Source organism: Schinkia azotoformans, from assembly GCF_035811335.1.
Classification (GTDB): Bacteria; Bacillota; Bacilli; order Bacillales; family Bacillaceae_J; genus Schinkia; species Schinkia azotoformans.
Genome location: NZ_JARSMD010000025.1, coordinates 1 through 115,343, shown reverse-complemented (window position 1 = coordinate 115,343; position 115,343 = coordinate 1). Strand labels below are relative to the sequence as shown.

106 protein-coding genes, 2 other RNA genes, 4 pseudogenes and 1 riboswitch are annotated in these 115,343 nt (G+C 37.1%); of the genes and pseudogenes, 29 read left to right on the top strand and 83 right to left on the bottom strand.

Going from position 1 to position 115,343, the window contains the following annotated elements; all coding sequences use genetic code 11:
* Positions 1 to 155: 155 nt before the first annotated feature.
* On the bottom strand, positions 156 to 1,070 hold the full coding sequence (locus tag P9E47_RS15635) for a RelA/SpoT domain-containing protein (protein WP_003332009.1): 915 nt from the start codon (positions 1,068 to 1,070) through the stop codon (positions 156 to 158).
* Positions 1,071 to 1,283: 213 nt separating this feature from the next.
* On the opposite strand from P9E47_RS15635, the gene P9E47_RS15630 reads away from it, so the two are divergent.
* Positions 1,284 to 2,351 (top strand): NAD(P)/FAD-dependent oxidoreductase, encoded by a 1,068-nt coding sequence (locus P9E47_RS15630; protein WP_326163946.1) that lies wholly within the window; start codon positions 1,284 to 1,286, stop codon positions 2,349 to 2,351.
* Positions 2,352 to 2,474: 123 nt separating this feature from the next.
* Complete coding sequence (locus P9E47_RS15625; RefSeq protein WP_039957531.1) at positions 2,475 to 2,924, top strand: CBS domain-containing protein; 450 nt, start codon at positions 2,475 to 2,477, stop codon at positions 2,922 to 2,924.
* Between the two features lie 71 nt (positions 2,925 to 2,995).
* On the opposite strand, the gene thrC is transcribed toward P9E47_RS15625, so the two are convergent.
* On the bottom strand, positions 2,996 to 4,396 hold the full coding sequence (gene thrC, locus P9E47_RS15620) for a threonine synthase (protein WP_326163945.1): 1,401 nt from the start codon (positions 4,394 to 4,396) through the stop codon (positions 2,996 to 2,998).
* A 104-nt stretch (positions 4,397 to 4,500) separates the two neighbouring features.
* A complete protein-coding gene (locus tag P9E47_RS15615; protein WP_326163944.1) occupies positions 4,501 to 4,698 on the bottom strand; it encodes a gamma-type small acid-soluble spore protein in 198 nt (65 codons plus the stop codon).
* Between the two features lie 387 nt (positions 4,699 to 5,085).
* Between P9E47_RS15615 and ahpC the strand changes: the two genes are divergently transcribed.
* Both ahpC and ahpF (P9E47_RS15605) read left to right on the top strand, forming a co-directional pair.
* Entirely contained in the window at positions 5,086 to 5,649 is a 564-nt protein-coding gene (ahpC, locus tag P9E47_RS15610; protein ID WP_003332014.1) for an alkyl hydroperoxide reductase subunit C, read from the top strand.
* A 232-nt stretch (positions 5,650 to 5,881) separates the two neighbouring features.
* Positions 5,882 to 7,411, top strand: a complete 1,530-nt coding sequence (gene ahpF / locus P9E47_RS15605) for an alkyl hydroperoxide reductase subunit F (RefSeq protein ID WP_003332015.1) — start codon at positions 5,882 to 5,884, stop codon at positions 7,409 to 7,411.
* Between the two features lie 99 nt (positions 7,412 to 7,510).
* On the opposite strand, the gene P9E47_RS15600 is transcribed toward ahpF (P9E47_RS15605), so the two are convergent.
* The 5 genes from P9E47_RS15600 to P9E47_RS15580 are packed head-to-tail and all read right to left on the bottom strand — an operon-like array spanning position 7,511 to position 12,720.
* Positions 7,511 to 7,984, bottom strand: coding sequence for a (2Fe-2S)-binding protein (locus P9E47_RS15600; protein ID WP_003332016.1), 474 nt, complete (start codon positions 7,982 to 7,984; stop codon positions 7,511 to 7,513).
* Positions 7,984 to 8,817 (bottom strand): FAD binding domain-containing protein, encoded by an 834-nt coding sequence (locus tag P9E47_RS15595; protein WP_326163942.1) that lies wholly within the window; start codon positions 8,815 to 8,817, stop codon positions 7,984 to 7,986. Before P9E47_RS15595 ends, P9E47_RS15600 begins: the two co-directional genes overlap by 1 nt.
* A complete protein-coding gene (locus P9E47_RS15590; protein WP_326163941.1) occupies positions 8,811 to 11,138 on the bottom strand; it encodes a xanthine dehydrogenase family protein molybdopterin-binding subunit in 2,328 nt (775 codons plus the stop codon). The genes P9E47_RS15595 and P9E47_RS15590 overlap by 7 nt, the downstream gene beginning before the upstream one ends.
* Entirely contained in the window at positions 11,114 to 11,758 is a 645-nt protein-coding gene (locus tag P9E47_RS15585) for an NTP transferase domain-containing protein (RefSeq protein ID WP_326163938.1), read from the bottom strand. Before P9E47_RS15585 ends, P9E47_RS15590 begins: the two co-directional genes overlap by 25 nt.
* On the bottom strand, positions 11,755 to 12,720 hold the full coding sequence (locus P9E47_RS15580) for an XdhC family protein (protein ID WP_326163937.1): 966 nt from the start codon (positions 12,718 to 12,720) through the stop codon (positions 11,755 to 11,757). The genes P9E47_RS15585 and P9E47_RS15580 overlap by 4 nt, the downstream gene beginning before the upstream one ends.
* Before the next feature lie 228 nt (positions 12,721 to 12,948).
* Between P9E47_RS15580 and P9E47_RS15575 the strand changes: the two genes are divergently transcribed.
* The gene (locus tag P9E47_RS15575; RefSeq protein ID WP_003332021.1) at positions 12,949 to 13,398 is read left to right on the top strand and encodes a hypothetical protein; all 450 of its coding nucleotides are present in this window, start codon (positions 12,949 to 12,951) and stop codon (positions 13,396 to 13,398) included.
* Between the two features lie 265 nt (positions 13,399 to 13,663).
* Here the strand turns inward: P9E47_RS15575 and P9E47_RS15570 are convergent, their stop codons facing one another.
* From P9E47_RS15570 to P9E47_RS15560, 3 genes are all read right to left on the bottom strand, one after another.
* Positions 13,664 to 14,290 (bottom strand): spore coat protein, encoded by a 627-nt coding sequence (locus tag P9E47_RS15570; RefSeq protein ID WP_003332023.1) that lies wholly within the window; start codon positions 14,288 to 14,290, stop codon positions 13,664 to 13,666.
* An 85-nt stretch (positions 14,291 to 14,375) separates the two neighbouring features.
* Positions 14,376 to 14,684: an AzlD domain-containing protein gene (locus P9E47_RS15565; protein ID WP_035194705.1), complete on the bottom strand. Its 309-nt coding sequence runs from the start codon at positions 14,682 to 14,684 to the stop codon at positions 14,376 to 14,378.
* Positions 14,674 to 15,393: an AzlC family ABC transporter permease gene (locus P9E47_RS15560; RefSeq protein WP_326163935.1), complete on the bottom strand. Its 720-nt coding sequence runs from the start codon at positions 15,391 to 15,393 to the stop codon at positions 14,674 to 14,676. Before P9E47_RS15560 ends, P9E47_RS15565 begins: the two co-directional genes overlap by 11 nt.
* Positions 15,394 to 15,524: 131 nt before the next feature.
* Here P9E47_RS15560 and P9E47_RS15555 point away from each other — a divergent pair, with 131 nt between their 5' ends.
* Complete coding sequence (locus P9E47_RS15555) at positions 15,525 to 16,385, top strand: LysR family transcriptional regulator (protein ID WP_003332026.1); 861 nt, start codon at positions 15,525 to 15,527, stop codon at positions 16,383 to 16,385.
* A 51-nt stretch (positions 16,386 to 16,436) separates the two neighbouring features.
* Here the strand turns inward: P9E47_RS15555 and yiaA are convergent, their stop codons facing one another.
* From yiaA to P9E47_RS15510, 9 genes and pseudogenes are all read right to left on the bottom strand, one after another.
* A complete protein-coding gene (gene yiaA, locus P9E47_RS15550; protein ID WP_003332028.1) occupies positions 16,437 to 16,910 on the bottom strand; it encodes an inner membrane protein YiaA in 474 nt (157 codons plus the stop codon).
* A gap of 172 nt (positions 16,911 to 17,082) precedes the next feature.
* Positions 17,083 to 17,532 (bottom strand): flavodoxin, encoded by a 450-nt coding sequence (locus P9E47_RS15545; RefSeq protein WP_326163934.1) that lies wholly within the window; start codon positions 17,530 to 17,532, stop codon positions 17,083 to 17,085.
* A gap of 505 nt (positions 17,533 to 18,037) precedes the next feature.
* Positions 18,038 to 18,343, bottom strand: coding sequence for a monooxygenase (locus P9E47_RS15540; RefSeq protein ID WP_003332030.1), 306 nt, complete (start codon positions 18,341 to 18,343; stop codon positions 18,038 to 18,040).
* Positions 18,344 to 18,386: 43 nt separating this feature from the next.
* Complete coding sequence (locus P9E47_RS15535) at positions 18,387 to 18,704, bottom strand: hypothetical protein (RefSeq protein ID WP_003332031.1); 318 nt, start codon at positions 18,702 to 18,704, stop codon at positions 18,387 to 18,389.
* 328 nt (positions 18,705 to 19,032) lie between these two features.
* Positions 19,033 to 19,298: signal recognition particle sRNA large type (gene ffs, locus P9E47_RS15530), an RNA gene on the bottom strand.
* A 41-nt stretch (positions 19,299 to 19,339) separates the two neighbouring features.
* Positions 19,340 to 19,520, bottom strand: a non-coding RNA gene (gene ssrS / locus P9E47_RS15525) — 6S RNA.
* A 100-nt stretch (positions 19,521 to 19,620) separates the two neighbouring features.
* Positions 19,621 to 20,382, bottom strand: coding sequence for an SDR family NAD(P)-dependent oxidoreductase (locus P9E47_RS15520; protein ID WP_003332032.1), 762 nt, complete (start codon positions 20,380 to 20,382; stop codon positions 19,621 to 19,623).
* Positions 20,383 to 20,395: 13 nt separating this feature from the next.
* Positions 20,396 to 21,121: pseudogene (locus P9E47_RS15515) on the bottom strand (restriction endonuclease PLD domain-containing protein); the annotation flags it as partial.
* Positions 21,122 to 21,169: 48 nt separating this feature from the next.
* On the bottom strand, positions 21,170 to 21,673 hold the full coding sequence (locus tag P9E47_RS15510; protein ID WP_326163933.1) for a hypothetical protein: 504 nt from the start codon (positions 21,671 to 21,673) through the stop codon (positions 21,170 to 21,172).
* Between the two features lie 120 nt (positions 21,674 to 21,793).
* Here P9E47_RS15510 and P9E47_RS15505 point away from each other — a divergent pair, with 120 nt between their 5' ends.
* Positions 21,794 to 22,927 carry an SLC13 family permease gene (locus tag P9E47_RS15505; protein WP_326163932.1) on the top strand — a complete coding sequence of 378 codons (1,134 nt, stop codon included), beginning with the start codon at positions 21,794 to 21,796 and terminating at the stop codon, positions 22,925 to 22,927.
* Between the two features lie 53 nt (positions 22,928 to 22,980).
* On the opposite strand, the gene P9E47_RS15500 is transcribed toward P9E47_RS15505, so the two are convergent.
* The gene (locus P9E47_RS15500; RefSeq protein ID WP_326163931.1) at positions 22,981 to 26,178 is read right to left on the bottom strand and encodes a DEAD/DEAH box helicase; all 3,198 of its coding nucleotides are present in this window, start codon (positions 26,176 to 26,178) and stop codon (positions 22,981 to 22,983) included.
* A gap of 426 nt (positions 26,179 to 26,604) precedes the next feature.
* On the opposite strand from P9E47_RS15500, the gene brnQ reads away from it, so the two are divergent.
* From brnQ to P9E47_RS15475, 5 genes are all read left to right on the top strand, one after another.
* Positions 26,605 to 27,951: a branched-chain amino acid transport system II carrier protein gene (brnQ, locus tag P9E47_RS15495; protein WP_035194718.1), complete on the top strand. Its 1,347-nt coding sequence runs from the start codon at positions 26,605 to 26,607 to the stop codon at positions 27,949 to 27,951.
* A gap of 223 nt (positions 27,952 to 28,174) precedes the next feature.
* Positions 28,175 to 29,716, top strand: a complete 1,542-nt coding sequence (locus P9E47_RS15490; protein ID WP_035194720.1) for a spore germination protein — start codon at positions 28,175 to 28,177, stop codon at positions 29,714 to 29,716.
* Between the two features lie 7 nt (positions 29,717 to 29,723).
* Complete coding sequence (locus P9E47_RS15485) at positions 29,724 to 30,830, top strand: GerAB/ArcD/ProY family transporter (RefSeq protein WP_003332041.1); 1,107 nt, start codon at positions 29,724 to 29,726, stop codon at positions 30,828 to 30,830.
* Complete coding sequence (locus P9E47_RS15480) at positions 30,808 to 32,061, top strand: Ger(x)C family spore germination protein (protein WP_003332042.1); 1,254 nt, start codon at positions 30,808 to 30,810, stop codon at positions 32,059 to 32,061. The genes P9E47_RS15485 and P9E47_RS15480 overlap by 23 nt, the downstream gene beginning before the upstream one ends.
* A gap of 2 nt (positions 32,062 to 32,063) precedes the next feature.
* Positions 32,064 to 32,222 (top strand): hypothetical protein, encoded by a 159-nt coding sequence (locus P9E47_RS15475; RefSeq protein ID WP_326163930.1) that lies wholly within the window; start codon positions 32,064 to 32,066, stop codon positions 32,220 to 32,222.
* Positions 32,223 to 32,395: 173 nt separating this feature from the next.
* Here P9E47_RS15475 and P9E47_RS22970 read toward each other — a convergent pair whose 3' ends face one another.
* The 3 genes from P9E47_RS22970 to P9E47_RS15465 are packed head-to-tail and all read right to left on the bottom strand — an operon-like array spanning position 32,396 to position 34,086.
* Positions 32,396 to 32,503: a 2Fe-2S iron-sulfur cluster-binding protein gene (locus P9E47_RS22970; protein WP_161773177.1), complete on the bottom strand. Its 108-nt coding sequence runs from the start codon at positions 32,501 to 32,503 to the stop codon at positions 32,396 to 32,398.
* Positions 32,470 to 32,631: a hypothetical protein gene (locus P9E47_RS15470; protein ID WP_326163928.1), complete on the bottom strand. Its 162-nt coding sequence runs from the start codon at positions 32,629 to 32,631 to the stop codon at positions 32,470 to 32,472. Before P9E47_RS15470 ends, P9E47_RS22970 begins: the two co-directional genes overlap by 34 nt.
* A gap of 24 nt (positions 32,632 to 32,655) precedes the next feature.
* Positions 32,656 to 34,086: a PQQ-dependent sugar dehydrogenase gene (locus P9E47_RS15465; protein WP_326163927.1), complete on the bottom strand. Its 1,431-nt coding sequence runs from the start codon at positions 34,084 to 34,086 to the stop codon at positions 32,656 to 32,658.
* A 207-nt stretch (positions 34,087 to 34,293) separates the two neighbouring features.
* Here P9E47_RS15465 and P9E47_RS15460 point away from each other — a divergent pair, with 207 nt between their 5' ends.
* Positions 34,294 to 34,545 carry a hypothetical protein gene (locus tag P9E47_RS15460; RefSeq protein ID WP_035194727.1) on the top strand — a complete coding sequence of 84 codons (252 nt, stop codon included), beginning with the start codon at positions 34,294 to 34,296 and terminating at the stop codon, positions 34,543 to 34,545.
* Between the two features lie 136 nt (positions 34,546 to 34,681).
* Here the strand turns inward: P9E47_RS15460 and P9E47_RS15455 are convergent, their stop codons facing one another.
* The 3 genes from P9E47_RS15455 to P9E47_RS15445 form a co-directional block, all read right to left on the bottom strand.
* On the bottom strand, positions 34,682 to 35,275 hold the full coding sequence (locus P9E47_RS15455) for a peroxiredoxin (protein WP_081585713.1): 594 nt from the start codon (positions 35,273 to 35,275) through the stop codon (positions 34,682 to 34,684).
* 110 nt (positions 35,276 to 35,385) lie between these two features.
* The gene (locus tag P9E47_RS15450; RefSeq protein WP_003332047.1) at positions 35,386 to 35,946 is read right to left on the bottom strand and encodes a YybS family protein; all 561 of its coding nucleotides are present in this window, start codon (positions 35,944 to 35,946) and stop codon (positions 35,386 to 35,388) included.
* A gap of 120 nt (positions 35,947 to 36,066) precedes the next feature.
* Positions 36,067 to 38,259, bottom strand: coding sequence for an AAA domain-containing protein (locus tag P9E47_RS15445; protein ID WP_326163926.1), 2,193 nt, complete (start codon positions 38,257 to 38,259; stop codon positions 36,067 to 36,069).
* Positions 38,260 to 38,335: 76 nt separating this feature from the next.
* On the opposite strand from P9E47_RS15445, the pseudogene P9E47_RS15440 reads away from it, so the two are divergent.
* A pseudogene (locus tag P9E47_RS15440) lies at positions 38,336 to 38,671 on the top strand (class I SAM-dependent methyltransferase); the annotation flags it as partial.
* On the opposite strand, the gene P9E47_RS15435 reads toward P9E47_RS15440, so the two are convergent.
* The 3 genes from P9E47_RS15435 to P9E47_RS15425 all read right to left on the bottom strand — a co-directional run bounded on the left by P9E47_RS15435 (position 38,629) and on the right by P9E47_RS15425 (position 41,995).
* The gene (locus P9E47_RS15435) at positions 38,629 to 39,297 is read right to left on the bottom strand and encodes an NAD(P)-binding domain-containing protein (protein ID WP_039957552.1); all 669 of its coding nucleotides are present in this window, start codon (positions 39,295 to 39,297) and stop codon (positions 38,629 to 38,631) included. The pseudogene P9E47_RS15440 and the gene P9E47_RS15435 overlap by 43 nt on opposite strands.
* Positions 39,298 to 39,301: 4 nt before the next feature.
* Positions 39,302 to 41,572 carry an ATP-dependent DNA helicase gene (locus tag P9E47_RS15430; RefSeq protein WP_326164004.1) on the bottom strand — a complete coding sequence of 757 codons (2,271 nt, stop codon included), beginning with the start codon at positions 41,570 to 41,572 and terminating at the stop codon, positions 39,302 to 39,304.
* A gap of 138 nt (positions 41,573 to 41,710) precedes the next feature.
* Complete coding sequence (locus P9E47_RS15425) at positions 41,711 to 41,995, bottom strand: hypothetical protein (protein ID WP_003332053.1); 285 nt, start codon at positions 41,993 to 41,995, stop codon at positions 41,711 to 41,713.
* Positions 41,996 to 42,328: 333 nt separating this feature from the next.
* Between P9E47_RS15425 and P9E47_RS15420 the strand changes: the two genes are divergently transcribed.
* A complete protein-coding gene (locus P9E47_RS15420) occupies positions 42,329 to 42,703 on the top strand; it encodes a YkvA family protein (protein ID WP_003332054.1) in 375 nt (124 codons plus the stop codon).
* Between the two features lie 87 nt (positions 42,704 to 42,790).
* On the opposite strand, the gene P9E47_RS15415 is transcribed toward P9E47_RS15420, so the two are convergent.
* The 11 genes from P9E47_RS15415 to P9E47_RS15365 all read right to left on the bottom strand — a co-directional run bounded on the left by P9E47_RS15415 (position 42,791) and on the right by P9E47_RS15365 (position 55,860).
* Positions 42,791 to 43,078, bottom strand: coding sequence for a hypothetical protein (locus P9E47_RS15415; protein ID WP_003332055.1), 288 nt, complete (start codon positions 43,076 to 43,078; stop codon positions 42,791 to 42,793).
* 221 nt (positions 43,079 to 43,299) lie between these two features.
* Positions 43,300 to 44,010 (bottom strand): thiaminase II, encoded by a 711-nt coding sequence (tenA, locus tag P9E47_RS15410; RefSeq protein WP_326163925.1) that lies wholly within the window; start codon positions 44,008 to 44,010, stop codon positions 43,300 to 43,302.
* A 165-nt stretch (positions 44,011 to 44,175) separates the two neighbouring features.
* Positions 44,176 to 44,275, bottom strand: a riboswitch (TPP riboswitch).
* Positions 44,276 to 44,548: 273 nt separating this feature from the next.
* Positions 44,549 to 45,388 carry a TPM domain-containing protein gene (locus tag P9E47_RS15405; RefSeq protein WP_326163923.1) on the bottom strand — a complete coding sequence of 280 codons (840 nt, stop codon included), beginning with the start codon at positions 45,386 to 45,388 and terminating at the stop codon, positions 44,549 to 44,551.
* Complete coding sequence (locus tag P9E47_RS15400) at positions 45,382 to 46,470, bottom strand: hypothetical protein (protein ID WP_326164003.1); 1,089 nt, start codon at positions 46,468 to 46,470, stop codon at positions 45,382 to 45,384. Before P9E47_RS15400 ends, P9E47_RS15405 begins: the two co-directional genes overlap by 7 nt.
* A gap of 39 nt (positions 46,471 to 46,509) precedes the next feature.
* Complete coding sequence (locus P9E47_RS15395) at positions 46,510 to 47,811, bottom strand: SPFH domain-containing protein (protein ID WP_003332059.1); 1,302 nt, start codon at positions 47,809 to 47,811, stop codon at positions 46,510 to 46,512.
* An 85-nt stretch (positions 47,812 to 47,896) separates the two neighbouring features.
* Positions 47,897 to 49,042, bottom strand: coding sequence for a conserved virulence factor C family protein (locus tag P9E47_RS15390; protein WP_326163921.1), 1,146 nt, complete (start codon positions 49,040 to 49,042; stop codon positions 47,897 to 47,899).
* A 144-nt stretch (positions 49,043 to 49,186) separates the two neighbouring features.
* Entirely contained in the window at positions 49,187 to 50,647 is a 1,461-nt protein-coding gene (dacB, locus tag P9E47_RS15385; protein ID WP_326163919.1) for a D-alanyl-D-alanine carboxypeptidase/D-alanyl-D-alanine endopeptidase, read from the bottom strand.
* Positions 50,648 to 50,774: 127 nt separating this feature from the next.
* Positions 50,775 to 51,644 carry a dimethyl sulfoxide reductase anchor subunit family protein gene (locus tag P9E47_RS15380; protein WP_003332063.1) on the bottom strand — a complete coding sequence of 290 codons (870 nt, stop codon included), beginning with the start codon at positions 51,642 to 51,644 and terminating at the stop codon, positions 50,775 to 50,777.
* Positions 51,645 to 51,664: 20 nt separating this feature from the next.
* Positions 51,665 to 52,207 (bottom strand): 4Fe-4S dicluster domain-containing protein, encoded by a 543-nt coding sequence (locus tag P9E47_RS15375; protein WP_326163917.1) that lies wholly within the window; start codon positions 52,205 to 52,207, stop codon positions 51,665 to 51,667.
* 2 nt (positions 52,208 to 52,209) lie between these two features.
* Complete coding sequence (locus P9E47_RS15370; RefSeq protein ID WP_003332065.1) at positions 52,210 to 54,570, bottom strand: molybdopterin-containing oxidoreductase family protein; 2,361 nt, start codon at positions 54,568 to 54,570, stop codon at positions 52,210 to 52,212.
* 36 nt (positions 54,571 to 54,606) lie between these two features.
* Positions 54,607 to 55,860, bottom strand: coding sequence for a sigma-70 family RNA polymerase sigma factor (locus P9E47_RS15365; protein ID WP_003332066.1), 1,254 nt, complete (start codon positions 55,858 to 55,860; stop codon positions 54,607 to 54,609).
* A gap of 340 nt (positions 55,861 to 56,200) precedes the next feature.
* On the opposite strand from P9E47_RS15365, the gene P9E47_RS15360 reads away from it, so the two are divergent.
* Positions 56,201 to 58,351 (top strand): EAL domain-containing protein, encoded by a 2,151-nt coding sequence (locus P9E47_RS15360; RefSeq protein WP_003332067.1) that lies wholly within the window; start codon positions 56,201 to 56,203, stop codon positions 58,349 to 58,351.
* 60 nt (positions 58,352 to 58,411) lie between these two features.
* Here P9E47_RS15360 and P9E47_RS15355 read toward each other — a convergent pair whose 3' ends face one another.
* The 4 genes from P9E47_RS15355 to P9E47_RS15340 all read right to left on the bottom strand — a co-directional run bounded on the left by P9E47_RS15355 (position 58,412) and on the right by P9E47_RS15340 (position 62,322).
* Positions 58,412 to 60,613 carry a transglycosylase domain-containing protein gene (locus P9E47_RS15355; protein WP_326163916.1) on the bottom strand — a complete coding sequence of 734 codons (2,202 nt, stop codon included), beginning with the start codon at positions 60,611 to 60,613 and terminating at the stop codon, positions 58,412 to 58,414.
* Between the two features lie 269 nt (positions 60,614 to 60,882).
* Positions 60,883 to 61,248 carry a hypothetical protein gene (locus P9E47_RS15350; protein ID WP_003332069.1) on the bottom strand — a complete coding sequence of 122 codons (366 nt, stop codon included), beginning with the start codon at positions 61,246 to 61,248 and terminating at the stop codon, positions 60,883 to 60,885.
* 77 nt (positions 61,249 to 61,325) lie between these two features.
* A complete protein-coding gene (locus tag P9E47_RS15345; protein WP_003332070.1) occupies positions 61,326 to 61,451 on the bottom strand; it encodes a hypothetical protein in 126 nt (41 codons plus the stop codon).
* A 1-nt stretch (position 61,452) separates the two neighbouring features.
* On the bottom strand, positions 61,453 to 62,322 hold the full coding sequence (locus tag P9E47_RS15340; protein ID WP_003332071.1) for a DNA-3-methyladenine glycosylase family protein: 870 nt from the start codon (positions 62,320 to 62,322) through the stop codon (positions 61,453 to 61,455).
* Between the two features lie 437 nt (positions 62,323 to 62,759).
* On the opposite strand from P9E47_RS15340, the gene ahpF (P9E47_RS15335) reads away from it, so the two are divergent.
* Complete coding sequence (gene ahpF / locus P9E47_RS15335) at positions 62,760 to 64,286, top strand: alkyl hydroperoxide reductase subunit F (RefSeq protein WP_003332072.1); 1,527 nt, start codon at positions 62,760 to 62,762, stop codon at positions 64,284 to 64,286.
* 106 nt (positions 64,287 to 64,392) lie between these two features.
* Here ahpF (P9E47_RS15335) and P9E47_RS15330 read toward each other — a convergent pair whose 3' ends face one another.
* From P9E47_RS15330 to P9E47_RS15315, 4 genes are all read right to left on the bottom strand, one after another.
* Positions 64,393 to 65,325, bottom strand: coding sequence for a D-2-hydroxyacid dehydrogenase (locus P9E47_RS15330; RefSeq protein WP_003332073.1), 933 nt, complete (start codon positions 65,323 to 65,325; stop codon positions 64,393 to 64,395).
* A gap of 87 nt (positions 65,326 to 65,412) precedes the next feature.
* A complete protein-coding gene (locus tag P9E47_RS15325; protein WP_326163915.1) occupies positions 65,413 to 65,724 on the bottom strand; it encodes a hypothetical protein in 312 nt (103 codons plus the stop codon).
* A gap of 343 nt (positions 65,725 to 66,067) precedes the next feature.
* Positions 66,068 to 67,597, bottom strand: coding sequence for a malate:quinone oxidoreductase (locus P9E47_RS15320; RefSeq protein WP_039957601.1), 1,530 nt, complete (start codon positions 67,595 to 67,597; stop codon positions 66,068 to 66,070).
* Positions 67,598 to 67,996: 399 nt separating this feature from the next.
* Positions 67,997 to 68,632 carry a bifunctional 4-hydroxy-2-oxoglutarate aldolase/2-dehydro-3-deoxy-phosphogluconate aldolase gene (locus tag P9E47_RS15315; protein WP_003332259.1) on the bottom strand — a complete coding sequence of 212 codons (636 nt, stop codon included), beginning with the start codon at positions 68,630 to 68,632 and terminating at the stop codon, positions 67,997 to 67,999.
* A 168-nt stretch (positions 68,633 to 68,800) separates the two neighbouring features.
* On the opposite strand from P9E47_RS15315, the gene P9E47_RS15310 reads away from it, so the two are divergent.
* The 3 genes from P9E47_RS15310 to P9E47_RS15300 all read left to right on the top strand — a co-directional run bounded on the left by P9E47_RS15310 (position 68,801) and on the right by P9E47_RS15300 (position 71,294).
* Positions 68,801 to 69,148, top strand: a complete 348-nt coding sequence (locus tag P9E47_RS15310) for a PadR family transcriptional regulator (RefSeq protein WP_003332258.1) — start codon at positions 68,801 to 68,803, stop codon at positions 69,146 to 69,148.
* Positions 69,129 to 69,767 carry an HAAS signaling domain-containing protein gene (locus P9E47_RS15305; RefSeq protein WP_003332256.1) on the top strand — a complete coding sequence of 213 codons (639 nt, stop codon included), beginning with the start codon at positions 69,129 to 69,131 and terminating at the stop codon, positions 69,765 to 69,767. The genes P9E47_RS15310 and P9E47_RS15305 overlap by 20 nt, the downstream gene beginning before the upstream one ends.
* A 69-nt stretch (positions 69,768 to 69,836) precedes the next feature.
* Entirely contained in the window at positions 69,837 to 71,294 is a 1,458-nt protein-coding gene (locus P9E47_RS15300; protein ID WP_003332255.1) for a DUF4153 domain-containing protein, read from the top strand.
* Between the two features lie 80 nt (positions 71,295 to 71,374).
* On the opposite strand, the gene P9E47_RS15295 is transcribed toward P9E47_RS15300, so the two are convergent.
* From P9E47_RS15295 to P9E47_RS15215, 17 genes and pseudogenes are all read right to left on the bottom strand, one after another.
* Positions 71,375 to 71,578, bottom strand: a complete 204-nt coding sequence (locus P9E47_RS15295; protein WP_035197381.1) for a hypothetical protein — start codon at positions 71,576 to 71,578, stop codon at positions 71,375 to 71,377.
* Between the two features lie 78 nt (positions 71,579 to 71,656).
* Positions 71,657 to 72,370: an ABC transporter ATP-binding protein gene (locus tag P9E47_RS15290; protein ID WP_326163914.1), complete on the bottom strand. Its 714-nt coding sequence runs from the start codon at positions 72,368 to 72,370 to the stop codon at positions 71,657 to 71,659.
* Positions 72,363 to 73,328, bottom strand: a complete 966-nt coding sequence (locus P9E47_RS15285) for an ABC transporter permease subunit (RefSeq protein WP_003332252.1) — start codon at positions 73,326 to 73,328, stop codon at positions 72,363 to 72,365. The genes P9E47_RS15290 and P9E47_RS15285 overlap by 8 nt, the downstream gene beginning before the upstream one ends.
* Positions 73,329 to 73,365: 37 nt before the next feature.
* Positions 73,366 to 73,872, bottom strand: a complete 507-nt coding sequence (locus P9E47_RS15280; protein WP_003332251.1) for a nitrous oxide reductase accessory protein NosL — start codon at positions 73,870 to 73,872, stop codon at positions 73,366 to 73,368.
* Entirely contained in the window at positions 73,862 to 75,295 is a 1,434-nt protein-coding gene (locus tag P9E47_RS15275; protein ID WP_326163912.1) for a NosD domain-containing protein, read from the bottom strand. The genes P9E47_RS15280 and P9E47_RS15275 overlap by 11 nt, the downstream gene beginning before the upstream one ends.
* Before the next feature lie 193 nt (positions 75,296 to 75,488).
* Positions 75,489 to 75,966: pseudogene (locus P9E47_RS15270) on the bottom strand (aromatic amino acid lyase); the annotation flags it as partial.
* A 9-nt stretch (positions 75,967 to 75,975) separates the two neighbouring features.
* Positions 75,976 to 76,470: a RidA family protein gene (locus P9E47_RS15265; protein WP_326163911.1), complete on the bottom strand. Its 495-nt coding sequence runs from the start codon at positions 76,468 to 76,470 to the stop codon at positions 75,976 to 75,978.
* 30 nt (positions 76,471 to 76,500) lie between these two features.
* Entirely contained in the window at positions 76,501 to 76,851 is a 351-nt protein-coding gene (locus P9E47_RS15260) for a 2Fe-2S iron-sulfur cluster-binding protein (protein WP_326163909.1), read from the bottom strand.
* Positions 76,852 to 76,997: 146 nt separating this feature from the next.
* On the bottom strand, positions 76,998 to 77,678 hold the full coding sequence (locus P9E47_RS15255) for a GntR family transcriptional regulator (protein WP_003332245.1): 681 nt from the start codon (positions 77,676 to 77,678) through the stop codon (positions 76,998 to 77,000).
* 137 nt (positions 77,679 to 77,815) lie between these two features.
* On the bottom strand, positions 77,816 to 78,346 hold the full coding sequence (locus P9E47_RS15250; protein ID WP_326163908.1) for a chromate transporter: 531 nt from the start codon (positions 78,344 to 78,346) through the stop codon (positions 77,816 to 77,818).
* Positions 78,343 to 78,939: a chromate transporter gene (locus tag P9E47_RS15245; RefSeq protein ID WP_003332242.1), complete on the bottom strand. Its 597-nt coding sequence runs from the start codon at positions 78,937 to 78,939 to the stop codon at positions 78,343 to 78,345. Before P9E47_RS15245 ends, P9E47_RS15250 begins: the two co-directional genes overlap by 4 nt.
* 26 nt (positions 78,940 to 78,965) lie before the next feature.
* Positions 78,966 to 79,445 (bottom strand): GlcG/HbpS family heme-binding protein, encoded by a 480-nt coding sequence (locus P9E47_RS15240; protein ID WP_003332240.1) that lies wholly within the window; start codon positions 79,443 to 79,445, stop codon positions 78,966 to 78,968.
* 16 nt (positions 79,446 to 79,461) lie between these two features.
* Positions 79,462 to 80,934, bottom strand: a complete 1,473-nt coding sequence (locus tag P9E47_RS15235; protein ID WP_039957598.1) for an aldehyde dehydrogenase family protein — start codon at positions 80,932 to 80,934, stop codon at positions 79,462 to 79,464.
* Between the two features lie 105 nt (positions 80,935 to 81,039).
* Positions 81,040 to 81,762 carry a TenA family transcriptional regulator gene (locus P9E47_RS15230; protein ID WP_003332236.1) on the bottom strand — a complete coding sequence of 241 codons (723 nt, stop codon included), beginning with the start codon at positions 81,760 to 81,762 and terminating at the stop codon, positions 81,040 to 81,042.
* Between the two features lie 263 nt (positions 81,763 to 82,025).
* A complete protein-coding gene (locus tag P9E47_RS15225; RefSeq protein WP_003332235.1) occupies positions 82,026 to 83,483 on the bottom strand; it encodes a hypothetical protein in 1,458 nt (485 codons plus the stop codon).
* 17 nt (positions 83,484 to 83,500) lie between these two features.
* Positions 83,501 to 84,268 carry a creatininase family protein gene (locus P9E47_RS15220; RefSeq protein ID WP_003332234.1) on the bottom strand — a complete coding sequence of 256 codons (768 nt, stop codon included), beginning with the start codon at positions 84,266 to 84,268 and terminating at the stop codon, positions 83,501 to 83,503.
* Between the two features lie 54 nt (positions 84,269 to 84,322).
* Entirely contained in the window at positions 84,323 to 84,658 is a 336-nt protein-coding gene (locus tag P9E47_RS15215) for a 2Fe-2S iron-sulfur cluster-binding protein (RefSeq protein ID WP_003332233.1), read from the bottom strand.
* A 342-nt stretch (positions 84,659 to 85,000) separates the two neighbouring features.
* Between P9E47_RS15215 and P9E47_RS15210 the strand changes: the two genes are divergently transcribed.
* Positions 85,001 to 85,321, top strand: coding sequence for a hypothetical protein (locus tag P9E47_RS15210; RefSeq protein ID WP_003332232.1), 321 nt, complete (start codon positions 85,001 to 85,003; stop codon positions 85,319 to 85,321).
* 49 nt (positions 85,322 to 85,370) lie between these two features.
* On the opposite strand, the gene P9E47_RS15205 is transcribed toward P9E47_RS15210, so the two are convergent.
* From P9E47_RS15205 to P9E47_RS22960, 3 genes and pseudogenes are all read right to left on the bottom strand, one after another.
* Positions 85,371 to 86,762: a hypothetical protein gene (locus P9E47_RS15205; protein WP_003332231.1), complete on the bottom strand. Its 1,392-nt coding sequence runs from the start codon at positions 86,760 to 86,762 to the stop codon at positions 85,371 to 85,373.
* A 484-nt stretch (positions 86,763 to 87,246) separates the two neighbouring features.
* Entirely contained in the window at positions 87,247 to 88,170 is a 924-nt protein-coding gene (locus tag P9E47_RS22965) for a DHHA1 domain-containing protein (RefSeq protein WP_326153846.1), read from the bottom strand.
* Positions 88,171 to 88,242: 72 nt separating this feature from the next.
* Positions 88,243 to 88,461: pseudogene (locus P9E47_RS22960) on the bottom strand (alanine--tRNA ligase-related protein); the annotation flags it as partial.
* A 207-nt stretch (positions 88,462 to 88,668) separates the two neighbouring features.
* Here P9E47_RS22960 and P9E47_RS15190 point away from each other — a divergent pair.
* The 3 genes from P9E47_RS15190 (at position 88,669) to cstA (ending at position 93,060) form a co-directional block, all read left to right on the top strand.
* Entirely contained in the window at positions 88,669 to 90,405 is a 1,737-nt protein-coding gene (locus P9E47_RS15190; protein ID WP_003332228.1) for a sensor histidine kinase, read from the top strand.
* On the top strand, positions 90,406 to 91,125 hold the full coding sequence (locus tag P9E47_RS15185; RefSeq protein ID WP_326163907.1) for a LytR/AlgR family response regulator transcription factor: 720 nt from the start codon (positions 90,406 to 90,408) through the stop codon (positions 91,123 to 91,125).
* Between the two features lie 129 nt (positions 91,126 to 91,254).
* Entirely contained in the window at positions 91,255 to 93,060 is a 1,806-nt protein-coding gene (gene cstA / locus P9E47_RS15180) for a carbon starvation protein CstA (RefSeq protein ID WP_003332226.1), read from the top strand.
* A 56-nt stretch (positions 93,061 to 93,116) separates the two neighbouring features.
* Here cstA and P9E47_RS15175 read toward each other — a convergent pair whose 3' ends face one another.
* The 3 genes from P9E47_RS15175 to P9E47_RS15165 all read right to left on the bottom strand — a co-directional run bounded on the left by P9E47_RS15175 (position 93,117) and on the right by P9E47_RS15165 (position 96,476).
* Positions 93,117 to 94,070: an aldolase catalytic domain-containing protein gene (locus tag P9E47_RS15175; protein ID WP_003332225.1), complete on the bottom strand. Its 954-nt coding sequence runs from the start codon at positions 94,068 to 94,070 to the stop codon at positions 93,117 to 93,119.
* Between the two features lie 279 nt (positions 94,071 to 94,349).
* On the bottom strand, positions 94,350 to 94,928 hold the full coding sequence (locus P9E47_RS15170) for a DUF502 domain-containing protein (protein WP_003332223.1): 579 nt from the start codon (positions 94,926 to 94,928) through the stop codon (positions 94,350 to 94,352).
* Positions 94,929 to 94,985: 57 nt separating this feature from the next.
* The gene (locus P9E47_RS15165; RefSeq protein WP_003332222.1) at positions 94,986 to 96,476 is read right to left on the bottom strand and encodes a nicotinate phosphoribosyltransferase; all 1,491 of its coding nucleotides are present in this window, start codon (positions 96,474 to 96,476) and stop codon (positions 94,986 to 94,988) included.
* Between the two features lie 241 nt (positions 96,477 to 96,717).
* Here P9E47_RS15165 and P9E47_RS15160 point away from each other — a divergent pair, with 241 nt between their 5' ends.
* On the top strand, positions 96,718 to 97,311 hold the full coding sequence (locus P9E47_RS15160) for a Uma2 family endonuclease (RefSeq protein WP_003332221.1): 594 nt from the start codon (positions 96,718 to 96,720) through the stop codon (positions 97,309 to 97,311).
* 49 nt (positions 97,312 to 97,360) lie between these two features.
* Here the strand turns inward: P9E47_RS15160 and P9E47_RS15155 are convergent, their stop codons facing one another.
* Genes P9E47_RS15155 through P9E47_RS15140 form a run of 4 tightly spaced genes read right to left on the bottom strand, consistent with a single transcriptional unit; the run spans position 97,361 to position 105,431 of the window.
* Positions 97,361 to 98,650 (bottom strand): TIGR02679 family protein, encoded by a 1,290-nt coding sequence (locus P9E47_RS15155; RefSeq protein ID WP_326163906.1) that lies wholly within the window; start codon positions 98,648 to 98,650, stop codon positions 97,361 to 97,363.
* Positions 98,643 to 102,785: a TIGR02680 family protein gene (locus tag P9E47_RS15150; protein WP_003332219.1), complete on the bottom strand. Its 4,143-nt coding sequence runs from the start codon at positions 102,783 to 102,785 to the stop codon at positions 98,643 to 98,645. Before P9E47_RS15150 ends, P9E47_RS15155 begins: the two co-directional genes overlap by 8 nt.
* Positions 102,778 to 103,938, bottom strand: a complete 1,161-nt coding sequence (locus P9E47_RS15145) for a TIGR02678 family protein (RefSeq protein ID WP_003332218.1) — start codon at positions 103,936 to 103,938, stop codon at positions 102,778 to 102,780. The genes P9E47_RS15150 and P9E47_RS15145 overlap by 8 nt, the downstream gene beginning before the upstream one ends.
* Positions 103,939 to 103,943: 5 nt before the next feature.
* Positions 103,944 to 105,431 (bottom strand): TIGR02677 family protein, encoded by a 1,488-nt coding sequence (locus tag P9E47_RS15140; RefSeq protein WP_003332217.1) that lies wholly within the window; start codon positions 105,429 to 105,431, stop codon positions 103,944 to 103,946.
* A 203-nt stretch (positions 105,432 to 105,634) separates the two neighbouring features.
* Between P9E47_RS15140 and P9E47_RS15135 the strand changes: the two genes are divergently transcribed.
* From P9E47_RS15135 to P9E47_RS15125, 3 genes are all read left to right on the top strand, one after another.
* A complete protein-coding gene (locus P9E47_RS15135) occupies positions 105,635 to 106,156 on the top strand; it encodes a DIP1984 family protein (protein ID WP_003332215.1) in 522 nt (173 codons plus the stop codon).
* 263 nt (positions 106,157 to 106,419) lie between these two features.
* Positions 106,420 to 106,857, top strand: coding sequence for a GNAT family N-acetyltransferase (locus P9E47_RS15130; protein ID WP_003332214.1), 438 nt, complete (start codon positions 106,420 to 106,422; stop codon positions 106,855 to 106,857).
* A 35-nt stretch (positions 106,858 to 106,892) separates the two neighbouring features.
* Positions 106,893 to 107,093 carry a cysteine-rich CWC family protein gene (locus tag P9E47_RS15125; protein WP_003332212.1) on the top strand — a complete coding sequence of 67 codons (201 nt, stop codon included), beginning with the start codon at positions 106,893 to 106,895 and terminating at the stop codon, positions 107,091 to 107,093.
* A gap of 373 nt (positions 107,094 to 107,466) precedes the next feature.
* On the opposite strand, the gene P9E47_RS15120 is transcribed toward P9E47_RS15125, so the two are convergent.
* The 4 genes from P9E47_RS15120 to P9E47_RS15105 all read right to left on the bottom strand — a co-directional run bounded on the left by P9E47_RS15120 (position 107,467) and on the right by P9E47_RS15105 (position 111,405).
* A complete protein-coding gene (locus P9E47_RS15120) occupies positions 107,467 to 108,642 on the bottom strand; it encodes an acetyl-CoA C-acetyltransferase (RefSeq protein ID WP_326163904.1) in 1,176 nt (391 codons plus the stop codon).
* Positions 108,643 to 108,744: 102 nt separating this feature from the next.
* A complete protein-coding gene (gene bioA, locus P9E47_RS15115) occupies positions 108,745 to 110,106 on the bottom strand; it encodes an adenosylmethionine--8-amino-7-oxononanoate transaminase (RefSeq protein WP_326163903.1) in 1,362 nt (453 codons plus the stop codon).
* Positions 110,103 to 110,795, bottom strand: a complete 693-nt coding sequence (gene bioD / locus P9E47_RS15110; protein ID WP_003332208.1) for a dethiobiotin synthase — start codon at positions 110,793 to 110,795, stop codon at positions 110,103 to 110,105. The genes bioA and bioD overlap by 4 nt, the downstream gene beginning before the upstream one ends.
* Before the next feature lie 28 nt (positions 110,796 to 110,823).
* Positions 110,824 to 111,405: a biotin transporter BioY gene (locus P9E47_RS15105; RefSeq protein ID WP_003332207.1), complete on the bottom strand. Its 582-nt coding sequence runs from the start codon at positions 111,403 to 111,405 to the stop codon at positions 110,824 to 110,826.
* A 203-nt stretch (positions 111,406 to 111,608) separates the two neighbouring features.
* Between P9E47_RS15105 and bioB the strand changes: the two genes are divergently transcribed.
* Positions 111,609 to 112,607, top strand: coding sequence for a biotin synthase BioB (gene bioB, locus P9E47_RS15100; protein WP_326163902.1), 999 nt, complete (start codon positions 111,609 to 111,611; stop codon positions 112,605 to 112,607).
* Positions 112,608 to 112,675: 68 nt separating this feature from the next.
* On the opposite strand, the gene P9E47_RS15095 is transcribed toward bioB, so the two are convergent.
* Genes P9E47_RS15095 through P9E47_RS15085 form a run of 3 tightly spaced genes read right to left on the bottom strand, consistent with a single transcriptional unit; the run spans position 112,676 to position 115,244 of the window.
* Positions 112,676 to 113,440: an ABC transporter permease gene (locus P9E47_RS15095; protein ID WP_326163901.1), complete on the bottom strand. Its 765-nt coding sequence runs from the start codon at positions 113,438 to 113,440 to the stop codon at positions 112,676 to 112,678.
* A gap of 4 nt (positions 113,441 to 113,444) precedes the next feature.
* Positions 113,445 to 114,419: an ABC transporter substrate-binding protein gene (locus P9E47_RS15090; protein ID WP_326163900.1), complete on the bottom strand. Its 975-nt coding sequence runs from the start codon at positions 114,417 to 114,419 to the stop codon at positions 113,445 to 113,447.
* A gap of 54 nt (positions 114,420 to 114,473) precedes the next feature.
* Entirely contained in the window at positions 114,474 to 115,244 is a 771-nt protein-coding gene (locus tag P9E47_RS15085) for an ABC transporter ATP-binding protein (RefSeq protein WP_326163899.1), read from the bottom strand.
* Between the last annotated feature and the right edge of the window lie 99 nt (positions 115,245 to 115,343).

Sequence of the window (115,343 nt, the reverse complement as noted above, 5' to 3'; positions counted from 1 at the left end):
TTTAATATCCAAATAAAACAACATGATTTTGTCTATTTGTTTTGAATTTTAGTTGTTTTGTTTTGATTTTATGTCCAAAACCAATGAATATTCCAAAACTATTAATCTAGTTTTGGTTTTTTTAGAAAAACAAAAAACATCCCCATTGGAGATGTTCATCCAGTAAAATCTTTAAGTTTGTCTGAAAAACTTAAGATATCATCAGATAGTTCTTGAACAAGAATATTACTTATATCCGAAACAAGTGATGCTTTTTCTGATTCATCGATTTCAAGTTTTTCTATTCTTGATTTTAATTTTTTTAATTCCATATCTTTTTTTTCAATAATCGCTTTATATTCATGCCCCATTTCATTCCAACTATCGTTAAGTAATTTAACTACAGATGATAGTTCATCTGCACTTCCAGCCAGACGGTTAAGCACTAAGAGATTTAATGCTAACACGTTCGGTATATTATTACTTGGGTATCTTAGTTGATGATCAATTTCACCATACCCTTCCTCGAAAATAGTCCTAACTTGTATTTCCGCAATTACATTTTGACGTGTTGGGGTAAAATTAACTAAATAATGAACGGAACGATAGCCTGACTCTCTTGATTTTATGGATAATCCCAAATTTTCATAGGGTTCTTTATTATCACCATCTCTTATATTGGCAACTATTTCGATCGTTTCCCAAGTTTCTTTAATAAAATTATGTATACTCTCCCAGTCCTCTTTAAATATATGGATAACACGTACACCAATCAAATCTGTTATTTCTCTTCTGTAATTGTCTACCGAAAATTGAAATTCTTTACCGTAGGTCCCCTGTCTATCAGAGGTTTTCCTAATAAGTTTAGCTACCAAGTGTTTTGGTTCTTTTACCCTTGATTTAACCGTATGAACATTTTTATGTTTTCGGAACACATCCGCAATATAGTTAGCTTGTGTTTCTAATTGGGGTTTCAGATTAAGATAGTCATTGTAAATAAGCATTAGGTTTTCCCAATCAATATTATTTTGATTTAAATAATCTTCTGTAAAATGATACTCATTTAAGAAAGTGCTTTTATCTAAATTCAATAAGGGTGCCTCCTTTATCCATTTGCATTCATTTTAACAATTATTTCAGTATCTGGAAATGAAATCTCTTTTTAAGTTTCGTCACAGAATTGTTGTTATTTTGACATAATTTCGTTATACTTTCTTTGATATTAAATAACTTTTAAATATAAAAAATATCTATGAAGAGCTTTTGTTATAGTATAAAAGAGACACGAAAAGGGGGACTTAAAAATGAAAAATCTCGTGGTTGTAGGTGGCGGTTACGGTGGTATGAGAATACTTGCCCGTTTTTTGCCTAATCAACTTCCTGATGACGTAAAAATTACACTAATTGATCGGAATCCTTATCATTGCTTGAAAACGGAATATTATGCTTTAGCTGCGGGGACTATTTCAGACCAAGATGTACGTGTGGCTTTTCCTGAACACCTAGGGCTGGACATTGCATATGGTGAAGTAAGAGGATTTGATTTAGAAGAAAAAAAGGTGCTTTTGAAAGACATGAAGCCGGTTCCTTATGATGATTTAATTATTGGATTGGGTTGTGAAGACAACTATCATAATGTACCTGGTGCAGCGGAGAACACCTACAGTATCCAATCCATCGAAAAATCACGTGAAACCTACAAGGTTCTGAATGATCTACCTCCCGGGTCGACCGTTAGCATTGTTGGTGCTGGATTAAGCGGTGTTGAGTTGGCTAGTGAACTTCGCGAAAGCCGTCTAGATTTGGACATTAAATTATTTGATCGTGGTAAACATATTTTATCTTCATATCCTGTTCGTTTAAGTAAGTATGTAGAAGAGTGGTTCAATACAAATGGCGTTGAAATTGTAAGTGAATCCAATATTACAAAAATTGAACCAAATTTACTGTACAATCATGATGAAGCTATTAACAGTGATGCTGTTGTCTGGACTGCAGGTGTTCAACCGAATATTATTGTTAGGGAAATGCCTGTAGAGAAGGACGGTCATGGTCGGATAGTAATTACACCACACCACAATATTCCAAATAATGAACATGTGTATGTAGTTGGTGACTGTGCAAGTCTACCCCATGCACCAAGTGCGCAATTGGCAGAAGGTCAGGCAGAACAAATCGTTGAGATCTTATTAAAGCGCTGGAATAACGAGGAATTACCGGAATCAATGCCAACAATCAAACTAAAAGGAATTCTTGGATCTCTAGGAAAAAAACATGGTTTTGGATTAGTAGCAGAACGCCCTGTTACAGGAAGATTTGCGCGCTTTATTAAATCTGGTATTCTTTGGTTGTATAAATATCATAATGCTTAAAGAGAAGAACATACAAGCTCCCTTTGTATGTTTTTTTTTCAAATTACTAGTAAAGCAATGTTTATGTTAAGATATGGGTACATAAAAATGTTTGCTATTCCAGCATCAAAAGAGGGAATTATAATGAAAGTAAGAGACTTCATGATTACGAAAGTTTTTACGGTAAAACCTTCGAGTACGATCAAGGAACTGTTAGATATACTCAATTCCAATCGAATTGGAGGTGTACCTGTTGTTGATGATAAGGGGCATCTAGTAGGAATGGTATCAGATGGAGATGTATTGCGCTACCTATCTCCAAAGCGTCTTGGATTTGCTGGACTTATTTACATAATTGAGGATGGGGAATTAGAAAACGTATTACATGAAAAGTTGGATACATCTGTCAAAGAAATCATGACAAAAAGAAATATCCTCTCCGTATCACCTGAAGATGAGTTTGAAATGACAATGCGCTTATTATCTATACATAATTATAAAAAACTTCCGGTAGTTAATAGAGCTGGACGAGTCATTGGTGTTCTAAGCAGGGGTGACATTATTAATAATATATGGAAAAAAATTATTACATAAAATTAATAAGGAAGAAAGTGCCCCAAATATAACTTAGAGGGGCACCCTGTTGTCAATAATCTTATAGATTTTTATTGTGCAGAACTGAAAAGTTTCTTTAATCTACGAGCGATTTCCTCATTGTCTGCCCTAACAACTTCTAGGAATTGTGGTTTATCAAACAATTGCTGAATTTGCTCTGGATATGTCTGCTCTATATTACATAATTCTATTGCTTCATTAAATTTAGCTGGATGTGCTGTAGATAATGTAACGCATACTTCATTAGGTATACTTGATTTTTCATAAGCAGCAACTCCACAAGATGTATGAGGATCAAGCAAATAATTTGTGTCTGCATAGTACGTCTTAATCGTTTGCAGACATTCTTCATTTCTCACGCCATGGGCTGCAAAATCCACTTGTACTTGACGAAGAAGCTCTTCACCCACAACAATTTTTCCTTCTGACTTGAATTGATCCATTAATTCACGTACAGCGCTTGGGTTTTCATCTAGCAAGTAGTATAGGTAACGCTCGAAGTTGCTCGCCACTTGTATATCCATTGACGGGCTATAAGTACCACGGAATTCACCTGGCTGATACACTCCATCCTTGATAAAACGTTCTAATATATTGTTCTCATTTGTAGCAACGATAAGCTTACCTACTGGTAAACCCATTCTCTTCGCTAAATAACCGGCAAAAATATCACCGAAGTTTCCAGTTGGCACACTGAAGTTTAAATTCTTAATATCCTGCTCTTTTGCCACTTGGAAATACGCATAAAAATAATAAACTGTTTGTGCTAAAATACGAGCAAAGTTAATAGAATTAATAGCACGTAAATGATATTTTTCTTTGAACTCTAAATCCGCGAAAATTTCCTTGATAATTCTTTGACCATCATCAAACGTTCCTTCTATTGCTAAATTTAAAACCGTTGGATCATTGACAGTTGTCATTTGCAGTTCTTGAACCCTACTTACCTTTCCATGGGGATGCAAAATACAAATGCGAATTCCTTCTTTTCCTCTTACCCCTTCAATCGCAGATGCACCTGTATCGCCAGAAGTAGCACCAAGAATATTGATCGTTACTCCAGTTTTCTTAGCAATATAGGAATACAAATTCCCTAAAAATTGCAGCGCCACATCCTTAAATGCAAAGGTTGGACCATGGAATAATTCAAGCACATACATATTATCCTTAATCTTTTGAACAGGTGTCACCTCTGGATGACGGAACGTTCCATAGCTTTTATTAATTAATTCTTTAAGTTCATTTTCTGGAATTTCTCCATCAACATAATAGGAAATAATTTCGTATGCTAATTCCTGATAAGACAGCTTGGACATAGACTGCAGCTTTTCTACAGGAATGTGCGGGATTTGTTCCGGAACTAGAAGCCCGCCGTCGGTTGCAAGTCCCATTAAAACTGTATCAATAAAACCAATTTCATTTACATTGCCACGTGTACTAATGTATTTCATAATATCCTCCAACAAAAAAATAAAATATACTACTATCCTTACCTAGAATTAGCTTGGAGTCAATAAGGAATTCGAAAAAATTAGACAACTTTTTTATTTAAATGTTATCCTTTGGGATTTTGAATAGAATTTTTCACTTCTTGAATATCGGTATCACTATAATTTCCGGTGCCACGTCCGCTCGATGTTTTGACCAGCCATTCTTTTACTTCATTATAGGACAAGCCTGAGTTCTCATTTTGACTTTTTACTTCATTAATATTGGTCCCCACAATTGTAAAGGCATCCTGACTATTTTTCACAATAATATACCTCCCATTCTGTTTTTCTTTATTTTCTATCAAAAAAAGATATTTATTAGGTTTTAATATAGAAAGTAATGGGAATTGTATATTTGAATCTAGTCCTAATTGTTCGTTACATACAGTAATGAGAAATGTTATGAATAAATGATAATTAACCATTAGGATCAATTTTAATTCATTTAATGTAATAATCCATTTTTTTAAAATTATTATAAATTTTAGGATGAAATTAAGTATTATTGTTGACAAGGAATTAAAAATATATAATAATAAATACTGTATTATAATTATTATAAATAACTAATTATTGGTTATTTAATAAGTTTTGGACATTTGTCTAAAACAACATATTGTTTACAAAAAAATATTAGGAGGAATTTTATTATGTCTTTAATTGGAAAAGAAGTACAACCATTCAAAGCTCAAGCATTTCATAACGGAGAGTTCATCGAAGTAACTGAACAAAATTTCAAAGGAAAATGGAGTGTAGTTTGTTTCTACCCTGCTGACTTTACTTTTGTATGTCCTACTGAACTTGAAGATCTTCAAAATAACTATGCAACTTTAAAGGAACTTGGTGTTGAAGTATATTCTGTATCAACAGATACACATTTCACTCATAAAGCTTGGCATGATACTTCAGATACTATTAAGAAAATCGAGTATATTATGATTGGTGACCCTTCACACCAAATTAGCCGCAACTTTGATGTATTAATTGAAGAAGATGGTCTTGCTGACCGTGGTACTTTCATTATCGATCCAGACGGTGTTGTTCAAGCACTTGAAATTAATGCTGGTGGCATTGGTCGTGATGCTAATACGATTGTTAGCAAAATTAAAGCTGCTCAATATGTTCGTAATAATCCAGGCGAGGTTTGCCCTGCAAAATGGCAAGAAGGCTCTCAAACACTTAAGCCAAGCCTTGATCTTGTAGGTAAAATCTAATTCAATGCATAATTCCGAAAGTCACTCTACTAATTTTACATAATGTAGAGTGACTTTTTTATGATTTTACATATTATTAATTATTAGGGCCCTTTCTCAATCATATTTATTGACAATAGTTTAGAAATATATAATAATAAATTTATAATTATAATTATTATAAATAACTAATAATTATTGTTACTAACTTCTGAGGAGTTTCTTGAATATATTATGGGAGGAGTGCATTTAAATGATTTTAGATGCCGATATAAAAGCGCAATTAGAACAATATCTTCAATTAATGGAGGGAGAAATTCTACTTAAAGTTAGCGTAGGTTCTGACGACGTATCGAAAGATATGTTAGCTTTAATGGAAGAACTATCCTCTATGTCATCTAGAATTAAAATCGAACACACTCAATTAGAAAGAACACCGAGCTTTAGTGTTAATAGAATTGGTGAAGATACGGGTATTACTTTTGCCGGGATCCCTCTTGGTCACGAATTCACTTCCTTAGTGTTGGCTCTATTACAGGTCAGCGGCCGAGCTCCAAAAGTTGATCAAAAAGTCATTGAGCAAATTAAAAATATTAAAGGCGAATATCGCTTCGAAACATTTGTTAGCCTAAGCTGCCACAATTGTCCCGACGTTGTCCAAGCATTGAATATCATGAGTGTACTAAACCCGAATATTTCACATACAATGATCGATGGTGCGGCCTATAAAGAAGAGGCTGAAAGCAGAAACATCCTGGCCGTACCAACGGTGTTCCTAAATGGGGAAAACTTCGGAGGCGGACGTATGTCTCTTGAAGAAATTCTAGCTAAGCTTGGCTCTGCACCCGATGCATCTGAATTTGCTGACAAAGAGCCATTTGATGTTCTTGTTGTCGGTGGCGGTCCTGCAGGAGCAAGTGCAGCCATCTATGCAGCACGTAAAGGTATTCGTACAGGCATTGTTGCAGAGCGTTTTGGCGGTCAAATTATGGATACATTAGGAATTGAAAACTTTATAAGTGTTAAGCACACAGAAGGCCCTAAGCTTGCAGCAAGTCTTGAGGAGCACGTAAAAGAATATAATGTTGATATCATGAATTTACAGCGTGCGAAGCGTTTAGAAAAGAAAGACCTTATTGAGGTTGAACTGGAGAACGGTGCTGTTCTAAAGAGCAAAACGGTCATCCTTTCAACTGGGGCCCGTTGGCGTAATGTCGGCGTACCGGGCGAAACGGAATATAAGAACAAAGGCGTAGCTTACTGCCCTCACTGTGACGGTCCATTGTTCGAAGGTAAAGATGTGGCTGTTATTGGTGGAGGTAATTCTGGTATTGAAGCAGCCATTGACCTTGCAGGTATTGTTAAGCATGTAACAGTTCTAGAGTTTATGCCAGAGCTAAAAGCTGATTCCGTTTTACAAGAACGATTAACTAGCCTTCCGAACGTAACTGTTCTTAAGAATGTCCAAACAAAGGAAATTACAGGAACAGATAAAGTCAATGGGATCACCTATATTGAACGTGACACAGGGGTTGAAAAGCATATTGAATTAGCTGGAGTATTCGTACAGATTGGTCTTGTACCAAATACAGATTGGCTAGAAGGAACTGTTGAACGTAATCGTATGGGTGAAATCATCGTTGATAATCGTGGTGCAACAAACATCCCTGGTGTTTTTGCTGCTGGTGACTGCACAACAAATCCATATAAGCAGATTGTTATTTCAATGGGATCAGGTGCTACAGCGGCTTTAGGGGCATTTGATTATTTAATTCGAAATTAATTAAATTAATTGGAACTTTGCGAAAGTCACTTTGGGACACAGGGTCGGGTAGAGTACCCAATGGGGACGGAGAACCCGACCCGTGGCTCACCCCACCCACTACTCTCTGTTTTCTATAACATCTAACACCGCTTCTTCGATTTCCTGGTAGCACGTGCACCGACATATATTGGAAGAGAGCCATTCTTTGATCACATCATAAGTTGGTTGAGGATGCTTTTGCAGTAATGCATGGCAATTCATAATAAACCCGGGCGTGCAATAACCACATTGGAAAGCAAAGTGTTTAACAAATGCTTTTTGAATGGGTGTATCATGTAAACCCTCTATTGTCGTGATTTTTGCGTCAATGGCCTCAATTGCCAGCATAATACAGGATTTATATACCGTATCATTGACAATAACGGAGCAAGCACCACAGTCACCATTAAGACAGCCTGGTTTAGATCCAGTTAATGAAAGCTGATTTCGAAGTACACTAAGAAGCGTATCTGCCGGACGGAAATCGACTTGGCGGACTTCTCCGTTGATTTCTATGGGAACACTTATTTTTGTGTACGGCTTTTGAATCACTACTTCCCCTCCATTTCCACAATGATTTTTCTTAAAGTATTTTTTAAGACAAATAGTCGGTACTCCTTCGAACCTTCGATATCATCAAGAACTGGTGCTGGCAAATACTCCAGCCCCTTAGCAATTCTTTCCTCAAGCTGCAAGCCTGATTGATTTATCGCTTCCTCCATTTCCTTTGAACGAAAAGGAAACCGGCATAACCCGCTATAAGCAAAGCGTAACTCATTTTCAACTTTAATAGCGGCAATTGTTATTAAAGGATAGCCAGTCTCCCATTGTTGCCGTATCTTAATACTTTTAAATGGCAGATTGATATATTTCTTTTCCGTGTGAAGCTGGATGAGAAACTGCCCTTCTTGAAGCTGAAAGGAGCGATGAAAAATTTCCCCTATCGGAATTGCCTTTACCCCGTCGTTACCGAGAACGATAACCTTACTTTCACAAAGTAGAAATGGGAGTACAGCTTCACGGTAATAAATTTTTCCGCATAAATTTCCACCAAGTGTAATTTTATTTCTTGCTGTATGGTCAGCTATACCCATTGAAGTTTGGCTTAGCAATGGAAATAAATTTTTTTCTTCAATAAAGGTTAGCGGAAGGGCCACGCCAGTAATTAATGAATCATTCTTGAACTCAAATATATGACATTCTACAATACCTTTGATATCAATAAAGGATTTTGCTTCAATCCTATTTAGGCGCCCAAGAGTCAATATTTCTGTACCCCCTGAGTAATAAAGAGGCTGTTTATTTTTTTCCTTTAAAGCAAAAAAGAGCTCCACAGCTTCCTTCATAGTTGCGGGCTTGTAGTACTCAATATTACCCGTCAGCATTTGTCTTCACCACCTTCCTTAATCTTCCAAAGCAACTCTGGAATGATTGGGAGAAAATTAATGTGGGCTGATAATGCCGTAGATAAAGAGTTTCCAAGAGCAGCCGGCATTCCGATGAGCCCGTGCTCGCCGATCCCTCTGGCCCCGTAAGGAGCATCGACGTGTGGGGTCTTAATAAATGCAACCTCATAGTTTGGGTGCTCTCCAAACCTGATCGGACGATATGTTCGTAATTGTGGATTAAGAACCCGACCATGTGGATCAAAATGAAAGGTTTCTCGCCCCGCGAATGACAACCCCATGCTCATTGCGCCTTTGACCTGGCCGGTTGCCCCTTTTATATTGAGTACCTGCCCGATATCAAAAACAGAGACAGCCTTAATTATTTTATACGTATAGTCTTTCGTATCCAGTTCAATTTCCACGCCTTGGGCACCAACCGTCCACTCAGGTCCTGGTTTCCCGGCTCCCGTTTCCTTGTCCAGGTAGGTGATCCCCCTTGTCATATAATTGCCCCTACCGAGAATCTGTCCGCCTATGGAATTTCCATTTGGATAAGTATAGCCATAGGCAATATCTTTAATGGGAATAAAGGTACTCGAATCAGCCTTTAAAAAAACCTTTCCATAACCTACCTCTAATTCCTCTTCTGATGCACGTAGAATTATCGCGGCAATCGTTTTTAACTGTCTAATTACATCGTTTGCTGCTTCCAGTACCGCTCTTCCCGCCATAAACGTTCCTCTACTTGCGACTGTTTTCCAATGTTCCGGCGTATTTAATGTATCGACAGTAAATTGAACATGGATATCATTGATGTCCATTTTTAGTTTTTCAGCCAATATTTGTGCAAGGACCGTTTTTGTTCCTGTTCCAATTTCAACAACACCAGAAATCAAATTGATACTACCGTCATAATTAAAAAGCAAAATGACGCCGGAGCTGGCGTTGGGGTCAATGGTTGAATTTTTCCAGACGCAGGAAATTCCTTTCGCTCGAACTCTGTAATCATCAAGTGTAATGACCTGGCCCTCCTCCCAATTGATCAACTCTTTTAATTTACTTATGCATTTCGGTAAATTACCAACTGTACTGGAATCCAAGACAACCTGAGTAGGAGTCTGATTCCCCGGCAAAATCGCATTTTTACTCCTAAGCTCTAAGGGATCGATATTTATTTTTTTCGCAAGGACATCCATTGTTCTTTCAAAGACAAAATGAACCTCGGAATGGCTGAATCCTCTAAAGGGAGCCGCATATGGATGATTTGTATACATACAATAGGAATTACACCAAATATGCTCAATATTGTAAGGACCTGTACAATCAACTGCTCCAGCCCGGCTTAAATCAATCGATTTATCTGAATATGCACCACCATCCCAAAGGTAATGCAGTTCAGCAACCTTTAGAATTCCATCCTTTGTCGAGCCAAGCCTTACCGTTGCTTCCAGTCCAATGTGACCTGGTGAAGTAAGCATATCCTCTTCGCGCCTGTTCAAAATTTTTACCATTCTACCATTAACCGCTTTGCTAGCCAAATAGGCTAATATTTCGAGTTGCACAGATGCTTTCCCACCATAGGCTCCACCAACAAGCGGCGTATTCACAGTAATATTTCCTATAGGTATATTAAAATATTGACCAATTAATCGCTTAATCATAAATGGAGCTTGTGAGGAGGATATGATTTCAACAGTTCCATCTTTGTGTATTTGCGCAATTGAACATCTCGTTTCCATTGCCGCATGATCGGAAGGTCTGAAGGCGAATTTCTCCTCTACAATCACTTCACTTTCTTCCCAGCCCTTTTCGCGGTCCCCTTTTCGAATCTTCGTCAAAGTCGCAATATTTGTGCCCGGTACAGGGTAAACTCCTTGGATTTTTTCATATTCCTCTATTCGCGGATGAAGGAGCGGTGCATCGGACTTCAATGCTTCGGAAGGGGAATTAACTACAGGAAGCGGTTCATATTGAACCTGAATAGCATGGACCCCTTGCTCTGCTTGATACGGTGTATCCGCTACAACAATAGCCACTACCTCACCATGGAAACGAACCCGCTCTGTCGCAATTGGTGGCCGGTCCCGCATTTCCTCCCCTGTAAGTGGCAAATTTCCTCCCGTGACAATGGCCCTGACACCGGGGAGTTTTTCAGCCTTCGTTACATCTAAGCCCTTAATAAGGGCATGAGCATAAGGACTAATTAAAAGATGTCCGTGAAGCGATTCTTTTATAAAATAATCACCAGTATACTTTGCATTTCCGGTCACTTTTTCAAAAGATTCTTTACGAATTACTCCCTTTCCAAGGATATGCAATTTGCTTCACCCCTTTTCAAAGCCTCTTCATACTCTTCCATCGTATCAATATCAAAAAACAGCCTTTGATTTTCGTAGGGTAGGACTCTTCCATTAAGAACTGAATTACCTGTTAGCAATTTCTTAGCGCCATTATCTCCCTTTAATTGTTGTAAAAGCGGGAATAACTGTTTCCCAATAAGAAATGGTGGTCTAATAATATTGTTAAAGCTTGACGCGACATAGTCTACTTTTTCCTGTTGGAATATGTTTATTAGACTATTAATCATTTCGAAATGAATAAAGGGCTGATCAGCTAATAAAATGACCACTCCAGCGACGTCAGTGGTATGGGAAGATTGTATTCCAAAATTAAGTGAATAAGAGAGCCCTAGATGGGAATTGGGACATTGGATCGCGGTGATTTTTTCAGTGAAATAAGGTTTTAATGCTTTAAGCGTCCATTCTTCATCAGGGAAAACCACGATAATATGGTCAAGCTCGGAATGCAACGCAGTTCGAAGGGCGTAGCTCCCTAAGGGGTGGTTTCCTAATGGAAGGACAAGTTTATTTTGACCCATCCTTGAACCCCGACCTGCCGCCAAATAGATACCTACAATAGAGCGATGATTTGCTGTCATTTCAAATGGCTCCGCCGAAATATTTGAATGATTTCCGCCATAATCGAAACAGCAATTTCCTCACTGCCTTTTGCCCCAATAGACAGACCAATTGGATAATAAAGATTGTTTTTATACTCTTTTCCTTTTAATAACCGCTTTGTTCTTGTCTCAGAACCTAATATTCCAATATAACGAACATCATAGTTTATTATGTTTTTCAGAAACTCTTCATCTTTTGAAAAATTATGACTCATAATAACAACGAAATCATTTTTTGAAAGAGTGATTTGATCCATAATTTTTTGTGGGTATCCCCCAATATAGTATTGGTTGGCAGAAGGGAAATGATATTCATTGCAAAGGCCGGGTCTCCAATCACAAAGCTTTAGAAAGAAACCGATTTTGGCAGCTAATGTAACAAGCGGCTTTGCATCTTCCCCTGCGCCGAATATGAGAAGAACTGGAGGTGGTGTAAATAAGTTAGTATATTTGAAGCCTTCCTGGATGCGGGTAATATTAGTTTTTTCAATAATTTCTTGTCCGTGATCAATCTCAAATGAATAGGATTTTAAAGTGGAATCGTTCGAAAATTCCTTTTCATGCAGTACAGTTTTCCCGTTTTCTAATGAATTTTTTAAAAATAAAAGCTCCTTTCTTAGCTTTTCATCGATTGGTTCCAAAAGAATGGTGAGGACCCCATTGCAGCCTATACCCTGCCCCCATCCAATGTCATCAATACTTCTTAAATCATACGTGACTGTTTGTGGACGTTTTGACAAGAATAACTCTTTGCACCTTATAACGAGGTCTTCCTCTAAGCATCCCGGTGAAATCATCCCTACCGTTTGACCACTTTCCGATATCAGCATCAATGTACCTTCCTTTAGGTACGCTGATCCATCAACATTAATAATCGTTGCAATGATCCACTTTTCTGTTGAATTTTGAACGACTTCCAAAATCCTCAAAAGGTTTTGCATATTTTTCAACTCCACAGGGAAACTTGGTCCTGTTTCCAAAATAATTTACCTCTCCGGTTAAGATTTATGAAGCTATTATGGAAAAAATGCCCTTATTTAATAAGAAGGACAGGTTTATACATCAAAAAACTCGTTAGAAAACAAGCCCCATATATATTTTTTTAAAAAAATATGGTCGCAACATCCGACTAAACGACGAATAACATAGATTGGGAGGGTGTAACGATTATGAAAATAAACGATGAATTAGAAAAGGATCAACAAATCATTTTAACAATTCAGCGTGAAATTGCGATCGTTACAGCCGTGTTATTATTAACTGGGCAAATAACCATTATTGGAGTTTTTGTTACGCCGGGAGGATTTCGGGCTTCCTTAGGGGGACCCCTAACAGGGGCGAGTAGAATAGAAAGTAAAACGGGCAGTCAAACTGTGAATTTAATTATCGATATCATTGATATCGTTCTCGCGCTTTTATTAATAGGCGATGAACTCCGTGTAACAGGTAGCTTTATTGCACCGGGATCATTTACTATTAATGTAGGAGGTCCAATATTTGGTGTTCCTATGCCTGAGCCAAACCTTCCTACAATGAAAAATGAATATCGTTTTTTTCAAAGAATCGTCGATCGACACTTTCATGTGGACCCTAATTTAGTTGAAAAATTGACAAAGTGAGTGATATATAATGGCGTTAACGGATATTCCAACTCTACAACCATCAAAGGGAAGCATTTTTCTAATTGCACTTCCGTTGGTAATCTTTATATTTTTCTTCGTAAAATCGAAAAAAGAGGATGCAATATGACTACAATCTAAAAAGTCATGGGACGAAGCACCTTAGATTTTGTGATAAATATTTCACTTCGGACTGAAGACGCACTCAATACCTAAATTCAGTCCGAAGACAGATCAACAACTTGGAAATAAGGCTTTAGCCCACTTATTGATATAGTTGATCACTATTTCCTGCAATCGGATTTTGATAATTCACCATATATTGCTGGATTTGCGATTGATTTTCCGGGATAACCTGATACATAGATCCAATTTTAGCGATGTCAGTAGGGTTTGCATTTTCAACCGGATAATAGCCTTTTGATGCCATATACTGCCACATGTCATAGGCATGAGCGCAACTCATCATAAATGCTGTTTGACAGAATGAACGAACTTCTGGATTAACCATCTCCATTGCTGCCCAAGCATATTCACGCCCTGCTCTTTTTAACGTTAAAAGGTAGGCCGTAGCCATTTCGCGGTCATTCATATTCTCGATCATCGTTCTTGGCTGAACGGCTGGAGCCGGTGCCACGATTTGCATGTAGGAATCAGGGACTTGTCTATCTTCTTTTAACAAGGGGAGTTCCCGCTTCGCACCCTCTGTCTTATTTAAAAATTCAACCTTCATGTTATAGTCCCGTACATGGAATGGAAAATGTCTTTCAAGAATTTGCTTAAATTCAGGGCACTGTACATGATGCAGCATATATCCCATATTCGTGATGGAGTTAACACAACTCATTGTTAATTCATTTAAATCATGCAATTCGTGTGCAGCTAATTTCATTTTTAATCCTCCAGTAGGTAATTTAAGATACCCCCTTATATTGTTTAAAATTGGAACAAATTATACTATGAATAAGCTTGTCCACTTAATATATAAACAGCTCAACAACAAACACAGCTAGACACGAAAGAATAGAAACCTTAATCAAACTACCGCCCAAATAGGCTAATATAATAGCAACAACAAATCCAATTAAGGCTGACCACTGGGATGCAGTTGCATTCAATATAGCTGGAAAAATCATGACCGCCAGTGTTACATAGGGTACATAATACAAAAATGATTTAATAAACGTATTTTTGATTTCTTTCCTAATCAGTGTTAACGGCAGTACCCTGATGATATAGGTCACCGTGGCCATCATTAAAATGTATAATACAACGCTAGCCTTCATGTATAGCCTCCTCTTTTACAGGAAACAATGCTGCCGCAATCCCTGCTATTACTATAGTTAACACAATAATTTTCACTCCAGAAGATATGGTGTGAAATACTGGAAGTTTTGCAAACAGTAGACTTGCCACCATCGACACCAAGATAACTCCGGATAGCAATTTGTTCCCTTTTGACGGTGGAATGATAACCGCGATCAACATCCCATAGAGTGCAATGCTTAATGCACTGGTTGCTCTTGAAGGTAAAATATTCCCTGAAACTACGCCCAGAAATGTACCCAAAACCCATCCTGGCATCGCTACACTAACTAAGCCGTATACATAATAAGGACTTAGCTTCCCTCTAACGGCCATTGACGCACCAAATACTTCATCTGTTATTCCGTATGCCATTAGCAATCTATGGAACAACGACGTATTCGAATCAATTTTTTGCGACAAGGCGAAAGACATGAGAATATATCTCGAATTTATGATGAGCTGTGTGACAGCAATTTCCACCATCGTTGCCATTGCAGCAATCAAGGTAAGACCAGCAAATTGGCCAGCAGAAGTTAAATTGGTTGCCGACATGAAAATAGCTTCATACGGATTTAACCCTGCTTGTTTAGCAATAATTCCAAACGTAAAAGAAACTGCCAAATAGCCTAGCGCAATTGGAATGCCGTCCTTAACACCCCTTTTCCATTCTTTAATATTCGAATTCATCAAAATATCCTCCAAATCATCAAATCTACCAAATTGTTCTGATTTTATCACATAGTTTGACAATAAGTAAAATTAATATATATGATTAATGCATTAGAGTTACTTATGTAAATAACGGAGGTTTAGTTCGGATGAAACACTATGAAGCTTTTATGAAGGTAATTGAAAAAGGAAGCTTTACAAAAGCAGCTGAAGAATTAGGATATACACAATCAGCAGTTAGCCAATTGATCCAAACCCTAGAGGATGAGCTTTCGACAACACTATTATTCCGTTCCAGAAAAGGGGTCAGCCTAACACCTGATGGCGAACAGTTTCTACCATATATTACGAACGTAAGTAATGCCTATTGGGAGCTTTTGGAGAAGAAAAAAGAAATGCAAGGGCTTGAAGGCGGGCTCATTCGCATTGGAACTTTCTCAAGTGTTTCCTGTAATTGGCTGCCTCGGTTAATCAAAGACTTTAAAGTGATCTATCCATCTGTTCACTTTCAACTGCAGCAAGGGGAATACACAAGTATTGTTAAAAGTATCAAGGATGGCAGTGTCGATTTTGGATTCGTCAATCCTGATGCTGTTACGGACCTACCAACAGTTCCTTTAAAAGATGACGAAATGCTGGCTGTGCTACCATGCAATCATCCACTGGCGTCCCGAGAAAATGTCACTTTAGAAGAATTATCACACGAGCCATTTATCCTTTTGGACGAAGGCGAATTAAGCGAGCCCCTCGAAATCTTTAAACAAAACGAATTGCAGCCGAATACCCAATACCGGGTCCACGACGACTATACAATTATGTCTATGGTCGAAAACGGTCTTGGCATTTCCATCTTGCCCGAATTGGTCCTTAATCGAGTCAGTTACGAATTAGTGAAGAAGAAAATCTCTCCGCCAATCATCCGAACGATTGGAATTGCGTATAAAAATAAAAAAATCCTGCCACTTTCCAGCAGGTATTTTATTGATTTTATGATTGAGAGGTTTGCTTAAATCGAAAAAGCGTTGTTAATTACCCTGCGATTAGCGACGCTTTTTTATCACTCAATCCCTTTCTCTTGCCCTCTGTGAATCTCGAATATTCTTTTGGACCGTAATCGCAGCAAATAAACTAAGGACGAACGCCATCCCATAAAATCCCTTTTCGCTTAAAACCAAACTTCCTGCATTGTATAAACCGATGGCCATCAATGATATTGATACAATAAGTGCAACCCAACTGATTCCATAATAAATACCCGTAACTGGGATCCCCTCGTCTTTATCTCTTACAGCTTTTTGTAAAGATACCGCTGAATAAAGTCCAAATATTAAAATTGCAAAGTAATAACCTTTCTCGTTCAGTTGCATCGTCGAGTTAAATAAACCGATGAGATAGGCCGAAACACCTACTAACAGTGCTCCCCAAGAAGCGCCTTTAAAGGCTGAAGTGGGTTCTCCTTCTTTCCTTTCAAGCTTCATCTTTTTTAATTCATTTTGTTTTTCTTTATCTAATACAACCTCATTATCATTAGACATCGATGATTTCTCCTCCTTTATTTACATATTAAAAATGGAGCACTGCAGATATCTGTAGTACTCCTACTTAAATTTATTATACGGGAAACTTTTACAAAAAATAGATAAATTTTTTCCGAATTTTAAATTAAGGGTTCTAAATCACATGGCGGCACAGGGGCCGAGCCATGATTTAAATACTGTTTACCGATTCAGCAAATCTTTTTCCAAATTCCTTGCACCGTTCTTCATCGTTTTCATCCGGATACTGTTCCACCTTCAAGCTTTCCAATACTATTATTCCGCCATTTTCTTCAATCATTTTTTCTATGATGTCAACCGCCCCACAAAAGTCATCATAAGATGTATCACCCGAACCGAATACAGCAAATTTTTTGCCTGTGAAATCTAATCCACGTATTCCGTCACAAAAATCAAGGAATTCGTCTGGGATTTCTCCATCCCCCCATGTGTAGGAACCCAGTATAACTGTTTCGTAGTCGTTGATCTCATGTGCATCAACCTCAAGCGCATCCTTTCGTATTACATCAAAACCACTCTCCGTAATACCTTCCTCCACCAATCCAGCAATTGTCTCAGTATTTCCAGTCATACTACAATAAACCATCAGGATCTTTTCCATTCTAACCACCCCTAGTATAGATAGTAGAAATGTTATTTTCTAAATTAATTATATGATAACGATTATCATTATCGATTTGATAGAAATCAATTTTTAAATATATTTCATTACTGATTTAAAAACAAGGCTCTTATCTAAGATATTTTGCCTTTTGCTACCTTTTTTAAGGTTCGTTCTAATAAATAGACGGAAACATTCCGCCAATTTGATTTTAAACCGCAAAATTGGGCGACTTTTCTTTGAATAACAGGAAAACCTCCGCTTATTTAATCCGAAATGAGCTCCATTTTGCAAATAACCGGAAAACTATTTGTTACCCTTCCAAGGGGGTGCCAGCTTTTTCGTAGTGTAGCTCTAATTCTAAATGAATAAACCTCTGCTTTTCTTCCATAAAGAACAAAGTTTACGAAAACAGCCAAAAACAAAAAACAATACCTCCGAATACAGAATAGTCCTTTGTATTCGGAGGTATTGCTTCATTATTGTCGCTTTTCAACCACTACGTCTACTTGAGTGGCCCATGATTAATCTTTGTTAACTCCTCATTCACTTCAAAAATTTTAGCGTTAACAGGATCAATGCCAAAGCCTTTTAACCTTTCCGTATGCATGTTCAAATATTTTTGGGCTGCTTCCTTTGTCTCAAACAAATAAATGCCGCCGGCTTCTTTAGCATCACTGTTCTCAGTCCAAATTTTCCACAAAAAGCCTTCTTCTTCATTAATGCTCTTCGCTAGACCAGCAAAACCTTCAGCCATCTCTTGACCAAATGGTCCCTCCATTTTAAAATCAACCTGCAAAATAACTGCCATTTCTAACACTCCTTATTTTTGTTTAAAGTATTGTAGGAAAATCTTATTTAATTCTTTTCAATTCCCGTAGCTCTGTTTCTTGTTCAAGGGAGCGCAGAGCTAAGGATTCAAGAATTTTATCCTGCCGTTCTTGTCCTTCTTTAAGAGATGAAAGTTCGCCACGCATAAGATGCATGTCCATTGAAAGATTTTCCAATTTGGCGTCAGATTCTTCTTGGCGATGGTGAATAGCTTTGGTTAATTGTGTATTCTCTTCTAATTGAGATTTGATACTTTGATTATCTTCTTTAAGACCTTTTATATCCTCTTTCATGCCTTTAATTTCATTCATTAATTCCTTAAACATTTGTTCCGTATTCATCTTTTTTCTCCCTTCAAAAATATTTTTGTCTAATCCGTTCGAATTCCGTCAATATTTACTTCATTGTAACACGAAAAAACTTTAAACAAATACATGGGATTTTAGAACATTGTTCATATGAAATTGTTTCGTAACTTCTTTATTTTGAAAATGGTTTGGAATAAGGTCTGTTTCGGATGGTATTAGTGGAATTTAGAGTGGAGATCGTGTTTGTTATTTAAATTTCGACAAATATCTAATAAATCCTGCTTTTAATTCATTAAATAAAATAATAAACGCTAATTCCTAAATAGAACTAGCGTTTAAGTCTTAAGTAAAGTTAAACAAACCGTGAACCTATCATTGATATCGAAATATAAGTGTTACTCATGCAGCAAGCTCATTCAGAGCAATCCTTCGACACACAGAAATGACCACTTATGGCTGCTTCGTTCCCGACCTGACCAATCTGATGGGTATCTGTTGCGAGGACTCCGAAGGTCAACACCGCTTACATAAGGCAAACCTTACACTGTCATACAGCAGAAAAGGAATTCAGCCTCGCTAAAGCGGATTGCGAATTACAGGGCACCGCTAGCTCCCCGCCTACCACGGTATGGAATTATTATCTAAATATAATTATGTCGTTAGAAAAGTTGAGTCCCACCTATGCCTTATCCCAAATTGTTTTATAAACCCGCTCTCGCAGGTGGGTTTCCGCAGTTTGACCTGTCTGCGATCCTGAAATACAGGCATGGCATCAGTCAATTCATATTGGAATCCCGAAAAAATAGTACGGTTTTAAACAAGAATGAGTCACGTACAATGCAGGATAATTTTTGCGATATTGTGTATCTTTCGTACCGCGTAAATACAATATAACATGTATATAAAGACATTTTCACCTGTAAATACTTGTGAATATGGTACTTTAGACCTAGAAATTCATCCTTGATTGTCCACCATCCACATTGAGGCTTGCTCCAACAATCCAAGAGGCCTTCTCAGAAGCAAGAAAAGCCACAACATTAGCAACTTCTTCAACTGCGCCAAAACGTCCTGCAGGAATTTCATTTTCCACAAATGCCTTAATTTTTTCCGGACTTTCTTCCATTCGCTTTTTCCAATTTCCCGTATCATGAAGAATACTTCCTGGCGCAACACTGTTTACGCGAATACCGTAACGGATCACTTCATCAGCGAGCGACTTGGTAAAGCTAATAAGAGCGGCTTTTGCATTATTATACGTAACCTTCCCACCACTTTCTCTTCCGAAAATCGAAGTAATATTAATGATAGCCCCGCTGCCATTTTTCTTCATCTGCTCAACAGCTAATTTACTTAAATGAACAGCTGAAAAATAATTCAGCTCCATCGCTACATGAAATAAATCCAGGTCTGTTTCTATTACTGTTCCACCGTTACTACCACCAGCATTATTAACAAGAATATCAATGGAGCCCTTCTTTTCGACAAAAGATCGAATTAGCTTTTCGCGTTCTTCAGTTTTTGTAATATCTGACTGAAAAATAGTAACCCCATCACCCAATTCTTCTTTTGCCTTTTTTAAAAAATCAACACTGCGCGCAGCAATCGCCACATTAGCACCTTCTGTAAGAAAAACCTTTGCAATCGCCTTTCCAATTCCTTTCGATCCGCCAGTAATAAGTACATTTTTTCCTTGTAATTGTAAATCCACCTTATACACCTCAATTATATGAATCTTTTTCAGTTACTTTAATATTCCATTCAAGCCCTGACGTTAAAGCTGGATTTGAAAGATTGGATGAGCCGATATAGGCAGTGCTGAAGCCTGTTTCTCTTTTGAACATATAAGCTTTGGCATGGAGCCTTGTGCGATCAACATCATAAGAAATTTTGATTTCAGTATTTGGCAGCTTGCTCAGTTCGATGATCGCCTTATAATCCGTGGCTTCCATGTACGATGTAGTTATGACCCTTAGTTCTTTGCCTGGCTAATTAGTAAAAGTTTGGAGTTCTTCTATAATACAACGTAAGCCGCTCCATTTGATAAATGAAACGAGCAGATCGATAGAATCAGCAGTTAGAATTTCCTTTTTCAATTCTCCCAGCATGTTCAGCTCATAATTAGAGCCGGTAAATAACGAACTTTGCGAAATCGGCGTAACGAGACGAATCACTTCACCTTTCTTTGATGCTTCTAATCGAATTCAGTTTTGAATAGACAGAGGTAAGCACTTCGCCTTCCTCTTCTATTTTTAATTCTTTAATTTAAGAGCACGCCTAGTTACGGCCGATATATACGATGATAGTAGTTTTCTGGCTTCTTCAGGATCAAGTGACTCCTTCCCTACTTCGTAATTATCTATATCTAATGTAGCTAGTTCGCTTTTAAGTTTTGTATTGATAATTTCTTCGTAAATTCCTTGTTTGACAATTTTCTGTCCATTCGCCATTTGTATATCAGCCTCATTTAACCGGCAACGTTGCTTTCTAATTCGATCTTATACGACTTCAATTATCCATATGATACTGCTAGACTGTAGCTCACGTAATTGTTCCTTAAGTGTTTTCTGTGAAGATTCAGTTATGTTGTTGTCATCTGAGTTTCCCCCGTGTAAAACTTTCTTTCCCGCTTCCTTCATTTCTAGATAAAGCTTCTTATAAAACTCTATTGTTTCGTTATTATTTTTCATGGAATTCTTAATAAGATCTTCTACTTCTTTCTTAGTAACCCCATTCGTATCAAGAATCTCGAAATTTTTCTTTTTTAATGATAGTCTAACTGCATAATGAGCTCCTTTTTCACTTTCAATTTCCTTATTTTCTGTATATATAAGAACAACATCATTACATTTACAGCTAGGATTCATGCAATAAAGATCTTCAATATAATATAGTACACCGTTTTCTTTAGTGCCAAGCGCCAACCCATCTGTCACATTGAAAACTTCTAAATAACTAAACGTATTTCCACTTAAAATATCAGATGGTTTTAAAAATTTCACAATTCATCAGTTCTTTTTTTCAAAATAAATCACTTGCATTTAACTTATTCCCAACCTGAAAAGTACATGGTAGAATCATATCATTGTTTTCGTACTATATAAAGTTGCTGGTGGTGGGCTGTGAAAGAATCTGTACTCATTCAAAATAAAAAAAAAATCAATATAAATTTTAGCTTTTTCATAAAAGACAAGGTGTTTACGATTTCGCTTTTATTAGCAATTGCAAGCTGTTTCATTCATCCTCCAAAATTGGAGTATGTTAATATTCATGTTTTGGTCAGTTTATTTAGTCTTATGATTGCGATTAAAGCACTGGATGAACATAGAGTACTAGACAAAATTGCGATCAGCATCGTAAGTAGATGTAATAGTAGTAAATCTGTTTCAGCTATACTCATTTTCTTATGTTTTTTCAGTTCAATGTTTGTCACAAACGATGTGGCGTTACTGACTTTTGTACCATTGACCCTTGTTATCAGCAAACGGACAAGTACGCCCATGATGGAGACGATTATTCTGCTAACCATTGCTGCCAATATTGGGAGCAGCTTGACACCCATGGGAAATCCACAGAATTTATTTATCTATGCTCATTATGGGCTAAACCCGACGACTTTTTTTAACACCGCCTTCTCCATCGCAGTTCTTGGAATTGTAGCTCTTTATTTTTTGATTGATAGACTTCATGGGAAGCAATTGAAAGTGAATCTGGCTCCAATACGGGTCAAGAATCGAAAAACAGCAATGATTTGGGGACTAGTCTTAGCTGTCATCATTATGTCTATTTTCGGGGTCATAAGTGATCAAATTGCGTTCGTCGTCACTTTGGTAACCGTCTTTCTTTTTAATAAAAAATTATTGATGAAGATCGATTATTCTTTGCTTTTAACTTTTATTTGTCTTTTTATTTTTGTTGGAAACATCTCGCATACAAATGCTGTACAGGCGGTTGCTAGTGCAAGTCTAAAAGACTCAAGTTCAGTCTATTTCAGCTCTATTTTGTTAAGCCAATTGATCAGTAATGTCCCTGCCTCAATCCTTCTTGCAGAATTCACGATCGATTGGAAACCATTATTATTGGGAGTGAATATCGGGGGATTAGGAACGATCATCGCTTCGATGGCCAGCGTCATCTCTTACAAACTATATATTCAGGTAAACCCTAAAGAGACAAAAAAGTATTTACTAACATTTAGTTTCTATAACTTTTCTTTTTTAGCATTTTTTACTTTTGTTCAGTATTTTATTTTATAGGAACACGGTGACAGTTCGGTTCCCGTGTTCCATTTCGGTTGATGACTAACAAGCTAACTCAACAAATCCCGAATATCTTCTTCTGTAAGTGTCACCAAATGTCCATTTTTCGGATTAATGACTTCCTCTATCAGATGCCGCTTCCTATCTTGCAATTCATTCATCTTTTCCTCAATTGTCCCTTTGGCTACAAGCTTGATTACCTGAACTGTTTGTTTTTGGCCTATGCGATGTGCGCGGTCTGCCGCTTGTTCTTCGACGGCAGGATTCCACCAGCTATCATAAAAGATAACGGTGTCTGCACCGGTTAAATTAAGTCCTGTCCCACCTGCCTTTAAGGAAATCAGAAATATGTCACGTTCACCAGCATTATACCTATTACATAACTCAAGCCTCTCCTCTGATGGAGTCTGCCCATCTAAATAGAAATGAGAGATTTCTTGAATAGCTAGTTCTTGCCCTATCATTTGTAGCATCTTCGTAAATTGAGAGAAAATCAACAGACGACGTCCGGAACGTCTTGCATCTTCAACAATCTGCAGTAGCTGTTCAAATTTTGCCGAAGTTCCTGTATAACCATCTACAAAAAGTCGAGGATGACAGCAAATTTGACGCAGTCTCGTTAAACCAGCTAGGACTTTAATACGATTCTTCCTTATCGTTTCCTTATCCAAATGTTTTAGAGTTTTATGACGTAGTTTTGCCAGATAAGCAGCATAAAGTTTCTTCTGTTCTGGTAGTAATTCGCTCATTTCCAATACTTCCTTTTTCCGAGGTAATTCATCAAGAACATCCTCTTTGACCCTACGCAGCATAAAGGGGCGAATCCTCCGCGCAATCTGTTTATTCGTTAATTCACTATACTCTCTTAATCCTAGAAATAATTCGGGAAAAACGACATGAAAGATAGACCATAGTTCCTCCAACGCGTTTTCCATCGGTGTGCCCGTTAAAGCAAAACGATGATTTGCCTGTAGTTTTTTCACAGCACGAGCGGTTTGGGTAAGGGGATTTTTAAACACTTGTGCTTCATCAAAAAATACAACATGAAATTCCTGCTTCACGTACCAACTCAGATCACTTCGTAATAAAGGATAACTTGTGATAAGCACGTCTATACCGTCAAGTTCGGTTTGCAGTTTTACTCGTTCAGACTTGGTCCCATCCATAATTACCGTCCCAATATCGGGTGCAAATTTCATAATTTCGCTTTGCCAATTGTACGTAACAGACGAAGGACACACAATCAAGGCCGGTTGTCCTTTTTCACTAATAATCGAAAGTTCAGATAAAATAAAGGCGATGCTTTGAACCGTCTTCCCAAGTCCCATTGAGTCTGCCAGAATTCCTCCAAATCCATAACTAGCAAGAGTTTTCATCCAATTAAACCCGTGCTTTTGATAGTTTCGCAAAATTCCCTCTAGCTGCGCTGGAACGTTAAACTGCAATCGTTCTGGATGTTGAAGTTTCTCTATAAACTCCCGAAATGATGCTTCGTGTGATACAACATCATTATCCTCAAAATAATTAAGTAGCCTAAGTCCTTCGACAACAGGTACTTCGAAGCGCTCTTCCCATTCATCGTCTTGAACAGGGACAGCATGCAAGAAACGTTTGATTTCTTCCATCTCTTTCGTCTCTAAAGATAGCAACGCACCATCACGCAGGCGGTAGTACTTCCGTTTTTCTTCCAGTGCTGCTAAGACTTCTTTGATCTCCGTCTCGGGAATACCGTCAATCTTAAACGAAAACTCAAGCAAGTGGTTCCGTTCCTTATAATGCCTCACCTTGATTTTCGGTATCGTAGTTTTTGGTACAATCCGTATCCGTACGGCAGTTGTCGCATACACCTGTACGACTTTCTGCAATTTCGGTAATACATGGTACAAAAAGTTATATTCTAATTCTTCATTTTGTAAATAGTAGCCACTTTCCGTTTGGCTATACTGGCTCTCCTCCATCAGTTTAAGAATGACTTCTTCCTTCTCCATATCTCGAATAACCATCGATCCTACTTTTGGTTGCCGATAATCTAGTGGATTGATGACAACATTTTTATAATGAAACTCTAGTCCTGCTAGCAGGCGATTTTTCACACGATCTAAATAGAGCTTTGCCTGTAACGGAGTTTTATGAAGCTGTGCGGTAATATCCCCGGATAAATGAACCTCCCCTATATTTCTTAAGATTGGCAATAGTTTTTCCAAATAATATTTCAATTGATGACTGGGTATTAGAATTTCATTCGTTCTGGAATTCTCCAGTATTCGCTTTAATTCATGGAGCCGTTCCACTTCTCCTCTTTTTATAACAACGGCTTTTCCAGCAAAAAGGACGGTGTCATATTCTTTTAAAATCATCATCTGGCTCAGACCGTGAATAATGAGTTGGTACCCGTTTTCTTCTGTACCCGTAAATTCAAATGTTAACGGCAACGGTTCATCGGTAACACGGAATTGTTGATAGCTTTTTCCACTATATTGTAAGTTTACTTGTGGGGCACGTACTAATAGCGGTTCGACATTTTTCCAGAATGATGCCGGAACAAGTAACATCCTTTTGTCCTGATGAACCGCCGTAGTTGGTAATGCCTGATGATACATTTTTTCGTCATCCATAACAAGAATGAGCTGATCAATAATAGCGTTGGTTACACTATCAAAACAATGTTTATTTGGGTCGTATTGGAATTCGTTTGAGAGGGTGTGACATCTTCCTTCCTTAACACTTTCTAGAAAATCACGAATATCGGCTACTCTCTGTGCTGCAATGGAAATTTCGATACCAAATCGGGTATTTCCCCGAGCGGCAATGCCTTTACAGAAAATAATTGTTTCCAGTACTTGTCTATTTTCAAAATGGAGTTGTTGTCCACTTTTTAATGGTTGTTTCGACTCAAATAATTGTAGCAACCCTTCCGATAGCTCTCCCTCTGTTTGGTTAGCGGCAGTATGCTCTCCTTGTTTCATATCTTGCTGATGATGCTGCCAAGCAAGTAATACCGCAGCAACATGTTGGCAATCTTTATCTATAGAAGAAAGTGAAGGGCAGCTACAGGTTGCTTGAAATCCTTCTGAATCTTTCTCAAGGTGAACTTGGAAATACTCGACTCCATGGACTATAGCTTGTAATGAAGTAGGAGTTACTTCTTCTATCACTACTTTTCCGTTACGATAAAAGGCCTCTCCTCTTTTAAAGGAGACAGCCCCACAACGCTCTTTGATGATTTTTTGATTGAGTTTAATTTTCACTAGGTTGCCTCCTTTCATTTAAAACGGACTTTAAATTTACTTCTATAAATTTATCATGAAGAATAATTTCTCGCTAGATTAACATCAATGATTGGTTTATGGTTATTAAGTGTTTCAAATTACCTTTAATCACTTTAATAATATAGTAATACTATTATATTTAAACATCTATAAAAGAATAACATTAAGCGAAAATCCAAGATTACTTGTCAGAAAATTGTCACTTTTGGTATTTTTATATAATTCGATTTTTCAGAAATCTATTGCATAACCTTTATATTAGTGATATATTCTAATCACATGAAAAATTAAAAAATATTCTAACAAAATAATATCGATTCAGTTATCAGAAAAATAAAATAATTATATTGTTATTTCAATATTAAAATAGTTGAATATTTTTTATTATTAATGGAGGTCTTATTTATGGCATCAAGAAATTCATTCTCATTTGTCGTTTCAGTAGGTTTTATGTTATTTGCGCTATTCTTTGGAGCTGGAAACTTAATATTCCCTGTTATGCTTGGGCAAATGGCAGGAGAAAATGTTTGGGCTGCAAATGCTGGCTTTATCGTAACCGGAGTTGGATTACCAGTTCTAGGCGTTCTTGCATTGGGATTCTCTGGGAAAAACGACTTGCAATCTCTAGCAAGTAGAGTTCATCCTATATATGGAATTTTATTTACATGTGCGCTTTATCTTTCAATCGGCCCACTTTTTGCAATACCTAGAACGGCAACAGTATCTTATGAAATCGGAATTAAACCTTTCTTTGGAGACAATGCAGGGTCCTTACCTTTACTGATTTTTTCAATTGTCTTTTTTGCGATTACTTTATTCTTTTCACTAAAATCTTCTAAATTAGTTGATATTGTCGGAAAAGTGTTAACACCTATATTACTACTATCAATTGCTGTTCTTATTGTTGCTGTTTTCCTTAATCCAATTGGGGAAATTCAAGCACCAACTGAAAATTATTTAAATAATGCCTTTTTCAAAGGATTTCAAGAAGGGTATTTAACAATGGATGCACTTGCTGCTTTTGTATTTGGGATCATTATCATCAATACAATGAAGAATAGTGGTGCAGTTACGAAGAAGGAAATTATGACTTCCAGTTTGAAGGTTGCGCTTATTGCTGGCGGATTACTCGCGGCAATCTATTCTTCCCTTGCCTTTATGGGGGCAACAAGTGCTTCAGAACTAGGCATGTTAGATAATGGCGGTGCCATTCTTGCGGCAGTTTCCGCTCATTACTTTGGTTCATACGGAAATGCGTTACTTTCTATTATTGTAATTGCTGCTTGTTTAACAACTAGTATCGGCTTGATCACATCATGTGCAGCATATTTCAACAAATTAGTACCAAGTATTTCATATACAAGATGGGCAATCATTTTCACATTGTTTAGTACAGTCATTGCAAACTTTGGTTTATCAACATTAATTTCTATCTCAGTACCGGTTTTAGTCGCTCTTTATCCGTTAGCTATTTGCCTACTAGTGTTAACATTCCTTCACCCTCTATTTAAAGGCAAAAAAGCGGTCTATCAAGTTAGCATGTTATTAACTGGTATTGTAAGTGTATTTGATGGATTAAATGCGGCTGGCATTAAGGTACAGGTCATCAATGATCTATTTACTACTATTCTTCCACTGTATTCGGTAGGATTAGGTTGGATTTTGCCAGCGATTATTGGAGGACTCGTTGGGCTTGTCATCAATGCAGTCAAAAAAGCGGATTATCAAGTGTCACCAGTTGAAAATAATTAAAAGAAAAAATTTCAGGTTATCCATGGTGGAAAAGTGAATCAAGCCAGTTGAACAATCGACGCCTAAAATATGAAAGCATTTTGAACTGCTTGCGTATTTTAGGCTTTTTATATTATTGGGGTTTATTGAATGGTGCAATCAATACTGTCTGATCATTACCAAGACATAGTATGAATTATGAAACAATAGGAAAACTATGTAAAAAGGGGTCTGGAGTGCCGATATGCTAAATCATTTATATAAAAAATACAAGGATAAGTTTCAAGACCAAAAGGATTATCCCGAACAATCATCACTTGATGATATTCAAAGAAAGAATCAGAATATTGATTCTGTACTTGAAAATAATATCTCAATAATTAAAAAGATGTATTCAATACCAGAAAATAGTGATGTTAAAATCCATAATTTCACTATTAATGGTTTAAATAAAAAGGCTGCACTCTTATTTATTTCAACTATTTCTGACGTAAGGGTGATCAGTGAACATATTATAGAGCCTCTTTTACGCAATGAAAATTCTATAAAATCAATCAAAGATATTATACAGGTCCAATCAATTTCTGAGATAAAAAAAATAAAGGATGTAACGGATGGTGCAAATCAAGGAAATACAGTCCTTTTTGTTGATAGTGATCATCAAGCATATGTAATAGGGACTTCCAATTTTCAAAGTAGATCTGTTGAAAAAGCTGAAAATGAAAATGTTGTAAAAGGACCAAAGGAAGCATTTAATGAAAAAGTAACGACAAATATTTCATTGATTCGTAAGAAAATTAAAAATGAAAATCTTATAGTAGAAACAACGCAAGTCTCAGTACGCTCAAAAAATGAGTTATATATTTTATACATAAAGGATCTTGCAAATGATAAGCTGGTTAAAAATATTAAAGAGAGGGTCAGTGCATTAGAGGTTGATGCAATCCAAAATCTTAGCTTGTTAGAACAGTATATAGAGGAAAGACCAGCCTCTATTTTTCCAAGTATTCTATACACGGAGAGACCTGACCGTGCTGCTTCATTCTTGGAAGATGGGTATATCGTTCTACTCATGAATAATTCACCGGCATCTTTAATTCTACCAGCGACCTTTTGGGCCTTTATTCATAATCCCGAAGATCACTATTTACGTTTTATCTATGGTAATTTTATTAGAATTCTTCGTGTATCAGCATTATTTATTACACTTTTTGCTTCAGCAATTTACGTTTCTATCACAAATTATCATTCTGAAATGGTGCCAACTGACCTCCTATTAGCGATATCAGCAACGCGTGAAAAGGTCCCCTTTCCATCCTTTTTCGAAATTTTAATGATGGAAATAGCATTTGAGCTTATTAGAGAAGCTGGGTTACGAGTACCTAGCCCAATTGGACCGACAATCGGAATCGTCGGGGCGCTCATTCTAGGTCAGGCAGCCGTTCAAGCCAATATCGTGAGTCCAATTATCGTCATTGTTGTTGCATTAAGTGGGCTATGCTCATTCACCATTAGTGATATCAGTATGAATTTCGCCATTCGAATTATTCGGTTTGCCTTTATCCTCTCATCAGGATTATTTGGTATATATGGTATGGCATCTTTATTTACAATGGGCCTTGCTTATATGGTATCAATCAAATCATTCGGTGTTCCTTATTTGGCTCCAATGTCACCGAAATATCCATCATCAAAAGACACCATTATTAGACAATTATTAAAGAATGAAAAGATTCGTCCGGGTTATGTGAAACCGAAGGATCATATCAAAAAGCAGAGGAATTAGATACTCTATGGAGAAAACAGTTGGGAAAATTGGGATAAGAGAATATGTCGCAATCATTCTGCTTGTAGTTGGTGTGAAGCTCGCAGATGATACACCTGCCATTTTAGTTGAACCATTAGGTAGTGCGTACTGGATGGTACCACTGATAAATGGAATCTTATCTTTTATCCCAATTTATCTAATGATTAAGGTTATTACATTATATAAAAATAAAAATTTGCATGATTGTATCATTCATTTATTTGGAAAATATATTGGCAACAGCTTATCTACGATTTTGTTACTTCTCGGTATTTGTGCTCTAATCGTCGATTCTGCGGTTTATGTTGATATTATTAGTACAATGTACTTTACCAATTCACCACCATTAATAATTTTTGCTGTCTTAATGACTACTAGTGCTTATATTGCAAAAAAAGGGTTAGAGCATCTGGGTACTATTTCATGGTTAGTTCTTTTCTACCTTTTGATTTCCATTTTTATGGCTCTATTGTTTTCACTACAAGATGGCAATGGACACTTGATATTTCCTATTTTCGGTCCTGGTGCATGGGAGGTCATCAAAGAAAGTACGTCCCATGTGTCAATTTATGCTGATTTTTTCTTTTTGGGACTTATCGCGCCTTATCTTGTATCAGCTAAAGCTTTTAAAAAAGGGACGATTACCGGATTATGTATCGTATCGATTTTAATCTGTTTTTCCTTTCTTATTTATTTATTTGTATTTGATTATGAAGGTTTAAATATGGTGAATTACCCTTTTCATGAATTAATACGCTTAATTCGCCTTGGATTTTTAACCAACGTTGAAACCTTTTTCTTTCCATTTTGGGTAGTTGCCACATTTATTCGATTTTCTTTTTATTTGTATTTAATTGCACTTTTTTTGGGTAGGATTTGTAATATCAAAAACTTTGAATATCTAATCCCGACAATCGCAACAATTACCGTTATTATCGGTATGGCACCTGACGCCCCTACCTTTACTATTTTTACTTTAAGGGAAATGCTATTGGAAGTTACTAGCCCTGTGTTTCTGTTATTTCCTTGCTTCATGTGGTTAATTGCCAAATTAAAAGGGGAGTTTAAACATGATAAAGCAAATCACCATTAAGCCAATCCTAATATTTACAACTCTTTTAATTTTAACAGGTTGTTGGGATCAAGAGGAAATTGATCAAAGGGCCTATGTTCTAGGAATTGGATTAGATAAAACAAGTTATAAAGGCATTATTAAGGTCACCTATTTAATCTCTAATCCCGAGGCTGGATCGACCCAGGTAGGCGGAGGTTCACAGGAACCAACACATGAAACTATAACATTTAATGCACCGGATTTTATACGATCTCAAAATATTGCTAATGCTGTGATTGCAAAGACTATTACATATGATATATTAGATTTCTTTGTTGTTTCTGAGGATTTTGCAAAAGACAAAGATTTTATTCGTTGGATTTATGATGCTACAAAAGACCGTGACATTAGGAGGGATACAAGACTTATTATTACAAAAGAAATGGCAAATAAATTTATCGAAAATAATAAACCAAAACTTGAAACGAGAAGACATGAATATTTTGAAATAATGTTTAAGGATTCAATTAAAATAGGTTTAATACCTGATTCAACCATCCACAATTTCTTTCGAATAACAGAGGCAGATGCAGATCTTTTTATAACTGCCTATGCAACGACTGAGCAAGACGAAGATACTGCAGAACTAAATTCTGACCCGGAGTTAATAGCGGGAAAATTAAAGGTAACCGGAAATACTAATCCAGCACAATTTTTAGGCTCTGCAATTTTTAAGGAAGGAAGAATGATTGGAACATTGTCCGTGGAGGAAACTCGCATTGCTGAATTAATGAATACAGCCATGGAAATGCCTAGTTTTTTAGAGTCTTTTCCTGATCCTTTTATGGAGGGCTATTGGATTACTGCCCGGTATACACAAATAAATGACCCTGAAATAAAAGTTGACGTAACACAAAAAACTCCCAAAATACGTGTAAATCTTCCCTTATTGGTTGAAGTTTTAACAGACCATAGCATGGTTAATTATGCCAATAATAAAGATAAAAGAGATGAATTAAAGGAGCATATGAAAAAAAGGATTCAAGAACGTATTGCTGCACTTGTTAAAAGGACACAAGAAGAATTTCTAGGGCAACCATTCGGCTTTTCATTAGCTGCACGAAAGCATTTTTTAACCATTCCGCAATGGGAAAAATATGATTGGATGAAATCATATCCGGATGCAGTAATAGAAATTAGTGTAGATATTACATATGGTGAATTTGGACGACAAAGTGAATTACCTAGTTATCAAAGGGTTCGTGATTAAAAATGAAAATCTTTGTTTATGTGATGATGATTATCATATTCCTTTATACTGCTGGATTCTCAATTACATTATGGAAGGAAAAAAGTAAAGTAGGGTCAATCGTTGTATTTACACTTGCATTAGTGGTGGTCATTGCTCCTTTTTTTACAATTATTAAATAGTACGATCAAAAGTAACTAAAAAACACTCACAAACATTGATATTTCAACATTTGTGAGTGTGTCGATGTTCCAAAAATATTACAATTGTACCATTACTTAATCTTTGCTTGGCAACCAAGACGAAATCCGCTTTCAATTAAGTTGTCTAATTTCTTTATCTCAAGGCTATTTGTCTATTGAAGATCATTACGACCATTCACTGCCATTACTTTACATTTTCCACAAGTACCCTTTTTACACTTATAATTTAGAGATAATTTTTGTTCAAGAGCAGCCTCCAAGATAGATTGGCCTTTTTTATTTCTATTTGAAAATAACGACGGTTTTGTTTTATATCTATTCTTCCACTTGTTTCGCTGATAGTTAGAGTTTCCTCGATCGTTGTTTTATAAATCGTATGTGTGTTCATAGTATCAAACTTCAAGGCTATGAATTATGGAATAATTTCAAAAACGGTACCTTTGTTAAAATCTGTTACATTTCTAGAACCATGAACCCCTAAAAAAAGTCTGGTTTGATTCTGATTTGTTCCCAAACTAACATAATAGGCTGATTGAGTTCCATAATTATAATCGGTTTCAATAACATGAAAATCATTTAGTTTACAATCTGTTCTTATCCTTGTGTAAGCTAAAACCCCTCTAGCTGGTGTTTGAGTTTTTTGACTACGGACAAAATCAGTAAACACAACGTTTCCCGATAAAGTGGAGATACTATTCCCCATGTAAACTTGCACCCCTGTTAGTGAAATTCCTTCAAATTTATCAGGGCGGGGGTCTTTATGAAAATAACTTATTAGAGGCGGAATACGCTGAATGGAAGTGACCAATGTCTCATTGTAATAGGCAATTGTTTTCTCATCCATAGTCGAGTCTTCAGAGCAACCCCTTATAATTGAAGTGGGGAAAGCACCTTCCCATCCCCGCCAACCTAAGTTAATAAATCCGTTTTGGTCAGGTACAGAATTCGTTAAGGAAGCTTGAACAAGATGAGTAACCGGTATTGGTTTATAAGATGCGAATGAGAAAATCGACTCGACCAAATCCTGTCCGACATTTCCCACATATTTGATGTACCCATTTTGAAACCTTTGAAATGATATACCAGGTATGTTACGAACCCCTTTGGCAATTACCGTAAGCGTTTCTTGAATAGGTACAGGGAGTTCTTCAAAACGTGTGACAACAGGTGGATTTTGAATATATGGCATCTTATCTACATCAATTTCAATTATTTTACCGGCTATTTCCATATCATCCTGGCTTAAATTAAATGGATCATAGCCCGATCCACCATCTCCTGTTGTTAAAACCATTTTTCCTGTTTCAGGTGAAAAATTCAAGCTATTAACGCCGTTATGATTAAAAAATGGCCTTCTTAAGTTAAGTAATGTTCGTCGTTTTTGAGGTTGACCATTCGATTGTAAAATCCATTCTTCAACTGTATCAATATGATCATATTGAGTTTCTCTATTTATCCACCTCAGATTTAACGTTTTGGGATCACACGGATTAGGGGTAAAGCGTTCGGTAAGGGCACCTGGACCTTGTGTTCCAGCTACTGAATAATGAAGATAAAACAGACCGTTATAATAAAACTGGGGATGGAACGCTAGTCCAATCAATCCCCGTTCATCATATCCACCACGAGAAACACCTGGTTCAGATGTACCTAGTTTTATAATTCGCGAGCGAATATCTAAAAAAGTTTTTATCATCCCATTTCCTACATAAAAGATCTCCCCTACCTGAGTTGCAATAAATAATCTTTCAAATGAGTCACCTGGAAGTATAGTTGTTTTCAAAACAGTTGGTAAATTGATATGACTAACAATGGGCTGTAAACGAACTTTAACTTTCACCAATTAACTTCACACCCCTTTATGCTGTTCCTCGTATAAGAATATGATTTGAAATTTTCTATTAGTACGGTGACTCATTAATGGAGATTCAGCATTCCACATGTTTTAGTTATCACATAAAATTTTGTATTTTCAAAAAATAAAACTGGTATTAAAAGAATAAACACAGTATATTATAAATATAGTTTAAAAAACGAGGTGATTATCGTAATGGTTAGGAAAATTTGGAATTCATTTTGGTATCATAATGGAAAAGTAAGGCACCGAATTTGGCTTGACGATGACAGGTACATTGTTTCTTCTACGATCAAAAGTGTAACCGCTTACAATTATGGTAGTACCCCAGAAAACGCAAAAGAAGCTTCTCTTTTTAAACTTCAGAAAGTGCTGAATAAAAAAGAAAAGGACCGCAAATTTATTGCTAGAGAGAACGGCTATGTTGTACTATATCGAGTTAAATGAGAATTACGGTGACGGTTCTAGACACTGAAATAGTCCCGATTTTTTCCGGTACCATTCAAGAACCGTCCCTATGTTGATCCTCCTATTAAAACAAACCCAACTGTTTTGGTGAAAGCCCATCATATTCAATTAAACTTTAAATTCTACCAATGTACTTTGTATCTCTTGTAATTCCCGATTGACCCGGTACCCAATTTGCCGGAACAACCTCCCCAGTCTTTCTATTATATTGCAGACCTTGAATGATCCTTACTATTTCGAAAATATTTCTCCCGACATCCGGAGGATTAACAAATTCGGCAATCATCATTCCTTCTGGATCTATAATGATTGTTGCTCTGAATGCTGCACCAGTTTTCTCATCTAACACTCGATATGCTCTACTTATTTCTTGTGTTCTGTCACTTAGCAGCGGAAACTTTATCTTAGAAACAGTTGGAGAAACCTCGGTAAAAATTTTATGAGAAAATACACTATCCGTACTTATGGCCAGCACTTCAGTATTTAAGACTTTCAGTTGATCATAAATAGCAGCGACCGCTGCCAACTCCGTCGGTCAAACTAATGTAAAATCACTCGGATAAAAAAATAAGATCACCCATTTCCCACGAAAACTTTCTAGATGAATATCTTTCATTTTCTTTTCGATATTGTCGTAAGCTTCTGCTACAAACAGAGGTGCTTTATCCATTATTTGTGCGCAAAATGGTTGTACATCGTTCTTAGCCATAAAACACCCCCCTTTTAGATAGTTCAACACATTTATCCATATGCCCTGGACAAATTGTCGGTGTCTTCAATGATTAATTCAAGTACTCGACAATCCTATTCAGATGGTCACTAAATTATAAAGCCCCTTAATCTTTTGAAAAAGAATAGAGCAATCTCAACCCAGAGCCAGTTGTAAAATAGGGCAAATAAGAAGATACCACCTGTAGTAAGGTATGAAAAGGAATAGGATACAGCTGGACCAAGAACAGGGAAGCGGAAAATATAGAGTAAACTAATAATACCTGTCGTTAAGAGAATGGCACCAACAAAAATAATACTTACTCGTTTCTTGAAAAAGGAAAAAGCTGCTCCTATTCCTATTCCTAACAACCCAGTTGTAAAAGGAAACACGTTTAGTTCACTAGGTACCAAAATAAATAACAACAGAATAGTAAGAAAATAGGACATCACACCAACCGGAAGCGAAAACATAGCGCAGATCAGAATCGGTAAAGTGGCAAATGGGCTGATAAAGTATCCAATCCCTGGCAGAAAACCACCCGCTGCCTGAAGTACAGCAGCAAGACAAGCGAGAAAAGCTCCTAAAACAAGCATCCTTGTTTTTGTAAGATTACGAAACTGTAATTGGGCAACCTGAATATCATCTGAAATTGATCTTAAAAAATACATTTATCCACCCCGTTCAAAATATTTGTTAAATACAATATATTTAACATTTATTAGGAGTGGACCTATAATTATGTATTCTCTGTCACAAAACGGGACACAGTTCCCGACCCCGTGACCCATCTAAATCTGTTTTAACAAGTATTCACAAACTTGGCTTGAACTTAGTCTTGCTGCTACATAAGGGGACTGAACCCCTCTGGCTCCTTCAAGTGGAAGTCCCAGCCACAAAACCTTCTCATCAATCATTACAAACGGAAACGGAAAGCGATCGGAAATAATAGTTAATTTTACTCGTTTTTCTTTATTTAGTAACTGCTTTTTCCATTCTTCCTGTAAGTTGGTTCCCATCGGCAAGGAGATAGTAATCGATGACTTTGCCGATTGCAGGTCCTGAAAAACCCCCTCCAATTTTCGTGCATGAATCCACCTTAACTTAGAGTGTTGGTTTCGAATCCATGAACCAATATCTTTTGTTGTAACCCCTTGTTTGTTCCGGACCTGATGGTCAACGAGTTGTCGTAGCGTTTTTCCTTGGTAAATGTGCTTTTCGATAAAATTTCTGTTACTGACGTGAATAAATTTCCCCTTCGTTCTAGTAATCGCTACATTAATCAGACGTTCACTGTCCTTGCCGATTAACAGCATACCTACCCGGTCTTGCGGGTCACAGTCTACTGTATCAAATATCATCACATCCCGTTCACTTCCCTGGAATCGGTGGACAGTGGCCGCAATAATATCCGCGTGGCTGCGCTCTTTCTCATAAATTTCTTCAAGAAGCAGTTCCATAAGATTCGCTTGGGCTCGGTATGGTGTCACATATCCAATCGATTTAGCTCCACTTGCGTATGCTTCATTCATTAATTGAAAAGACAGCAACAATTGCCAGAGGTTGAATCTGGAATTGGTGCTTTTATCATTCATACAATGCAAGCCTGTGAAACTGGTATCCAGCAGGACAGCAGCATGGTCTTTAAAAGGAGTTTGACTTACGATCTTATTTCTGCTTTTATTGACACTTTCGTGATCTCCAACCAGTGATTGGTAAATGTACCGATTTGTAAATTCAGAAATATCAGGGTGCATCCTCCTCTGTTCTTTTAGTAAAAAAAGCTGCGGGTGAAGCTTCCCTTCATGCAACCAATCCACCATCCCAGCATGATGGAATACATCCTCTTTTAGCCATTTGGCCACAAATATGTCCCTGCTCGAAGCAATCGGAGGCAATTGCTTGAAGTCCCCGCAAATAATAACTCGCTTTCCCAAAGCTCCTGCAAAAGCTACCTGTGGTACATAGGCCATACTTGCTTCATCAATGATGACGACGTCATATTCTCGTTCATAAACAGCACTGTCACTAGCCGCTTTTGCCAGTGTCGTTCCAATAATTAACGCATCTTTCACTAATTCAACTTCTTTTTCCCTTACTTTTTCCAGAACCCTTGCAATCTTTATCTCTAGTTCTAGCAAGTGATCCGAATCTCGTTTACTGAAGGAATAGGCTAAATCCTGCTTTAAGTGGCGCCTATCTTCCATTAGTCTATCTCTATCCTTGGCAAGGAGCGGGTCCTGCTTTTCAATAAGCAGATTTGTGGTAATCTCCTGATGGGTAGATAGAGTATCCCCGATGTTTCCACCATAGCGGAGCACATCCCCTTCTTGAAATCTTTTTTTCTTTTTAATAAAATCAGTAAGTTCACCCATCAATACATCGACAGCTTGATTGCTATGTGACAATATCAACACCTTTTTGTTCTGAATATATTTGTTAGCAGCTGTTCTAGCCAAGGTGTAGGTTTTCCCGGTACCCGGCGGTCCCCAGACAAATGTGACCGGATTATATTTGGACCGCAAAACTAGTTCATGGACATTACTTTTAATTTTTGCTACAGGATGCTTAGTTTCCATGGAAGGATTCATCAATCTTTTCACTCTAAGCCGCTTTTGTTTGCTTTTTTTGATTTCATCCAAGCGCTCTATTAATTGCTCCAACAGTTCCCAAGGGTCATGCAGAAGAAACGCATCCTGAATAAGATCGCCAAAGTTCTGTTCTATTGCCAGAATGACTCCCCTTCCCTCGGAGGAAAGCATTCTGCCAGTACTTTTCATCGTTCCCCACTCCAATTTTATAGAGGAACCAACTGGTATCTTTAATAAGAAAGCTGTATCAAAATAATAGCTATAAGTGCCGTCATTTGATAACAGCCTGCCATTTGTCACTGAATATCGGCTTCCGCCAAACTTTTTTAAGTAATTTATCTCTTGATGCAGTGCTTGCTGCCATTCTTTTATATAAGTTTTGGTTGTTGTCATTTGCTCCCTCTTATCTTTACTGCTTTCTATATTATTTAAATGTTCTCTCCTATTATAGTATAATAAAGCTGAGCACTTACCCTTTCCCAATAACCATTTTGATACAATTGTGATAACACTCGTTCTCTGCTCGGTTGATAATATGGAGCGAGTATTACAAGAATGCAAAAGAGTTCTTAAACCAAACGGAAAATTACTAGTTTTAGAGCATATAAAAATGGAACAGCCATTTTGTGCAGGATTACAGCATCTTTTAACACCAGCTTGGAAACATATTGCTAATGACTGCCATCTTAACAGGAATCCAGAGGTTTTAATAGAAGAATGTGGATTTAATATTATCTCAAGTAAAAAATACCTTAAAAATAGTCATCTTTTAAATGATTCCTTAACCTCATCAGCAACACTTTGAGCAAAATGACCGAGATCCTTCCTTTGGTAAGACTTAATTACTTCTGGTGTAATCGCTGAAAGAGCACGATTAATTAAAGATTGGTCATAATTTTTTAGTTTGAGCTCGTTCTCTAATTCTACTGCCGCTTTTATACCATAATAAGTAGCCAACTTGTTGATTTCATTGACAATTTCAGGGTCGCCCTTCCTAACCTCTCCGATTCTGGTAAATAGATCTACGATATCATCAGGAGATTGTTGTTCCGTAATGAAATAACCTTCTCCATTTTTGAAAAGGTCCACGGAATGCCCTACAAACTTCATACTAACAATTTGTAATTCAGGGAATTCTTTTTGGAGATCTGACGTTTTCAAGGCAGTTGCCATGTTTACGAAGGTAACTTGGGAATGATGATTTTGCTTAAGAAAGTCGGCTATCCTAGTTGCAGGCAAAGCCATAATAATCGTATTCGTATTGGGTAACCCTTTTATTGATACAGGGGTACCGTTCTTATAATTGGAAATAAAACCTTTTACCTTTTCCTCAGACGGATGAAAAACACCTATTTCTTCATTGGTCTGATCCCACTGTTTCATTAGGGAGCTACCTAGTCTTCCAATGCCAACCAACGTTATTCTTGTCATAATCTCATACACGCTCCTTCCATTCCTCCGGCAATAATTGCTGATATTGTTTTTGTAAAAAGCGGTCATCAATAAGGGCGATCGTTCCTCGGTCATTTTCTGAACGGATCAGTCTACCTCCTGCTTGCAGCACCTTATTTATACCGGGATAGACATATGCATAGTTGTAGCCATTTTTTCCCTGTTTGTCAAAATAATCCTTTATCAAGTTCACTTCAAAACAAAGCTGCGGCAATCCAACTCCCAAAACCACTACTCCGTTCAAACGGTTGCCTATTAAATCGATCCCCTCGGAAAAGATACCACCAAGGACCGCAAAACCCAACAATGTTTCCCCTTGATTAGGCTTAAAAGCTTCCAGAAACGCTTCTCTTTCCTCTTCGATCATCCCTGTACTTTGAAGAAGTGTATTGGTTTCCGGGTCCAATTCTTTAAACAGGTCATAGACTGTCATCATATACTGATAGGAAGGAAAAAAGATTAAATAATTACCCGGACGTTTTTCAAGCAGTGATTGGACAAACGATACAATGGCAGCCTTTGTGCGATCACGGTCCCGATAACGGGTTGACAATGGTTTGATGATGACCTCCGTTTGTTCCCTTGAAAATAGTGACGGTAGTGACTGTACATAATCCTCTTTTTGACCGCCAAGTATATCCCGATAATACGGCAGTGGAGAAAGTGTCGCTGAGAATAAGATTTTAGCACGATACCCCTTCCCCATCTGCTGAAGAAGCTTAGCTGGATTGATGCAAAACAATTTGATATATAGATCATTTTTTCCCTGCTCGCCGTAAATGATATAGGAATCATCAAGAAGTTCCGCAATTTTTAAAAAGTTTTTCACATTGAAATACGCATCCAAAAGGTCTTCAGAGAATTCTGTTTGTAGTCCCCCTTCACATGCTTTTACAAAAGAATAAAGCAGAGTCTTTAAATCAGAATCCAATGCATCCAGGACAAATTCACACATTCCTTCTTTCGACTTTTTCAAAGCAATGAACCAGGCATTGATTTGCTTAGCAAACTCAGAAACTAGGCTCCCTTTTTCCTTATAATCCTTTTTTAATTGAAGAAAAGTCCTTTTATTTAAAGAGGCGGAAAACATGTCCCGACCACGGTCAACCAAATTATGTGCCTCATCAATTAATAAAGCTGTATTCTTCTTTTGCTCTCCGAGTAAGCGTTTTAATGATACCCTTGGGTCAAAAATATAATTGTAGTCACAAATGACAGCATCCACTTCATAGGCAAGGTCAATCGAGAATTCAAATGGACAAACCCTATGCTTATGCGAATATTTCTCCAACACTTCACGGGTAATCGCTTTTTCATGGCTTAGAATATCTAGAATGGATTGATTAATCCTGTCGTAATACCCATTGGCGTACTCACAATAATCCTTTTGGCAAATCGTTTTATCCTTAAAGCAAACCTTATCTTTGGCCGTGATTGTAATACTTTTAAGATCTAATCCGCTGGATTGCATCCGGTTAACCGCATCCTCTGCCGCTGTCCGGGTAATCGTTTTTGCGGTAAGGTAAAAAATACGATTGAGGTGGCCCTCTCCGATTGCCTTAACGGCTGGAAACAGAGTAGATATTGTTTTACCGATACCAGTTGGAGCTTTTGTAAACAGGCTTTTTTCATCCAGGATCGTCTTATAGACCGCTCCCGCTAATTTCCGCTGACCCGGTCGGTAGCTATCAAACGGGAAATCTAAGGCTTTAATACTTTCATTCCTGCTGGTGCGATGCTTTTGCTGAAGACCAGCATATGGTGTGAAGCCTTCCACCATTTGATGAGCAAAATGCTCTAATTCGGAAAAAGTGAAGTTCTTTTTATAGATTATGCATTCTTCCGATTCAACATGGACATAGGTAAGTTGAGCAGCAATCTCCGTTAACCTCTGGTCCTTCGAATATATATACGCATACATTTTCGCTTGTGCCCAGTGAACTGGGTACCCTTCCTCAGGTAGTTGGCTGGGCGGGAGAGAATAAGACTTAATTTCGTCCACAATTACTTCATCATCATGAAACAAAAGCCCATCACATCGACCATCAATGATAAAGGTAAGACCGTTATAAGGTATTTCCGTATGCAAATAAACTTCGGCCCGATCCGTTTCTCGATAGGTTTTTTGGATTTTTTGGTGAATCCTTGTCCCTTCTAGTAAAGTAGGCTGGGAGAGAAAACGCGAATCGATACTACCGCCCCGGTATACATATTCAACAAGACCACGCACAGATATATGAACATCATTTAACATTAAATCACCAACTAGTTTGAAAATAAGAATATATGTTTCATCATATAAAAATAGTATACCAGAAATGGCATTAGGACAGAGCATAATATCTATTCATAAAAAATAAGCCAAAGATACCCTTGGCTTATTTTTTCTAGATTATTTGAAAATCTCTTTATGTTCTTGCTTTATAGTCTGAAGTGTATCCTCAATCGACATCTTCTCTTGATTAAGTTTGAAACTTCGAAGACTTCGTACGGAATCAGATTTACTATTAGCATAAAAAATATGTATAAGTTCCTCTGTTCCAGCATTCCATTCTTCTATATATTTATCCTTAATAAAGGCCTTAACTTTTTCGAATTTTTCATAAACCACAAAATAGTTCATTTTTGTTTCATTTACAAAATATTGTTTCGTATTAACTAAATTTTGAATAACCATTTTAATAACTCCTCATTATGAATTATTTTAGATAATAAATTAAAATGCCAAAGTGATTACGTATGATTTCTACAGATATGTATTTTCCGTCGACCTCTATATCAACCTCCTATTCATATATTCTAGTAAAGTTTATTTTTTGTAGAATTCTTATAAAATATCAATATGGTTAATTAAACCATAGGGCAATAGGAAATACAATAAAATACGTGCGTCAATAACAGACAAAACCTGTCGGGATTTTTCGACGTGTAATAACTTTTACCTTTTTGTTACCTTTATTTATTAAGATATATTATGATGTGAGTACTAGAAACTATTGGAGGAAACAACATGAAATTATTTGCATCCGAACATTTCTCTGATAAAAAATTTTGGCAAAAGTTAAAGGTTTTTGCTAAAAAAGCTGGTTCATCTGTTGTGTATATTGTATTGCTACTATACTTCACACTTCAAAAACCAGAGGTTCCAGTAAAGGCAAAGGCAACGATTATTGGAGCATTAGGGTATTTCATTCTTCCAATCGACTTAATTCCAGATGCTCTGATAGGAGTAGGGTATACCGATGATTTGAGTGCAGTTGGATTGGCATTAGTGCAAGTGGCAATATATATTGATGAGGATATTAAAAATAAAGCAAAAGCAAAATTACAAGAATGGTTTGGAGAAAGTGCAGATACATCCAAAATTGACTCAAAAATTGATTGATGGGGTTTTCCCCTGACAAAATAATGTCGAAGTGCCAGGCACTTCGACATTTAAGCTTCAATTTTAACCATAAAAATTTTATGTAAACTAGTTTTTACTTTCTAATACATAACCATATTTTTTATTGATCTTTTGGCTTACTTTATCTAAGAATTTATCAACGGGAAGCTTTTCAACATCTTTAGTATACCAAGCAAGCTTTGCATCTTTATCAAGCCCATCATATTTTACTTTTAATACCGAATATGTATTGGTTTCAAGGATATAATCAAAGTGTGTATATAATTCTTTTCCTTCAGGACACTCAAGAATTACCTTGTAAACGGGATTCTTTCCTTCTTTGTTGAATTTTACTTTTCTAATTTTAGTATTCATTATAATAATCCTCCTATTAAACATCTGTTGACCATAAGCTAAAGAGGATGCACGATAAGGAATTATATTGGTGCATCCTCTTTTTTACTGCATTATAACTATTCTATTTTTTCTTAAAAATTCTTATTTCTATACTAAGCATAACGTACCTAGGCGCTTCTTTCAATGATTAACCCTAGACAATCTGTAGTATTCTTACTATGTTCCCTATTATTCCCATTTCACATCGGTTTTATAAGCCTGCTTTGTGTATATAGTTTAACGGGCCATTCCTCTTGTTTCTCCGCCATATCCCAAAACATATATTCGAAGTAGCTTGTTTTAACTACAATCTCCTCCAGTTTAGCTAATTCTCGTTCTGGTTTTCCCTCCGCCATTTCGTTTATCAGATTCATACAATCCTCAGCTAATTCAGTAAATTCATCGGATGAATACATTTTTACCCATTCACCATAGAATTCATGATCGATTGCTCCCGGCCATGATGCTAGTTCTTTACCGATAAAGCTATAACTCCAAGCGCATGCAAGGACAGATGCGACTACATTTTCAATTCCTCCAAGTTGTGCTATGTTTAGCATGTAGCTTGTATAAGCTGTTGTTGTAGCGCCTGCCTCCGTTGCTTCCAGCTCATCATGAGAAATTCCGAATCGAGCGGCATATTGACGATGAAGTTCCATTTCCATATCCAACGTGCCATGAAGAAGTTTCGCGAATATAGTCATCGTTTTTAAGTCCTGTGCTTTAGCACTTCCCAAAGCAAAAAGTCGACAATATTCAATTAAGTAAACATAGTCCTGCTTCATATAATGCTTGAATTTATCCTTCTCTAACCAGCCCTCTCCAAGCCCTTTCACAAAAGGATGCTCCAAATATGACTTCCAAATCGGCTCTATTCGGTTCCATAATCGATCCGTAAATAAGTTCGTCAAAATATTATCCCCTTTCTATTTAAGACAGTTTCCGATATAACATTACTAAAATATTTGATGGAATGTTCTCACCTCTTTAACATTGGGAGCGATAAAATACAAAAACCCATCACTAGTTTAATAGAGATGGGTTAGGTAAACAGACATAATAGTCCACATAAAATGCCAGTTCCAGTTCCACTTCCCTACGCTAGTGTTACCTAGATCAGGTTCAAAGGGTCGATCATATCTCTCTCAGCATTTTCATGCTCCCCTAGTCGAATTATTAATTATTTGATTTCTATATATTAGTATAGGCATAGTTTACGAGAAATAGCAATTTATAGGAATCACTTATCATTTATTCACATTGTTTCCCATTTTTCACACCTAACTCGATTCTTGGAAATCATTTTTCGCTTTCATGCAGATAATTTCAAATTATCTTGCATCAAACGAGGCTTGAACTCCATTTGGTGCGGATAAAAGCAAATTATCCGTCATCGAACGGCCCTAGTTTCAGAAACCATTCACTCAGATCGATTCTCACTATCTGCCGTTAAAACTTCCTTCCGCCACCACCGGATCGACCGCCACCAGAACCAAAAGAGGATCCCGAACTTCCACCGCTGCCTGTATTCCTTTGTATTTTTTGTTGGGTCACCATTGTACGAACGTATTGATCTTCCGTATTCGTAACAACAAAGGAGTTATTTTCTAAATATGTTCTTGCATTGACTGTTGAGCGGCCACGATTATTCATAGCCATAATACCAACTGTAACAGCACCTAGCCCAATGGATATAAGTAAATAAAGGGTGAGTTCTTTTATCAACTCCGAATCACTTGTTGTATGAACAGTTTCAACCGTTGTGCTAGGAATTTGGCTTGTTGATGGCCCGTTTCCCGCACTAATAGGTAGTCCCTCATGCATTACTTTTTCCACTTCATCTAAAAAAACATCCGCACTTTCACTATATTTTCCTTCACCCAAATATGGATAAAACTCATCAAGCGTTGCTTCAATTGTCGCATCTGGAAAATAATCCACGATTCGGTCTCTTGTAAAAATATAAACTTCACGGCTATCCATATTAAGAAGATACAAAATACCGTCAGACGTTCCCGCAAATCCAAAACCATGTTCCTTGTAGAAATCATCTGCAAATTGTCTTGATGATTTTCCTTCATCATCATTGATTGTAACAATGATAATATCCATCTCTAATTGCTCACTAAGCAAGGTTGCCTTTTCTTGCAGCTGTTCTTTTTGAATATCGGTGAACAAACTAGCAAAATCGTAAACTTTGTTTTCCGTAGCGAATACACTGGTTCCTACTATTAAAATTATTAGCATGATAACCGGTATTATAAGGAGCGACCTTTTTAAAATCACCATAGGAAAAGCCCCCCTAACGAAAGAACGGCAAAAGTAGCACCTGATATCATGCCAAACCATGATGCAGCTCTTCCCATACTAATCGGCAAGCGCCCAGCAATTTTTCCTGTCTGTCCATTCATCGCAAAAAGATAGGTCTTCCCTTTAAATTGGTACGTAAATACCCAAACCGGCAATAAAACATACGTTGCATCGACCTCTTTTAACTGAACATTTGAATGCTGTATACGTACGGAGCTATAACCCTGAATCGTTTCACGAAGTAATGAACCCATATTTTTTCGGATAACATCGGAAACTCTACCGTATACATCGTTTTGGTCCATATCATATTTTTCTGCTAAATAACCAGATAAATAGGACATTGAAAAATCAGTTAAATCCTGATAATCGTAGGGTTCTAGAATGGTCATGAGTTCATCATCCATTTTTTTCGATCCATCCGCTGGTACAGCTTTAAAACCGGCCTTGCCCTCTCTTTTGACATGATAAAATCTGGTTTCCGTATATCGGGTATCGCCCCTAGTGTAAACCCGGACCTTCGTTGCTTCACCAGCAACTTCCCCATTGGAATTACAATCAAATAGCCAAAATGGAACATAAATCCCTGTTAACTTCTCAAGCTGTGAGGTGGATGTAAAATATTTAGGCAGAAGCGGTTTTCTTTTACACCAGTTGACAAATCGTTCTGTGGCTTTCTCACGATCTAACTTAAACGGAATGACTTTCTTTGGTCTAAATTCACCTTCCAAACGCCTAGGAATGATGGTCGGGTTATGGCAATAATAACAAAAGGTTGCCGCTGTTGTGTCATCCGTCACGATTTCCGCCCCACAACTATTACAAATAAACCCGACCGCTTTTTCTTCAAATTCTTGATCGAGCTGTTTCTTTTCCTGTAGGGACTCGCCACTCATCGTAGACTCATAGTTCGATTGCTCATTATTAATAAAAGCCTTAACTTCCTGTTCGGTAAATTCACTTAAACAATAATCACATATCCAGTTTTGTGTATCTGCCTTAAAGACAAGAGGCCCACCGCAATTAATACACTTGTAAACAACTACTTCCAAGCTGACCACCTCATTCATTGTTGGTTTAGCAAATGTAGGGTTTCATCGTTAAAACTTATTTCCGCATTCAGGACAGAATTTCACGGTTTCATTAGAAAATAGTGTAAATCCACAACTCTTACATTTTAATTTGCCATCATCATCAGGTCGTTTCCTACCGCAGTTTGCACAAAACTTCCCATGATTCTGATGCCCACATTGACAGTTCCAAGTTTCTTGCTCTGGTGTTTGCTTTGGTGAACCACATTCTGAACAGAAACGGCCCGTGTTACTATGTCCGCACTTACACTTCCACTGTTCAGATGGAGCACTTACAGGCTGTTGTTTTTGTAGGTTTTGTTGTGCTTGTTGTTGCATTTGGTATCTATTTGCTTCTGAGGCCGCTCCCATAAAACCGCCTGCACCTTGCATACCCATACCAATACCTAAGAATCCTTGCATAGCCCCACCTTCATTTGAACCAGCAGCTTCTAATCCCCTCGCTATCGCGCCTTGTACAAAGCCTTCTCTTACTGTTGGGTCTTGCAGCATAGCACCTTGGTTTCTCATATTGATAAGCTTTTGAGATTGTTCATCATAAGAAATGCTATTGATTCCGACTGACTCAACTTGCATCCCACGCATCCGTGTCCAGTCCTCGTCTAATATGGTTGACATGTATTTTGCCAGTTCCATTCCCTTAGAAGGAACAAATGAAATTCGAATGCCGTTGCTTGACATTTGATTAATAGCTGTTTGCAGCGCATTCATAAATTCAGACAGATACTGTTCATTGATTTCGGTTATATCAACAATGGATTTATTTCGTGGAATTGCTTCCACAAAAAATTTAAGTGGGTCCACAATTTTTATCGAGTACGTTCCGTGCGTTCTCAAAAATAATTCAGCATTATAAAAATTATCAAAGTAATTAATTGGATTTCGAGTACCAAACTTGATCCCTTTGATCTCCTGAAGATTTATAAAATAAACTTTTTGGGCAGAAGATGGCACTCCGCCAAATTTTATTCTGTTAAACGTTTCATATAACGCTTCTCCAAATTCACCATTAAACAATGACGGCATCGAAGAATTTTCAACTTTGTAATACCCTTCCTCGGCAGTATAATCAATAATTTTTCCGCCATCCACCAACATCATAAATTGATTTGGGTAAACATGAATAATGGAGCCGTTAGAAACTGTTGTGTCTGTGCCTTTGAAATTACTGTTCCTTTTATCCTTTGCTCTAACTTTAACACCTACTGACATAACTGTTGTATCACTCATAGCCTGAGGCTCGATAACTTCCAACCATTGATCCGCTAGACCGCCTCTTACAGCATCTAAAGTAGCTTTAATAATCCCCATAATATCCCCTCCACAATTGCAGGTTAATTTTTTAACAACTTTCCTTTAAGTATAACATTGGGACAGAGGGTCGGGAACTCCGGCTCTAATTATCTTCTTTATTCCGGCTTTCCGTCATTTGTCTCCACACAGAGCCTTCTGCTGCTCTTCCACCTTCAATCCGTTCAAGAGCTATTTTTACTTGCATAGCCACTTCAAATTCAGGATCATTTTCAGCCTCACGTAATGCCTCGATTGCAGTTTCATCTCCCACTTCATACAGGAACATGGCTGCTCTCCAACGCACGAGCTTATTTTTATCCTTTAGTGCATGAATCATTGTCGGGATTGCTTTTGGATTCCCAATATCAGATAAACAGTCTCCTGCTGTTCTTCTTACTGTAACCGAAGAATCATTTACAACAGCATCCTCTAAATAAGGAAGTACTTTTTCCGATTCAATCATACCAAAATACACGACAGCCAGTCTGCGGATAGAAGCTTTTTCATCCTTTAATGCCTTCTTTAAAAGCGGAATATCCTTTTCTTCAGGGTCTAGTTGTTCTAAAAGAGCATACCGTTTTTTCCAATCCAGTACATCCAGCATTTCTGGGGTTATTTCCATTTTCACTTTTGTTTTAAGTTGTGTTTCTATCGCTTCCACCGTTGAATTTTTGGCTTGATTAAAAATATTTTCTAAGCGGTCATCAGGATACGCGGCTAAGAGTTCCTCCACAACCTGTTCTCCGATTTCTTCAAAAGTTCCATAGCGAATCCCTTGCTCTACCCACTTTCTTTCCATCACAATATTTTCTGTTGTAGCCGCATCCACCGCAGCTTTTTTAAATTTGTCCGGCATCCCAAATCGTCTTTCCTCTTGTCCATCTAATAATTTGACTTGTATTGGAATACCTTTGAAAAATTGTACTAGAACCTTTATTTCTCCAAATGCTACATTTGTTTTTTCAACCATCTCTTCATTTGGTTTTTCTGCTTTTTCTCCAAAAATTCCTCTTACTTGTTGTAATATAGGCTGCCATTCGTACCGTGGATTTCTTTCAACAGCTAGAAAATCCGTAACCTGAAAGATTGATGTAATACCCTCAACCTTTAACATTTCCCTAATTTGTTCAGGAGCTTGATTCATATTTTCTTTTGTAAAATTATAACGTTTTCCCTCTTGAAGCTTTTGGTCTAATATTATTTTCATTGAATTCGGACTTGGAGTTGGCTCAATTGACTTTATATTCATTTAATTATCTCCTTCAGAGTGTGTTTACATTATTTGTGTAGTGTTTAATCAAAAATATATCATAATCTCTGTGTCTCCTCATGTAATACGCGTTGAAACAAGTGAAAAACAAAAACAGGAGAACCGACCGCCTCTCCTGTTTCTTTAATAATTTGCTATTATTTCAACAATTTTGTCCTCAATTACTTTCCCGTTATCATCCTCAAGAAGATTATTTATAAGAATGGAAAAAATAAGCGTTTCCCCTTTTTTTGTTTCGACATAACCGGATAAGGAAGAAACAGTAGTAATAGTGCCTGTTTTTGCTTTAACATTTAAGGTTTGCATTCTTTTTCTCAAGGTTCCACCTACCATCTTGTCACTAATACCGGCAACTGGCAATGAATCCAAAAATGCAGGAAACCATTTTTGCTGTTGCGTATGAAACAAAAGCATGGAAATTTCATTAGCTGGGACTAAATTCACATGTGAAATTCCTGAACCGTCCCTAATTACTAAATTTTTAGGATTCACTCCTAAATTCGGAAGTTCCTCATATAATACTTCAACTCCTTTTTCCCAACTGCCCTCTCCTTTCTTTACCTTCCCCATTTCCTTCACTAAAACTTCAGCGTGTCCGTTATTACTTAGTTTCATAAATGGTACAAGAAGTTCAGACAAGGGGATGGATTGATGACTAGTAAGAACATCAGCATCATGGGGTGTTTCACCAACTCTATAATCTCCCATAAGTTTAATCCCTTGTTTCTTTAATTCTTGTTGAAAAAGATCAAGAACAAAATGCGTTGGCTCCCAGACGGCTATCCATTCCTTTTTAGTCTTCGCACCAATAGGAATAAACCCCTTCACGATGATCATATTTGTTCCATGTTCTCGATCAATCGACAGCTCCGTTTTCCCATCTGGTGCAATAGTCATGGTTTGATTGATGACTTTTACATAGTTTGTTTTAGGTGATAGTAGAATTTGCGCAGATTCCCCAATCCTTTTTCCTGGAGTTACCTTAACCTGGATCGTACCAGAATCATATTCTTTATTCGGTGAAATTGTGAGCGCAGAAACTTGAGAACCATAGTAAGCATATTCATCACTCCATACTAAATCAGGGGGCAAACGAACATCATCATACCAGCTGTCATCAGCTATAAGGTCCCCATCAATAACAGTGATACCCGAACTGGCAACTTTCTTTGCCAATTGGGTAAGATCCTCTATTAATAGTGTTGGGTCTCCATAGCCTTTAAGATATAGATTTCCTTTAAGTGTACTTCCGTCTCGCTTACCTTTTGTTCTGACTTCAGTTTTAAACCGATAGCCTTCTCCTAAAGCCGATAAGGCAGTTGCCGCAGTTAGGTTCTTCATATTTGAAGCTGGCCTCATACGGGTATCCCCATTGTGCTCAAATATAATTTCACCGGTATTTGCAGATCGGATACTAATTCCTACAAGCCCTCCTTTTAAAGTTGGCTCATGCTGTAAAAACTGATCAAGCTCTGCATTCATCGTTTGTTCCAGATCATTAGCTTTTGAGTTTGAATAAGATAGAAAAAAGGCTACTAAAATCAGAATAACCAATATATGTAAACGTTTCTTTAAAATCTTCAATTCATTCCACTTCCAGAATCTTTTTAGTAACAAGTATTGCCATTTAAACTGTTTCCAAGACAATATATTTCCCTAAAAGTAATAGACTAAGCCTTTGAAATAAGGCTTAGTCTATTCAGGCTGATTCTTAAAACCACGGATATTGTTTCATAACTGAGTAGTAGAACATCGCTCTACCAGATAACTCTCCTATTAATACAAAACACGCTGCCATTAAAACGTAGTTTACAATATCCACCTTTTTCGCGACAACAAAATAAATAATTAACGTTGCCGGAACTAATAAACTACTTATAATACGAATCCAGAATAAAACTGAAGATACCGAGACAGCGGCAACTGCTGTGGTTTCACTGGTATTACCTGATGCCATGAAAGAACTTCCAATCGTTACAACTAAGGCCACTACAATTAGCCCAAGATAACTTCCTAAAACTTTGGTTACATTCTCCCCCATACCGTTTTCATCGTTTTTTCCTTTAAGTGCGAAATAGGAAACTGTTAGGGCTCCAAGGAGTAATCCCGTTAGCAAAAAGTTGGCAAAGGTTGTCCAATTATTCCATGCTGGGTGCAACGTCATTGAAAAATAAACCATTCCAGAAACGACCACTGTTATAATTCCCATGACCGCAGTTAGTGTGCCAATTCCCTTCCTTAAATTTGCCTTATCCGACATTTTCCACCAGATATATGTTGATAGTAGTAATAATGCATTGAATAAGATTACTGTTATAATCTCTCTACTTAACCAAGAGTGTGAGGATCCAAGAAGACTTGTATAGCTTTTTAATGGATTTCCTAAGTGAAACACTGAAGCAATGGTTCCGATAACTGAAACCGTAAAGGCTATATACATCGATTTTTTTAAAGACGTTTTTCCAATTGTCTCCATAAATTTGGGCTTTAAGAACTCAAGTAAAACCATTGCTATTACAATTCCTGCTGCCCATTGAATAAAAACAGTGAATACCACTAAAGGAATTTCATATGCATCCATTTTTTTGCCCTCCTTTTCTACTAATTTGCCGCAATAATTACAACATTTGGTTTGCTTATTTTATGAGATGGCAAATTATACTGCCTCTCAATTACGTCAATATCATTACCATACTCAGCACGAATCTCCTCAATATCACCAAACTTCAAAACATTACCTGGACAAAGCTCCACACATTTTGGCTTAAGTCCTTGATCGACTAAATCTACGCACATATCACATTTACTTACTTTTTTTTCAACAGGGTCGTATTGCGGCGCAGAATAAGGGCATGCCATGACACAGGATCTACATCCAAGGCATCGTTCATGATCTTGAATGACAATTCCGTCGTCCCTTTTTGTATAGGCTGAAACAGGGCACACCTTTAAACATTGCGGCTCATCACAATGATTGCAGGACATTGAAAGGAAATTTATTGTATTTGGATTCTCTGTTCTAAGTTCCCTTACCCTCCTCCATTGCACCCCTTTAGCAGTCTGATTTTCTGATTTACAAACAACCGCACATGTTTTACATCCATAACAATCCTGTAGATTAATAACAAAACCATATTGTGTCATATTTAACCCTCCTTCCTTACCTCAACAAGAGAATTATTACATGTTTGCCCCGTTCCAAGTGGTTCAACCTTATCATTTGTAACATGGCTACTGCTTCCGCCTTGCTGCTCCCACCATCCATTTTGCAAACCTATGATTCCTTCTTTTATATGACTAGTTACAACTGCAACGACACGGTGTTCCCCTCTATCATTATAGACAACTGCTTTATCGCCATTTTTGATTCCTCGTTTTTTAGCATCATTCGGATGAATTAGTGTTTCCGGTTGACTTTGATGTACTTCATTTAACCATGGCAGTGTGCTAAAACTGGAATGAATACTTCTAGGCATTTTATACTGAACAGCCATCAGCGGATATTTTTCCACTAATTTATTATCCTTATTTTTAATACACTCATCGGCCCTAATATAGGTGACGATTGGACTATAGCCCTTAGCCTCCCAATCTTCAACGAAAAAGTGTGCCTTTCCTGTTGACGTACGGAATTGGCCATCTTTAAAAGGAACTGATGGGGTTGGCACTGGCTTAACCGGTCCTTTCCTTAATTGCTCAATTGTAATTCCTGTTCCTACTAAGCAATTTTGAATAAGCTCTTCTATCGGTTTATCAAAAGCTTCTCCAAAACCGAATCTCTTAGCTAACTGTGTGAAAATCCAATAATCAGGCTTTGCCTCTCCTGGTGGCTCTACCGCCTTTTCCATTAATTGAATGTAGTGGCTACGAATACCTGCCATCAAACTCGTATCCTCAAAGATAGTCGTAACTGGTAAAACTAAATCTGCATAAAGAGCTGTTGATGTCATCAAATTATCAGCAACTACGACAAATGGAACCTTTTCTAGAGCTTTCCGTACCATATTTGTATTGGGTATTTGTGTCATTGGACTTGTTGTCATAATATACCAAAAACCTATTTCTGTTGGATCACTATTAAAAACAGATTCTCCTATTTTGGCAACTGGTATATTCTTTATTTCCGCTGTCGGTTTTGGTGCATCAACAGGAGAATTTATTTTTACAAATTGGGTTACTCCGCCAGCGTCACAGACGCCAGTACCTGGTTTTCCAATGTTTCCTGTAATCAAGGCCAGATAAAATTGACTTGCTGCTACATAAGTACCGTACTCTGTCCTTTGTGCACCAGACATATTTTGGATAATCATAGCAGGTTTATTCATTGCATACTCACGTGCTAAACGTATAATGGTACCTTTTGGAATCTCTGTTTCTTTTTCCGTCTTTTCCGTCGTCCACTGTGCAGCCTCTTCTTTTATTAAATCAAATACTGTTTTATATCCATTAGGAAGCTCTGTTTCATCTTTGCTTAAAGCTGGCTTAACCCCACTGACATCATGTCGCACAAGTGCATTTCGTTCCGTATCATACACAAGATATGAATCTGGATCCTCTGAATTTTCGCGAACCAGACCTCCTTTTTCATCTACCAAATAGACCGCACCAGTATGGTTAATTAGGAAAGGACGATCAATTAAGTTTTCCTGAATCATAATATTTACCATTCCTAATGCAAGAGCGGTGTCTGTACTTGGAACGATCGGGATCCATTCATCTGCTCTAGCAGCCGTTTCACTAAAACGTGGATCGATCACAATAAGCCTTGCACCACTTTTCATTGCTTCTTCATATTCTTTAAAATAAGCCTGCATTGTTACAGCAGGATTGTTTCCCCAACAAATAATGTACTTACTGTCACGAATCGTATCACGAGTATCAACGTAACGAAATCCCACCATCGGGTTCATCGCAGCAGCCACTGCCGAACAGCATAGCGAACCTTCAGGACGCGTAGCTCCACCGAGAAAATTAAAAAATGCGCCGGCTATAGAATTTTTAATCGCATCCATATTTCCCGAAGCTGTCTCCAACAGCAAGCCTTTATTACCGATTGTTTTCATCGTTTCCTTTATTTTATCCTCGATTAAGCTTAAAGCTTCCTCCCATGAAATCTCTTTAAATTCGCCTGAACCTTTTTTCCCGGTTCTTAATAAGGGCATTTTTAACCGATCAGGATTATTTACCCACTGTGAGCGGCTAACGCCCCGCAGACAGCCTTTCACATTAAAATCTTCACTGGCTTCTACCTTTATTAACTTACCATCCTTAACAAACGCCGTTAAATTGCAATGCAAGCATTCCATTGAACAACTTGAACGGAATGTTTCAAAACTTTCAATTTCAGCACCAAAAGCTTTTGCTTGATCATCAAACGCATCTTTAATAAGCTGATAGCTTCCACCACCGATAGCAGTAGCAACACCCACTGTACCAGTTGCTTTTAATAACGTTCTTCTTGTCATTTTTTTGTTTAATAGATTTTCATGATCATTGTCCATATTCATGCATGTTCACTCCCTTGAAAGAGCTTAATAGAATTATTATTTTTTTACACAACAAGCAGATAGTAGAGGGACTTGAATTAAATCATTTTCATCTTCATGATTCATAAACTGAAAATGATAGGAATGATTTTCTTTGATATCAACAATTTCAAGACCTGCCGCCTTAATCCATTTTCGTAACTGACTTACTTTAAAACCAGACCAGAAATCATGGGCTTCCTTGAACAACCAGTTTTTATTTGTAAACACAAGATCCGCGATAATGAGTTTCCCTCCAGGAACCAAAGTCTTAGCAATATTTGTTAATGCTGTTTGCGGGTTAAAAATATGATGAAGCACCATACAACAAAAGCCAATATCAATGGATTCCTGTATTTTGTTCATTTCTTCACATACATCCGCATACAAGGGATAAATATTCCCCTGGCCCCGTTTGCATACTGATCCTGCTAATTTGTTTAACATTTCCCTTGAATTATCAACTGCATATACTGTTGAAACTTTAGGACTGAGCTTTTTAGTAAGAGTCCCTGTTCCACATCCAAAATCAGCAGCTATCATCCTTTTATTTAAAAGAACAAACGAGAGTAAATAATCCTCCAATTCCTTCGGATACCATTTTTGTCTATAAGGGTCAAAGTTCTGGTTGAAACCATTAAAGAAGTCTTTTGTCTTCAATGAAATTTTCGCTTCTATATTAGAAGGAAAGTCCGTAATATCAAACCATGTAAGCAGCATTTTCAATTCATATCCTGTTAATGGCAACTTTAAAACATCTGGGTTTGACTCTTTCAATACTTGCTCAAGAAGTGCCCTTCTTGCCCTCCTAATAAGAGAACTAAATGCTTCTTCGGAGATTCCCAAAAGATTTGCACTTTCTTTGTAGCTAAATTGTTGAATATCAAAGAGGTACAAGGCTTGTTGATGACTTTTTTTTAACTTTTTTAACATATTAAAAAGAAAGTTCTTAAGTTCTTCCGAAAAAATTTTTCTCTCTATCGTTTCATCTAAAAAGTGAATACTAGAATGGAAAAATTCCCGTTTCACACTTTCCTCCTTAGTTTTTTGGGATTTTCTCCAATAATCGATGCAATGGTTGCGAGCCACTTTCAAAAGCCAAACCTTTGTTTGTTCGCCTTTTAAATTTTTCATTAATTCTTTATTTTCACAGACTTTAACAAAAATGTCTTGGACAATTTCCTCTGTTAAATCAGGGTCTTTCATCCTATTCTGTACATATAGGAATAGTTCCTTATAAAAATTAGAATAAAGTACATCAATTTGTGTCATATTACATACACTCTCCATATGGAAAAAGCTTATCGATCGATCTATTTTTATATTAAAATACCTATCTACAATTTGAAATTGCAATTGGAGAGGGTTCATATATTGTTAAAATACATGTGACAAATTAAAGAAATTATCCTGCCATTCGACGGAAAAAAGAATCCGAATCGTTACATATAGCGCGGGAAGGGTTAGGGGCACGGTTTGAAGTTACGGATAAAAAACATTCAGAATGTACTGGACGCCAGACGATAATTATTAACTATTTCTATTATTCTTTTTGCAAGTTACAATAGAAGTAGTTGGATCAATTGGATAATCAAGGGAGGATTCCGAGAGAATGCCCATTCGTATAAAACTTATCATCATGTCCTTACTATTTCTAGCAGTACCGAGCCTATTAATTGGAATTATTGGTTATCAATCTTCTAGAAATAGTTTAAAAACTCTTGGGGCTGAAAGCCTACAAACCGATGTACGGATGACTATTGAAATGATTGAAGCATTAGATAAACAAGTAAAAACAGGAAAGGTTTTATTGGAGGATGCCCAGGAACAAGTCAAAGAAGCAATTTTGGGAAAAAAAGATGCGAACGGGAATCGCCCTATCAATCCACGCCTGAACTTAGGAAAACACGGCTTTATATTTATTATAAATTCAGCAGGGGTTGAACTTGCACACCCAAACTTTGAAGGAATGGATGTATGGGAAATAAAGACAACGGACGGTGTTTATTCAACCAAAGAAGTCGTAAGGGCTGCCAACAACGGTGGAGGGTTTGTCACCTATGAATGGCCCTTGCCAGATAATCCTAATGTACATATCCCCAAAATCACCTATGCGGAAAAGGATCCAAATTGGGATTGGATTGTATGTGCCGGGGCGTATTTACCCGACTTTAACGCCGGAGCGAATCGTGTACTATATATATTGTTGTTTACCCTAGGAATCTCACTACTTGCTGGTGTAATTGTCATTCTGTGGTTTTCAAAAAAAATGACGAAACCCATTATCCAAGTAGCAGAACAGGTAAAGTTAATTGCCCGTGGAGACTATACACAAGAGCCGATTGAAATAACAAGCAAGGATGAAATTGGTGAATTGGTATTAAATTTTAATATAATGAAAGAGAATCAAAAAAAGGCTATTTTAAAACAGAAAGAATATCAAGAAAGAATTGAATACATGGCGTTCCACGATGATTTAACAAAACTACCTAATCTTCGTTACATAAAAGAAAAACTGACACAGGAAATGCAAAGTCACAAACCATTTACACTTCTGATTCTTGATGTCGATCGATTTAAACAAAGCAACGAAGCTCTTGGGCACTCCATCGCTGATTTAATCCTAAAATCGGTTGCAGACAGACTAAAAGAACAATTTCCATCCCATGTATTTGTTGGACGTCTTACAGGGGATGAATTTGCAATTATTTACCCTGGCTTGAATCAAGAAGACGAGTGGATCTCGGTGTGCAAACAAATACAAAGTCGAATTAACGAACCTTTGCAGGTTAAGAATCTTCTCCTAAACGTGTCTGTAACTATAGGTAGTGTTGTTTATAATAACAATAAAATTGAGGTGGACGAGTTTTTAAAACACGCGAACATGGCGCTTATGGAAGCACAACAACAACAGGTTCCTTTTCAAATGTACCAACCATCTATGGATGGCAAAGCATTCGACCGTCTTGTTTTGGAAAACCATTTGCATCATGCTTTGCAAAGAAATGAACTTCGTCTGGTCTATCAACCCCAGGTAGATATTGGAACCGGTCAAATACAAGGAGTAGAAGCGTTGCTTCGTTGGCACCATCCAAGCTACGGTTTCATTTCTCCAGCCGAATTTATCCCCATCGCCGAAAATACTGGACTTATTATCCCAATTGGAGAATGGGTGCTTCGGACAGCATGCAGACAAATAAAAGAGTGGCACGATCAAGGGCTTTCATTCCTTCAAATTGCCGTGAACCTGTCCTCTCGCCAATTTTATTCGCAAGACTTAATCGAAACGGTGAAAGGAATTCTTCTAGAAACAGGATTACCACCCGGGGATTTGGAGCTTGAGATTACAGAAAGCATGATGATGAATATGGAACACGCATCAAAAACCTTACAAGATCTCAAACATTTAGGATGTAAAATTGCCATAGATGATTTTGGAACAGGGTATTCTTCCCTTAATTACCTAAAACATCTGCCGATTCACCGCCTGAAAATAGACCAATCGTTTATCAGGGATCTTGCAGAAAACGAACAGGATGATACGATTGTATCCACTATTATTTCGATGGCGCAACATTTACAGCTTGATGTAATTGCGGAAGGAGTAGAAACGCCAGAACAAATGGACATTTTACGAAAGAAACAGTGTACTCATGTGCAGGGATATCTCTATAGTCCACCCCTAGCACCTGAGAATTTCCTTCAACAATGGGACCAACTGCTGCAAAAAGCGAACACTCTAGCATCTGAACTAAATGAATAAAAAAATGATGACACTCATTCGATTTGTTGTGAGTGTCATCAGCCCTTGCTTCAAATCGTTCTAATCCTCATGCTTATGTTTTCCCTTCCCTTTGTCTCTTTTTTCTTTCCACTCTTTTTCTTTCCACTCTTTTTCTTTCAATTCTTTTTCTTTCAATTCTTTTTCTCTATATTTCCATTTTATTTTTCCATTTTCAGACCAATTTTTGTCTTTGTTAATACTCGGTATTATTGGTATTTCTGCCGAACTGACACCTTTTATATAAAGTTCATTATTCACTTTATAAACACTATCGGGTTGCTGGAAAGTGGATGCGTCTGTTCCAAAAGTTTGCATCATCGCTTTGAACATATAGTGTGCAATTTTCGTTGTATTACCGGTCATATAGTTACCCTGACCGTTCTCAGTGTAGCCGGTCCAGACTGCCATTGTATACTGCGGTGTATATCCAACAAACCAGCTATCATTGGTTGCATTATCCGGGTATCCAAATTGAGCCGCTGTTTTTTCATCAAAGTTTGTTGTCCCAGTTTTTCCAGCGATATCAAGCCCCGGTACTTTCACAAGTTTACCTGTTCCATCATTTACAACCGTACGCAGCATATCTGTCACCATATAGGCAGTATAATCCGCCATCACCTGCTTGGGCTTCTCCTCATTAAAATTAACAACCTTTCCATCAGGAAATACGACTTTTTGAACAAAGTGCGGTTTTCTGTATTGCCCACCATTTCCAAAAGCACTGTAAGCTCCTGCCATTTCCAATGGGCTCACGGTATTACTTCCAATTGCGTAGGATTCATAAACTTTATCATTTTTAAAAGTTATGCCTAGTTGTTCTGCGAAAGTCTTTGCTTTCTCCTCCCCTACCGCCCTTAATGTGAGCAGTGCCGGAATGTTGTAAGAGTTTTGCAGGGCTTTTCGTATAGTCATGATTCCATGATATTGACGATCCCAATTCGAAATTGGTTCACCTGTTGAATACGTCGTTTTTTGATCATCGATTAAATGTCCAGTTGACCATTTCAAATGTTCGAAGGCAGGACCATAATCAAAAATCGGTTTAAATACCGAACCCGGTTGGCGTTTCATTTCGATTGCAAAATTATGCCCTAGAAATTCCGCCTTATAGTCGTTTCTTCCGCTACCAATTGCTCTAACTTCACCCGTTGTAGTGTCCAAAAAAACGAAGGCTCCCTGAAAGTTTGAATTTGGATAGGCAATAATCTCATCCGTGTTCAACATTTTTTCAGCATATTCCTGCGCTTTAGGATCCAAGGTTGTATAAATAGATAACCCATCCGTGCTAATGTCAACTTCTCTCAATTTACTCATTACCTCTTTTGCAACTGCATCTAAAAATGCTTCATAAGGCATACTTTGTTGATTATTCTTGGATACAAGGCCATCCGTAACTGGAACTTTAGACGCTTCTTCCATTTGGTTCTCTGATATATAACCTTCCCGAAGCATTGACCGTAAGACAATATTACGGCGCTGGGTAGCTGCCTCGATGTTTTCCAGTTTAGTAGGATCATAATTATTCGGACTCTGGGGCAATCCGGCTATCATGGCCGCTTGTGCCAACGTCATTTTATTTAAATCCTTTTCTTCAATTCCATAATAGTTCTTTGCTGCTGCTGCCACCCCATAAGAGCGGTTACCCAAGTATATTTTATTTAGATACATCATTAAAATATCCTGTTTCGAATACTCCTTTTCCAACTGATTGGCCAAATCCCATTCTTGTACCTTTCGCTTCAACGTTTTTTCTGGCGTCAAAAAAGAGTTTTTGATTACTTGTTGGGTAATCGTACTGCCCCCTTGAGAGCCGAAATCGCCGGTAACGTTCACAAAAATCGCCTTAGCAGTTCTTTTTATGTCGATACCTTGATGCTCGTAAAATCTAGAATCCTCCGTCGCAATAAACGCTTGTTCCAACACTTTTGGAATTTGATCATACGTAATTTTTGTTCGCTTTTCTTTCCCATACTCATAAATGAAGTTTCCGTTTACATCGTAGAATTTCGTTGAAAGAGGGTCTATTAGTTTAGAAGCGTCTAAATTTGGGACATCCTTTATCATGGAGGCGAATGTTAGAGCCCCTGCACCAGTTGATACAATTCCTAGAACAAGACAGACAATGAGCACTTTTTTCATTAAGGACTGTATTTTAGGCGTTTTTTTATTAGTATTTTGCTGCGCTTGTTTAATTTTTTCGGCTTGCATTCGTTCTTGACGAGATTTGTATTCTTCTGACATTCATGTTCTCTCCCATGGTTCGTTATTCAAAGGTGAATAGTAATTATGATAGAAAAGATATCATACTTAAAACCATTCGTAAGGAACATGAGTTTTTTGAGGTTTTTTTGTAAAATAACAGAATATTTTTTGTCATCATAGTTAATTTCACTTAAAATAGGAATTGATTACATACATTTGCAAAAAAGTACCTTGGAAAGAGCGGTGGTCCGATAGCAGTTATGGAGTCTACTTTTCTTTAGTAGACCCCCAATAGATAAGGTATATATTCACTTCTTAACTTTAACTAATTTCAGCAATTCCTCCAATGTACTTCTTCTAAACCCATACAACTCCTTTATTGCCAATCCCATTGCAAGCCATAATGTTGTTCCCTCCGAATTGAATTCAAATGGTCCAATCGTTGAATCAAAAATGGGAAATAAATCAATTACTTGATCTGCTCGATACCGATAATTATACTCTTGAAGTGCATTCAAGGTTTTAACAAAATCCCTAAACTTCGGTTCCCATAGCAACTGTTTTGTCGAAGATCGTAATCCTCCACCATCCGTACCATACACACAATCAAAAATTGCTGTCATTGTTTCTTCATCTAGATAAACCAAGCCTTTTTCGTTGACTCTAATGGACATAATAATGCCCCCCTACGTTATTTTAAGAATCAAAAAGCTCCCTTATGCGTAAATTTTACCATTTTGCAGACAGATAATTAAATAAAAAAGTAAATGTAAAAGAAAAAAACAGTTGTTTGTTCTTCGATGTCTGCTGCAGGACCGAAAAATTCAAAATGGATACGGTCTGTTGGCACTCCCCATTCTTTCAAAGCACTATTCATTTCATTCGATACTTCGCCACAAATATAATGCCGCGTAGCTTAAATATGGCTCCCACCTATGTTTGTATTGTTCAATTTCTTCCAATGTTGGTTTTCTATCAAGCCTATACAATTTCTTTAAAGCATTTTGAATACCTATATCCGTTGCTGGAAAAAGATTGGGTCTCCCGAGGGCAAACAAAAGGAAGTTTTGAATCGTCCAAGCGCCAATCCCACGAATTTTGATTAATTCATTGAAAATCTCTTCTTCCGATTTCCTTGCCAATGCCTCAAACTCCAAATCCCTCTCAGCAACTGCTATTCCAATACCAATCACGTATTCTCCTTTTCTGCTGCTAAATTGCATGTCTCGTAATTGCTCAACCGTTATGTTCGCTACAATTTCCGGATTAGGGTAAAACCAAACACCATCAATTTCGTTACCAAATGTTTTAACAAAACGTTCTGTAAGAGTATGGGAAAAAGACAAATTTAACTGCTGGTGAATAATGCACTTGACTAGACAGCTAAAAGGGTCAAAATCAAGCACCAGTGGTGTTCCGAAATGCTCTTGAAAAAGATCACGAAGATCTGTTTGTTGAAAATGGCGGTTGACCTGTTTTAAAGAAGTATTCCATTGGAAAATTTCAGATATCCTCTTAATTTGTGCTTCCTTTTGTTTTGAGTTATTTCCTGTTAGTTTAAAAACTGGCTTATTAACTGTACCAAGTCCCGTTACTTCTACTATATATTGATTTTTTTCTTCTATTAAAATAGGAACTTTAATCAACCGTTTTTGTAAATCTACTTGATTTAATGGATCTATTGCATGCCGCTCAATCACCCTATCGAATTGATATGGTCCTTCTATTTCAATTACTTCTTGCCACATCTACTTTCATTCCTTTATGTAGTTTTCCAGTATTATAGCATTGATTTTCATTTGAATAAATTTCAGTAAAAGCTTCTTTGTAATTATTCGTATTTTGGGAATTTCCATACATTTTTTTAATATAATAGAATTTAATTCATATAAAGCCCGGATTCCAAATTGAAAAGGAGGAACAATCTTGAAAATCGAACAAGCTAAAGTTAATGAACTAGGATTATCATCTATAAACTCTTGTTTGAGAATATTTATAATATTCTATTTTCTGTATTAACGCATAAACAAGCAAAATTACCAGTGATTTCTAAGATTTTAGTTGACAAATTACTCTCTTTAAATAATAATAAATTTATAATTATAATAATTCTAAATAAGAAGTGAATAATATTTTAAAATTTATTAATTTAATTAACTCAAGGAAGTATAAGGAGTGAAAGACCATGATTTTAGATAATGAAATTAAAGCGCAATTAGAGCAATATCTACAATTAATGGAAGGTGAAGTACATATTAATTTGAGTGTTGGGGCCGATGATGTTTCACGCGACATGACAGCTTTAGTTGAAGAATTGGCTGCCATGTCTCCGAAAATACAGGTTGAGAAAACAACATTAGATAGAACACCTAGTTTTAGTATCAATCGTATTGGTGAAAACACTGGAATTACATTTGCTGGGATTCCACTTGGACACGAATTTACCTCTTTGGTGCTTGCTTTATTACAAGTAAGTGGTAGAGCTCCAAAGGTGGATCAGAAATTAATCAATCAAATTAAAAACATTAAAGGGAACTATCGCTTTGAAACCTATGCTAGCTTAAGCTGCCACAACTGCCCGGATGTTGTACAAGCCTTTAATGTGATGAGTCTTTTAAATCCTAGTATTACGCATACAATGATTGATGGAGCAGCATTTAAAGAAGAAGTAGAAAGTAAAAATATTATGGCTGTACCAACCGTTCATTTAAATGGAGAATTCTTTAGCAGTGGCCGTATGTCATTAGAAGAAATTCTTGCAAAGCTCGGAAATACTCCGGATGCTTCTGAATTTGCTAATAAAGACCCATTTGATGTGCTTATCGTTGGTGGAGGCCCCGCAGGTGCCAGTGCAGCTGTTTATGCGGCACGAAAAGGAATTCGAACAGGAATTGTAGCCGACCGCTTTGGTGGTCAAATCTTGGACACACTTGGTATTGAAAACTTTATCAGTGTGAATTATACAGAGGGTCCTAAGCTTGCGGCAAGTCTTGAAGAACATGTGAAAGAATATGACGTTGACATTATGAACCTTCAGCGTGCTAGAAGAATAGAAAAGAAAGATTTTATTGAAGTTGAACTGGAAAACGGTGCTGTTCTAAAGAGTAAAACAGTTATCCTCTCAACAGGTGCCCGCTGGCGCAATGCAGGTGTTCCTGGTGAGGAAGAGTTTAAAAACAAAGGTATTGCTTATTGTGCTCACTGCGATGGTCCATTGTTTGCAGGAAAACATGTAGCAGTAATTGGCGGGGGAAATTCAGGAGTTGAGGCAGCTATTGACCTAGCGGGAATTGTCAAACATGTAACCCTTTTAGCTAGATCCGTACTAAGAGCGGACCCCGTTCTACAAGATCGTGTTATGAGTCTACCAAACGTAACCATCATCCAGAATGCTCAAATCAAAGAAATTACTGGCACTGATAAAGTTAACGGTATTACCTACATCAATTGTGAGACAAATGAAGAGGAGCATATCGAGTTGCACGGAGTATTTGTTCAAATAGGCCATGTTGCAAATACTGAATGGTTAGAGGGCACCGTCGAACTTAACAAACATGGTGAAATTATAATCGATAAAAATGGTGCAACGAATATTCCGGGGGTATTTGCAGCTGGAGACTGCACCGATACACCATATAAGCAAATTATTGTCTCAATGGGATCAGGCGCTATCGCAGCATTAGGGGCCTTTGATTATCTAATTAGACATTGATAAAAAATATTTCTATTAATAGAAAGTCACTTTACACCCACAATTAGTGTAAAGTGACTTTCTTTTTATGGGAACCTATTTCTTCTTGCCACATGAATGTTTACTCCTAATACCCCTTCGAAACATCCACCTTATTTAGCAATGCCTCGTTTTGTTCAATTTTCTTCAACGTATCAAAGAAGCATGTAACAGCCTCATCTAGGTCAGTTATCGCTGAGATATGGGGAGTGATAGTGACATCCTCTCGAACCCATAATGGTGAACCATCTGGTAATGGTTCTATAGTCACGACATCTAAAACAGCTTTGCGGATCTTTCCATTATTCAAAGCAGCAATGAGGGCTCCTTCATCTACCGTTGCTCCTCTACCTACATTAATAAAAGCAGCATCATTAAAATGACTGAACAATTCACTGTTAAAGAGTCCTTTTGTTTCGTTGGTTAAAGGAAGTGTACTTATCACCCAATCAGCTTCAGGTAAAATTGTCGCAGCGGATGTGGTAGTAACAACCTTTTGGAAATATTCTTTCTGCGCTCCACTTTGAGAAACGCCGTACACATTCGTTCCAAAAAAAGAAAAGCTCCTTGCTACCTCTTGTCCAATTTCGCCTGTACCAAAAACGACAAGGGCTTGGTCTTTTAACATAACCGGTGGATTACGAACCCACTTTTTCTCTTCCTGTAATTCCTCAAAATATTTTTGATGTTGAAGATCTCTTAATATGTAGCTTAAACAGTACTCACTAATTCTTTGCCCAAATGTGCATATTGTGCGAGTAAGGACCACATTATTTTTTTCCCAGCCATCTATCGCTAAATAATTATTCACACCGGCATTAAAGGAATGAACCCATTGAAGTTTTGAAAGATCAAAATGGGAGGCAGGGGCAGAACCAACATAAGCATCAGCCCATTCCAAGTCTACTTCAGTAATTTCATCAATAGCCACAAAACGGAAATTTTGACAAATAGTCTGAGGCATGTGCTTTTGAAAGATCTCCTCATATAAGCCAGCCACAAGAATATTATTAATTTTCATTTTAAAACCCTCCATGATCACTTATGTAAATAAAATGGAAGCAAAAGATGATTCCATTGCTTCCATAACTGTTAAGGTAATTCCAAATTAATCATAGCGCACTTGGTCTTTACCCTCAATAATTAGCTCTAGTTCATTATAAAAATTAAGTTCAAGCGGTGCAGGTATACGTTCCATAATGTCTTTGATTTCATCAAGATTTTCTGCCTCTTCCATGGTGGTTGGAGGCTGTTGTAAACCTTGGAACCATACCTTTAGCTCATCAATGAACTCATAAAAATGCATCTCAAACCTTTCGGCGTTATCCGCACCTTCATCCCCTGAAGTTTTCGTCATCAAATCCCAATCTAGAAGAGCATCTTCCAATTTCTTTGTTACACGATTAATCAATTCATCCACCACCTTTTACCAACTCTTCATTGATTATTAGAAAAACACGTAATTTGCCCATAATGGCAAATTACGATGTCTTTTCTTATACTATAATCCATAAAATTTTATAATTTCTTATAGTATAACAAAACACTCATGAGCGACTACTCCCAATCCAGTATGAGAATAGTCGATTGGCATACCTTCTCTTCGCTGTTGCTCCAAAAGGCAGGAGCAAAGGCTCGTTCAGGCATACCAACCGACAATAATTTTTCTCACAGAAAAAAGCAGAAGGATCCTCTCCATTCTGCTTTACGTTTATGAAATTTTTGTAAATAACTTGTACATTATTGCACAAACTTATTCAATCTTAAGCATTAGCTAAAACTAACGTTTTATCGCTATATACAGCTTCTTTGTCCGTTAAACCAAGTGTTTCAGCAGTTGAAGCATGAATTTCATCTAGAAGTTCTGTATTTTTCATTAATGATAACCCGTAAGAAGGAATCATTTCCTTGATCTTTGGTTCCCACTCTTTCATTTGCTGTGGGAAGCACTTATTGAGTACTTGAAGCATAACGTGAACTGCAGTTGAAGCGCCTGGTGATGCACCTAGTAATGCAGCGATTGAGCCATCAGCAGCATTTATTACCTCAGTACCAAATTGAAGTGTTCCTTTACCGCCAGCTTCAGTATCTTTAATAACCTGAACACGTTGACCAGCTACAACGATATCCCAATCTTCACTTTTAGCTTCAGGGATAAACTCGCGCAATTCTTCCATACGTTTTTCTTTTGATAACATAACCTGCTCGATCAAATATTTAGTCAATGGAACGTTCTTTGCACCTGCAGCCAACATCGTTACCAGATTATCTGGTTTAATTGAAGTAATTAAATCCATATTAGAACCATTTTTTAAGAATTTTGGTGTAAAGCCTGCAAATGGTCCAAATAGCAATGATTTTTGATTATCTATATATCTTGTATCAAGATGTGGTACAGACATCGGTGGAGCACCAACTTTAGCTTTGCCATATACTTTTCCAAGATGTTGGTCAACAACTTCCGGATTATTACATACCATAAATAGTCCGCTTACTGGAAATCCTCCAATATGCTTTCCTTCAGGGATGCCGGATTTTTGTAGTAAGTGTAGGCTACCACCCCCGCCTCCGATAAAGACGAATTTTGCACTATGGCGTTCAACTGTACCCTTTTCAAGATTTCTTACTTTTAATTCCCACAAACCGTCGTTCGTACGTTTAATATCATCAACACTATGATTATAGTTTATATTAACATTTTTACTTTCTAAGTGTTCAAACAGCATGCGTGTTAAAGCACCAAAGTTAACATCCGTTCCTGTTTCGATTCTTGTTGCAGCAATAGGTTCATCTGGTGTACGGCCATTCATAATAAGCGGAATCCATTCCATTAGTTTGCTAGGGTCATCTGAAAATTCCATCCCTTGGAATAATGGATTTTTTGATAGCGCTTCAAATCTTTTCTTTAAAAATTCGACATTTTGTTCCCCTTGTACTAAACTCATGTGGGGCAGCGGCATGATAAATTCGTGTGGATTATTTATCAACCCGTTCTTAACAAGATAAGACCAAAATTGCATTGAAACCTGGAACTGTTCGTTGATATTAATAGCTTTACTAATATCAATAGATCCATCCGGCTTTTCAACTGTGTAGTTAAGCTCGCATAGAGCTGCATGTCCGGTTCCAGCATTATTCCATTCGTTAGAGCTTTCCTCCCCTGCATTTGCTAGTTTCTCAAATACGGAAATCTCCCATTCTGGTACTATCTCTTTTAAGATCGTTCCTAAAGTAGCACTCATGACTCCGGCGCCAATTAAAATGACGTCTGTTTTAGTTTCCCTGTTACTCATTTCTACCAACCTTTTCCCCTAGAATTTGTAGAAAGATGTAGGCAGCACACCGACGTAAGGTGCAAACATGTCACACACCTTTTCTTTTTTCAATTATAACTCTATTATGCAGTATTACAATTGTTTAAAGATTAAAAAGTATGAAATTATAAGATAATTATAAATTATTTAAATCTAGTGAAATTAGTGTGAATATATTCACAAAGCTAAGTAATAACTTTTCTTTACATTGTCATGATATCACCAAATGGATGATGCTGTAAATAAAATTCAAAAAAATTTCACTTGAAATTTTACAATTGTTTACCTTTTACCCTTTCAATTACTAAAAGATCATAGAATTGGAAAGTAATTTATTATGTCGATTGATGAAAATCCACTATCTGAATTTCGACATTTTTAGATTGTAGCTTCCCTAATTTTCCGCAACAATAATTCCGCTTTTTTAGTAATACTTTCAAAGTTACTGCTTGCAATCGCAGCTTTATCAATTAAACTGCCACCAACTCCTATTCCAACTGCCCCTGCTTTTATAAAATCAATGACATTTTCAGGGCGTACTCCACCCACTGCAACCATTGGAATATGGGATAACGGCCCCTGTAATTCTTTAATATAGCTACTTCCTAAAATACTGGTTGGAAACACTTTAACAATTTTCGCTCCAGCTTTATACGCCTGTACAACTTCTGTAGGAGTCATAACTCCTGGAAGAATACCGATATTATGCTCTAATGCATATCTGATAATCTCTTCATCTACGTTTGGAGTAACAAAATACTTAGCACCTGCGGCGATTGCTTTTTCTGCTTCTGCAACGTCAAGAACTGTTCCTGCCCCAATGTATAACTCTTTACCGAATTTTTTATTTAACATCGAAATCATTTCTACTGCTCCATCTGTATTCATGGTGACCTCTACGAGCTTGATACCCCCTTTATATAGTGCTTCAGCAACAGGAATGATATCCTTTTTTTCAATACCTCGAATGATTGCAACTATATAGTTTTCTTTTATTAAATCAACAAAATTCATTTTCTCCTTTTCCCTTCGTAAAAATATTTGCAATTTTCTTTACTGCTTATTTTACATTTTAAAAATACTCTCATCAATTTTCTACTTGAATTCCATTTTTAATCTTTACAAATTATTGGATAAATTATAGAATCTCTATATACCTAAAAACTCTAGGTAGGTGAAAGTATGTTTAATCGTGAATTGGTAAAAGGAAGTACATCCCTTTTATTGCTTCAACTGCTCGATGAAAGAAATATGTACGGCTACGAGCTAGTGAAAGAATTAGAAAAGCGCAGCGATAATGGGTTTTCTGTAAAGGAAGGAACATTGTATCCAGCACTACATAAGCTTGAAAAGCAGGAATATATTGAATGCTATTGGCAGGAGCAAGAAAAAGGTCCAGCCCGTAAATATTACAAGATTACCGAAGCCGGAAGAGAGATGTTAGAAGAAAAAACCCAAGAATGGAACGACTTTGTTTCAGTGATCAATACGGTATTAGGGAGAAAAAAACATGGAACGGCTGAAGAATGATTTCCTAACCGAACTTAATTCTTGCCTTGGCAATCATCCGGAGAAGGAATCGATTTTACAGGAATATGAAGCCCATCTTGAGGAACTCCTAATTGAGTTCCTCAACATAGAAAATGAAGCTGAAGTACAGGACAAAGTTTTCCAAAGGTTTGGCACACCCGATGAAATTGCTGCAATATGGGAGGAAGAGCTTTCTGTTACACCAAGCAATATGAAATGGTTATTTATTTCAGTCAATATTTTTTTCTTTGGCGGAGGGGCCATACTAACCCTTGCCCATAATGTATTCGATTGGACTTGGTTGAAAGGACTATGGAATCAGTTGACGTCCATTCCTATCTTGATTGCTCTGATTTACATGGTGTTTTGGGCATTGCTTGGTTATGAAATAGGGAAAGGTTTTGGACATAAAGGCAAGAAAGTATTAAAACGAACTTTTATATTAGCATTAGTGCCGAATTTGACCTTGATGTTTTTAACGGTTTTCAAGATCATACCACGAGAATGGTTCCATCCATTGTTGACAGAAACATTTATTGGGTTATGTATTTTCCTTACCATACTGCTGTACCCTTTATGTTTGATAAGCTACAGATGGGGTAAGAAAGCTTCTGTGTAATTTTTTTAGCTATATACATAGATAAACTATGTATATAGAATTCCTATTTAGGATTTTGGAGGGATTGAAATGGAGTTTAAAACAGAGAAGAAAGATTGGATTTTTTTATTTTTATGTTTTCTTGTTGGAATAGTCGCGGAAGAATCGTTCTTTAGGTTTCAGATTGGCATCTCCTATTTTGTGTTTATCGTTTGCTTTTATTCGTTATTTTTTTGGAGATTTCGTTCGTTTTCATTTTCTCATCAACGTTTTGGTTATTTGCTATTAATTTCGATATGGATTTTGGCCGCCGGCTATTACACATATGATACGGCTCTGTTTTACTTATTAAATGTTCTGGTCATTCCAGCGCTTGTTATTTTTCATCTTATTTTAGTTACTTCTCCGAAAAAATTCGAATGGAGTAATTTCAATTTTGTTTTTTACACCCTACGTCGCCTAGTTGACGGGATCCGTTATAATGCAACCTTTATAAAATATACGTCCAAGCTATCAAAAAGCGGAAATAATACGAAGCGTTTTGATGTTTGGAAAAAGATTTTAATTGGGATCGGAATCTCTGTTCCATTTTTATTTATCATTATTAATTTGTTAATGAAAGCTGATACTCAATTTGCAAGAATTTTAACCAATATCCCGAATTTTATGACCTTCAGAGGCGATCTTGTTATTCGTTTTATTATCATTGTTATTATTACTTTTCTATTTTTCGGCTTTTTGCAGGTGCTTTTACAAAGAAAAGTGGAAATGATTCAAAAGGATGGGATGATCAAGCCCCTTTCAATGGATGGGGTCATAACATTGACGGTTCTATTACTTTTAGACTTGGTGTACATCCTGTTTGTCGCTGTCCAATTCAAATATTTTTTCAGTGGGACGCTTGAAGACGGCTTCACTTATGCGGAATATGCACGGCGCGGATTTTTCGAGTTACTTTTTGTGACGATGATTAATCTAACAGTGACTGTCGCTGTTATATATTCCACGAAGCTAGTTCTAGGATTTCTAAAAAAAGCAATCCGTTTTACTCTAACTGTTCTTGTTTTATCAAGTAGTGTTATTCTAATATCTGCCTTCATGAGAATGTTGATGTATGAGGATGCATATGGTTTTACCTTTTTGAGAGTGCTAGTCCATTCTTTCATGATTTTTCTTATGTTTATCCTTGCCTATACGCTTGTGAAGATTTGGCTTGAGCAGCTTTCCTTGTTTCATTTTTATTTTATCGCAGCACTCGTCTATTATGTCGGTATCAATACCGTCAATCTCGATTGGATTGTTGTGAAGCAAAACATAGCCCGCTATGAGGAAACAGGAAAAATTGACATCCACTATTTAAACCAATTTTCTTCTACTGGTATTCTTGGACTGATTGAGCTTTACGAGAAAAATCCGAATGTTCCAGGTTTGGAAACGTTGCTTAAAGAGCGAAAGCGAGAAAGAGAAATATTAACGAGCGATGCTTGGCAGTCACGTAATTTTACTAGAGATAAAGTTTATAAAATGCTTGGGGATTTGGATTTATAAAGTCGAAGTGCCGAGCACTTCGACTTTATAACCTAGTTTACATAATATATTTATGGTTTTATTCTGCTTTTCACAATGATTTATTTATGACTTTCTAGCTTATTCTCCATAATCTGCTTTTCTAGCATCCTTGCTTTTTCTTCTTCTTTTTTAGAAAACTTAATGATTTGGTTGATAGCTAAAAAAGTTAGAAGAACAAAGATTAATACCATCATAAAAGCCGGAATATATTCCAATTTATTATCAGGAAAATACATTTCAAACATGACCGACATCCCTTTCATTTGTTTCACTTACTATATTATAAACTAAAGTTTATTAAAAATATAATAATCAAACAAATAAAAGGGACATTTTGTCCCTTATGCAACACTATGTGACTTTTCGAGTAATTTAAGAAAAACTTCCTCCAACGTTTGTGTTGCGTATTTTTCATAAATTTCTTCGAGGCTGCCACTTTCTTTTACCTGACCTTCAAATATTATGAAAACGCGATCGGAGATTTCGGCCACATCTCTCATAATATGGCTACTTAAAATCACTGTTTTTCCATTATTAGTTAGATCTTTAATGATATTCTTAAATTCAATAACCCAATAAGGATCTAGCCCATTCGTAGGTTCATCAAAGATGTAAACATCTACATCGGACAAAAGTGCTTGTGCTAGATTAACACGCTGTGACATTCCTTTTGAAAATGAACTAATTTTTTGGTTGCGTACTTCCCATAAACCTACTTTTTTTATGACTTCCATCATCTTCTCCTTGCTTGCATCCACAAATGTACGATAATACATTAATACTTCAATAGGAGACAATTCTCCCGGAAAATTCATATGATCGGGCATATAGCCAAAACTTTTTTTCTTTGAAGTAAGAAATTGGATTATGCCAGATGATGGTTTCTCAATTCCGGTTAGCAGTTTAATTAAGGTACTCTTTCCAGCCCCATTCCCTCCGCAAAAAACAACACATTCTCCTTTATTTATGGAAAGGTCAGTAGAAGATAACACTTGTTTTTTCCCGTAGGTCTTGGATAAGTTTTGAGCTTTAAGAACGATAGTTGGATTAGCCAATGCGCTCCCTCCTTTTTTTGATTGTAAAATTAGCAAGAACTAATGAAATTACAATCATGAGCACAGATGATAGGATCACATAATTAGTTAAACTTCCATCCTGCCCCCACTTATGAATCAGTAAATATTCAGGACCAAATATATAATCCGCATTAAGCTTCGTGATGGACCAGACACGTAATGATTCAATTGGATTAGAAAGTACTAGAACAAGCATGCTATTTAACTTTTGCGCATATGGAATCCAATCTATAATTGAAAAAATAATAAATTCATAACCAATAACAAGAAAACTCCATACACATAATGCATAAGACAGACCTTGCATTCTAGTCATACTAATTGAACCAACCAACACTGATAATGCTGAAAAAATGATGATTAGAAAAATATTTAATAAGAAAAAGGTTGTAAAAAAGTTAAACTGTGCCCCATCGGTGGTAAAAGCGATGACCATTCCAAATAACCCGTAGGAAATTCCTAACGCAACCAGCATTGAGATACAAAGAGCTGTAAATTTACTAAGCAAATAATAGAAAAATGGCATCTGATAAGTATGGTAAAGGGCTAACCTTCCATCCTCTTTATCAGCGACAATTGCATTTGTACCAAGTATTAAACAAATGATAGGGAGCACCCACAATGATAAATTCATTAGCATCGCAATGGCACGATCATATCCAGCCTTCCCATTATTGGAATCACCGGGCTCATCGGAAGCCATTTCTTCCAGTCCAAAAAAGGAAGGATCGATTGAGCCTGTATCAATACTCGATGAGATCGAAGAAAGACCATACTTCACTTCACTCGGGTCCGCATCTAGCGACTTCAAACCATAGAAATAAAAGAGAGCGGCCATTAAAAGAAGTAGAATCATAAAATTAAGAAGCCATTTACTCCGCAACAAAAGTCGTAATTCATACAATGTCATTGAGTTCAACGTTTTTAAATTTTTCATGTATAATCATCCTTCATAATCGGACTTGTTTTACTTTTTACATGTTATGTTCAGCCTCATGACCGACCCCGGCATCAGAACCGTGCCCTGCATCCTTTAATGCTTGAACATCAGCTTTAAGGACGTCTCCAGGAGTATACAATTCTCCTCCATTTTCAGCTTGGAAAGCTTTTGCCTCTTCTGCAAATGAGAAGGCTACAAAATCGTAATTCATTGGAGACTTTATCTTACTGCCTTGAATAAAAACAGCGTTGTTCATGTCAATCCATTCACTAGTCAAGTAATCATGAACAAAAACATTGGCAACCTCTTCCTCGTGATCTTTTATAAAAAGAACCATACAGCCGATATCGTCAAACTTCTTTGGTGTGCCGTCTTTCAATATAACTTCACTTGATGCTTTTACATCCTGTATCCCCATATGACACTCGTCACAACCATCAACATTGGTATCAATTGGCTGCGGCTTAAAAGCATCTTGGCTTGAGCATCCTGCTACTATCACAAATAAAAGCAATATTACACAGAAAAGTTTACGCATCATTTTTCATTCTCCTCGTATACCATAATGTTAAGAAACTGATAGACATAAATACTAGGAAAAATCCACTCTTTTCAAGATCTACTGCATTTTCCCCATCATTCTTCATTACTTTTTGCTCAATCATAGTGTCAATCACTACCGGTGTTTGAATTGGATTTTCATCCACAATGAACTGTTTGGAAGGGATAGGGACAAATTGTTCAATCGTATTCCATAACCCTACCGCTGGACTTCCAGAGAATATTTGTAAATAAGGTTCCTTTGTCGTTAAATGGTAAAAAACATCTCCACTTTTATAGGCGTAATTATTTGTCCCTTGCCGATTGAATTCCTCTAGTAGTACCGGCCTTGTTGAATAAATAGACGCATGTAACGTTGGCTCATCCCGATCTAAATGTAGATGACGCTGATCATCCCAGTAGTTCCCAAAACCTTCAAGATTAAATAAGTTTTCATTTTCTTTATCTGTAATAACTTGCTGATTATTATTTAAAAAATTATTCAAATAGATTCCATTATCCTCTGAACCTTTGGCAAGTTCCATTCCCTTGTCATTTTGATCAAATTCATTAAATGAAATTTCATTTCTTTTCCCGTTTTCAAGATACATACCTTTATTATTTTTTTTGACAATATTCATTGAGATTTGGGAATCAAATGTATCAAATAGAAAGAGGCCAGCCCCTTCAATTGTCGTATTTGCAAATAGATAGTTTTCTTTAACGGATAGCCGTTTACTTTGCATAAGCATTAATCCATTACGACTCTTTGACAATTGGTTTTGATGAATAATCACATCGTCCGAATCCATCGTGTGAATGCCATACCTAACATTGGTAACTGTGTTTCTACTAATTTCACTTAAATTTGAGTAAGATAGATAAACTCCATCATTCGTACCAAAAATAATATTATTCCTGATATGGGAATGCGGTGCTTCAATCAAATAAATTCCGTGGCCTTTATGAACAATAGTATCATCTGTGTAGCTTGTGATGATGTTGTCATCGACTTGATGGCCGTAACTATTCTTTAGAACAATTCCATGAAAGACGTCATAAATCTTCGTATTTTTAATGGAACTACGATTTCCATTCACATGAATGCCCGCATTCTGTGAACCGCTTCCTTCAATTTGTAAGTGTTCAATAGCCACATCATCCGCATTGATTGTAATGACATCACCCTTGTTAGGGCCTTTTATGATCACCCCTTTTTCACCTTTAATAGTAAGCGGCTTGTTCACAGAGAAGTTTCCTTGATAAATACCTTTTTTAATCTTGATAGCATCGTTTTCAGCCGCCGTTTTCAATACCGTCTGCAATTCATTTTCATTTGTTACACGGAACTCTTCAGCTCCAGCTTTCCCACTAAAAATGAAAAGAGCTGTTACCAATAAAAAAAAGTAGGTTGGCCATTTCATAACTGACTCCTTTTTATAAAGTTATAAATTTGCACGCTTTCTGCACAAGTTCTGCATACTTTTTAATAACTATATCAAGGTAACTACTATATAAACGTGAGTAACATCACATAATTGAGTTTGAAAAATGGCGAGTTTATGTACGTTTTGTGAGAAAAGTATGAAAAGCGAACCAAAAGTTCGCTTTTTATCGTCAATATAGATTTTTCTCTTTCAACCATTTTGCAAGTGCCTCCATATCCTTTGAAAAAATTCGATCCCTTCTATCTAATAGAAGGAACAACTTCTCTCCCCTCTGTATAAAATGCTTTAGTAAGTGGAGACATTTTTTCAATGCCGCGATATTCAACGGCCTGCATCGCACAAATCATTTCAATCGCTAGTACCCTTCTAACATTTTCGATAATGGAATAGGCATGACGTGCTCCAATGGTGCCCATGCTGACGTGGTCTTCTTGGTTTGCGGATGAAGGGATGGAATCGACACTGGATGGGTGGGCAAGTGTTTTATTTTCTGAGACTAATGAGGCGGCTGTATATTGCATTATCATCGCTCCTGATTGAAGCCCTGGGTCTGGACTTAGGAAGGCTGGCAGATCATTTAATTGCGGATTCACTAATCTTTCTATTCGTCTTTCTGAAATACTAGCCAATTCCGCCATCGCAACCCTGTTTTCATCTCAATCTATTAATAATACAATCATATCTGTTTCAACCGCTGCATTTCCTGGTAAGGAGGCAACACCTACTGCACAACGTGCATGTTTTCCTTTATCTCCAAAAAGCTCAACTAGTAAATCTGAGGTACCATTTATTACATCTGGTACTTGAGTAAAAGTTGGTTCACAGTTTACATACCCTGTTATTTTTACAATCTTGTCGATTTTATTAAAATCCCCCAGATAATCTTTTAAAATGCTTAAATGGTTTAACGTCGTGATTCTGGCTGCCTCGTATCCTTCCTGTATAGTTAAGTCTTTACCAACCTTACCTTTATAAGCTATTTCACCATTGAATTTACAAGTAATTCCACTCATATAAATAACATTGCCAACTTGATTTAAAAATAAATAATTCCCAGACGGCTCGGATGTGTTCGGTAATGATAATCCTTTGGAATTCAGTATACCTTCAACATCAAGTACATGTGTATGTGCTTTCAATTTTTCATCCATCCTTATCCACTTTTATTACTATTGAAATTTTTATGCTTGTGGTGTTGCTTCTTTTTCTAATTTATCAGGCTTACGCTTTTTAACAAAATTTGTGATCTCTTCTGACCATGATAAAGATACATCGCCACCGTTTACGAAGGTTTGGCAGCCTAAGCGATATCCTTGACTTAATAGTTCATCCCCAAGCTTTCTACGTTCTTGTTTCTTTACATTATCTAAAAACTCTGCCCCTTTCTCAACCTTGCAGACACAGCTTCCGCAAAGTCCCCCGCCACACCTGTTTGGGAGATCACCATCAAATCTTAATGACATTCTAAGAATATTTGAATTTTCGGGTACTTCAAAAGTTTTTCCACTCGTTACATAATTAATTTTAGGCATTTCCATTTCCTCCTCTCATCCTCTTGGTATACAATATACCACATTTTAATTTTTCAAACAATACTAAATATACAAAATAGTCTATTTGGTTTGAAAACTATAGAAAGCTTGAATGCAAAAAAAATAACAGGTTCAATGCTAACCTGTTACTTTTTTTCTTTTTCCTTACGTTTTTCAACGGATGTTATATAAGCTCTCTTTGAATTCTCGATATGGATTTTTGTTAGAGATTCGGCAAGTTCCACTTCTTTATTTCTTAAAGCTTTCATAATTTCCAAATGCTCTTTCATGGCTTGTTCTTTTCTTCCTGGCGTTTCATACCCCATATTGGCCGACATTTGAATATAGTCCGTTAATCCCGATAGCATTTCAAATAATTTCGGACTTTTTGCGGCATTATATAAAACCATATTCATATCAATATGAATAGTTTCATAATCCTTATGCGAACTATTGAGAAAAGTTTCTAATTCAGCAATTTTCTCATCGAGGATCTCTTGTGTTTTTTCATCCATCCGTTGGGCTGCTAATTTTGCTGCTAATACTTCTAAGGAAGATAAAATATTGAAAACCTCGACAACCTCTTCACTAGAAATATTAGAAACAACAACACCCTTTCTTGGCACTGTTTTTACAAACCCTTGAGATTCAAGTCTGAACAATGCTTCACGGATCGGAGTACGGCTGATATTTAATTGATTAGCTAACTCTCTTTCAATTAATCTGTCCCCCGGTTTTAATTCCCCCTCTAAAATGAGTGATTTTAAATAGATATAAGCCCGTTCCCGAATCGATAATAAATCATCAGCAACCCATTTTTCATGCAAAGGTTTCACCTTCTTTTATTTTTATCTATATAGATTGTATACCAACAATGTTACCATATAATACCTCTTGATTTCCATACAAAAAACGACCAAGATTTAACCTGGCCGTCCATTCCTTCATCCCTTTATACAAGCTTTCATGATAAAAAAATACCGCCATAAAACAGACCACAGACAATGACAAGAGCCGGATGGATCTTTAATTTGTACATTAATAGATATCCAATCAGTGTTACTATTAATAAATGCAATATGCCAATCGTAATAAAGGATGAACTAAAAAACTGATAAGCTAAAACACCTAATAAAATGGCAATGACCGGTTGAACTGCTTTTGTCATTAATGATACTTGTGGTGAATTTTTAAATAATGTCACAAATTTAAACAAAATAATGACTGCAATTGCTGAAGGAAGGATTGTCGCCGCTAAAGCAACAATAGCCCCTAATGATCCGCCTACTTGATAGCCGATGTATCCGCCCATTTTTGTTGCAATCGGTCCCGGCAATACATTGGCAATTGCAAATAAATCTCCAAATTCCTGAAGAGTCATCCACCCATAATGATTAACAACCTCATTTTGAATCAATGGGATCGTGGAAGGTCCTCCACCGTAACCCAGTAAATTAGCTATGAAAAAAGCCACAAATATATCCCAGTAAATCATACGCTTTCTCTCCTCTTTTTAACACTTTCTGCCGGAGAAACAGCGTGCGCTTTTTGTTTAAAAGTAGCAATTAGAAATGCCGCTAGTAAAAATACCGCAATAACGATTCCCGGATGGATATTTAAAAAGGCTAGTGCGATTAATGATACGATAGACAAGACCACATTTATGTTGATCCCTAATCCTTTATTCCCCTTGATGAAGAATTTATAACACATTTCTGCGAGCATCAAAGCAATGATCGGGGCAACTCCTAGAACCATACCCTTAACAAAAGGAGAATCCTTATAAGTATATAGTACGCCTAGTAGGCCAAGCATACCGATAATCGATGGAAGAATATGCGCAAGAATAGCAACTGTTGCCCCCACAGACCCTTTCACTTTATAACCAATATAGGCAGCCATCTTCGTTGCAATCGGTCCCGGTAAAGTATTTGCCAATGCAAGAGTGTCTCCAAACTCATCTTCTGTCATCCAACGGTATCTTTTTACTGCTTCATACTCTATTAAAGGAATGGTGGAAGGTCCTCCACCATAACCTGTTAGTCCGGTCCTTGCAAAACCAATTGTTAAATCTTGTAAGTGACCCATAGAACAACACCTCTTTAAAGCCGCTCTTATTTTTTTATGTCTGCGTCAGTAATAATTTCAATACCCTGGTCTTTTAAGCTTTCTTGCAACGCTTGTAAGGCCGCTGTACCAACAGCCGTATCCTGTTCACCGTTGCCGCCGCTGACACCGATTCCCCCGACAACTTCCCCATTTGCTACAATTGGGAATCCCCCTACAAATATCGCGAATTTACCTGGCAGCATCTGATTGATACCAAATGCTTCGTTACCTGGAAGGGCAGGACCATTTGGCTCTTTGTTAAATAGATGAGTGGACCTTTTATGACCTGCCGCTGTATATGCTTTTGCAATTGAAATTTCAGGTCCTGTGATGCGGGCTCCATTCATTCTTTCCAATGCAATTAAATTTCCTCCATCATCTGTAATCGCGATTGTTTCTAGAACATTGATCTCTTCTGATTTCTTCTTTGCCGCTTCAATCATAATTTTTGCTTCTTCTAACTCCAATTTTAAAGATTGTTTCATTTCTTAATTCCTCCTATTAGTATCCGATATATACGGTTTTTGTTTGTGTGAAAAAGTCTAATCCTTCCGTACCTGACTCTCTATATGTTGACGTACTTGACTTTTTAATGCCACCAAATGGTGCGTTCACAAGATTACCAGTAGTTGTACGGTTGACTTTGACTGTTCCTGCTTGAATATCTTTTGTAAACTGATGGGCATATTTCATGTTGTTCGTCACGATTGATGCTGACAATCCGTATTCTACATCATTCGCTAGTTTAATAGCCTCTTCGTAGTCAGTAGCTTCGATGACGGCGATGACAGGTCCGAATATTTCTTCTTGGGCAATTTGCATTTCATTTTTCACATTTGTAAAGATAGCCGGCACGACATAATAACCATCCTTATATTTGTCCTCAGTCAACTGCTCCCCTCCATATACAAGGGTTGCTCCTTCTTCTTTTCCAATTTGAATATATTTTAGGACATTACGCAGCTGTTTTTCGTTTGCTAAAGGACCGATGGTTACACCTTCTTCAAAGCCGTCACCAATTTTTAATGCCCTTGTTTTTTCAATTAACGCTGCAATGTATCGTTCCTTTACTTCCTTCATAACAATCACACGGCTCGTACCTGTACAAGCTTGACCTGTTAATGAAAAACCACCATTGACAGTAATCGAAGCAGCTAACTCTAGATCAGCATCTTCCATTATGATTAATGGGTTTTTACCACCAAGTTCCATTTGGGTTCTAGTAGTTAAAGATGACTGGCGATGAATGTCTTCTCCTGCACCCGTTGAGCCTGTAAAAGTAACTGCACGAATGGCTGGGTGGGTAACCAAAAGGCTGCCGACATCTCTAGAAGACCCAGTAACAAAATTAATGACACCATTCGGTATACCAGCCTCATGCAAAGCCTCCACTAAACGATAGGCGATAAGAGGGGTATCTGATGACGGCTTGAATACAACTGTATTCCCCGTGATTAATGCTGGAGCAATTTTTCTAGCTGGAATAGATAAAGGGAAATTCCATGGAGTAATGACGGAAACAACTCCAAGAGGTTCACGTTCTGTCGCCACATTCATATTTGGATCATCATTTACAAACGTATTTCCAGTCATGTTCTGTCCAGAAATGGCATAATAGCGAAGGGTTTGTGCCGAGCGGCTGACTTCACCTCTACTCGCACCAATCGGCTTTCCTTCCTCCCTTGTTAATTCACTAGCGATCTGTTCTAAACGACTTTCCAAGATATCCGCTGCTTTTGATAAAATAGCAGCACGCTTAGATGGTGAGGTTTTTGACCATTCTGGAAATGCCTTAGCTGCAGTTTCAATCGCTACTCTAACGTCTTCCTCAGTTGAGGCTTGAAATACGCCTACGACATCATTTTTATTTGAAGGGTTAATACTTTTAAAAGTTTTTTGACTGCTGGAAGTTACCCATTTCCCTCCAATATAGTTTTTAAATGTATCAACTTTTGTTGTAAGCAAGAGGATCATCCTTTCTAATTCATTCATCTACTATGAATAAATGGGGCAGCTTCTATAAAAGAAACTGCCTGAACATTTTTTATTTAACTATTTTTCGGAATATTTACGACAAAATTAAGCTTGGATTAACGCCCCTAAATCTTCTTGCAGGTATGTGCTCCATAAACCATCCATGTACATGCGACGCATTTTTGCACCTGTACGAACAGCTTCTAAACAAGCTTGTTGTAGCTCTGGGGTATCTGCACATTCAAGAACAATCTTGTAGCCGCGCTCGCCGTGAATTTCATCAGAGACAATGTGTAAATCAAAGAATTCGATTTCTTCGTCTGTAAATCCGTATTGTTCACGTAAAGCAGGTGTTTGTTTACGATAAATGTCTGGTACTTGAGATTCTAATCCTACTACAAGAGCTGCAGTTGCAACAACGAAGTTTTCTCTTTGGGCAACATTATAACACCAGCTTTGTAAGCCAAGAGTAGTCGGTGCCATATTATGTGGATCTTCTACTCTTTCTCTAGTTGTTCCACACGCTTCAGCAAAACGTATTAAAAGGTCTGTGTGGCGGTCTCCAGCAATTTCCTCTTCATACATGTTTTGCAATGTAAAATCTTTCGCATCTGTGTATTTTTCAGGAGTATTAGCATAAATATATGCTAGATAATCAGCGAATGGTCCGACATAGTGATAGTGATTTTCAGCCCATCTTGCAAAATGCTTTCTTTCAAGTTTTCCTTCAGCCCATGCAACTGTAAATGGAGCTTTTTGACTGTGGTTTCCTTTGATCGCCTCTTCTAATGCTTTTCTAAATTCATCCTTTGATAATAATTCTGCCATTTTCCATTCTCCTCTCAAGCCTTTTATTGCTTATTGTATTTTGTATACCAAATGTTTTAAAATAAAACCTTATATTTTTTCAAATATAGCAGTTTTCTTCTAAGTTGTTTCGATAAAAACTAGGGTAGCTTTTATACTGTTTCGCTTCATGGTATACCATCTAAATTAATAGTACAAAATCTCAAACTGTTTGTAAACCCATTTTCTAAATTTTTTAAATATTTTTAATACCTTTATTTAAAAACTATACAGACGACGTAAATTTACCATAGGAAAAGGGCAACAAGCGTGGATAAAGCAAGCCCGGCTATTACTGGTATAAACAACTTTCTCGCTAAATCTAATACTGGAACACCACAAAAGCCCGCAACAGCAACCAACGACGACCATGCAATGAACGTACCACCGCCTGTCCAAACGGCACCCATTTGACCGATAGCTGCAAGCGTTCCAGCCTCCAAACCAACACCATCAGCCATTGCACCGGAAAGTGCTCCAACTAGAGGCAAACCGGAGAATCCTGAACCATCCAATCCGGTAATAATTCCAACAATTAGTACACCAAATGCTGTTAAAAAGGCGCTTGGTGGAATGGCATTTTGTGCAGTCGCAACAAGATCAAATAAAAATGCCGGTTTTGCAACATCTTCTCCCAATGAAAGAATTGATCCTGTAAAATCCGAACTGCCAAGGAAAAAGAAACCTGCAATCGGGATAACTGGCCCCATCGCTTTAAATGCAAAAACAAAACCCTCTGTAATATGGTCACTTACCTTATCTAATGCATGAATTTTCCTGAAAGCAACTGTGGATAGGATTAATAAAATAGCAGCTACACCACCAATAAAGGCCGCGCCATCTCCACCATTAAAAACCCCTGCAGTATCAGGATTTAATTTCGTAGAGAACATAAAAATCATGACTGCTAGCATCGATAGAGGCACAAACACAGCAAACATTTTTCCCCATTTCTCACGATTTGCAGCGTCAATTCCATTTCCTTCTACTGTAGCTGATGCTTCCGCTTCAGCACTTTGTTGGCCTTGAAGAACTTTAAGCTCCATTTCCGCCAACTCACTATTTGGTTTTCTAAGCGTACGTCGAATCATCATGTAGATTGTTATTAAAGCGACCCCGCCAGTGATTAATGAAAGTATCATTGCTTTATCCACAACGGCGGATGTTTCAATCCCTGCTGCTTTTGCTGTAAGCATGGGAGCTACTTGAATAATATAATCAGATGACAGCGCCATCCCTTGACCTGCAATGGCTACAACCATCGCGGCTGACATCGCTGGTAATCCGGCACGGATAGCAACAGGCACTAACAAGGCACAAATTAACGGAACAGCAGGCGTCGGCCAGAAGAATAAAGAGATTACATAAGTTGTTGCAAAGATGACGATGATCCCAATATGCGCATTTTTAATAACCTTTTGGATTGGTAAAATCATTTTTTCGTCGGCACCAAGTGCTCTTAATGAATTTAATAGAGCAACCATTAATGTGATAATCAGAAAGATTGTAAACAATTCCTTAGCGGCAACTAAATTTGCATTAAATACGGCCTGAAAACCGCTGACAAATGAACCTTTAAAGACCCATGCGACAAAAAAAGTTCCGATTAGTGTTGGCAACACAACACCCCGCCGAAATAACATCGTCACAATTACGACAACCGTGAATAAGGCATACAACCAATGAGCAGCAGTTAATTCCAAACAACACGCACCCCTTTTTAGATTGAATTCACTTCCAATTGCAGAACTTCTTCGATCGACCTAGCCAAATTTTCTAAAGCTTCTTCCACAATTTCTTTGCCAATTTCATAGCTTGCTTTTGTAGCATCGCCAATGCAGCCATTTGCTGTCATTTCTTCGTAACGATAGAATCCTTGTAATGCCTGATTCGGCCGCAGCTTTTTCCATCTCCCCCCTTCCTGAATATCGCCCTTCGCTAATTTCTCATGGCGGATTAACTGTGGAGCAAGATAATGAGCCTCAGAAACTTCCCTTTCACAGCTATGACCGAACAATGTTGATTCAATATTTTTAGAAATGGCTTTTTTAGCGGATGCCGTAGTTTTAGCAAAATAGATTTCTACTTCATGTTCTGTTGCTAATGTAGTAGCTGCTACATTCAGGGTAGACTGATTTCCGCCGTGGGAATTCAAAAATAAAAAATTGTGTATACCATGGTGTTTTAATGAAGTAACCATATCTTCTAAAATGGCAATCAATGTTGTTGGTTTAAGCGTTATCGTTCCAGGGAAATTAATATGGTGACTCGAAACCCCCATATTGACTGTTGGTGTGATTAGAACATTTGGGAAAAGTCTTTCCCCTAGTTTTTTTGCCATTTCAGTAGCTAATACAGCATCACAGCTCTCAACCATATGGGGGCCATGCTGCTCGTGAGCACCTATTGGAATAATTGCTAATTTTACTGTGTTTAATGCATCTCTCACCTCCTCCCAAGTCATTTCCGTTAATAAATACTTGTTCATTCTTTTCCCTCCAGCATTTTGGAATATTGTATACCAATATAAAATAATAAAAAGCTATTTCGTTAGTTTAATAGAATCCTTTTCCTTCTTAATCTTTTCTGCAATATTTTCTTGAGTGATTTCAATATCTTCTCTAATAGTTAATTGACAGGTCAGGCGGATTCCGTTGTGGGCACTTTCACCCAGCATTCGTTCCTCTTTCCAATTTGGCGAACTCAATTGCTCCTCACCAGAAATGATCTCACAAGCACACTTTAAACATTTCCCCATCCCACAGCCATACTTTAATTTGGGAAACTGTTTGATACCTGCCAATACGACTAGATTGGAATTTTCTTTTACTTCCTGCTCAATGATTTCACCATCAACATGCAATATAACCCTTGGCATTTTTTATTCCCCTTTCTAAAAAGTTTTTTGTCAAAACCGTGAAACCCCTTACAAAATAGTTTTTGCCTTACTGCCTCCCATCATTTCTAACGAGGTTTACACTATTTTGTTATTAAAATGTATAAAAAGTTTATAAAACTATGATTTGATTATACAAAATTTTCAAAATATTTCAACTATAAACTTGAAAAACTAGAAAAAATTTTATAAAATGGCTATAAGGTGGTATACCAAATGCCGTTTAGAAGAGGTGGTGGTTAATTAAAGACAATATATTTATTGGACCGTAATATTAGAAGTATTAATTTAAAAGAGGAAACAAATTAAAGGGAGGAATTAAAAATGGGGAAATACATTATTTTGACAAACAAACAAACATTTCAAACAAAGGTGGATTCAAACGGAATAAAACCGATTGAATCCTATAACTTTCATTTCTTTGATGAAATAAAAGCGAAATATACAATAGCCGAAGTACTAAATAGAGATACTAAGATTTGCCTTTATGAAAAGTACGAAGGTAAAGAATATATAAATCAAATCAGAGTTAAATTCTTTGAAACGTTTGATTCGATCGAAGCAGCCAGGGATGAGTTGGGGGAAATTGTAAAAGCCTCTGGAAATGATGAAGACTCTAAACATACGAGACTTGTAAAAAATTAGTAAGCAGATTTAAAAGACCTTGTCGATTGACAAGGTCTTTTTAGCGTTCTCATATAAAAACATTAAGGATGATAAGATAGACCATAACCAATAGCAAATATAAAACGGTAAATGGAGCATTCCAATTTGAGATTTTGAATGGACTTTCATTAATAATTCCAGACATTAAGCCAATCGTTGCATTATAGGGACCCATTAAAAAGGCAGAAACAGCCCCACCAAGCATGGACACTGTTAAAATTTGTGGTGAAATCCCCAATTGAGTCGGATCTAGAGTTTCAGCTAGCAGTGCTAATGCCACTGCTGGATGTAGTCCGGTAAAGGCTAGGATCAGTGGTATGACTGGTATCATTAATAAAAACATCTCTATTCCTACCAACCCCTTAAATACAACAAACATTTCATTCAATCTATGATCAGTACCGGAAAATTGCATCGCCGAAATAAAAAAACCGGCTGATAAGAAAATAAAAAATTGATCCTTCATTTTATATAAATACGTGTTGGTATGAATTTGTAAGCCTGTCAAAAATTCTCTTCCTTTTTTTAACAAAAAAGACCAACAAAAGGCAAACGGAATTACCAACAAAGCCACTAAAATTAAAAAACTGAGATGAAAAACATAATCAAAAATGGCAATACAAATATTGAAAATAAGAATGGCCACTAGGATTTGACCAATCCTTTTTGGACTTTGCAACGATTTGCCGCTCACTTCAATCGTTGTAGCAATTTCGTTAGCAGAAGCGCTCCCTGCGAGCTTTTCACTCCCTAATTTTGAGGCAGCCCTCCCCGCTAAAAACCAATCCAATAATAACCCTGCTATACTTAGCGGCAATAAATAAGGAAGCATGGTGCTCCAGCTTACCCCTGTCATTTCTATGACAATACCAACAATCGGAGTCACGGGCGCCCATAAAAGCGGCATTGCAAACCCACGTGTAATTGCCCGACTCATGAATCTTCCCGTGCTTTGCAATGAAAATACTTGTAAAGCAGGTTTCATCGAATGATAGGTCATTGGCAACGTTGCAAGATTCATAAAAATACTTAAGAAATAAGAAATTCCTGAAGTCAGCATGTAGAGATGTCCGGAATTTTTCAACTTTCTATTTACTAATTCTTGTATGCCACCAGCATAATTCCCAATTTGAATTGGAATTGCCAATATGGGAATAATAGAAAATAAAGTTAAAAGATTAAGCATTGGTCCAAATGATATGATATAAGTTTTCCAGCTTGCCCCACTAGTAAACAACATCAACGCACCAATTAGTAAAAAAACAATTCCTAAGATTTTCACAAAACGTTTTACATAGAATAAAGTCGAAACAATAATAACCATACAAAGAATCGATAATACATATGAAAGTTGCATACTAGGAAAGATTTCTGTTAATACATAAAGGAATAACGTAATAATGAACAAGTATTTTATCATTCGCACCACCACTTTTCTTTTAAATGTATTGGTAATTATACCCTATTTCGATATTTTTTGGTATACAATATTTTATTATCCAGTCATTTCTTTTATTCTTCTTTTTCTTAAACTCCAACTATATTAGCTAACACGTAAATTTATGAATATAATCGATAATTAACTTTATTAAGGCTTATATAAACGAACTAGGTATACCAAATTAGTTTTTGCTCCCTATATTTTGTATAAAAATCCTTACTTTTAAGGTATTTGGTATACCGGTATTATTGACTTCCTTAAAATATGGATTATAATTAAGTTATAGAAAATAAAAAGAATTTTAGTAATTTAGGAGGATGATTCCTAATGATGAATTATCTTTTTGGTAAAAAGGCAGAATTAAGGGCGCAAAAGAAATTTTTACAAATTAAAAAAACGCTTTTCATCAAATAGTCTTTCTTTCTAAAAAACAGCAGGGATTTCAGATATCCCTGCTGTTTGTTTATTCATTTCCCGAAATTTCCTTACATAACTCATTCATTAATTCCTCTGGTGAAATAGTTCGCTCTCCGCCTCCTTGGGCAACGGAATCACTCCCTCCTCCTTTACCATTTATCAAAGGTAAAACCTGTTTGATTACATTATTCATATTGATATTTACATCTTTACTCCTTGAACAAACGAGCTGAATCTTGTTATTCTGCTCATTTAGTAATAGAGCAATGATATTATCCGTATTGGCAGCAATCGTTTTCCCCAATTGCTGCAATTCAGCCATTGACCGGTTAGTAAAAATTATTTTTACCAATTTTTGATTGTTAAACTCCTGTGCCCCATTTATCAATTGGTTGGCTTCATGATCAAGAAATTTCATTTTCAAATCGTCTATTATTTTTTCTAGTTCCTTAGTATTTTGTAGCACACGGTTGGCTGTTTCTTCTAATTTTTCCTGTGGTGCACTTAAAATCGTCATTAGACTTTGAATGACCTTGTGTTTTTCATGAAGTTGTTGGATTACCCTATTTCCGCAAACAAAGTAAACACGAATATTTTTCTTCTGTTTTTCCCAATGCAAAATTTTAACGGCGCTTACCTCACCAGTTGCCTTTGGATGTGTTCCTCCACAGCCGTTGTAATCAAAATCAGGAATAATCACGAGACGTATATTATCTAATACCGACAATTCTTTTCTTAAAGAATAATTTTCAAGCTCATTCTCTCTTACCCACTTTGCTTCAATCGGCCGATTTTCTTGGATGATGCTATTGGCAAGTTTCTCTGCTTGAAGAGCTTCATCTTCAGAAAGGTTTGTTGTCTCAATATCAATCGTACAAATTTCTTTACCCAAGTGGAAGCTCACCGTTTTATAGCTAAAAAGATGATCAAATGCAGCTGATAAAATATGCTGCCCTGAATGTTGCTGCATATGATCGAAGCGGCGTTCCCAATTGATTTCACAGAGGAATTCCTTTTGGGCTTCAATAGGTTTCTCTATGTAATGCCGAATTTCCCCATCAACTTCCTCGACATCAACAACATTCACACCATTTATCATTCCAGTATCATGAGGTTGTCCCCCACCGGTTGGATAAAAAGCTGTTTGATCTAAAACAACATAAAAACGCCCTTGTTCATCTTTATCTGATTTTTGAAGGCTGGCAGTAAATGAGCGTATGTATTGATTTTGGTAATATAATTTTTCCGTTGCCATATCTTTATACTCCTTTGTACTGTTAAGATTTTATATCTTACTTAGAAATACCAATATTAGCATATTAATGCAAATCGCTTCATAGTTAAATACCCAGAGTCGTTTTTCTATCCAGAACCCCAAAAATCCTGTTACAATACAGATAGACTTGTAATATTAGACAATTCTGATTTCCGTCAGTTTGTAAATACTCCCGAACAAAGGAGCGTATATATGTTCGAACTATTAATTACGATGCTAGAGCGATTGGGCATCATTGTCGCAATCGCTTTTATTTTAACGAGGTTGAAGTTTTTTAGAGGGATGATCTATCAGGATGAATTGAACCGTCGGCAAAAATTGGTTGCAATCGTCTTCTTTGGCTTCTTCGGAATTATTGGTACGTACACCGGTTTAAGCCTTAATACAGAAAGCCTTCAATTTAACCGTTGGGCATCTGATTTAACCTCAGATGAGGCTTTAGCGAATTCACGGGTAATTGGTGTTGTGCTAGCAGGTCTTCTTGGAGGCTACAAGGTCGGATTAGGTGCTGGCCTTATTGCTGGGATTCACCGTTTTACTTTAGGGGGATTTACTGCTTTTTCCTGTGGCTTTGCTTCCATTATCGCTGGATATATTTCGGGTTATTTTTACAAGAAAAACAAGCATATAAAGCTAAGTACGGCATTTATAATTGCAGCTATGGCGGAAGCCCTGCAAATGCTTGTGATATTACTTTTTTCCCAGCCATTTGAAAAAGCGTGGGCTCTAGTTGAAATCATTGGAATTCCGATGATTGTCGCAAATGGACTTGGGTGTACTCTCTTTTTAATGATTATAAAAAGTGTAATTAATGAAGGAGAAAGAGTTGGTGCTGTGCAAGCCCAAAAAACACTGCGAATTGCCGATAAGACACTTGCTTATTTACGCCATGGACTGAATCAAGAAACTGCACATGAAGTTTGCCACATCATCCAGGATGAGATCAAAGCTACGGCTGTCGCAATGACAAATACAACCAAAATTTTGGCACATGTCGGCCAAGGTCATGACCATCATCGGACACAGATGCCTATTCAAACTCAAATAACACTAAATGTAATAAATAAAGGAGAAATTGTAATTGCCAACAAAAAAATGATTCAATGTCGCAGTGAGGATTGTCCACTTGGTGCAGCCGTAATTGCACCATTAAAACGCCGAGATGAAACAATTGGGACATTAAAGTTCTATTTTCGTTATGAAAAGGAAATTACACCCGTGGTAACCGAACTCATTTCAGGACTGAGTGCTCTTTTAAGCAATCAGCTTGAAATTGCTGAGGCAGACAAGGCATTTCAGCTTGCAAAGGAAGCTGAAATAAAGGTGCTACAAGCTCAAATCAATCCACATTTTCTCTTTAATACGTTGAACACAATTCTCTCACTGGTAAGAAGTGATCCAACTAAAGCAAGAAAATTACTTGTTTCCCTTTCTCATTTTTTACGTCAAAACATGTCTGTAACGACCCAAAATATAATAACTTTAGAGCATGAGCTAAGACATGTAAAAGCCTATTTAGAAATTGAAGAAACTAGGTTTGTAGATAAGCTAAAAGTATTTTATCAGATTGATGAGGGTACTCTTCATCAACGGATTCCTCCCCTCACGCTTCAGCCGATTGTCGAAAATGCCATTAAGCATGGTATAAAGGAGCGAAATGGAAATTCCCAGGTGATTATTTCAATTCAAAAAGGAAATAATCATGTCCATGTAAGTATAGAGGATAATGGAATAGGAATGAGTGAAGAACGTGCTAAGGAAATTTGCGTTACCCCTATAAAATCTAGTAATGGCAACGGCGTTGCTCTATATAATGTAAACCGCAGACTAATGATGCTATTTGGTGAGAAGTCAGGGTTAAATATAAAAAGTGAAATAAATAAAGGAACGGAAATTGCATTTACAATTCCATTATCGGAGGTGGTCTAAATGGGATCAAAAATCAAAACACTTGTGGTCGATGACGAACTATATAGTCGTGATGAACTGACACATCTCTTAGAGACATATCCGTCCATTCAAATAATCGGAGAAGCAGATTCGGGAGAGACAGCCATTTTAAAAGCCCTCCAGCTCCAACCAGATGTAGTCTTTTTAGATGTTGAAATGCCAAAAATAAACGGGATGAATGCTGCAAAGACATTAATGGAATTGAAAAAGCCACCACTCATTGTGTTTGCCACAGCATACCCTGAATTTGCTGTAGAAGCATTTAGGTGCAGTGCCATTGACTGTTTGCTCAAACCTTTTGATGAAAAACAATTAGCAGAAGCCGTGAAACGAATTGAAAAGCATTTTGATACAACTGAAGAAATTTTAAACCCAGATAAAATTGCGCTTATAGTAGATGAAAAAATTTTACTAGTAAAGAATGCGAACATCCTGTATTTAGAATCTAGTGAAGGAAAATGTACAGTTGTTACCCTTGACAATCCATATAAAGTTAGTAATACACTTATTGGGTTGGAAAAACGATTAGATACTAAAAAATTTTTACGAGTTCATCGCAGCTATATTGTGAATATAGACCATATTATAGAAATCGAACCCTGGTTTAATTCTACGTATAACCTATTAATGAGAGGAGGATCAAAAATACCTGTTAGTAGAACTTACGTCAAGGATGTAAGACAATTATTTCAATTCTAATTTTTTGCATTTCATATGCCCTATTTTGTATTTTATCCTTCTTTTTTTGCGAATTATTTTGAAAACTGAAAAAACCATTTTTCATGTAGTATTATAATTCCTAAATAAAGAAAAGAGGGGGAAGAATAAATGAATGCGATTTCAATTGTAATCGGATCAATCTGTATTCTATTAATAGCCTATCGCTTGTATGGAACATTTATGGCTGCGAAGGTTTTGAAGCTTGATGATTCGAAACAAACACCTGCTCAAAAATTAGAGGATGGTCAGGATTATGTACCCACCAATAAATGGGTTGTCTTTGGTCACCATTTTGCGGCGATTGCTGCAGCGGGTCCGTTAGTTGGGCCAATTCTAGCTGCCCAATTTGGGTATTTACCAGGATTGCTTTGGTTGTTAATCGGTGCTGTAATCGGAGGGGCAGTCCATGATATGGTTGTTTTATTCGCATCGATGCGCAGGGATGGAAAATCCTTATCAGAGGTTGCAAAGGAAGAACTTGGTCCAGTAGCAGGCTTTTGTGCAGGGTTAGCGATGCTTTTTATTATTACAATTACGATGGCTGGCTTGTCACTTGTTGTATTAGGTGCGCTAGAAAGAAATCCTTGGGGAACATTTGCAGTAGGAATTACCATTCCAATTGCCATGGCGGTTGGATTGTATCATAAAAAGACAGGCAACCTAAAACTCGCCACAACGGTTGGTTTCCTTTTAATTATGCTGGCTATTATCCTAGGACCAAATATACAAGGTACATGGTTGGGAGATCTTTTAACACTTGAAAAAAGTACATTAGCTATTATCCTACCATTATATGCATTTTTTGCAGCTGCTTTACCTGTGTGGTTATTGCTTGCACCTCGCGATTATTTAAGTACATTTATGAAAATTGGAGTTTTTGTAGCTTTAATTATTGGTGTTTTCATAGTGAATCCATCAGTAGAATTTCCTGCATTCACAGAATTCATTAATGGTGGCGGTCCAGTTGTTGCAGGGCCTGTGTGGCCGTTTATTTCTATTACAATCGCTTGTGGAGCTATTTCAGGCTTCCACGCCTTCGTAGGTTCAGGTACTACACCTAAAATGGTGAATCGTTGGAGGGATATTAAAGGTGTAGCCTTTGGAGCGATGCTTGTTGAGTGTTTAGTAGCTATTATGGCATTAATTGCTGCCGTATCTTTACAACCTGGTGATTACTTTGCAATCAATTCTACACCAGAGAAGTTTGCAACCCTTGGTATGGAAACCGTTCACTTAGCAGAACTTAGTGAAGAAATCGGAATGGATCTTGAGGGAAGAACAGGCGGAGCAGTTACTCTTGCAGTAGGTATGACTTACATCTTTACAGCAGTTCCATTCTTCGAAACTCTGGCTTCCTATTTTTATCAATTTGTTATTCTATTTGAGGCAGTCTTTATTTTAACAGCAATAGATTCAGGAACACGTGTTGCGCGTTATTTAATTCAAGATTTCTTTGGGAACTTTATAAAACCATTGAAGCGTACCGACTCAATTGGATCAAATGTTTTTGCGAGTGCATTAGCATGTTTTGTATGGGGATATTTATTATTCTCTGGAGATATAAGTTCCGTATGGGCCTTATTCGGTGTTTCTAACCAACTAATGGCTTCAATTGGTCTAATTGTAGGTGCTACCGTAATCTTAAAAATTGCTGAAAAACGCTGGTACATGCTAACATGTTTAGTACCACTTGCCTATCTTTATGTCACAGTAAATGTTGCAGGCTACTGGATGATAACAAATGTTTACTTAAACCCAGAAAATGCAGGCTACAATGTGCTAAATGGGATTCTATCCATCATTATGCTAATGCTTGGCTTTGTTATTCTCGTAACATCGATTACAAAATGGTTGAAGCTTTGGAAAATACCACAGCATTTATTAGTCGAGCAATCAAGCAAAGAGGTTGCATAACAGCAAACACCCATTCTGAAACTAGAATGGGTGTTATATATATCGCTTTTAGTTAACTATTTATTTGTTGGTGAAACTGATGCTTCCGGTGATGTTACCTTTTCATAAAAATCCATGAATTTATCACGATCTTCGCTGTCACGATAAGCCATCGCAACACGTGGATGTTCATTTAATAATCCAGAAATCATGTAGGGGATGATATAGCCCCACTCCCATTTTTGACGCATTTCCAGCATATGATTTTCAATTACACCCAGAACCGGCTTAAGTTCGTATCTTGTTTTTGGTATATAGCCCACAAGAAGCTCAGTGTGGCAGTTACCTGCCGCACGACCCATACCATAAACAGATGAATCAAGGAAAGTAACCCCATTCCGCATTGCAGTTAGAGTATTTGCAAAAGCCAACTGCATGTTGTTGTGGGTATGAATTCCCAGCTGCTTATTAGGAAGCATGGCTTTAAATTTATTCACTTGGTATTCAATATCAGCAGGCTCTAAGCTACCAAAAGAGTCAACAATATAGACAACATCTACAGGGCTATTTTTTACCATTTCGAAAGCCTCAAGTAGTTGATGCTCCGGGGCACTTGATAATGCCATAATGTTAAGGGTAGTCTCATAGCCCAAATCATGGAACATTTGCACTAACTCTAAGCCTTTGTCTACTTCACGAATATAGCAGGCAACACGTATCATATCTAATACACTTTGCTCACGTGGTAATATGTCATTTGGGTCTACGCGTCCAATATCTACTAGAGCTGAAAGTTTTGTAAATTTTTTCACAGGAATAATTTCTTTAAGGAAGCTATCATCAAGAAATCTCCATGGATTCGGCTCTGTCGCTTTAAGAAGCTTAGGGGAGTTTTTGTAACCAATTTCCATATATTCAACGCCGGCAGCACTTAAACCATCATATAGGTTTTGCACAAACTCAACGCTAAAATTCCAATTGTTTACTAATCCTCCATCACGTATCGTACAGTCTAAAATCTTATGTTCCATGGCCTAAACTTCCTCCTCATGTTCTCTCGTTTTACAATTGTACTTCATCACTTTTACGCTTTTATGCTTTTATGTGATAAAATATCTTATTAGAGTTATAACATTTTTGCTCAATAATGTCAATATATTTTCAGAAAATTTGATTTTTGCTATAAAAAATGTAATAATGTTTCAATTACCTGTGTTTTCGTCATTTTTTTCGATTTCCACTTAGCATATATTGTAAGTATTATCATCTTTGGAGACTATTTTGTCTAGTATTTTACCTTAACTATTAGCTTAATTACTTTTCGACGTAATTCCACCTGATAAGACAAATTTCATAGCATCTTCAGGTTTAACATCTAAAATCGTGACTTGGTCTTTCGGAATAAGAAATGTAAAGCCTGCTACTTGAAAACTTTGTGGAACGTAGACCGCAATATGGTCTTTTAATGGGTCAGCAAAATGCTCGATTTCTTCTGATGTCACGAAACCTATACTTTTCATCCCTGTATTAGGAATTTCAACAAGTGCAACTTTGGAAAATGACTTTTTCTCTCCTAATAAAGAATTAAATGTATCTTTAATGACAGAATACAAGGTTTTTACTAATGGTGTTCTTTCTAGCAAAACATCTATTAGCTTTATGATTTTCCCGCTTAAATATTGGGTTGAAAGCCAACCAAAAAAGGTTATGATCGCTACCGTTAATAGAATTCCAATACCCGGTATGTAGTCTTCCTTCATATATGGTCTTAATATGTTGCCAAGAATACTATCCAGAAACGTGAATAATTTAAAAACAACATAAATGACCAAGATGATTGGAACGATGGTTAACAAACCATTTACAAAATCTTTAAGTAGTCTTTTCATTGATTTCTCCTCAAAAAAGGACCTTCAGTTTGAACAACAGAGGGTCCTTTTGTAATTTTATTGCTGGAGGGTTTGATCCTCTCCTTTACCCATTTCCTCAACTCTTCGTTTTACTTCCTCAATATTTTCCATTTTGTTATCCCAACACTTTTGACTTAAATCAACAGGGTATTCTGCTGGATTTAATGAGCGTTTGTACTCATCCCATAGAACAGCCATGTTTTCTTTAGTATATTGTTGAATTTCTTTTGCGGTCGGCACTTCATAGACTAGTTTTCCATTAACAAAAATATCATGATGTAGTTCCTTTGCTTCAAAATTTGTTACATATTTACTGATGAAAGTATGGATTGGGTGAAACATTTTTAATCTTTTTTCGTCTTGTGGATTCTCATCTTCCATAGCAATATAATCGCCTTCTGATTTTTTGTTCCTTACATTTATAATTCTGTAAATCTTTTTTAAGCCAGGCGTTGTTACCTTCTCCGGATTTCCAGAAATTTTAATCGTATCAACCAATTCCCCGTTGTCATCTTCAATTGCCACTAATTTATAAACAGCACCTAATGCTGGTTGGTCGTAAGCTGTAATTAATTTTGTACCTATACCCCAGCTATCAATTTTAGCACCTTGTTGTTTTAAATTAATGATCGTGTATTCATCCAAATCATTAGAAGCCACAATTTTCGTATCTGTAAATCCTGCTTCATCTAACATTTTTCGCGCTTCCTTTGAAAGATAGGCCAAGTCCCCACTATCTAAACGAATAGCGACAAAATTAATTTTATCCCCGAGCTCTTTCGCAACTTTAATTGCCGTTGGTACACCCGATTTCAAGGTATCATATGTATCAACTAAAAATACACAATCCTTGTGCCTTCTTGCATATTTATGAAAAGCTGTGTATTCATCTTTATAGGCTTGTACAAGCGAATGCGCATGTGTTCCTGAAACTGGTACACCAAACAATTTCCCTGCAAGCACATTACTTGTTGCTTCGAATCCCCCAATATAGGCGGCTCTCGCTCCCCAAACTGCAGCATCGATCTCCTGTGCTCTTCTCGTACCGAATTCCATCGCTACTTGCCCATCACCAATCACTTGTTTAATGCGTGATGCTTTTGTTGCAATTAGAGTTTGAAAATTAACAATATTTAATAATGCTGTTTCAATAATTTGTGCCTCAGCCAAAGTTGCTTCAATACGAACAAGCGGTTCATTGGCAAAAACTAATTCTCCTTCTCTCATTGAACGAATGGTGCCGGTGAATTTCATTGTAGATAAATACTCAATAAAATCATCACCGTACCCTACTTCTTCTTTTAAATAATCTAAATCGCTTTTCGTAAATTTAAATTCATTCAAATATTCGATCATTCGCTCTAAACCAGCAAAAACGGCATACCCATTTCCAAATGGCATCTTTCGAAAGAAAATCTCAAAAACAGCCTTTCGATTGTGCAGATCATCTTCCCAATATGTTTCAGCCATATTAATTTGATATAAGTCTGTATGTAACCCTAGACTATCATCTGTGTATTTTCCCATTTAAATTTCCCTCCATTATTAAGAGCTTTAACCAAAATTCAAATAAATATCTGTAATATTCCAAGGTGATTTATTTCTATTAAATGTACAATAGCTTTAGAAATTATTATACATATTTTTCAAAGTATAAGAAAAGAAAACACAACTTGCAATTATATATTGTCGAAAAATTATATAAAATAATACTTAAAATCATTTATAATGGTAGTAAAAAATAGGTAAGAAAGATGGTGGAGCCAGTTTGAGTACGGAAAAGGAAGATAAGAAAAAATTAGAAATAAAAGAAGGCGGACTAACTTACGATGATTATGCCGCAATTGATGATGGGAATCGGTATGAATTAGCTGCAGGTCAGTTAGAGTTAATGAGTCCGGCACCGACTGTTACCCATCAACTGATTAGCTTTGAAATGCAAACAAAGATTGCTCAAACTTGCAAATTGGATTACATTATTTTAAATGCACCTGTTGATGTCATTCTGTCACCTAAAGAAGTAAGACAGCCAGACATTGTCCTTGTAAACCGAAAACGGCTTGATATTATCAGCAAACGAGGGGTAGAAGGTACTCCCGATTTAGTGGTAGAAATTCTTTCTCCATCGACATTAAAAAGAGATAAAATTGCCAAAAAGAAATCCTATGCCTATTATGGTATTCCAGAATACTGGGTCATTGATCCAAATTCAGCTGTATTGGAACAATATATTTTAGCGGATGATCGGTATGAGCTCATCAACATTTTCCAAGAAAATGAAATGGTTACGTCACCTAATATTTCTTGTATCTCATTTACTATGGCAGAAATAATTGAGGCGATTCCGGATTCTTTAATGTAAATAAGGGCTAGAACAATATAACGACAGGTGACACTAAGCACCTGTCGTTTTAATTTTCTAAAATATCTCGAATGAGCAGTGTTACAAGCCCTTCCTGATAAGCGGCCTTTTTATGGAGTTTTATTAAGTTAACGACCTCCTCCAATTCTGGTAGATTTATTATTTCAATTTTTGAAAGCCTTGAAGTTATATCTTCTTCGGATAAAGCTTGTTCATAACTTTCTTTATCCATTCTCCACAGCGTTACATTGTTTGGATACCTATTTTTAAGTCGTTGTGCCATCGATATGCCTTCTGGATCTAAGTCTCCTGAATAGTGAATGGAGTAACCGGAGCCAGCAAGAAGATCCATCACAACCCAGCTTGCCGTTCTGAATTGACCATGTGTACAAATTATAGGTGCAGATGGTACCTCATCAATGATTGTGGAGCAGACACCTGAATTTTCGACGACCCACACCTTATTTCCATGGACAGGTCGTATTTTATTAACTTTAAGCAATTCTTTTATTGGGACATTTAATACTGTATTTGTTGCCGAAGCCGCTTGCCATACGGGATGGATTCCGTTTTCATCTTCAGCAAGTAAACCACTGCAGGTGACAAAGCTCCAAAGATCGTCTTTCATCAACCCATATTGTGCAAATAATTCATTTACTTCTTCCGACGATTTTGGCATTCCTTGCTCCAACATTCCCATTCCACCATCATTTTGTAGTTGGTCGACGTACATACAATGAATGAGCAATTTCCCGGCTGTTTGATCCCGATCAAAGTAATGAGGATTGCCCGTTGTTCTTTGGGCAAATAACGGTAGCCTTTCAAAGGAATTGTCCTTCGGAAGTTCATGAAAAGCTTGGTAAACATTCCGTAGATATTCCATTAATTGATCGGAATTTTGTTTGTAAAGAGACCAAATCCACCGTGTATCGGGTTGCTTTGATTCAATCCAGCTCCACCACCAATCCCCTTCAGGCAAGGTCGTTTTAAGGACATTAAAAAAATCCCTTGTCTTTTCACGATTAAATTCATGCTCTTCATTTTTTGTAAGAATCGTTTCTTCCAATACCCCTTCCATTAACTGAATAAGCGAATAATCTGCAAAGGGCGTATGGAGAAGGGCCTTTTCAAAATCTAATAATGCAACTTTCCCTTTTTCTAGCAAATCATAAGCTGGCAACCCCATGAATCCAGCAATCGATTCCATTTCTCCCTCTGTAAAAGAACGAATACTAACCGTTCCCCCAACTCTTCCGAGGGAACGGTATTTTTCTTTAAACAATATAAACAGCTTTATAAAACCTGGTTCATTGCGAAAAACTTGAACGTTCTTACTCATTTGTGATGAGCTCCTCAACAAATTCCTCTTGAGCACCATCATCATTCATAGTTTCATCCCATACGAGCGAGCGCTTTTTTCCATCCCATAGATAACGGATTACCGTTACAAAGTCAGCATTTTTCGGGCGGACAAGCTCACAAATTGCTAAACTTGAAATCGTATCATAATCGCCCCATAACGCCTGTGAGTTCATAATATAATTGAAGCCAAGCTGTTCAACAACTTCAAACATATCGCGGATATTATTCTCATCTACCCCAGCAAAGGCTTCATCAAGAGAAATTATATAAGGTGCCATGGCTGCAGCTTCCTTGTACCGTGAATAGGCGGCCGTAAATAACGGAATGTACATCGCCATTGCTTTTTCACCACCGCTAAATTTAAAGAATGCATTATTTGTCAACTCACGCTTTGGCTCATTGACGCGTTTGTACGATAACACAAACGTAAACCATTTGCGGTAATCTAATACTTCCTTCAATACCTGATGCAGCGTCGAGCCTTCATTTCGCAGCTGGATCAGCTCTTTTGCCTTCGTAATCCTCGAGCGGAAATGTTTTGTAATACGGTTTAAATCTTCTTCATTTAAAAATTTACTGTTCCGTTGTAGAAGTTGAACGAGATCTTTCGTATCCAATTCTTGTTCAGATTCAGCGGTTAATGGTTTCCACGAAATTGAAAAAGTCAATCCAGACGAATTGTCACGCGCTTCCATAATCTTATCCATTTCACGTACCCATTTTTCAGCACGCTGGATTCGGTTTCTCAAGATTGATCCGACCGTATTAACGATGATGTCTTCATACAGCTGGCGGTCCTGCTCATCAAGCCAGCCTTTTTGATCGTCCAACTCTTTTTGTAGGGAATGAAGGACATGGTACGGACTTACCCGTTGACCTTTGTATTCCATTTGAATCAAACGTCGGCTCTTGTATTGGTTCCATTCATTGATAAAAGGCTCAAAGTACAAGCCCCAATCTTTCGCAAACCATTCAGGTCGCTCCGCTTCTTCCGGAAATTCAAACATCCTATACTCTGTTAAAAATGCTTGTTCATTAAAGAATGTTTTTGTTAATTGCTCATTTAATTTTGAGCGGTCAAGTTTTGCCGCAATTCCTTCCAGCTGTGATACCAAATTCACGGGGTCTGAAAGATCGCCATCTAACTTAATAAAACCACGCATGATTTCCGTCTTTACAAGGTTCTCCCATTCTATGGCCATGTTAGACCAAAACTCAAAGCCTGTTTTCGCAGTTTCTAAGTCTTTCAAGCAAATATCTCGCTCTGTTTCTTTTCTAGGGAGTGATTGAAGGATTTGATTCATCTCCTTATCCGCTTCCGTAAGTAAATGCTGCACTTCCTGGATGCGGCTCCTAATATCATCAATCCCTTTTAATTGTAATTGTTGTTCAATCGATGTAATCTCTGCTTTTTCTTTATTTGATTGTCCTTCCTTACTATTTTGCTCGCCCTTGATTTCATCCATTTCTTCTTCCAGTTCAATCAGTCTATTTATTAAATCTTGAATTCTTTTACGCCCAAATAAACATTTTTCATAGATTCGATTGAGTTTATGAACATGCTCCCGGTAATGGATTGCCGCTTCAATAGCTTCAGTTATCACTTCTTTTGTTAACGACAGATTGAGTTGACCTTTTTGTTGATGCAACTGCAACTTGATTTTTTCCAATCTTTGATGGACAATTTTCCATTGATCGTCTAGTTTTTGCAACGATTCTTTCAACTGCTCTAATTGACGATAATCTTTTTCAATTTGAATATTTATGTCATTTAGATCCACATCTGTTGGGATCGTCTGTTTCCATTCTTCCGCATCATTAAGTGCTTGATCGAATGCTCGCCACTCACTAGTTAATTGTTCCAATTGGTATTCCAATTCCTCAATTTGCTGTTCCCATTCCTTTACTTTTTCCAGCTGATATCGTTTCCTCGAGGAACGACCAATGAACCTGGATGGACCTTCGTGCGGAGCATGTCCTACCATACAGCCAATCGAATAGGTACCATCCACATCAATATGAAATCCGCCGTCTTGCGGTTCCAACGATATACTTCGTAATACTTCATCTACTACCTTTTTTGAAATTGGACTATCGTCATCCAAGTCTGGTCGTAAATAATCAGCTAATGTATACCCCAGGACAACTGGTTCCGTACGAATTATCCGATCATGGACAGGTGATAACGATTGTTCTGTTATTAGACTATCTAATAAGCCTGTTTGTTTTAATGCTGCTTCAATTCGCTCTTTTTGCTCTTCTGTTACATGGTCTTGAAACTCAACAGCGGCATAAAACGGAAGGTACGCTTGCCCTTCTTCAGCAAGCTTTAGACGGGATTCATCAGTGTCTTTTGCTCGATCGGGATTAGGCATTTTTAAAGATTTCCAATGTTGTAGTTCAGCTTTAGCCTCTTCAATTTCTTTTGCTTTAGCCTGGATCGTATTTTCCGTTAATTTCATATCCGTTTTCAGTTGGGTAATATAATCATTTAAAACATGGAACAGTTTTTCACGGACAAGGTCGTAGCGATTTTCTTCGTATAAGCCTTCGATGGCACGAGAGATTTCCTGTATCTGTTCCGCTGAAAAGACAAGTTTTGGATGTTGTTCAATCCAGGTGAACACGAGATGTTCCAGCTTTTGTTTCACTTCAGTAAACCATTCTTCAAGGTGGTCAAGATTTTTCCGGACTTCATCAATCTCTTTCTTTTTCTCAGAAGATTGACGTTCTAATCTACTATATTCCTCAAGTAATCTTGACTGTTCATCGACTAATTGTTGCAATGCCGTTAATAATCGTTCATGGTCTCCTATTTCCTTAATCCAAACCGAGAAATCAAATTCAGCCTGTTGATGGCGTTCAAAATCTTCCGCATTGACTGAATGCTGTTGAAAGGCTGATTCCTCGGCATCCAATCTCAACTCTTCAAGAATTTCAGTCATTTCTTTTTGTTGTACGCCCAGTTCATCTTCCGTTTTATCTTTATCATCCCTTGTCTTGCGATACTGTTCATTTTTGTTATTCCATCTATCATCTAAAAGTTTGATTTCTTGACTTAACTGGTCAACTAGCTCTCTTTTCTTTGTGATCTCTTTTTCAAGCTTCCAAACTTCATGGTTTTGCAGCCGCTCTTTTTCAGCTTCTGCGACTTCCTTCTGTATTGTGAAGCGGTTTTTGTCTGCTTTAAGTTGTTCTATCTCTGCCTGATACTGTTCATCCAAAGCATGAAGCCGCTCTACTTCCTTGCCGGCATCTTCCTTCCGCTTCTTTGCATTCAGCCATAAACCGGAACGTTCCGCCAAGATGTATTGATTATATAGATCATACTGTTTTACTAGACGACTGCTGGACTCGAATTCCCGTTCTAGTTGCTCTAGCTGCTGCTCTGTTTGATCCATATTTTCAATTGTATCTGATAAATGGCGGAGTTCATCATCTGTAAGTGGCGGAAGGGCGGATTCTAAAATCTCATAAATAACGGTCGGTTTAAAATCCTTTGACAGCTTCGGACTTCTTAGCTGGATTAATAGTTTAATTAAGTCCTCATAGGCTTCTAATGATTGGAACCCAAAAATATATTTGTTCACTAGCTCCATATACTCGCGCTGTGAATGGACTACATATCCGCCTTGACCAATGCGGTTTTCTAGTTCTTTTGCCGAAAAAGGAACGCGGTCTCCAAGCTGATTATGTGCAAGTTCTAAGTCGTAACCAATTCTGCGATTATCTGTTATCACAAAATACCATGACTTAATGCCTTTATTGCGTTTCGCTTGCATCCCGATTCCTGTTGTAATGTACCTTTCAACGTCCACCATTTTATACTCCAAAAAGAGATAGCCGGTGCGCTCATCGCGGTCAACGACTTCTTTTTCCCCAAGTAAATAGTCCTCCATTCGCCGTGCCTTTGAACCAAACGGGTCGAGGCGATCCGGAGATTTTTTTCCATCCAATAATACAGGTAAAATGCTTTGCATCGTTACCGATTTTCCGGACCCATTCGTGCCTCGAAGCAAAAGCTTTCCCTCCGTAAATTGAAAAATCTCATCATCGTAATACCAAAAATTTAATAGACCCGCCCTGTGCATAATCCATTTAGATTCAGTCATCAATCTTCTCTCCTCCTTCAAAATCAACAGGATACTTCCCTGTTATGATCCCAACCAGTGGTCGAATCCGAATAAAGGAAGAGTCCTCCTCAACCATCATCCACTCGTTCATCGCACTTATGAGTTCACTGCAAATCGCATTTGTGCTCATATCCCGAAAATACTTCGCCCATCCTATACCAAATCGGTTCCGTACATCATCAATGATTTGTTCAAATTCCCCAATCGTCAGCAATAATTCCCCATTTTCGTTAGGCTGAAAACGTTGTAGATTTCTATGAAAATAACTAGATAACTGCAAAATTAGATCCGTTGATGCCTTTGTATTTGGAAAAAGCTGATGATATTGTCTCGCTTCTGAAATTGATAAAAAAGCAGTATTTTTAAAGACATGCAGCTTATAGTCACTATGCTTTTCAATATCTTCTGCTAAGCGGTTTCTGAAATTCCGAATATATAGAAAATCTTGATCTTGTTGGTCCTGACGCTGCAGGCCTGGTGAGAAAAATAGTTTACGGTATACTCGCTTCCTCCGTTCATCCTCCTGATTAAGCTTCCAATCATCATGCAGCAGCTCTTCCCAATGTTCATAATTAGAAAAATCATCCGGATAGGTTCTCATAAAATAACGGCTGTACACAGTCGCTTCGTATAATACTTCTTGTTCTTCATTGTGGTCAAAACGGCTGATATCGCCATCAATCGTGCGAATGAGTTGAAAATCTAGCAAAACTTTGACAGCCCTAATCAATGATTTGCGGTGGATGTACACCGTCCAATCTAACGGAAACTCACTTGGATAATCGGCTTGGATATCTTGACATAACTCAGATAGAAGAAATTGTTCATCCACTTCTTTTCCTTCCAAAAAAGAAAGAGCACAGCAAAAAATCGCATAATCCATCTGTTCTTGAAAGTCTTGAATCCCCATCCAACTTTCAGGTTCTACTGGAATTTTTTCCAATTTAATAAAATGCTGATGGATGATTAAGCGTAAGCCAAACTTCTCACTAATATAGCGGCGCAGTACTTTTTCGCGTTCACGAATTAATTGATACCATTCGGGCTGGTCTGCCCGCAAAATCCAATAATAGTGGAACAATAGGTCCATTCCCTGAATTGCTTTTTCATCAAAAAGTTGCGTTTGTTCCATTTTCGTCACCTTATTTCTTCAAATACTATGGTTGCATTCGGCATTGTGAGATCGCCATCCTCTGCTTTTAACGTTATCATTTGATCTTGTTTAAGTTTGACTTTTACATGGAACCCATAATCTGTCTTCACGATGCGATCTTTACTTGCCATTGATTTCCCAATCCAGCCTAAGAGCACTTTACGCACGAATGGCTCAACTGTTGATAATGAAGACAGTTCAATGGTACCTTGTGTCACATATTTTTCGATTATTCTTTTCTCTTGGCCGCGTTCTTCTAAGTACTTCTTACGTTGTTCTCTTTTCTTTTCGTCATTGGCCTGAAACGATCCCGGCTTTGTTTTTTCCCGATAACGTGTCGTTCGCGGTTTAATCGTTAGCTCTGTTGGAGTTTCATCCCATGGATCTACGTGAAGATTTTCCGTAGTCCCTTCCTCAAGCTGAAGATGCTTGATTGTCATCGAGCCAAATACTACAGCAGATAACTTGTGGGCTTCGCTCAAGTTCTTGCTCTCCCCAAACCATTTCGCCAGTTGCAAATAATCCTTTTTACGGCTACGGAAATGCTGCTGCCTTTCGCCAATTCGTTGCACATACCTTGTCATTCTGCGAATCATTTCATTTGTTTGCCACTGCAGGACATCGAGCTCACTTTGATGATGTATCGAACCTAAAAACCACTGTCTTAGAGAATCCCAATATTCTGTATACTCAAGCAACCAATCTTCTTTTGAAGTCGATACATCTTCGAGACGCGGAATTGACATGCGATGATCAATTAGTTTTTGAAAATAGGGTTGCATTTTTTCAGTTGCTAATTCCGTTAAAAGTTGCTGGATTTGTAATGAAGTTTTTTGTAAAGACACAATAAAATCCCGCAAATACGTTGTAAACTGGTTTTTATAGACTAGAAAAGCTTCCGTTTGCATCCGTTGGTCCGTCTGTTCGCTATTAATATAAGCAATATAGTCAGCCGTACTTGTACGAATCGATTGAAAATAACGAAAGACATCCTCCCATATCCGCATGTACTCTTCCGCCGGCTTTTTCAGTTCATGCTCAATTTCGGTTTGCAAGGAAGTTAATGCTTGAAGAAGACGGTCAAATTGTGAACGCTCTAAAGAGCCTTGAAAAGTATCACCGATTTTTTCTAATTGGACTAGCATTCTTTCAATTTCAACAGTGTACGGTGTGCATTGATAGCGGAATCTTTTCTTTTTATATTCTTCAATCGTTTTCGCGTTGGTCATATCCTGACGTGCTATTAAATTGTTCCACTTCACTAACTGCGCTAACTGCTGATGAAGCTGTTCCTCCTGATAATCTAAAAATACCGGAATGGAACGTAAATAATCTAGTAATTCTTCTGGAGAAATATAATCTCTCATCCGTTCATGTTGGTGATAAAAATATCTTAAAATTGTCCGATAATGGGCCGCACTATCGGCTGTTAAATAACTAGCCTCGATAATTTTCTTCATCGTTACATCCAAAATTCATCATCCTTCGATAATTTCTACTATTTATAATTGTAAATGAAAGAGTTAGCGATTTAAATCGTTAAATAATAGTAAGAACGAATTAATGCTACTATTTATCTCCAAAATTACACTATATTAAACTTCAATTTGGATGTTTGTGGAAATTGTGTTATTATAAATAATATGTTTTATTGTTTTATGAAAGGACTGTTTCTATGAAAATTACACTAGCACAAGCTATAAATCTACTTTCAAGTCTCCACAAAAAAGTAAGTGACCTTCATGTTGAACTTATCAACATCCATGTCATTGAAGTACCAAAAGGTGAAACATATACACCATTTGAACGGACAGTTAAGGTTGTTTTACAAGAGTTTACAGACATTCAGCAGGATTTATTGGAATTAAAAGAAAGCATTCAACAGGCTAATTTACATAATCAAGTAGAATGGGATGGCAGTTCGATTTCGATGACAAGGGCAATTGAAACGGCAAAGCAGCTTCGTGAACGTTTGGATCTCCTTAAAATGATGGCTACAACCCAAAAACGTGAATACAATGTTCATCACCGCTCAGGCGCTATCATGGAACGAATCGCTTTATTCGATCCTGCGGCATATAAAAAGCAAGCTGAAAAACTATCAAGACAGGTGGAATTACTTTCTAGCCGGATTGATAAAGTGAATTATACGGTTGAAATCGAAGTCCCACTTGCAGCTAAATATTTAGAGGCATAAGTAGCTTTGAGGGCATCTATGGGATGCCTTCATGGGTGCTTATGCACCAAATGAGTTGGGAAGTGTTAGCGCCCCTTATCTTTGTGGGTAACAAAGTATTCAATTTTCCTTTAGGCCAAATGGTGTAGCAAACGGATCTCGCTTCACGCCTTACGCCCTTACGCTTAACGTTTAACGAACGGAACTCCTTGATTAGTTAAAAATTAAGCTACGTTCCCAAACTCATTTATCCGGTTCTATGGAAAAATTAAAGGAGCCACCATATGGATACCCTAATGATAAAAGAACTACAAACCCAAGAAGAAATTCTTCAGGCCTTTCCAGTAATGAAGCAGCTTCGAACTCATTTAAATGAGGCGACTTATCTTACCTTAGTTAACGAAGCGCAGGAAAAAGAAGATTATCGTATGTTTGCCCTATATGATAATGGAGAAATCGTTGCCGTTGTCGGTTTTCAACCAATGATCACGCTGTATTATGGTAAATACATCTGGATTTGCGATTTAGTTACTGACTCAACTACGCGCTCCAAGGGCTATGGAGAAAAACTCCTGTCGCATGTCCACGAATGGGCAAAAGCCAATCATTATGAAGCAGTTGCATTGTCATCTGGCCTACAACGAACAGACGCCCACCGCTTTTACGAAGAAAAAATGAATTACGATAAAGTTAGTTTTGTATTTAAAAAGTCTCTGAAATAATTAAATTACTATTCTATTGGGAGGTGTATAAATAAATGGAGATCAATCCAAAAAAGTGTCCGATTTGTGGGCAAGACAATCAATGTGGGAATGAATTAAGAGAGTCAACATGTTGGTGCAGTACAGAGGCATTTCCTCAGGAAATCTTTGACCTGATACCAGAGGAAAAACTCCGCAAAGCATGTATTTGTAAAGATTGTTTGGAAAAATTCGCAAAACAAATAAGTATACAATAATGGAAGCAGGCGAGCATCATTTACTTCCCTGCTTTCTTTACTTCAATCCCGACCAACCTCCAGTTGTTGCTTAATCACCAAGTTTCTTCTTCGTATCATTAGCTGATAAATGAACACAGCACTAACCCCACACAGGGGCAAACTTTAAATATGGGATTCAAATTTCTCCTAGGCGGTATTGATGGAGCGATTCTTTATAATGGAGTAAAGCAATTGGTTAATGAATTTAGGGAGTTTGTGAAGTAAATTGAAGTTATGACGAAAAAGGCACTAATTTGCAGATACTAACTTAACTGCTCATTGTGCCTTTTATGGCCTGTTGCTATAGGCTAAATTGCATACAAAATTTGATATAATTCTATTTTTGTGCTATTTACAATGCTTCCCAAATTGCTGCAATGCCTTGGCCCCCGCCAATACAAACAGCTGAAGCACCATATTTCTTATTTCTTCTTCTTAATTCATAAACAAGTGCTGTTGTAATTCTGGTACCACTTGCCGCAAGTGGATGACCAATCGCAACCGCACCACCATTTACGTTGCCTTTTTCAAGATCAAACCCTAATTCTTTTTGACATGCTAAATATTGTGCGGAGAATGCCTCGTTAATTTCAATTAAATCAAGGTCTGCCACAGTTAGATTTGCTTTTTTCAATGCTCCTTGAATAGCTTGTACAGGTCCAATTCCCATGTACTTTGGTTCAACACCAACTACTTCCCAAGACACTAAACGGGCAATCGGTTTTAATCCTCTTTTTTCAGCATAATCACTTGATGCAAGAACAACAGCAGCTCCACCATCAACCATGCCACTTGCATTACCAGGTGTCACAACACCACCTTCACGGAAACGCGGTTTTAGCTTTGCTAACTGCTCTAGGCTTGTATTTCGAATATGTTCATCGTGTTCAATTACGATATCACCTTTTCTACCCTTGACCGTTACTGGAACAATCTCTTCTTGTAAATAACCCTTTTCTCTAGCTTGAATCGCGCGTTCATGACTTGAAAGTGCGTGTTGATCAATTTCTTCTCTTGTTAAACCGTATTTTTCAGCCAAGTTTTCAGCTGTATCTGCCATTGTACAGTCTCCGTAAGTATCATAAAGACCATCAAACACCCAATCCTCTACAACTAAGGAACCTAGTGGCTTCCCCCACCTCATACCAGGAATGACATGTGGCACCTGGCTCATGTTTTCTGCCCCACCAGCAAGTGCAACATTAGCTTCTCCTGTTAAAATATATCTTGCCGAAGTTAAAATGGATTCAAGTCCTGAACCACAAAGGCGATTGATTGTTAATGCAGGAACGTTAATTGGAGTACCTGCTTTTAAACCTACATGTCTTGCTAATAAATGTGCATCCTTACTTGACTGCTGTACATTTCCAAACACTACTTGATCAATTTCTTCTGGAGTAATATTCGCCTTTTTGATAGCCTCCCTTGCTGCTATTGCCCCTAAATCAGTTGCCTTAATCTCGCGAAATGAACCGGAAATCTCCGTAAATGGTGTTCTTGATCCTTCTAATAAAACGATCTCTTTCAATTTATCCACCTCATTTTAATAATTTTCTGTAAATTCATTATAACCCGGCGGATTTGTTGATTTAAACCTACATAATGCAGGAAAATAGCTTTTGTTTTTCAACTATCTTGTACAAAAAAACTCCTGTATGGCCTTATTTGTTTTTTCAATCATCGTTTTTATTTCTTCTTTTGTTATCACATATGGCGGCATAAAATAAAGGACGTTGCCTAATGGCCTTAAGAGCAGTCCATTTTCTAATGCAATTTGATAAATTTTATAGCCGATTCTCTCTTCACTTGGGAAAGGTTCCTTTGTCTCTTTGTCTTTCACTAATTCGATTGCGCCAACCATCCCCGTTTGTCTGTATTCACCTACATACGCCTGATGATTGAATACTCCAGTAGCTAACTTATCCATATATGTACTTTTCCCTCGGATCTGCTCGATGTAATCATCTTCTTCAAAAATTTGCAGGACCTCTAAGGCCACTCGACAAGCTAGCGGATTGCCAGTGTAACTATGTGAATGCAAAAATGCTTTCATAGTATGATAGTCATCATAGAAGGCCTGATATACATCATCCGTGGTTAATACAACGGATAATGGTAGATATCCCCCCGTTAATCCTTTTGATAAACACATAAAGTCAGGGGTAATGCCAGCTTGTTCACAGGCAAACATCGTCCCTGTTCTGCCAAACCCCACTGCTATTTCATCCGCAATAAGATGTACATCATATTGCAAACATAGCTCCTTTAATTTCTTTAGATAAGAAGGCGGATACATTTTCATCCCTGCCGCCGCTTGTATTAAAGGTTCTATTATAATTGCAGTTATTTCTTCATGATATAATTCTAATTTTTCCTCAATAAATGATAAACATGGTGCACTGCAGTGATCTGGTCTATCGTTAAACGGACATCTAAAACAATCCGGCCCTTGTGCTCGTTCCGTATCTAGTAAAAGCGGTCGAAAAACATCATTATACAGACCCACACCTCCAACAGAAAGAGCTCCAAGGGTTTCACCATGATAAGCGTCTGTTAAAGCCAGGAAGCGTTTTTTCTTCCGCTTATCTTTTTGCATATGATATTGAAAGCTCATTTTTAAGGCTACCTCTATTGCGGATGAACCGTTATCAGCAAAGAATACTTTCTTTAAACCATCCGGAGTGATTTTTACAAGTTTTTCGGCAAGAAAAATGGCTGGTTCATTTGTAAAGTTAGCAAATATCGCATGTTCTAATTGAAATGCTTGGTTGACTAAGGCAGTACTAATTCGTTCGTTACAATGTCCAAATAAATTTACCCACCAAGAAGAAACAGCGTCTATATATTGCTTTCCATTTTCATCATACAAATAAATCCCTTTCCCGCTTTTGATCACAATGGGCGGGAAATCTTCATAATCCTTCATCTGCGAACAGGGATGCCAAACATGCTGTAAGTCTCGTTTTTGTAGGTTTGAAATCGTAGAAATCATAGGCTCATCAACCTTTCAAAAAATTTGTCAGTTTCAATCTGAATATCTTTTAAATCGGACAGATTTTTTAATTTTGGAATGATAAGATAAGGTAAGTTTGCGAAGTTCTGAATTGTAGCTATATTATTCATTTCAAGATTAGTTCCTTCAAACCCATTGAAAACAATTCCTACAATTGGAATATCTTGCATTTTAAGGGCCTCCAGCGAAAGTAAAGTATGGTTGATTGTCCCTACTTTTGTTCGAGTAACCAAAACCACCGGCAACTGTGATTGCTTAATCAGATGAAGAAAATAATAGTCTCGTTGCTCCTCTAATGGTACGTATAATCCACCAGCTCCTTCACAAATCAGAAAGTCATACATTGTTTTTAATTTTTTAATGTGTTCTAATATGACTTCTCCTTTTATTTCTGAATCTTCCAGCATCGCCGCATAATGAGGGGATGCTGACTCTTTAAAAGAATAACTATTTAAATGTCTTTCTATTAAATTCGCTTCACTCAAAGATTGATAGAATGTTGTATCCCCATAATAGGACTTGTTATTTTCTGTTATAATCCCAGTTTGAACAGGCTTATAGGGTATGACATTTTTCCCCTTCATCTGAAAACATCGCATAAAGTATACTGTTACTAGCGTTTTCCCCACATCTGTATCGGTTCCCACTATCCAAAAATGTTGTGCCATATAATCCCTTCTTTTTTCCTAGAATCTCTTACACATCAATTGTAGGTGTATAAGTTCTTTTTAAAGCTGTGCGTACTTTTGGCAAGACAACTAGTGATACAGTTGTAACGACTATATCCAATGGTAAATAGACTACCATCCATCCCCATGCCATCGTATAACTAAACCCATCAGGTGCAGCTGCCCACATTTTGAAAGCTAAATACATCATATTGGTTCCAATAATGTAATTACAAAAAACACTTAGAAAACCCGCTCCGATATAGTTTTTTTTAGTAACTGATTTTTGGTCTGCAATTAGTTTTCCAGTTACATAAGCGACAAAAATAAATGAGATAATAAATCCAAATGTTGGACTAAGTAATTGTGCAGGTCCTCCTTTAAACTGCGCAAATACAGGTACACCAACTAATCCAACAAGCATATAAGTTAGCATCGCAAGTGTACCTAATCGACTTCCTAAGATCCCCCCGGCCAAAATGGCAAACATAAGCTGTAATGTAATTGGTACTCCACCTATTGTTAGAAAAGGCGAAACATTTGCTCCGACTGCCATTAAGGCTGTAAATAATCCACATAATACAATATTTCTTGTCTTAGAATTTACCATAATTCCTCTCCTTTTTGTTAACCTAAATTAATTTTAGGTTAACATTAAATTCAAGAATATTCTCGCATATGTAAAACCGATTGTAAAGTAATCATTTAAAAATACACCCCCAATATTATTAAATCTTTCAAATCTTCTAATTTACAAAATGTTAACTTTAAATTACAATTAGTTGACACAAATAAAAAAGAGGAGGATTTTACATGGATTGGACTCAATTAGCTGAACGTGTTATTAAAGGAGAAGAAATCACGGATCAGGAGGCATTGTCAATACTAGAATGCCCAGATGAGGACTTATTGCAGTTGCTTCATGGAGCATTTCAAGTTCGTAAGCATTTCTATGGAACAAAGGTAAAATTGAATATGATCATGAATGCAAAGTCAGGTAACTGCTCTGAAAATTGTGGGTATTGCTCACAATCATCCGTTTCCGATGCACCAATTGAAAAATACTATATGTTAGATAGGGAATCATTGTTAAAGGGGGCAGACCAAGCTAATAAATTAAATGTGGGTACATACTGCATTGTTGCAAGTGGTCGGGGGCCAAGTGACCGAGAGGTAGACACTGTCGTCGAAACGGTTAAAGAAATTAAAGAGAATTACAATCTAAAAGTTTGTGCGTGCCTTGGTATTTTGAAGCCGGAACAAGCTAAAAGATTGAAGGATGCTGGAGTTGACAGATATAATCACAACCTCAACACATCAAGAGAACACCATGAAGCCATCACTACTTCGCATACTTTTGATGATCGAGTTAATACCGTCAATATGATCAAAGAAGCGGGGATTTCACCATGCTCAGGTGTTATCGTGGGAATGCGAGAAACAAAAAATGATGTAATCAGTATGGCACGAAATGCAAAGGCGATTGGTGCTGATTCAATTCCGGTAAACTTTCTTCATGCCATTGATGGAACTCCGTTGGAAAGAACTAAGGATTTGAATCCTAGATATTGTTTAAAAGTATTAGCATTGTTTAGATTCATTAATCCCGATAAAGAAATCCGGATTTCTGGTGGCAGGGAAGTAAATTTACGAAGCTTGCAGCCTCTAGGATTATATGCAGCAAATTCTATTTTTGTTGGAGATTATTTAACTACACAGGGGGCTGAAAGTACAGCTGACCATCAAATGTTAGTTGATTTAGGATTTGAGATTGATATAGTGCAAGAGCTGGTTGAAGCTGGTTTAGAATAATTTTTCAGGCAAAAAAGCAAGGAAGCCAACCAGTTCCTTGCTTTCACTCTTTTTAGGTTCCAGTTCTCCTAATTATTAGCTCTCCCCCAGATTTGGTTAATCCAGCTTTCAAAAAGCCCGACAATTTTATCAAGGAGTAAACCAACGATTCCGATTAATAAAATTCCGGTCATCACTAAATCAAGTCTCATTGAATTTCTTGCATCCACAATTAAATATCCGAGACCTGACTGAGCTCCAACCATTTCACCGGCAACAAGGAAAATCCAAGCTGTTCCTACTGCAATATGGAGACCATTTGCTATATAAGGAAATGTAGCCGGAAAAATTACCTTGCGTAATAATTCAAGTTTCTTAACGCCAAAATTTTGAGAGACCTTCAAGTAAGTTTGATCAACCTTTTTCACACCGCTCACTGTTGATAATAACACAGGAAAGAAGGCAGCAATAAAAATTATTACAATAGCTGGTATATCCCCAATACCAAACCATAGGACAATAAAAGGTGACCACGCAATTGGAGAAATTGGACGCAAAACTTGAGCAATTGGGTCAATAACGCCCCATAATATCGGAATTCTTCCAAGAATAAGCCCTAAAATAACAGCAGTTAAAACAGCCGAAATGTACCCCACCAAAAATCGCATGATGCTAACTTGAATATTCGTAAACATTGTCCCATCCTGGATAAGTGACACCAATCCATCCCACACGTGTAATGGTGACGGAAAAAGAGCTGAATCGTACTGTCCAATAATAATAATCATTTGCCAAATAATTATTAAAATACTAAAACCGATGAATGCATTAATAATAGTTTTAAGCTTTATCATTTTTTCACTTCGCTTTATCGATTAAAGAATTATCAACAAAGTCTGCAAACGTGGGTGGATTTTCCTGTAACCCCATCTCGACAAGACTATTTGTTAATTCTTTATAATCCTCTTCTTGAATTTTTAAATTATCATATTTAATCCATTTAAAGGACAAATCCATAACATCTTTTTCTACTTTCATATATTTTAATGACATTTCCTGAGTACTTTGATCTTTGTGTTCCGCAGTATATCCAGCTTCTACATAATAATCAACAAATTCCTGGGCAATGGCATTTTCATTGTTTATAAAATCACCACGAAGCACTAATGCACAATCAATCGAATTCTTCCAAACCTGATTATCTTGGACTAAAACTTTTCCTTTGTTAATGGCTACTGACACAGCACCGAATGGTTCAGCGACAACATATCCATCAATTCTTCCCTCAGATAGGGCTGCTGGCATTTCAGCTGGAGGAAGTTCAATCGGATTGATCTCCTCATACTTTAGACCATTTTGTTTTAACATTTGGTAAAGCAATATATTATGAGTTGAGAATTTATGAGGAATTGCGAAATTTTTCCCTTTTAAGTCTTGCACACTAGTAATATTGTTTGCTGTAATAAGTACATTTCCATCTCGATGCCCAAGGGCAACGGCTTTCAAATCAATTCCTTGTTCTTTGGCCTTCATTGCCAAAGTCACAAGCATCGAGGCCCCATCAATACGACCAGTGTTTAGAGCATCAACTAATTCCGTCCAAGAGCCAAATTTGATAAGCTCAAGATCAAAATTTTGATATTTTGCTTGTTCTTTTTCAATATACAATGGCACAGCATGTGTGATAGGCAGGTAGCCAATTTTTATTGTTCGTTTTTCGTTCGTTTTATTTCCTGAAGATTGTTCACTTCCTTCTGCCCCACAAGCAACAAGGGAAGTGATAAGTACCCCGACAAGTAGAAGCAGTTTGATAGATTTTAAGAGTTTATTCATTGGTAATCTCCTCTTCTATTAATCTCTATTAAATGATTTATAATAATTTAATAATTAGATATTAAATTCAAGCAGTGGCTCCGGTCGACCGAAATGGAATTCATTGAAAATAATATTACGATAATGCTGAAAATCACTATTGCTGCGGTCACGCGGCTTTGATAGTGAAATTTTAATTTCTTTATGTATGCACCCTGGGTTAGGATGCATAACAAAAATACGATCAGACAAGTATACTGCTTCATCAATATCATGTGTGACAAGGATCATCGTCGTTTTTTCACGAGACTGGATACGTAGAAGTTCATTTTGCAGATAATAACGATTAAAAGTATCTAGTGCAGCAAACGGTTCATCTAGCAATATTAATTCAGGCTGCACTGCTAACGCTCTAGCAATCCCAACTCTTTGCTGCATTCCCCCGGATAGTTCATGTGGAAACAGCCCTTCTTTCCCTTTTAACCCTACTAAATCAAGATAATGCAGTGCCTTTTCAATTCGTTCTGAAGATGTTAGTTTTGAACCTTCTAGGCCAAACTCAATATTTTTCAGTACTGAACGCCAAGGAAGTAAACCATAGTTCTGAAATAGCATAATACATTTCCGATTGGGTTGCGTCACTAATTCTCCATCAAGAAAAACCTGACCATTGCTTGTTTTTTCAAAACCACCAATGATATTTAATAAGGTACTTTTGCCACAACCACTTTCACCTAAAATTGAAATAATTTCGCCTTTTTGAACATTCAGAGAGATATTTTCTAATACTTTGTTTTCCTGCTTATTTTTTTGAAAACTTTTGTCAACATTTTGTATACTAATCATTAGTGGCTGCTGCAATTCCAACCTATTTGTTTTCAATCAATGTCTATGACGCTAAATCTTAATAATTTCGCCAATATCTTTGTCAGTCATGGAAGTAAT

Excerpts from the sequence above, each read along its gene's own strand:
- P9E47_RS15630 (WP_326163946.1), top strand. The coding sequence starts at position 1,284 with ATGAAAAATCTCGTGGTTGTAGGTGGCGGTTACGGTGGTATGAGAATA.
- P9E47_RS15625 (WP_039957531.1), top strand. The coding sequence starts at position 2,475 with ATGAAAGTAAGAGACTTCATGATTACGAAAGTTTTTACGGTAAAACCT.
- thrC (WP_326163945.1), bottom strand. The coding sequence starts at position 4,396 with ATGAAATACATTAGTACACGTGGCAATGTAAATGAAATTGGTTTTATT.
- ahpC (WP_003332014.1), top strand. The coding sequence starts at position 5,086 with ATGTCTTTAATTGGAAAAGAAGTACAACCATTCAAAGCTCAAGCATTT.
- ahpF (WP_003332015.1), top strand. The coding sequence starts at position 5,882 with ATGATTTTAGATGCCGATATAAAAGCGCAATTAGAACAATATCTTCAA.
- P9E47_RS15595 (WP_326163942.1), bottom strand. The coding sequence starts at position 8,817 with ATGCTGACGGGTAATATTGAGTACTACAAGCCCGCAACTATGAAGGAA.
- P9E47_RS15585 (WP_326163938.1), bottom strand. The coding sequence starts at position 11,758 with ATGACAGCAAATCATCGCTCTATTGTAGGTATCTATTTGGCGGCAGGT.
- P9E47_RS15580 (WP_326163937.1), bottom strand. The coding sequence starts at position 12,720 with ATGCAAAACCTTTTGAGGATTTTGGAAGTCGTTCAAAATTCAACAGAA.
- P9E47_RS15575 (WP_003332021.1), top strand. The coding sequence starts at position 12,949 with ATGAAAATAAACGATGAATTAGAAAAGGATCAACAAATCATTTTAACA.
- P9E47_RS15570 (WP_003332023.1), bottom strand. The coding sequence starts at position 14,290 with ATGAAATTAGCTGCACACGAATTGCATGATTTAAATGAATTAACAATG.
- P9E47_RS15565 (WP_035194705.1), bottom strand. The coding sequence starts at position 14,684 with ATGAAGGCTAGCGTTGTATTATACATTTTAATGATGGCCACGGTGACC.
- P9E47_RS15560 (WP_326163935.1), bottom strand. The coding sequence starts at position 15,393 with ATGAATTCGAATATTAAAGAATGGAAAAGGGGTGTTAAGGACGGCATT.
- P9E47_RS15555 (WP_003332026.1), top strand. The coding sequence starts at position 15,525 with ATGAAACACTATGAAGCTTTTATGAAGGTAATTGAAAAAGGAAGCTTT.
- yiaA (WP_003332028.1), bottom strand. The coding sequence starts at position 16,910 with ATGTCTAATGATAATGAGGTTGTATTAGATAAAGAAAAACAAAATGAA.
- P9E47_RS15545 (WP_326163934.1), bottom strand. The coding sequence starts at position 17,532 with ATGGAAAAGATCCTGATGGTTTATTGTAGTATGACTGGAAATACTGAG.
- P9E47_RS15540 (WP_003332030.1), bottom strand. The coding sequence starts at position 18,343 with ATGGCAGTTATTTTGCAGGTTGATTTTAAAATGGAGGGACCATTTGGT.
- P9E47_RS15535 (WP_003332031.1), bottom strand. The coding sequence starts at position 18,704 with ATGAATACGGAACAAATGTTTAAGGAATTAATGAATGAAATTAAAGGC.
- brnQ (WP_035194718.1), top strand. The coding sequence starts at position 26,605 with ATGGCATCAAGAAATTCATTCTCATTTGTCGTTTCAGTAGGTTTTATG.
- P9E47_RS15490 (WP_035194720.1), top strand. The coding sequence starts at position 28,175 with ATGCTAAATCATTTATATAAAAAATACAAGGATAAGTTTCAAGACCAA.
- P9E47_RS15485 (WP_003332041.1), top strand. The coding sequence starts at position 29,724 with ATGGAGAAAACAGTTGGGAAAATTGGGATAAGAGAATATGTCGCAATC.
- P9E47_RS15480 (WP_003332042.1), top strand. The coding sequence starts at position 30,808 with ATGATAAAGCAAATCACCATTAAGCCAATCCTAATATTTACAACTCTT.
- P9E47_RS15475 (WP_326163930.1), top strand. The coding sequence starts at position 32,064 with ATGAAAATCTTTGTTTATGTGATGATGATTATCATATTCCTTTATACT.
- P9E47_RS15470 (WP_326163928.1), bottom strand. The coding sequence starts at position 32,631 with ATGAACACACATACGATTTATAAAACAACGATCGAGGAAACTCTAACT.
- P9E47_RS15460 (WP_035194727.1), top strand. The coding sequence starts at position 34,294 with ATGGTTAGGAAAATTTGGAATTCATTTTGGTATCATAATGGAAAAGTA.
- P9E47_RS15450 (WP_003332047.1), bottom strand. The coding sequence starts at position 35,946 with ATGTATTTTTTAAGATCAATTTCAGATGATATTCAGGTTGCCCAATTA.
- P9E47_RS15445 (WP_326163926.1), bottom strand. The coding sequence starts at position 38,259 with ATGACAACAACCAAAACTTATATAAAAGAATGGCAGCAAGCACTGCAT.
- P9E47_RS15435 (WP_039957552.1), bottom strand. The coding sequence starts at position 39,297 with ATGACAAGAATAACGTTGGTTGGCATTGGAAGACTAGGTAGCTCCCTA.
- P9E47_RS15430 (WP_326164004.1), bottom strand. The coding sequence starts at position 41,572 with ATGTTAAATGATGTTCATATATCTGTGCGTGGTCTTGTTGAATATGTA.
- P9E47_RS15425 (WP_003332053.1), bottom strand. The coding sequence starts at position 41,995 with ATGGTTATTCAAAATTTAGTTAATACGAAACAATATTTTGTAAATGAA.
- P9E47_RS15420 (WP_003332054.1), top strand. The coding sequence starts at position 42,329 with ATGAAATTATTTGCATCCGAACATTTCTCTGATAAAAAATTTTGGCAA.
- P9E47_RS15415 (WP_003332055.1), bottom strand. The coding sequence starts at position 43,078 with ATGAATACTAAAATTAGAAAAGTAAAATTCAACAAAGAAGGAAAGAAT.
- P9E47_RS15405 (WP_326163923.1), bottom strand. The coding sequence starts at position 45,388 with ATGGTGATTTTAAAAAGGTCGCTCCTTATAATACCGGTTATCATGCTA.
- P9E47_RS15395 (WP_003332059.1), bottom strand. The coding sequence starts at position 47,811 with ATGGGGATTATTAAAGCTACTTTAGATGCTGTAAGAGGCGGTCTAGCG.
- P9E47_RS15390 (WP_326163921.1), bottom strand. The coding sequence starts at position 49,042 with ATGAATATAAAGTCAATTGAGCCAACTCCAAGTCCGAATTCAATGAAA.
- P9E47_RS15380 (WP_003332063.1), bottom strand. The coding sequence starts at position 51,644 with ATGGATGCATATGAAATTCCTTTAGTGGTATTCACTGTTTTTATTCAA.
- P9E47_RS15375 (WP_326163917.1), bottom strand. The coding sequence starts at position 52,207 with ATGACACAATATGGTTTTGTTATTAATCTACAGGATTGTTATGGATGT.
- P9E47_RS15370 (WP_003332065.1), bottom strand. The coding sequence starts at position 54,570 with ATGAATATGGACAATGATCATGAAAATCTATTAAACAAAAAAATGACA.
- P9E47_RS15365 (WP_003332066.1), bottom strand. The coding sequence starts at position 55,860 with ATGACACAAATTGATGTACTTTATTCTAATTTTTATAAGGAACTATTC.
- P9E47_RS15360 (WP_003332067.1), top strand. The coding sequence starts at position 56,201 with ATGCCCATTCGTATAAAACTTATCATCATGTCCTTACTATTTCTAGCA.
- P9E47_RS15355 (WP_326163916.1), bottom strand. The coding sequence starts at position 60,613 with ATGTCAGAAGAATACAAATCTCGTCAAGAACGAATGCAAGCCGAAAAA.
- P9E47_RS15350 (WP_003332069.1), bottom strand. The coding sequence starts at position 61,248 with ATGTCCATTAGAGTCAACGAAAAAGGCTTGGTTTATCTAGATGAAGAA.
- P9E47_RS15345 (WP_003332070.1), bottom strand. The coding sequence starts at position 61,451 with ATGAATAGTGCTTTGAAAGAATGGGGAGTGCCAACAGACCGTATCCAT.
- P9E47_RS15340 (WP_003332071.1), bottom strand. The coding sequence starts at position 62,322 with ATGTGGCAAGAAGTAATTGAAATAGAAGGACCATATCAATTCGATAGG.
- ahpF (WP_003332072.1), top strand. The coding sequence starts at position 62,760 with ATGATTTTAGATAATGAAATTAAAGCGCAATTAGAGCAATATCTACAA.
- P9E47_RS15330 (WP_003332073.1), bottom strand. The coding sequence starts at position 65,325 with ATGAAAATTAATAATATTCTTGTGGCTGGCTTATATGAGGAGATCTTT.
- P9E47_RS15320 (WP_039957601.1), bottom strand. The coding sequence starts at position 67,597 with ATGAGTAACAGGGAAACTAAAACAGACGTCATTTTAATTGGCGCCGGA.
- P9E47_RS15315 (WP_003332259.1), bottom strand. The coding sequence starts at position 68,632 with ATGAATTTTGTTGATTTAATAAAAGAAAACTATATAGTTGCAATCATT.
- P9E47_RS15310 (WP_003332258.1), top strand. The coding sequence starts at position 68,801 with ATGTTTAATCGTGAATTGGTAAAAGGAAGTACATCCCTTTTATTGCTT.
- P9E47_RS15305 (WP_003332256.1), top strand. The coding sequence starts at position 69,129 with ATGGAACGGCTGAAGAATGATTTCCTAACCGAACTTAATTCTTGCCTT.
- P9E47_RS15300 (WP_003332255.1), top strand. The coding sequence starts at position 69,837 with ATGGAGTTTAAAACAGAGAAGAAAGATTGGATTTTTTTATTTTTATGT.
- P9E47_RS15295 (WP_035197381.1), bottom strand. The coding sequence starts at position 71,578 with ATGAAAGGGATGTCGGTCATGTTTGAAATGTATTTTCCTGATAATAAA.
- P9E47_RS15285 (WP_003332252.1), bottom strand. The coding sequence starts at position 73,328 with ATGAAAAATTTAAAAACGTTGAACTCAATGACATTGTATGAATTACGA.
- P9E47_RS15280 (WP_003332251.1), bottom strand. The coding sequence starts at position 73,872 with ATGATGCGTAAACTTTTCTGTGTAATATTGCTTTTATTTGTGATAGTA.
- P9E47_RS15275 (WP_326163912.1), bottom strand. The coding sequence starts at position 75,295 with ATGAAATGGCCAACCTACTTTTTTTTATTGGTAACAGCTCTTTTCATT.
- P9E47_RS15265 (WP_326163911.1), bottom strand. The coding sequence starts at position 76,470 with ATGGATGAAAAATTGAAAGCACATACACATGTACTTGATGTTGAAGGT.
- P9E47_RS15260 (WP_326163909.1), bottom strand. The coding sequence starts at position 76,851 with ATGCCTAAAATTAATTATGTAACGAGTGGAAAAACTTTTGAAGTACCC.
- P9E47_RS15250 (WP_326163908.1), bottom strand. The coding sequence starts at position 78,346 with ATGATTTACTGGGATATATTTGTGGCTTTTTTCATAGCTAATTTACTG.
- P9E47_RS15245 (WP_003332242.1), bottom strand. The coding sequence starts at position 78,939 with ATGGGTCACTTACAAGATTTAACAATTGGTTTTGCAAGGACCGGACTA.
- P9E47_RS15240 (WP_003332240.1), bottom strand. The coding sequence starts at position 79,445 with ATGAAACAATCTTTAAAATTGGAGTTAGAAGAAGCAAAAATTATGATT.
- P9E47_RS15235 (WP_039957598.1), bottom strand. The coding sequence starts at position 80,934 with ATGATCCTCTTGCTTACAACAAAAGTTGATACATTTAAAAACTATATT.
- P9E47_RS15230 (WP_003332236.1), bottom strand. The coding sequence starts at position 81,762 with ATGGCAGAATTATTATCAAAGGATGAATTTAGAAAAGCATTAGAAGAG.
- P9E47_RS15220 (WP_003332234.1), bottom strand. The coding sequence starts at position 84,268 with ATGAACAAGTATTTATTAACGGAAATGACTTGGGAGGAGGTGAGAGAT.
- P9E47_RS15215 (WP_003332233.1), bottom strand. The coding sequence starts at position 84,658 with ATGCCAAGGGTTATATTGCATGTTGATGGTGAAATCATTGAGCAGGAA.
- P9E47_RS15210 (WP_003332232.1), top strand. The coding sequence starts at position 85,001 with ATGGGGAAATACATTATTTTGACAAACAAACAAACATTTCAAACAAAG.
- P9E47_RS15205 (WP_003332231.1), bottom strand. The coding sequence starts at position 86,762 with ATGATAAAATACTTGTTCATTATTACGTTATTCCTTTATGTATTAACA.
- P9E47_RS22965 (WP_326153846.1), bottom strand. The coding sequence starts at position 88,170 with ATGCAGCAACATTCAGGGCAGCATATTTTATCAGCTGCATTTGATCAT.
- P9E47_RS15190 (WP_003332228.1), top strand. The coding sequence starts at position 88,669 with ATGTTCGAACTATTAATTACGATGCTAGAGCGATTGGGCATCATTGTC.
- P9E47_RS15185 (WP_326163907.1), top strand. The coding sequence starts at position 90,406 with ATGGGATCAAAAATCAAAACACTTGTGGTCGATGACGAACTATATAGT.
- cstA (WP_003332226.1), top strand. The coding sequence starts at position 91,255 with ATGAATGCGATTTCAATTGTAATCGGATCAATCTGTATTCTATTAATA.
- P9E47_RS15175 (WP_003332225.1), bottom strand. The coding sequence starts at position 94,070 with ATGGAACATAAGATTTTAGACTGTACGATACGTGATGGAGGATTAGTA.
- P9E47_RS15170 (WP_003332223.1), bottom strand. The coding sequence starts at position 94,928 with ATGAAAAGACTACTTAAAGATTTTGTAAATGGTTTGTTAACCATCGTT.
- P9E47_RS15165 (WP_003332222.1), bottom strand. The coding sequence starts at position 96,476 with ATGGGAAAATACACAGATGATAGTCTAGGGTTACATACAGACTTATAT.
- P9E47_RS15155 (WP_326163906.1), bottom strand. The coding sequence starts at position 98,650 with ATGAGTAAGAACGTTCAAGTTTTTCGCAATGAACCAGGTTTTATAAAG.
- P9E47_RS15150 (WP_003332219.1), bottom strand. The coding sequence starts at position 102,785 with ATGACTGAATCTAAATGGATTATGCACAGGGCGGGTCTATTAAATTTT.
- P9E47_RS15145 (WP_003332218.1), bottom strand. The coding sequence starts at position 103,938 with ATGGAACAAACGCAACTTTTTGATGAAAAAGCAATTCAGGGAATGGAC.
- P9E47_RS15135 (WP_003332215.1), top strand. The coding sequence starts at position 105,635 with ATGAAAATTACACTAGCACAAGCTATAAATCTACTTTCAAGTCTCCAC.
- P9E47_RS15130 (WP_003332214.1), top strand. The coding sequence starts at position 106,420 with ATGGATACCCTAATGATAAAAGAACTACAAACCCAAGAAGAAATTCTT.
- P9E47_RS15125 (WP_003332212.1), top strand. The coding sequence starts at position 106,893 with ATGGAGATCAATCCAAAAAAGTGTCCGATTTGTGGGCAAGACAATCAA.
- bioA (WP_326163903.1), bottom strand. The coding sequence starts at position 110,106 with ATGATTTCTACGATTTCAAACCTACAAAAACGAGACTTACAGCATGTT.
- bioD (WP_003332208.1), bottom strand. The coding sequence starts at position 110,795 with ATGGCACAACATTTTTGGATAGTGGGAACCGATACAGATGTGGGGAAA.
- P9E47_RS15105 (WP_003332207.1), bottom strand. The coding sequence starts at position 111,405 with ATGGTAAATTCTAAGACAAGAAATATTGTATTATGTGGATTATTTACA.
- bioB (WP_326163902.1), top strand. The coding sequence starts at position 111,609 with ATGGATTGGACTCAATTAGCTGAACGTGTTATTAAAGGAGAAGAAATC.
- P9E47_RS15095 (WP_326163901.1), bottom strand. The coding sequence starts at position 113,440 with ATGATAAAGCTTAAAACTATTATTAATGCATTCATCGGTTTTAGTATT.
- P9E47_RS15090 (WP_326163900.1), bottom strand. The coding sequence starts at position 114,419 with ATGAATAAACTCTTAAAATCTATCAAACTGCTTCTACTTGTCGGGGTA.
- P9E47_RS15085 (WP_326163899.1), bottom strand. The coding sequence starts at position 115,244 with ATGATTAGTATACAAAATGTTGACAAAAGTTTTCAAAAAAATAAGCAG.